Consider the following 115343-nt stretch of genomic DNA (forward strand, 5'->3'; position numbering starts at 1 on the left):
GACCGTTTTCTTGACCAGGCGGAGTCCCAGCACACGGGTATAGAAGTCGTAGTTGCGTTTGGCATCGCTTGCAATAGCCGTGATGTGATGGATACCTAAGATGTTGTTGTCCATGATAATGCTCCTTTTTTGTTAGTACAAAGATACAGGGGGCATTGTTCATGCACATTAACCTAGGACAAGAAGTGGAGGTGTTTTCCGCTCCATGCCGCGGAGGCATGGCACTTGGAGCGCACCCAAGTGCCCAAGGTGCTTTGGCTGTGCCGCATTTGTTGTTCCGGCTACGCGCTGGTGCAACGGTGCGAACCCTAGGCCGCCTGCGCTCACGGCCCACCCAGTGGCTGGGTTCTGCTCGGTGTTGCGTACCCTACCGTTTCTGCAACGCACCACCACGGCCTGCACGTCCAATTGCGCCAAGGCCGCTCCTACCTCCGAATTGATAATACTGCAAATGGTCAAATAGAGCTACCACAGACTAGACCCCGATTGTCAAACCCCTATTGCAAGCACGCGCACGGATGCGGCGAAGCCACCCGAAGGTACCACATGAACGCAGAAGGCCTAGCCTGCGGAGGCAGCAACCGGCTGCCAAGCATGCCCCACCCTCATACCAGCGCAGCCACCGTACATCCAGTGAACCGACGAACGAAGGGACGGGGAGGTGTGCGGGCGTGGCTTCGGTTTGCGACGGCGCATGCGGCAACGGGTTGCAACGGCGTAGGCAAGCCTTGATTTTAGTCAAACTTTTGATCAAGCAAAAGTTTGTCGCCTCCGCGGCGAAAGAGCGGTGAAAAGAAAAAATGCCAATTCAGTTTAGCTAGGGTGTCACATTGATAGTGATACGGCGCGTACCGTCGGTAACGGCGGTGATATGGATGTGCACCGCGTCATCGGGCAGCAGATTCGTTATTTTCTCGGGCCATTCAACGAGGCAATACGAACCCGAGTAGAAATAATCTTCATAACCCAGATCAAAAGCTTCCTGTTCCGACTTGATGCGGTAGAAATCGAAGTGATACAATGGTCCGGCAGCGCTATGGTATTCATTGACGATGGCAAATGTAGGGCTTGATGGCGCATCGACCGCACCGAGTTGCCGGCAGATTTCGCTGATGAACGTTGTTTTGCCAGCACCCATGCTGCCATAAAACAGCAAGACGCGCCGATCACCCACAGCGGCCAGCAACCGGCTGGCGGCATCGGGCAATCCTTCCAAGTTTGGAACATCAATAACCATCCGGGCAAAAGTACGGTTTTTGCTACTTGGTGGTGTATGTGGCGAACGGAATAATCATTTCTTCCAGCGAAATGCCCCCGTGCTGGAACGTCTCGTTGAAATAGTTGACGAAATGGTTGTAATTATTGGGATATACAAAATACGCGTCCTCGCGCGCAAAGATGAAACTGGAGCTGACGTGCAGCTTCGGCAGCATGGCGTCGTGCGGATTTTTTACGTGGAACACGTCTTTGGCGATGAAATTGAGGTTCTTGCCCTGTTTATAGCGCAGATTCGTATTGGTGTTTCGGTCGCCGATAACCTTGCTGGCATGCTTTACGCGGATGGTGCCGTGGTCGGTGGTGATGATCAGCCGCACAGGCTTCTGCGAAAGCCACCGCAATGTTTCGAGCAGCGGTGAGTGCTCAAACCAAGAGAGGGTGAGCGACCGGTAGGCAGCCTCATCATTGGCCAGCTCGCGGATCATGGCCATATCGGTACGGGCATGCGAGAGCATGTCGACGAAATTATAGACCAACACATTGAGGTCGTTGCCCATGAGGTTGCTGAGGTTTTCCGTAACGTCGCGGCCCTGTTCGAGCGTTAATACCTTGGTGTACGAATGCTTGCATTCTTTGCGGTACGTACGTTTGATTTGGTCGGCGAGGAACTTGTCTTCATGCAGGTTCTTACCGCCTTCGTCCTCGTCGTTCTGCCACAGTCCGGGATGCTGGCGGTCCATATCGAGCGGCATCAGTCCGCTGAAGATGGCATTACGGGCGTATTGTGTGGCCGTGGGAAGGATACTGTAATAGCTGTCTTCTTCTTCGAGCCTGAAATAGTTGGTGATGACATCATTGATGATGCGCCACTGATCGTACCGCAGGTTGTCTATCAGGAAGAAAAAAGTGGGCCGGTTTTCCTGCAACGTAGGGAACACCTTTTTGCGGAAAAGCTGGTGCGACATCACGGGCCCCGTTTCGGGCTCCTTTATCCACTGGAGGTACTTTTTCTCGATAAACTTGAAAAATTGCATATTGGCTTCCGCTTTCTGCAGGGTAAGCACCTCATGCATACCGGCGTCCTCCAGTTTCTCCAGGGAGAGCTCCCAATAGATAAGTTTCTTATAAACGTCGGCCCATTGCTCATAGTCGAGGTTGTCATTCAGGATCATGCCCAGATTCCGGAAGTCCTGTTGATAGGCCATCGATGTTTTCTCGCTGATCAGCCGTTTGTTTTCCGTGAGCTTCTTGATGGTGAGCAGGATCTGCTTGGGGTTTACGGGCTTGATGAGGTAGTCATCGATCTTGGAGCCGATGGCATCCTCCATGAGGTGTTCCTCCTCATTTTTGGTGACCAGCACCATGGGTACCGCCGGGTTGATGTTTTTCAGTTCGGATAGCGTTTCCAATCCAGTGAGTCCGGGCATGTTCTCATCTAAAAACACCAGATCATAAAACCCCTTCTTAAAGGCATCCACGGCATCGTTGCCGTTGGTAACCGTTTTCACGCCATATCCTTTTTCGTTCAAAAGCATGATGTGGGGCTTTAGCAAATCAATCTCATCGTCTGCCCAAAGTATATTTGTTTCTTGCATGTTGGTTCGTCAATGTATGTGAAGCCTTCCAGTCTTCCCTAGATAGCAATAATAAGCGCGAACTTAGTGAAAAGTTTGCCTGTATCGACATTTTTAACATAAATTAACAGCGAGGTAACGTATCTTTGTTCCCTGTAAATGCGGTTGGCAATAGGCCCTTCCGCAATGGACAACGCGATTGAATAAAAAGAAAATAATAAACGACCCCGTATATGGGTTTATATCCATTCCCTCTGGTTTCATTTTTGACCTGATCCAGCACCCCTATTTCCAACGTTTGCGATACATCAAGCAGGTAAGCATGACGCATCTCGTATACCCGGGCGCGTTGCATACGCGCTTCCAGCACGCGCTGGGTGCCATGCACTTGATGGCGCTTGCGTTGGAAACCCTGCGCGGAAAGGGCATCGCGATCTCAGCCGAGGAAGAGGAAGCGGCACTGGCGGCTATCTTGCTGCACGATATCGGCCATGGGCCGTTTTCACACTCGCTTGAGCATACCCTGGTGGAAGGCGTATCGCACGAGTTGCTCTCCTCGCTCATGATGGATGAACTGAATGAGGCAACGATGGGACGCCTCGATTTGGCGATCGAGATTTTCAATAACCGCTATCCGAGGAGATTTCTCTACCAACTGGTAGCCGGTCAGCTTGATATCGACCGGATGGATTACCTGAGCCGAGATAGCTTTTTTACCGGTGTTGCCGAGGGTGTGATCAGTTTCGATCGCATCATAAAAATGCTTAATGTGATCGACAATGAGCTTGTCGTGGAGCAGAAGGGCATCTATTCGGTCGAGAAGTTTCTCATCGCGCGGCGGCTGATGTATTGGCAGGTATACCTGCATAAAACGGTGATTAGCGCCGAGCAGATGCTGCTTAAAATCTTGCAGCGGGCTAAGGAATTGTATGGCGCCGGCCATTCGCTCTTCGCCACACCAGCGTTGGAACATTTTTTGCGCAATAAGGTAACTCGGCAGAATTTTACCGAAGATGCCCTGCATTTAGTGCATTTTTCGCAGCTCGACGATACAGATATATGGTCTGCCGTAAAAACGTGGGCACACCACAGTGACCGTATTTTGCAGCGGTTGTGCTCGCGGCTCATTGCCCGGTCGTTGTATCACACCGAGCTGCATGCCGTGCTTCCGGAAGAGGGGCAGCTCGTGCAGTTGAGGGCGGAGGCGGTGAATTATTTTGACATTGACGTGGCCGATGTGGATTATTACGTGTGGGTGCAATCGATAGAAAACAGTGCTTATGAACCTAATAATGGGACCATCAGGATATTGATGAAAGATGGCAGTATACAAGATATTGCAGAAGCCTCTGACCTATCTAATTTGGAGACACTCTCGCGGAAAGTACAGAAATTTGCCGTTTCCTTTCCGAAGGAGCTGGTCCATACCCCATTATCAATGCATTGATAGTCAGTAAAAATTGGAATATTACCGTTTAAACTTATACATTTGCAGATGCAATTTTCCGCACATCAAATAGCAACGTTCGTGAACGGTTCCCTTGAAGGGAACCCCGATGTGATGGTAGACCAACTGGCAAAGATCGAGGAAGCATCGACAGGCTCACTCTCTTTTTTGTCTAACCCGAAGTACGAACCATACCTCTATACAACGAAAGCGTCGGTAATCATCGTCAATGACGACCTGAAATTGGAACGCCCCGTATCGGGTACCATCGTGCGCGTGAAAAATGCTTACCTGGCTTTTTCGACCTTGTTGGAACTGTACAACAAGATGCGCTTGGATAAGACCGGGATCGAGGAGCGGGCGTTCATTGATGAAACGGTCAAAATCGGGGAAGAGGTGTACGTGGGTGCATTTGCTTATATAGACCGGGGAGCCGTTATAGGCAATAGGTGTAAAATCTACCCGAATGTTTATATCGGCGATAACGTGAAAATCGGAGACGATACCACCCTGTTTCCGGGTGTAACGGTTTATTTCGATTGCGTGATTGGCGAGCGCGTTATCATCCATTCGGGAACGGTGGTGGGTAGCGATGGCTTTGGCTTTGCCCCCCAGGAAGATGGTTCCTATAATAAGATCAGCCAGATTGGAAACGTAATCATTGAGGATGACGTCGAAATCGGTGCGAATTCGGTAATCGATCGCGCCACGATGGGATCGACCATCATAAGGCAGGGCGTAAAGCTGGATAATTTGATTCAGATTGCGCACAATGTCGAAATTGGCAAACATACGGTGATTGCTGCCCAATCGGGGATTTCTGGGAGCACCAAAATCGGCAAGAACACCGTTATTGGCGGACAGGTGGGCGTAGTGGGGCATATTCGCATTGCCAATGGCAGTCAAATACAGGCACAGTCGGGCGTTAACCGTACCATTGCGGAAGAGGGGAAACGCTGGTCGGGCAGCCCTGCCGCACCCTACAATGCGCAAATGCGCTCGCAGGTGGTGTATTCGCGCCTCCCCGAACTGGAACGCCGACTTGAAGAATTGGAACAACTATTATTAACAAAGGAAGTATCGAAATAAAGTAAGCTTAGGTCCGCCTACTTGCGGATAAGCCAATTGACAGAGATGAACGTAAAACAACGCACAATCAAATCAGAAATTGTGATTTCGGGGGTAGGCCTTCATACCGGCAAGCCTGTGACCATGACCTTAAAACCTGCTCCGGAACATCATTGGTACAAATTTAGACGGATCGACCTCGAAAACCAACCGGTGGTTCTTGTAGATGCCGACAACGTGTCAGACACCTCCCGGGGTACAACGATATCCCAAAATGGAGCCCGTGTAAGTACCATTGAACACCTCATGGCAGCATTGGTAGGCCTGCAGATCGATAATGTGCTCATCGATATCGACGGCCCCGAGGTTCCAATTATGGACGGTAGCTCGGCACCGTTCGTGAAAGCGATCGAAGAAACAGGATATGTGGATCAGAACGCCGATCGTGACTATTACGAAATACCGCATAATATACACCATACCGAACCGGATCGGAAAGTGGAGATGGTTGCCATGCCGCTCGACGGGTACCGGTTTACCTGTATGATTGATTTCAATTCGCCGGTGTTGGGCAGCCAGCATGCGTCCATCAGCAATATTGATGAGTTTTCGAAGGATATCGCATCATCGCGGACCTTCTGTTTCCTCCACGAGTTGGAAATGCTGCTACAGAACAACCTGATCAAAGGGGGCGATTTGAACAATGCGATTGTGGTGGTGGATAGGGAAGTGAGCAAAAATGAACTGCGCCACCTGGCCAAGCTCTTTAACCGCGACGATATCGACGTGGCTAAGGAAGGGATATTGGACAATATCGAACTCCGCCACCAAAACGAACCCGCGCGCCATAAGCTGCTGGACATGATTGGCGACCTCGCATTGGTGGGCAGGCCGATCAAAGGCCATATCATGGCTGCACGGCCGGGGCACGCCGCCAACGTGGCATTTGCTAAGAAAATAAAAGCACAGATCAAGAAGGAAAAAAGCCGTAAATACGCCAAGGTCTACGACCCCAATATGCCGCCGCTGTATGATACGGTCCAGATCATGGACATCTTGCCCCACCGGCAACCGTTCCTGATGATCGATAAGATATTGGAGCTCACCAAAACGCATGTGGTGGGGTTGAAAAACGTGACCATGAACGAGGACCTGTTCATGGGCCATTTCCCAGGCGCACCGGTTTTTCCGGGCGTATTGCAGATTGAGGCAATGGCCCAAACCGGTGGGGTGCTGGTGCTAAGCACCGTGCCCGACCCCGAGAACTACTTGACCTTGTTTTTGAAAATTGAGAATGCACGGTTTAAGGCACAGGTGAACCCGGGCGATACCATCATTTTCCGCTGTGATCTGCTGGAGCCCATCCGGAGGGGAATTGCCCAGATGAAGGGCGTGGGCATGGTTGGCGAAAAAGTGGTGGTAGAAGCCGAACTGATGGCCCAGATCGTTAAAGTTAAAGAGAGCCAAGCGTCATGATACAGCCGTTAGCATACATACATCCACAGGCCAAGATTGCGGGGAACGTAGTGATTGAGCCTTTTGTGACCATCCACAAGGACGTGGTTATCGACGAAGGCACCTGGATTGGCTCTAACGTGACCATCATGGATGGCGCCCGCATCGGTAAGAACTGCCGGATTTTCCCGGGAGCCGTTATTTCGGGCATCCCGCAGGACCTGAAGTTCGATGGCGAAGAAACCACTGCGGAGATCGGTGATAATACCACCATTCGCGAGTGTGTAACCGTAAACCGCGGTACCAAGGATAAATGGAAGACCGTTATTGGAAAAAATTGCCTCATCCAGGCGTATAGCCATATTGCGCACGACTGCATTGTGGGCGACAACTGCATTTTTTCGAATAACAGTACATTGGCCGGGCACATTACCGTAGGCGATTTTGTCGTGTTGGCGGGCATGGTGGCTGTGCATCAGTTTTGCCATGTGGGCTCGCACGCGTTCATCGCCGGTGGCTCGTTGGTACGCAAAGATGTACCTCCCTTTGTGAAGGCCGCGCGTGAGCCACTTGCCTATGTGGGTATCAACTCGGTAGGGTTGCGGCGGCGGGGCTTCTCTTCCAGCCAAATCAACGAAATCCAAGATATTTACCGTGTACTCTTTGTCAAAAACAACAATTTGACCAAGGCATTGGACATTATCGAGGCGGAGTACAAACCAACGGAAATACGTGACGAAATACTCGATTCCATTCGGAACTCCAACCGCGGTGTGATGAAGGGATTCGGTCAAAGCAAGGGTGTGTTGTAAACCATGGAAATTGTGCTGGAAGACATTGGTAGGCGGTTTAACCGGGATTGGGTCTTTCAGCATGTGAACTATCGTTTCACCACCGGGTTGCGTTATGCCGTACTGGGGCCCAACGGCTCGGGGAAATCCACCTTGCTGCAGGTCGTCTCTTCGGCGTTGACACCGTCTGCCGGCCACATTACGTACCAACGTGGGGGGAGCGCTGTTGACCCCGACCGGGTGTACCAATACCTGTCAATCGCGGCACCTTACCTCGAACTGATCGAGGAGTTTACACTCGCCGAGCAAATCCGCTTCCATTTTATGCACAAAGCGTTCCTAAGCGGTTTCGATGCGCTGTCGCTTATGGAGTACATGGGGCTTACGCATGCCCAGGATAAACAACTTCGGCATTTTTCGTCGGGCATGAAACAGCGGGTGAAACTGGGCCTGGCGTGTTGTGCCGATGTGCCCATTGTGCTGCTAGACGAGCCGACATCCAATTTGGATGAAGAAGGTATTGCCTGGTACCTGCAATTGGTGGAGCAAACCTGTGCCGGCCGGCTTTTGCTGGTATGTTCCAATCAGGAACGGGAATATGGCTTTTGCGACCATAGGATAACAATCACGGATTATAAAGCATGACGATGCGATTCAATAAGATGATACTGCCCTGCGCTGCGCTTATGGCCGCGCTACTGGGTACGGCCTACGCAGGCGCATCCAGCCGGGTGGGCAAGGACAGCTTATCGCAAGACAATCAATCGGTAATACGTGCCGATGCGTTGACGGAGCTGGTCTATGATCGGTACGGGGTGGAAGGGTCGCCGTTACTCCGTGAAAACTATCCGGACGACCGCGCTTATCGTGCAGATTACCTGGCCGAGGGAGCCGAGGGGGCATCCAATGCCTATTCGTACTTATGGCCCTTTTCGGGGATGCTCTCGGCAGTCGGTGCCCTTTTCGAGGCGACGGGCGACAAGCGTTACCTCGACATGCTGGATAACCGGATACTGCACGGCTTGGACCGCTACTATGACGATAGCAGACTGCCGGCGGGTTTCGCTTCCTACGTACGAAGTGAGGGCCAGTCCGACCGGTTTTACGACGATAACATCTGGTTGGGCATCGATTTCGCGGAACTTTACCTATCGTCTGGCGAAACGCGGTACCTGGATCGGGCGAAGGTGATCTGGAAGTTCGTAGCAAGTGGCGAAGATGCCGTCCTTGGAGGCGGTATCTATTGGTGCGAGCAGAAAAAAACATCCAAAAATGCCTGCTCAAATGCGCCTGCGGCGGTATTTGCCCTACGGATGTTTGAGGCGACCCAAGACAGTACATACATGGAGGCCGGCAAGCGGTGGTACGATTGGACCAAGCAGCATCTGGAAGACCCGACGGACGGCCTGTATTGGGATAACGTTAACCTCAAGGGCAGGGTAGACAAACGGAAATATCCATATAACAGTGGCCAGATGCTCCAAAGCGCTGCGCTGTTATATCGGTTTACACAGGATAGCAGCTACCTGCGCGATGCGCAGCGTATCGCAGCGAGTGGTTACCAGTATTTTTTCGAGGCGTTCACGTCGGCCGACGGCGAGTCGTTCCGCCTGCTGAAGCGCAGTGATAATTGGTTTATAGCCGTGATGATGCGTGGGTATGTCGAACTGTACGGCATCGACGGCAACGAACGTTATTTAAATGCCTTTCGAGAAAACCTGGATTACGCATGGCGCCACGCCCGTGATTCCGATGGTCTTTTCGGTAAACATTGGGATGGTACAAAACAAGGGTCGCGAAAATGGTTACTCGACCAGGCGGCCATGATAGAGATGCACGCGCGGATGGCCGGCATTGATCGCTGATAGCCGATTCCCGACAGCTGATAACTACCTTCCGAAGTCGTCTTGCACCCGTACGATGTCGTCCTCGTCCGACGGGTTGTCGCTATCCGTGTGTTGCCAGATTTCTGCCAATACCCCCCACTCGTCTAAGCCAACGAGCCGATGGCGTTCACCTTGGTTAAGGCGGATCACGTCGCCCGGATGGAGGAGTTTGAGTTCATGTTCCTCATCGGTATCGCTCGTTACCACGCCCACAACACCCCGTACCACTTGCCAAATTTCCGCACGGCGGTGGTGGTATTGCCACGAGAGGCGCTTGCCCGGTGCGACGACGAGAATCTTAGGGCTCAGCTTCCCCGAAATTTTCAGTTCCTGCACATCGAGGCCATTGAAATACGTGTTGGCAAACTGCTGGGCTTGCGACTCTTCGATAACGAAGAAACCACCCCAAGGCCGCGTTTGGTCCTGTTGTACCACTTGAAAGCCTTGTTCGTTCAATACACCTTCTATTTCGTTGAAGAGCGCTTCCTTTGTTTGGTAAGTCATGGGTTATCTATTACGCAGTTAGTTAATAAGATGCTTTTTTGGGTTGTTCACTGAAATCGCAGCCGCACCCTTTCGAGCAGGCTCGTTTTCCCTTGATCGACTTCCGCGTACGGCGGATTAAAAAAATCACCGACGCCAGGAAGAGGACGCTGATTACAATATACTGAATAGTGATGGTATCCATATTATTTCAACAGTTGGTACGCCACTAGCGCAGCAAGGTACGCAAATCCCGTCATAAATGCCAACTGGATGATGGTCCATTTCCAGGAGTTTGTCTCCTTGCGCACGATGGCAATCGTGCTCATGCACTGCATGGCAAAGGCATAGAATAGGAGCAGCGATATGCCCGAGGCAAAATTGTAGGACGGCTTGCCGGTATGGGGGTTTATTTCGCTCGCCATGCGCTCCCGGATGGTCAACTCATCATCGGTGCCGCCGAGGCTGTATACCGTTGCCATGGTGCTCACAAACACTTCGCGGGCCGCAAACGAGGCGATCAGCCCGATACCCATTTTCCAGTCGTAACCCAACGGCGCGATGGCAGGTTCGATGAACCGCCCCAACGTACCGAGGAATGAATATTCGAGCTTTTGCGATTGGACCTCGTTTTCGAGGTCCTCGGCCGACATGCCCGGGTTTTCCTGTTGCACAACCTGCTCGGCATTTGTAAACCGGTCGCTTACGCCGAAAGAGCCCAGCACCCACAGAACGATGCTGATGGCCAGGATGATTTTACCGGCACCCACCACGAAGCCCATGGTTTTATCCCACACATTCAAGGCTACGTTCCTTAACACCGGGAACCGATAAGTAGGCATTTCCAGGATCAGGAAACTCTTATAGTTCGATTTGAGCCACCACTTGAGCAGCCAAGCACTTCCCAAGGCTGCCAGCAGACCCAATACGTACATACCAAACAAGACGAGCCCCTGCAGGTCCAGCCCGAGCACGCGCTCCTGCGGGATGACCAGGCCGATGATGACAATGTAAATAGGTAGCCGCGCGGAGCAGGTCATAAAAGGGGTTACCAATATGGTAATCAGCCGCTCCTTATCATTTTCGATGGTCCGTGCTGACATGACAGCTGGGATGGCACAGGCGGCGCCCGACATCAAGGGAACAGCACTTTTACCACTCAGTCCGAACGGCTTCAGCCATCGATCCATCAGGTAAACCACCCGGCTCATGTAGCCCGACTCTTCCATCAGCGAAATGAAGATGAATAGGATGGCGATCTGAGGGATGAAGATGACGATGCCGCCGATGCCTGCGATGATGCCATCGGTAAGCAGCCCATTAATAGGCCCCGGGGGCAGCCAGTTGGCCGTGGTGCTGGCCAGCCATGCAAACCCGTTGTCGATGGCATCCATGAACGGGCCCGACCAGGTGTAAATGGCCTGGAAAATAAGCAGTAGTAGCCCAAAGAAAATGACGTACCCCCATACGGCGTGAATGAGCAACTGATCGAGCCGTTGGGTAAAATGTTCCCGTTTTTTCGCGGGATCCTTGACGACATGCAACAGGTCGTTGTCCAGCTTGGCGTGCCTGGCCATCGTCTCCTGGATCTGCAATCGGTGTGGGTTGAGCCCATGCTCGTTGCGTATAGCCTCCAGGGCATGTGCGCCATTGGCCTCGTGGGTGGTTTGGTGCTTTTGTGAGAGCGCTAACCAGGCGAGGTAATCGTTCTCCACGCCCGTCTGGCCCTTCACCTGCTGGATGGCTCCGTGGTATTCATCGGGTATACCGAACGACGGTGCCGTGCCACCCGGCTTAAACGATAGCGCTGCTTTCAAGGCATCAACCCCTTTGCCGGAGCGTGCATCGGTGACGATAACCTTGGTGGCTAACAGGTTTTCCAGTTTTCCGATGTCGATGGAAAGCCCGGCGCGTTCGGCCTCATCGGCCATATTGACCACGAAAATGGCCGGAACACCCATGTCGCGTATTTGTTGGTAAAGGAATACAGCCCGTTTCAGGTTGAACGGGTCGCCGATAACCACCGCCAGCTCCGGATGGTTGGGATTGGCCCTGTTGGTCAATACCTCATATACCACTTGCTCATCCAGCGATGACGGGTGTATACCATAGGCACCCGGCAGGTCGATAACGTGATATTTGGTGGTACCATCGATGAAATTCCCTGTTTTCTTCTCTACCGTGATGCCCGGATAGTTGCCTGTTTTTTGACGTAACCCGGTTAGCTTATTGAACAAAGTAGACTTACCCACGTTGGGATTCCCTACCAACGCGATTTTTGTTTCCGTCATTATGATAAAGGTTCGATGAGGATGAGATCGGCTTCCGTACGCCGCAGTGCGACGCCATTGGGGTTGCCGTGGATGTGCAGGCAAACCGGACCGCTTAATGGCAAACGTTGTTTCATGGTGAAGATAACACCGGGCAATAATCCCATTTCGTAGATTTTGAGGGGGACTTCACCCGGGATGTAACCGACGATGGTCGCCTTCTCTCCCTTCCGTAAGTGACTTATGGTTTTATCTTGGACAATTGTATGCATGGCAATAAATAATCCCCAAATGTAGTAATTTACAATAAATCTAAACAGATTGCGGTGGATTTGCCCGCCGTTTTTCATTACCTTTGGAAGTCGCACTAAAACCGGTGTCCGTAAATGACAGCATTAGACATACAGAATACGGCTTTCGCACAGGCGGTATCTTTTGTAAACCACACCAATCGCACTATTTTTCTGACCGGCAAGGCCGGGACCGGGAAGACGACCTTTTTGAAATATATCCGGCAGCACAGCTATAAGAAGATGGCCGTGGCCGCACCTACAGGCGTTGCGGCAATGAACGCTGGCGGTACCACGCTCCACTCCCTGTTTTGGCTGCCGTTTGGCCTCTATATTGAAGACTATGAACTGGCGTGGAACGATGACGATAGCCATATTTATAACCGTCGTCGCCTATTCGGCAAGGTGAAGCTGACGAAGCAGCGACGTGCGTTGCTGCAGGAGATAGAGCTGCTGGTTATCGATGAGGTATCTATGCTACGGGCAGATACGTTAGACGCCATTGATGCGATTTTAAAGAACGTAAGGCGCGATGCCCGCCCGTTCGGCGGCACCCAGTTGCTTTTTATCGGCGACATGTACCAATTGCCACCGGTGGTGAAGGAGCGGGAGCGTGATCTGATGGCGCAACACTACCCAAGCCCGTTTTTCTTCGATGCCAAGGTGTTGCGCGAACAGCCTCCCGTGCTCCTTGAGCTTAAGAAAATCTACCGGCAGAGCGAGCAGACCTTCATCGATATCCTCAACGATATACGTAATGACTGCTGCACACCACAGCAGCTGGACGTACTCAATAGCTATTATCGGCCTGATTTCGTGCCGCCGGCCACCGAGCCGTATATCACGCTGACCACCCACAATAACCGTGCGGATACCATCAATAAACAGGAATTATCAGCACTTCCCGGCAAACCCGTTGCGCTGGCAGCTAAAGTGGCCAACGATTTTCCCGAAAGCATGTACCCCGCAGAGCTCGAACTGACGCTGAAAGTGGGGGCCCAGGTGATGTTTATCCGTAATGACAGTGGCGATGAGCGGCGTTATTACAATGGCAAGATCGGCTATGTGAAGCACATCGATTCGTCCGGCGACAGCCTGATCGTGGAGTTTAAGGACGACAGTGAGGCCGTTGAAGTGAAGCGGGAGGAGTGGGAAAATATCCGATACAACTACGATAAATCGCGAGATAAAGTGGAGGAAGAAGTGCTGGGTACGTTTGCCCAGTTCCCACTGCGATTGGCCTGGGCCATCACCATCCATAAAAGCCAGGGGCTTACGTTTGACCGTGCCATCATCGATGCAGGTGCTTCGTTTGCTGCGGGACAGGTGTACGTTGCGTTGAGCCGTTTGCGCACCTTGGATGGCTTGGTACTGCATTCGCGGATTCCACCATATAGCATCCGTACGGACCGCCAAGTGGCCGACTTTTCGAACAACACGGTGGCCGAGAATGAAATCGCGCCCCTGCTGGAAGCCTCCCAGCGTAATTACATCGGCCAGCTGCTTCTGCAGGCCTTTAAATGGGACCGCATCGTGGAAGCGGCGAAGGCGCAGCGGATGGATCTGCCTACCCGCAATATTGCCGACCAGGAAGAAGCGATGAAATTTGTCGAAGCGGTATGCTTCGCGTGCGAAGCATTGATGGAAGTGGCCAACAAATTCCGGAACCAGTTGAATAGCTTGCTCAATAAAGGCGAGCAAGCCGATTACCCCGAAATCCATGAGCGTATAATGAAAGCCACGGCGTGGTTTCTGCCCCGGATGGATACCCCGTTGATCGACGCGCTGGAGGCACACATCAGCAGCTGGGCCATCAAAAAAAGAACCAAGAAATACGTTGCGGAGCTAAAGGGGTTGTTGGTGGACTTCAAGCGGAAAAGGGAACAGCTGCGGCAATGTGCCGTTATTACCGAAGCACTGGTAAAAGGAGACGCATTGCAAGACGTCATGATCAAAACGGAAGCGTTGACGACCATTGCCATTGCCCCGGAAGAACTGTCCGCCGCCCCCGCCGCCGGTAAACCTGTCAAGGGTGCAACGAAGCAAATCAGCTTCGACCTTTTCCAAAGTGGCAAAACCATCGAGGAAATCGCTGAAGAGCGGGGGTTAACGAGGGGTACCATCATTGGTCACCTCACCGATTTCATCGGTAAAGGGGTGGCTGCCCATCAGCTAATGGATGCCGACAAGCTGGCCGCTATTCAAGAGGCCCTGCGGGCAAATCCCGAAAAGTCTTCTTCGGCGATCCGGGCGATATTGAAGAATAGTGTGGAATACCATGAGATTCGTATTGCCCAGGCGTCCATTGTCGGCTAGTTTGTGTATCTTTGAAGCTTTTATTTTCTTGATACCACCGTTGTGAAATGCAGCAAGTTGATACCACACAACCGCATGAACTGATATACTCGCTTTGCGAACATCCTTATTTGGGTTATTTGATCGAGCCGCACGTGGTGCAACTTAATCCGAATGGAGGCTATTCGTTGACGCACCGGCGTATTTTTAGCCACACCGCGGTCGACTATGCTCCCATACTGGACGAGGTGGATTACAAGCTGATTAAGCTGCTGGAAGCGGTAGAGCAAACCAACGTCATCAAACGGTATCATAAAAAGCCCATACGCCCCGTTGATTTCTTTGCCAAATTTTTCGACAACAAATTCCTTGACTATATCCGGCCGAAAATCGAGGCACACCTCCTGCAGGCGCTCGAATTACTTGATGGTAAGCCGTTATTCTTGATGAGCAAAGACGGCTATGCTGCCGACCAACCGATAACGATTGCCGAGCAACCGGCCTCGGTGCTGTTCCATTTCAGGCGCAACACGGAAGAAACCCGCTACTTCCCCACCATTAAATACAATGGGCAACGGATCGAGTTTATGTATAAGGATGCGCAGGTGGTTATCAACCAACAGGCATGGTTATTACTGGAAAATGTACTCTATCACTTCGACCAACCCCTGGAGGGAAAGAAGCTATCGCCTTTTCTGCAAAAACGCTACATCGCCGTAGCACGTGCCACGGAACGTAAATATTTCGAAACGTTTGTGCGTGGGCTTATTGAGAAACACCATGTGTATGCGGAGGGTTTTGCTATTGAAACGCACCAACATAATGCGGTGCCCGTTATCAAACTGCTTTACGTTGAGCACGGTACCTCACAGCTGCAGTTGCATTTCCGCTATGGTCCCTACCTTTTTGCAGCAGGTGGCCAGCACAAGGTAACCGTACGCATGGAATACGACCAGCTTACCGACCAGTACACGTTCCACCGCATCAAGCGGTCGTTGCAATGGGAAGACAACCGGATACAGGAACTGCTGGATATGGGACTGCATAGGGGCTCTGGGCTTTTCAGTAACCTCGAACCGAAGGCGAATGGTACGGATGCGATATCGGCGATGGATTGGCTTCGCGATAGGAACGATGAACTCCTGCAGCACGGGTTTGAAATCATGCAGGATGACCCCAATAAGCGCTTCTTCTTCGGGCGTACCGAACTCAACATGGCCGTCGAGGAGCACAATGACTGGTTTGACGTGCGTGCCACTGCCCGCTTCGGTGAATACGAGGTCCCTTTTAGCTTGCTGCGCAACCATATTCTCACAGGCACCAAGGAGTTTGTTTTACCCAATGGTGAAGTTGCCGTGATCCCCGCGGAGTGGTTTGCACGGTATAACCACCTTTTTCAGTTCTCGCAGGATAAAAAAGGGATCCGGCTGGGTAAATACCATGTGGGGCTGCTCAACGACATTTCCGAACATACTACGCTGACCATGGACCGGAAAATTGAGCAGCTGGCCAATTTCGACACGATTGAAGAGATGGAACCGCCAACACACTTTAACGGCCAGCTACGACCCTATCAGCAAGCCGGTTATAATTGGTTCCACTTCTTACAGCAATATCGTTTTGGCGGCTGCTTGGCCGACGACATGGGCTTGGGGAAAACCATACAGACACTGGCGCTACTCCAAAAGCAGAAAGAGGCGGTAGACACGGCTAAAGGCCCCTCGACATCGCTCATCATTATGCCTACCTCATTGGTATACAATTGGGAGAATGAGGCCGCCAAATTTGCGCCCGATTTGCAGCTATTGATTCACACCGGCGTAGGCCGGGCCAAGGAATCCGCACAGTTTGAGCCGTACGACCTTGTGATCACCACCTATGGCATTGCACGCATCGATGAGGAGCTATTGAGTTCATTTTACTTCAACTACATCATACTTGATGAAAGCCAGCTGATCAAGAACCCGTCGTCCAAATCGTTCAAAGCGGTAAAGCGGTTGAAGGCGAAACACCGGCTGGTGCTGAGCGGTACGCCGATTGAAAATTCCGTTGCTGACCTGTGGTCGCAAATGGCCTTTTTGAACCCCGGTTTACTGGGTAGCTACCGTTATTTCCAGCAGGAGTTTGTGCAGCCCATTGAAAAGAAAAAAGACGACGAGAAAGCCCAGCGCTTGCAGGCCATGATCAAGCCGTTTGTGCTGCGGCGTACCAAAAGCCAGGTGGCTACGGAGCTGCCGCCGAAATCGGAACAGGTGTTTTACTGCACAATGGGTGAGGAGCAGGCCGAATACTACGAGCGTATCAAATCCGAATACCGCAATGCCATATTGGAAAACCTGGGCGACGAGAAAGCGAAGCCCCCGCAGATCGCCTTATTGCAAGGGCTGACGAAGCTCCGGCAGCTGGCGAATCATCCGGCCATGATCGATGCCGCTTTCAGCGGTGAATCGGGCAAATTCGAAAGTGCCATACACACCCTCGAAACGGTACTGCAACGGGGTAATAAAGTGCTTGTTTTCTCCCAGTTCGTCAAGCAACTGGTGCTCTTCAAGCAGTATTTCGACAAGCATGGTATCGGGTATGCGTACCTGGATGGCGCCACCAAAAACAGGAATGAAGTGGTGCGGGAGTTCCGCGAAAACAAAGATACCCGCCTATTCCTTATCTCCATCAAAGCAGGGGGCGTAGGCCTTAACCTCGTGGAGGCCGATTACGTCTTTATCCTGGACCCGTGGTGGAACCCTGCCGTGGAACAGCAGGCCATAGACCGCACGCACCGTATTGGGCAAACACGCAACGTGTTTATCTACAAATTCATTACCAAGGATACCGTGGAAGAAAAAATACTCGCCCTGCAAAACCGCAAGAAGACCATTGCCGACACCCTGATCACCACGGAGGAGAGTTTTATCAAGTCGCTGTCGCGCGACGATATCAGGGAGCTGCTTGGGTAAAGGCGCCCAAGCCGATTTTCATGCGGGCTACCGTTTCCTCACGGCCCAGTAGCGCGGCGATATCAAACACGTGCGGCCCGAATTTACCGCCGACCAGCATAATGCGGAAAGGCAGCATCAGCTCGCCCATCTTCATGCCCGATGCCTGGATGGCGAGTTTGTAGAAACTTTCCAGTTCGGCGCTGTGCCACGGGTCGAAGTTTTCCAGTTTGCCAATCATGTCTACGAAGAATGCGGTTTTCTCTGCATTCCAACGGGGTTGTACGGCAGGCAGGTCATAGCTATCGGGGCGTTTAAAGAAGAACGAGGCCTGCGCCCAGAAGTCGTTAACGAAGGTGAGCCGTTCTTTGACCAGGGCCAACACGCTGGAGAGCTGTTTTTCGTCGGTAAGCGGGATGCCATGGTCGGCCAACAACGCGGTTAATTGCGGCAAGAGGTGATCGTCGTCGCTCCGTTTTATCCATTCGTGGTTGAACCATTTCGCTTTTTCGAAATCGAACTTTGCACCGGCTTTGCTGATCCGCTCCAACGAAAATTTATCGACAAGCTCGTTGAGCGCGAAGAGTTCCTGGTCGGAACCGTCGTTCCAGCCCAGGGTGGCCAGTAGATTGACAAACGCTTCGGGTAGGAAACCCATTTCGCGGAAACCTTCGGTGATGGCGCCCGTTTGGGGGTCTTGCCAGTTCATGGCATACACCGGAAAACCAAGCCGGTCGCCATCCCGCTTGCTCAGTTTACCATTGCCATCGGGCTTGAGGATGAGTGGCAGGTGTGCCCACTGCGGCATGGCGTTCAGCCAACCGAGATATTCCCATAGGAGGATATGCACCGGTGCCGAAGGCAACCACTCTTCGCCGCGGAATACGTGGCTGATGGCCATTTGATGGTCGTCTACCACCACGGCCAGGTGGTATGTGGGCATGCCGTCTGCCTTGAGCAGCACTTTGTCGTCTATCAAATCCGATTCGAAGCTCACGGTTCCCCGTATCAAGTCGTCCAGGTTGATGGTTTCACCAACAGGCATCTTGATGCGGATGACGTGGGGGTGGCCTGCATCCAGCAGCTGCTGGGTTTCGGTGGGTGCGAGGCTGAGTGAATTGCGCAGCTCCAGCCTGTTCTCGTGGCTGTACCTGAAATTGGGGTGCAGCTTGCGCTGCGTATCCAGTTCGTCGGCCGTATCGAATGCATAGTATGCATACCCGTCGGCAACAAGCTGTTCGGCATACCGGCGGTAATTCGATTTGCGCTCGCTTTGGCGGTAGGGGCCATATTCACCACCATGATCAGGGCTTTCATCCGGTTCAATACCGCACCAAGCGAGGCAATCTTGGATGTATGCCTCGGCCCCTGGCACGAAGCGTGTCTGGTCGGTATCTTCAATTCGAAGTACAAACGAGCCGCCGTGCTGGCGCGCGAATAAATAGTTGAACAATGCTGTGCGTACACCGCCCAGATGCAGGCCTCCCGTGGGGCTTGGAGCGAAGCGTACCCGTACCTTCCTGTCTTGATCCATGGGGCAAACTTAGATAAATTTATTAAAAATAATCCGCCTCCCCAACGCCTTTGATACTTTTTACGACCATCCACAGAGAATTGTGTATTTTGGCGGAAATTTGTAGGTACAGTACCGTAGATGAATCCTTACCAGTATAACCAACAGCGTTGGAAATTTGCCTTGTTGATTTTCGCGGCCCTTATCGCTGCGGCATCATTGCTCTATACCAATTTCTTGGTGAGGAACCTATCGAGGTCCGAGCGTACGAAGGCAGAGGTGTGGGCGATGAGCACCCGGAGCATCATCACCATGCCCGATGTGGATGATGAGATGATCACATTTATCTATGCCGTGCGCGATAGCCTCTCCCTGCCGGCGATCATTGCAGATGCGCAAGACAGTATCATCTATTGGCGTGACCTGGACTCTACCAAAACCAACATATTGGCCGACGATATCGATGCCAACGTGGTGTATGATCCGGCATATTTCAATCGCCAGCTGGCCATCATGAAGAAAAGCCACCCCCCAATTATCATCAACTTACCGAATAATGGACAGTGGTTCGTTTATTACAAAGATTCCCTGCTGTTAAACCAGTTGCGGTTTTTCCCGTATGTGCAACTTACGCTCATCGCGATTTTCCTAGCCATCGCCTATACGGTATTCAATTCCATCCGTAAGTCGGAGCAAAACCTCGTGTGGGTCGGGCTGGCCAAAGAGGCTGCCCACCAGCTGGGCACACCCATATCCTCATTGATGGCTTGGTTGGAGCTGGTGCGGACCAAGTTTGACGCCGAAAGCGACCCGCTGCTCAATGAAATGGAAAATGATGTGAAGCGGTTGGAAGTCGTGGCTGACCGCTTCTCGAAAATTGGCTCTGCGCCGGTGTTGAAGAGCCAGGCGGTGTACAAAACGGTGATCGATTTTGTCAATTACTTCAAAGTGCGGACGAGCGATAAAATCATCTTCAATGTCTCTGGCGAGACCAAAGCGGAAGCCCTGTTAAATGTGCCGCTATTTGACTGGGTGCTTGAAAACTTATTAAAGAATGCTGCGAATGCGATCGAATCTGCCGGCCGGATTGACATCGTTATTTCAGAAAATATTGCCAAAGAACAAATTTTTATAGATATTAGCGATACCGGAAAGGGAATACCTCGCAGTCAGTTTGAAGCGGTCTTCCAGCCGGGCTTCACTACCAGAAAGCGAGGATGGGGGTTAGGGCTTAGCCTTACTAAACGCATGATTGAATACCATAAAGGCCAGATTTTCGTCAGAGAATCGGAAATTGATAAAGGAACCACATTTAGAATCGTATTACCAAGTAGCCAAACGTATGAACCCGCTCAGATCTGATGAATACCCTGCAATCTACTCCGCCTATATCGATACCGTTACCGGTGATGTGATGGAACTGCTCAACGAGCAGATTACAGCGTTCCCCGAATTTCTGGCGGGCATACCTGCAGGGAAATCGGAATTCGCCTACGCGGAAGGCAAGTGGACCATCAAAGAGGTGGTGGGGCACGTGATCGATACGGAACGGGTGATGGCCTACCGGGCCCTCCGTTTTGGACGCAATGACACCAAGGAACTGATTGGCTTTGAACCGGATGATTTTGTGGCCAATGCGCGCTTCAACGAGCGGTCGTTGGAAAGCTTTTCGGAAGAGTTTGTGCTTGTACGGAAATCGAATCTGGAACTCTTTAAGCATTTCAACGAACATGAACTGGCACGGAAGGGCATTGCCTCTGAACGATTAACCAGCGTTCGGGCGTTTATGTATATCATTGCTGGGCATCTTAATCACCACCGCAATATTATCCGTGAGCGATATCTTGGCGGGGAGTGATTTTGTGAGCCTATGAGGCTGTGAATCTGGTGGTTTGCGAAAATAAAAATAAATAAAAAACCTTTTTCAATCCATTTTGTAGTTATAGTATCTACGAAACCATTTCCATGGTTTTATGATACGGTTTAGGTGTAGGAAATGTCCCGATTTGATCGGGACGTTTCCTATTTTGGCCATACCACAACCGTCGGTTTCCGAACACCAAAAAGGGAAACAACCGATTGCTTAATCTTTTTTGTTTCAAATGTTGATTTTATTTTATAGTCTTGCAGTACGTGAAACTAAAAAAATACTAATCAACAATGAGCGTAAATCCCACCTCCCAAAGATCCACGATGGGTCCCATGATTATCATCGGCGCCCTTTTTTTTATTTTCGGATTTGTTACCTGGTTAAACTCGGTACTGATTCCCTATTTGAAGATTGCATGTGAACTTAACCACTTCCAATCGTACCTGGTTACGTTTGCTTTTTATATCGCATACTTACTCATGGCACCGGTATCAACGGCAACCCTCCGGTATTTTGGTTTTAAAAATGGAATGGCCGTAGGCCTGATCGTGATGGCTGTGGGCGCGCTGTTATTTATACCGGCAGCAATGAGCCGGACTTATCTGTTGTTTTTGATTGGATTGTTTGTGCAAGGCGGTGGCTTAGCCATCCTTCAAACCGCATCAAATCCCTATATCACCATTATCGGGCCGCCCGAAAGCGCGGCCCAGCGTATCAGTATCATGGGTATCTGCAATAAGTTTGCTGGAGGACTGGCGCCGGTGGTACTCGGGTTCTTTCTGCTGAGTGATGCCGATGGGCTGACCGAGCGGATTGAGGCATTATCCGAAGTGCAACGCGCAGTTGAACTGGATGCATTGGCTGCGAAAGTAATCGTTCCCTATTTAGGGATTGTAGCCGTATTGGTGGTGTTGGCATTTGTGATTTTCAAATCGGCATTGCCCGAAGTTGATACCGATGCCGAAGATGAAGAGGTGGCCGCGTCGAATACGGGCAAGAAAAGTGTCTTTGAGTTCCCGCATGTACTGCTAGGTGTGCTCACGTTGTTTTTATATGTAGGTGTGGAGGTCATTGCCGGCGATACGATTGTGAGCTATGCGTCCAGCGAGGGCGTATCGCTTACACAGGCCAAGTTTTTTACAACCGCAACGATGGTATCGATGATTATCGGCTATGTCGTCGGGATCATTACCATTCCCAAATACATCAAGCAAGAAAAAGCGTTTGTTATTTGTGCGGTTCTAGGGTTGCTGTTTTCATTTGGTGCGTTGGCTACTTCCGGCGTTACATCGGTGGCATTTATAGCGTTGCTCGGGTTGGCTAACTCCTTGATGTGGCCCGCTATTTGGCCGCTTGCCCTTGCGGGTGTAGGCCGGTTTACCAAAGCAGCATCGTCGTTGCTCATTATGGGTATCGCAGGTGGTGCCATTATTCCGCTGGTATACGGCGCGTTGGCCGACCACTTTACGCCGCACCAGGCCTATTGGGTTACCATCCCATGCTATCTGTTTATACTTTATTATGCGGTAAGCGGCCACAAGGTAGGTAAAGCTAAAGTACGTGGCTAGTAAGCATTGCGCCTGATTTTCCTGCACCGGTTTGTGTGGTGCAGGAAAACAGGACTTGGTGAAATAAATAGTACCCTAATAACGCGGATCGCCGTCTGCTATTATGCGCGAATTGTAATATTTCGGTAATGTTGGAGGATGCTTGGCGAATATGTTTAAATTCGAACCTTGTAACCAACGATAGTAACATGAAGAAGAATTTTTTTACCATTGCCTTAATTGCCGTAGCCATTGCCACAGGTTGGCAGCCCGCATCAGCCCAAGTGAAATTGCCACCGGCGAGTAGCGCGCAGACCGTCACCCAAGGATTGGGTATCGGTACAGTGACTTTGAAGTATAACAGGCCGAACATAAACGGAAGGGATGTTTTCGGCGGACTGGTACCTTATGATGAAGTGTGGCGTACCGGTGCGAATAATGTACCTACATTGATCTTCGATAGCCCTGTGACGATAGCTGGCACCCAGGTAGCCGCTGGTACTTACGGATTGCTGACCATCCCCGGTAAGAAGAATTGGACCATTATTTTGAGTAAGAACAGCGAACAGTGGGGAGCCTATACGTATAAGCAGGAAGAAGACCTGCTCCGGTTTGACGTAGCCCCCGAACGGCTGAAAAAGCCTGTGGAAACCTTTACCATCTCGTTTTCCGACGTGCAGCCACAAGGTGCACGGCTGAATATCGCTTGGGAAAAGACGCAAGTAAGCTTCGACTTAGTGGTCGATCAAGATGCCGAAATCATGGCTTCCATAGCCGAAGCGATGAAAGGCGATAAGAAACCCTATTTCCAAGCCGCCCAATATTACTATAAGAACGATAAGGATATCCAAAAAGCGCTTGAGTGGGTAAACGAAGCGGATAAGTCGCCGAATCCGGCGCCATACATCAAGTACTGGAAAGCGCTTATCCAATTAAAGGCGGGCGATAAGGCAGGAGCTATTGCCACTGCAACCGAAGGTGTTGAGCTTGCCAAACAGCAAAACAACGACGAATATGTGAAGCTGAATGGCCAGGTGATTGCCCAAGCCAATAAGAAATAAGCCAGCATTGGTAAGTGATTGACCGCATAGCCCCTGCACCGACGTGTGGGGGCTATGTGCGTTTATAATGAAGCATTCAGAAGTTCTTCCAGCTCCTCATGGCTGATATTCATATTGACGTTGCCGTCTTTGGCAAACGATATTTCGCCGGTTTCTTCCGATACCACCACCGCCACGGCATCGCTTACCTCCGTCACCCCAATGGCAGCGCGGTGGCGAAGCCCGAAGTGGAGAGGTAGGTCTTCGCTCTCGGAGAGGGGAAGTACGCAGCTGGCCGTCATGATTTTGAAGTCGACGATGACCACCGCACCGTCGTGCAGGGGGCTGTTTTTTTGGAAGATACTCTCAAGCAAACGCTTGGATAGGTGTGCGTCCATGAATTCGCCGCTGGTCTGGTAGTACTCTTCATCGAAATATTTGGCGAATACGATCAGCGCGCCGGTGTATGATTTGGAAAGGCTGCGGCAAGCATCGATAATGGGCTTGAGGTGTGCGTGGTGGTCATGCTCGGCCGTTTTTTTGCTCACAAAAACAGACCATAGGAAGTTTTTCCGCCTTACGGAGATATTCTTGCCAATATGGATGAGGAACCTTCGGATTTCCTGCTGGAAGACCACCACGAGTGCTAGTGAACCCACGCTGATGAAGCCCCCGAAAATCTCGGTAAGCAGGTGCATGTTGAATTGCTTAACGAGCAGGAAAATGACATAGATAAGTCCCAGGCCGATGAGGATATTCACCGCAATAGTGCCCCGTATCAGGCTGTAAACATAGTAGAGGATGACAGCCACCAGAAGGATGTCAACAATGTCTAGCAACCGGAAATTGAAGTCGAAACTTTGCAAGTCCATATCTTGGGCAAGTTAATAAATTCATTCGAAAAAAATCCGCCCGTTATTGACTCCATGGCACGACCATCTTCGTCGTTTTCACGATAAAGATTTTTCTATCTAGCGAAGTTTCTATCTTTGTTAACTAAAGCACGATCACCATGGCTAGACTTTCTGTCAATATCAATAAAATCGCAACGCTCCGCAATTCGCGAGGCGGCAATAATCCCAACGTACTGGAAGCCGCACTGGCGTGCGAACGGTTTGGCGCGCAGGGCATCACGGTGCACCCCCGGCCGGATGAGCGGCATATCCGTTATCAGGATGTATTTGATTTAAAGACGGCCATCCATACTGAATTGAACATCGAGGGGAATAGCCGCGAGGAGAAGTTTGTGCGGCTGGTGTTGGATGCTCAACCCGCACAGGTCACGTTGGTTCCCGACGATCCGGGGCAGATTACGTCGAACCACGGATGGGATACGGTTAAACATCGGTCGTACCTGCAAGATATGTGTGCGCTGTTTAAAGGCGAAGGTATCCGCGTTTCTATTTTTGTGGATGCCGACCCTGCCATGGTGGAAGCTGCAGCCGAAACAGGTGCCGACCGTGTGGAATTGTATACCGAGGCTTACGCGCGCGACTACACGGATAACCCGGAGCGTGCCTTGGCACCTTACCTCGAAGCGGCGAAAGTGGCCCAGCAGGTGGGCTTGGGGCTTAATGCCGGTCACGACCTCGATTTGCATAACTTGCGGTACTTCAACCAGCATATACCCGGCTTATTGGAAGTGAGCATCGGCCACGCATTGATTGCCGACGCATTGTACCTTGGGCTGGAAGAAACCATTAGGCGGTATAAGGAGCAGTTGCGGTAGCAGCGGATACCGCTTCGCCAAGCTATTTGATACCCATAAAAATCCGCTCCCACCGTATCTTGTCGAAGAAGGAACCGTCTTTATCCCAGCTAAGCCATACGAACAGTGCTTTGCCCACAATATGATCTTCTGGCACAAAGCCCCATGCGCGCGCATCTTCCGAGTTGTGGCGGTTGTCGCCCATCATCCAGTAGTAATTCATTTTGAAGGTGTAACTGTCGGCCTTGGTGCCGTTGAGGTAGATGCCGTCGCCGCGGCTTTCCAGTTCATTGCCTTCATACACGCGGATGACGCGCTCGTAGAGCGGCATCGTTAGGCTATCCAGGCTCACCGTCCACCCATTCTTCGGGATAATCAGTGGGCCGAAGTTATCAATATTCCAATGGTACAGTGAATTATTCGGGAACACACCGGGTTCATTGGTGTCTTGGTGCCGGATATTAGGGACGATTTTGGTAACATTCGCCCAGTTTTTTACTTCTTCATACGCCTCTTCCGTGAGGAAAAGCCGGTAGGGTTCACGGGCATATGGGTCGTAGTCGATGCGCATGTCCAATAATCGCTGCGGATTCAGTCCGGTACCATCGGTATACACATAATAGTCCATCTGGCTGTGCGGCGGTTCGAACCCGGGCTCCCCATTGATGTACAGGTTTGCTCCGCGCAGCGAAATGGTGTCGCCAGGGATACCCACGGCGCGCTTGATGTAGTTTTCCCGTTTATCGATAGGCCGGTTGAACGGTGCGTCAGCTTCCATCGGATAGTTGAAAACGACAACGTCATTGCGCTCAATCTCTTGGAATCCGGGTAATCTATGGTATCCGATTTTCAGGCCCTCCCAGTAGGCTTTACCGCCGACGAGCGGCATGGTGTGGTGTGCAAAGGGGAAGGCTACCGGGGTCATCGGTACCCGGGGGCCGTAGTTCAGTTTGCTCACAAAAAGGAAGTCTCCCACCAACAAACTTTTCTCCATAGAGCCCGTAGGGATCATATAGGCCTCAATGAGGAACCCCCTGATCAGCGTAGCAGCCACGACGGCAAATACAATGGCATCTGCCCACTCGCGACCTACGGATTTTTTGTAGGGATACTTCTCCTTGAACTCAGCGGTGGCCGACTGGCCAAGATACACTACTTTCGGGTCGTTGCCCCACCACGGGAGCACCACGAAGGGAATTAATACCGTGGCGGCATATTCCCAAAACCGACGCTTGCCAAAGCTTTTGACCAGATCGAGGTATAATCCATAAAAGATGAAGATATTGACGATTGGGATGAGTAATAGTGCGATCCACCATCCAGGATGTCCGGTTATTTTGGTGATTACATATTCGCGGTAGATGGGTATCAGTGACTCCCAGCCTTGGCGACCGGCTTTTACGAAGAGCTTCCAAAGCCCAAAATGGACAAGGATGAGGATGATGGCAAAAACGATATATCCCATGGGTTTTTGTTCTGTATACAATTATTATCTTAACGTCCTGTTATATGTGCCCGCCAAACTTAGATAAACTTGCTTTTATATGCAAGTTTACATAGGCGGCATATAAGACAAGTTTATCGATCTCTCATCTGCCGCTGAAGAACAAGTTATTATAGATGAAAGTTAAACATTTCGGTCACTTGGTAAAATCCGGTCCGGCCCTGCACCCATTCGGCAGCGACTACGGCACCCAGCGCAAAACCGGCACGGCTATGGGCCGTATGTTTAAATTCGAGCTGGTCGACCTCCGAACTATAGAGTACCGTATGGGTGCCGGGAACCTCATCGATACGGTGGCTCTCGATGAGCAACTCGTGCGCTTTTGGAACGGCTTCGGCTCCATCACCGATAAGGTTGTTTATCCATTCGGTCTTGCCGTCGTTGTGGTCGATAATACCGTCAGCAATGGTGATTGCCGTACCGCTCGGTGCATCTAGCTTCTGGGTATGGTGAATTTCCTCCACCTGTACGTCATACTGTTTGTAAGGATTCATCGCGGCGGCCAGCAATTTGTTGATATGGAAAAATACATTGACCCCAATACTGAAATTAGAGCCATAGAGTAGCGTATTGTTACCGGCTAAGCATCTTTTTTTTACATCTTCCAATTGGCCATACCAACCGGTGGTGCCGACAACAATGGGCACACCGGCCGCAAAACATAAATCAATGTTCGCTACCGCGGCTTCGGGCCTGCTGAAATCGATGGCCACATCGGCACCGCTCAAGTCGCCTGCTACGATGTCCTCGCGGTTATTTTCATCCACAATCAGGTGGATGTGGTGCCCGCGTTTTTGGGCGAAGCGTTCGATAAGCTGCCCCATTTTGCCGTATCCAAGTAATGCGATGTTCATATTAGTCGTAAGTCTTATGTGGTTAGTCGTATGTCGTTAGTTTTATGTTGTTAGTTTTATGTCGTAAGTCTATTGCCTCGTCCCTAAAACCTTACCCCTATCTTCACGCCGATGGTATAGGGTTGGGATTGGTACGCCCATGACGAGCCGGGGCTAGCCAATAGGGTAGGGGCAATGCTGAATGCCAAGTCATCATTGATTTCCCACCGGTTTTTGAGCATGGAGTTCACGTAGGCTTCCACGGCCTGGAGCCCCCACCACCCCAGCGTAACCAGTACGGTAAGGTCACGGTTTCGCCGGTAATAGTCCTTCGCATTGATCATATAGTCCGTGATTTGGCTGCCTGTTCCGAGTTGTGGATATTTTGTATTCGGCGGGATTGCGTGGTTGTTGTTAATACGGTATTGCACTTCCGATAGGATATCGTGGTAATATCGGTTATTGAATTCGAAGACCAGTACAGCGCTAACAAATCCGCCATAGATTACCGGCACTTTTAACCACCACCAACCGCCATTGGTAATCTGCCCCCAGCCGGGTACCATCAGCGATTGCTTCCAGGGGCGGTTGGACATGGCTTCCAGGGCCAGCCGGGCAGAATCCTTGAATACCACCTGCTCCTGTTCGGCTGCTTCCCGCTCGCGTTTTTCCCGTTGCCGCCGCTCCCTTCGGGTTTCGTTGGCAGTGGTGTCCGTTGCTGCCGCGGCTACACTATCTACGGGCGTTGTGATGCTATCACGCTGAAGGCTGTCAGGCTCCTGTGCACGGGCCGTGCCGACGGACATCCCCCAAGCGAACAGCAAGATGATAAGCAGTCGATTCATCACCAGTCCAATAATTCGAGAATCCGGTTTAGGTCGTCTTCAGAGTGGAAGGGAATCTCAATAGCCCCCCTGCCCTTTTTATCCAGGGCTTTCAGGCGCACTCGCGTCGAAAATTTCGATGCCAAGTCGTCTTCCACCTTTTGGTATTGAAAAGACAACGGCGTGGTCCGCGTGTTTTTGGCCGTACCCTGCTGGGTTCGCTGTTGCATATCGCGTACCAATTCCTCTGTTTTCCTTACGGAAAGTCCTTTTTTTACAATCTCACGGAAGATATACAGCTGTTTGTCGATTTCAGGTACGTTAATGAGCGCCCGTGCATGGCCCATGCTCAGTTGCCCATCGCGGATGGCTGCCTGTATGACGGGCGGCAGCTTTAACAGCCGAAGGTAATTGGTTACGGTAGACCGATTTTTACTCACGCGCTCGCCGAGTTCTTCCTGCCTCAGGTTACATTCTTCAATCATCCGCTGAAAACTTAACGCAACTTCAATGGCATTGAGATTTTCACGCTGGATGTTTTCAATGAGCGCCATCTCCAGCATCTGTTGGTCGTTGGCTGTGCGCACATAAGCCGGTATTTCACTTAGGCCGGCAAGTTTGGCTGCACGGAGGCGGCGCTCACCGCTGATAAGCTGGTAAGTTCCCCGTTCCGTCTGGCGCAGGGTAATCGGCTGTATAAGTCCCTGGAGTTTGATCGAGTCGGCCAGTTCACGCAATGCTTCCTCATCGAAATCCGTACGTGGCTGGAATGGATTGACGGCGATTTGGGAAATAGGAACCGGACTGACGCCGGCCGGTATTCGCTGTTCTTTCACATCGCCCACTCCCTTGTTGTCGGCGGGTCGATGCGTTACCTCTTCCGAGTTGTCAAGCAATGCACTTAATCCCTTACCCAAACCTATTTTCCGTTGTTGTGCTGCCATGGTTTACTATACGCTTACTTGTGCTGTTTCTTCTTTATGGAGGTTGTTTTTCTCAAGGATTTCCCGTGCCAGGTTCAGGTAGTTTATGGCCCCTTTGCAATTCGCATCGTGCATGATTACGGCAATGCCAAAGCTTGGGGCTTCACTCAATCGTGTGTTGCGCTGGATAATGGTGTCAAATACAAGGTCATTGAAATGTGTGCGTACTTCTTCAACCACCTGGTTGGAAAGTCGCAGCCGCACGTCGTACATGGTTAGGAGGATACCTTCAATCTCCAAAGCGGTATTGAGCCTGTTCTGTACAATTTTAATGGTATTGAGTAGTTTGCCCAATCCTTCAAGGGCGAAATATTCGCATTGCACGGGGATGATGACCGAGTCGGAAGCCGATAGTGCGTTGATGGTGATGAGGCCCAGTGAGGGCGAGCAATCAATCACGATGAAGTCATACTCATCCTTTACCTCGTTCAAAATACCCCGCATTTTGTATTCCCTTTCATGCAGGTTGATCATCTCGATCTCGGCACCTACCAGATCGATGTGAGCCGGAAGCAAATCAAGATAGGGGGTGTCCGTATGTTGGATGGCTTCGCGCGGACTAAGGTCATTGACCAGGCATTCATACACACTGGCTTTAACCGTGCGGGGATCAAAACCGATACCGGACGTAGAGTTGGCCTGCGGGTCTGCATCTACTAACAACGTCTTATATTCCAGCACGGCCAAACTGGCTGCCAAGTTAATGGAGGTAGTTGTCTTACCCACCCCCCCTTTTTGATTAGCTATTGCAATGATTTTACCCATGGGTGATGAAAAATTAGCGCTCTTTTTGTTTCGCACCCCAAAAGTAGGCATTAATTCGTACTTTTGGGCATTTTAGCAGCTGCGAAAGCGACGGGCTAAGATACGCTTTTTTAATTTAATCCATTATGATAACCATCATATCCGGTACGAATCGCCCACATAGTAATACGTTTAAACTTGCTCATTATTATCAGCAAAAACTTACGGAGCGACGGGTAGACTCGCATATTCTCTCCCTCGCCGATTTATCGGCTGATTTTATCACAGCCGACATGTATAAAAGCCGCAGTATCTCGTTCCAGCCCTTCCAAGACCTTATCACGGCGACGGAAAAATTTATTTTTATCATCCCCGAGTATAACGGCAGCTTTCCGGGGATATTGAAGACCTTTGTTGATGCGTGCCAGTTCCCCAGTAGCTTTTTCAACAAGAAAGCGGCGTTGGTGGGGCTATCCAGTGGCAAATACGGAAATGTGCGTGGGGTTGACCATTTTACGGGTGTATGCCATTACGTGCGTTTGCAGGTGCTGCCACTACGCATCCATATTCCACATATCTTCCAGGAACTCGATGACCGGGGCAACCTCTATCGGGAGGATACCCTGCGATTTACCAACGAACAGATCGACGAATTCGTTCGGTTTTAAGTTTCCTTCCTTATTTCAATTCCTCATCACTGATCTCGCCATTGATGACTACGGTTTTGGTTACCACTTTCAACGGCATGGGCATCATTTTGCTTACCATGGACACCGTTTCGGGCAGTTGGATGCCATCATAAGTCCCGTAATTTTCGATGGTCATTTCGCCCGATAATTCGCTCTCCGTTTTCAGCTTCAGGCCCGAGGCTACGCTAAAGTAAGCAATGGATGTATTTGAGCCTTGGCTCACCTTCATTTTGTAGGCATCTTCGTCGTTTACTTTGGAAATGCCATCCAGTTCAAGTGTGGCACCACCCGTAGTATAAGCGAGTTCGGGGAAGATCTCTAATAACGACTGGTAGATCGTTGCGGCTTCCGCTGGCAGCTCTTGCGATTGTCCCTGCGCAGTCATCGTTACGCGATCGGGCGTAACGACAACCTTAGACAGCACCTGTGGGCCAAGTTTCGTGCTTTGCACCGCTATGCCCTTGTGCTTATCAACCACTGTTTCGATGGTTAGCGTCATCCCCTGGATTTCCGCTTCGCCCACTTTCTTGATGGTGTTCACTGCTGCCAGTTTCTCCTTGCCACCGATGGCTTGGAGGTATTTCGCTACCACGCCTTCTGCCGTTACACTGGCATCGGTGATAGCTGCCTTCACTTCCGGGTCGCCGGTAACCGTGTAATACTGTACATCGCCAAAACGCGCCATCTGATCGGCAAAATCGTCGGTTTTACCCACAATGGTAATCTGTAGATTGTCGGCATGGACGTACTTGGCGGCGGTGGTATTGACCTGGTCGAGCGTCAAGGCATCCAGGTTTTTCAGGTAGTTTTGGTAATAGTCCTTGGGTAGCTTTTGCAACTCGGTATTGATGGCAAATCGGGCAATGGTGGACGGCTGCTCTAACGACCGGCCGAAGCTACCTGCCAAGGATGCCTTGGCCAGATCGAGCTCATTTTGGGTAACCGTATGTTCACCCATGCTGTTCAGCTCGTGGATGAACTCCTGCGTGGCGCTATCCGTTACGGCATTACGTACACTGGCGCTGGTGTTTAACCTCGCCACCAGTTCGTCCGGGCTGATGCTACCATAAGCGCCATAGGTATACCCTTTATCCTCACGCAGGTTCTGGAAAAGCCTTGATGAAGCACCACCCCCTAAAATCTCTGCTACCACCGACACGGCAATGACATCGGGGTTGTTGGGCTTCAATGCAAGGGGATATCCAACATTGATGACGGATTGGGCGCTTGCCGGCCGGTTTACCAACACCACCTTGTTTGCGCTCGGTGCTTTTGGTGTAGGCCACTCATGCTTGGGTACGTCGCCCCTTTCCCAATCCGAGAAGTACTTTTCAACGAGCGCTTTGGCTTCCGACACGGTGATGTCGCCCACAATAGCAAGGTAGGCGATATTCGGTTTGAAATAGCTGTTATAATAGCTTTTGATATCGTCCACTTGCACATTTTCCACGGTCTTTTCCGTTTCCGTCTCGCCGTAGGGGTGGTCTTTGCCATACATCACGGCGTTCCGGACCACCGTTACGATGCTGTTTGGATCTTCCTTGGCTGCGGCCAAGCCCGAAATTGCTTGCTTTTTCAGTTTATCCAATTCGGATGGTGGGAAAACCGGGTTGAACAGTACGTCAGCGAACAGGTCAAGCAATTGGCCGTTGTACTTTTTCAGTGACGAGGCATTTGCCGAAGTGGATGATGCACTGATGCGGCCGCCGATACGGTCAATGGCTTCGTCGAGCTCGTCTTTGCTCCGGGTTGTGGTACCGCCCATCAGCATCTCGCCCACGAAGGAGGTAAGCCCTGCTTTGTCGCCTTCTAGAATTGGGTCGCGGTCTAATACCAATGAGTATGTCACGCGGGGAAGCTTGTGGTTTTCCACCACGAATACCTTCAGGCCGTTGGGCAATGTGAAGGTGGCGGGATTGCCGATGTTGATCTGCGGAGCGGGCCCAGGCTCCGGGTATTTGCTGCGGTCTACCTGTGCAACGGCAGTTGCCACGCTGCAGAGGGCCACGAAGAGAAATATGCTGGTCTTATTCATCGTTATCTTATTTATCGTCATCGTTCAAGCGTTTGGGTGATTATTCGCTATCGGCGGGTTTAGGCAGGTAGTAGAGGACCACCCGGCCGTCTTTACCCAAATATTCCTGGGCTACGCGCTGGATATCGGCGCGCGATACCTCGTTGTATTTTTCCATTTCCCGGTTCACCTCGTCAGCATCGCCAAAAAAAGTTTTTGCTTCGGCCAAGCTTTCGGCTATTCCGGCTACAGAAGCATGACGGCTGACCACGGCGTTTTCAACCTGTGCCTTTAGCTTTTGGAAATCGTCTTCCGATATGCCGTTGGCAATCACTTTGGCCAATTGTTGGTCGATGGCGTGTTCCAGTGAATCTGCTGAAATCCCCATGTTGGCAATCCCGTATAGTAAGAATACCCCACCATCTTCCAGGTCTAACGGGAATGCGGCTACGGCGACTGCTTTCTGTTGCTTGTCAACCACCTCTTTGGTTAGGAGCGAACTTTTCCCACCGGTAAGGTAGGTGGAGAGCATGCTCAATGCATGGCTGTCTTGATGCTTTTTTGGAGGAAGGTTATAGGCTTGGATAACGGCTGGAAGTTGGATATTGTCATATACGATATCGCGGGTCTCTTCCGTGCGCCGGGGCTCCGTCACTGTCGGTCGGTTGATGGTGCCGATGCTTACCGGAATCTCGGTGAAATATTTCCGTATCCATTCCTCCGTTTGGTCGTAGTCAATGTCACCGGCAATAGACAGTACAGCGTTGTTCGGCACGTAATAGGTATTGTAAAACTGCATGAATTCGTCGAGTGTCGCAGCATTCAGGTGGTCCAGTGAGCCGATTACCGGCCATTTGTAGGGATGTACCAGATGGGTACGTTTGAAGGTTTCCTGCAGGATGGTGCCATAAGGCTGATTGTCTATCCGCTGGCGCATTTCCTCTTTCACCACGTTACGCTGGGTTTCTACACCCACCGTATCGATTTTGGCGTGCAGCATCCGCTCGCTTTCCATGTATAAGGCGGTTTCGAGATAGTTTGCCGGCACCACTTCGTGGTAATAGGTCACGTCGTTTGAGGTATACGCATTGAGCGTACCGCCAATGGATTCGATTTTTTTCATGTACTCACCCCGGCCGATATTTTTGGTGCCTTCGAAGAGCAGGTGCTCAAAAAAATGGGCAAAACCCGTACGCTCGGGATTTTCGTTTTTGGAACCGACGTGGTACATCACCGATACGGCCACGATTGGTGTGGTATTGTCCCGGTGCATCAACACGGTCAGGCCATTGTCAAGCTCGAATTCCTTGAATTCGATGCGATTCTGGGCTATGGCTACGCTGCCTATACAGAGCGATACGCCCAAGAATGCGGAGAGGATTAAGATTTTATTCATTGTGCTATACGATGTTAACAGTAATTTACAGATGTATTGATGAAACCTGCCATGTCAGCGTCTGGCACAGAAGGCGATGAAAATGAAATACATTACAAGTTTACCATTCTTGGATGAGAAACGGTATAGGTTGTTACAATTTTCGTGTAAACTCAGGTTTTACTCCTAGTCAATCCACCCGGTAGCCATCTATCGGCCACTTATAATCCGGGGTTTGCCATGTGAATCAGCGCTCTACCAGCATCACTCCGTGGTTTTTTCCACGCCGCTGGGTATAGATAAGCAGACGAGTGAGCTCCTGCGGTTGTGGTCCGCTCAATTGGACGGTCGCGGGGATGCGTTGCTTGTTGAGAATCTGCAATGCCAGTGCCAGCGCGGCGGCAATAACCGTGTCGAATTCGCCCAAGACGTGTTTGAATCCGACGCAAGGTGTTTCTGCGAACAACGCCTGCGCGACGGTCCGGTAGCTGTCGTCGTAACGTGAGTCGCCGTTATACCCCAAGAGCACGGCATCGATGGCCGGTGCATCCAACCCGTTCTTTTGCAGGAACCGGCTCACAAAAGTCGTTGGGTTATCGGCTTCGAGGCAGGTCTCCACGGCGGTGACTTTACCAATGGCCGATGCCCCGGGCTGCCGTGAGGCCACGAAAAATGTAGCCCCCTCTGCTGCGATTTCACCTGGTGCGGCAGCAGCTCTTAAAGGTAAAGGCGTTGGTATGGCAGGCGCATCGTGCTTGAGGTATTCGGCGATGTTCCAGAATTCGGTAGTCCGCTCGCCAAGTTCATCCACAGCTCCCAATAAGATGGTGTCATCGGGATGCTCGCTCAGGTAAACCATCCCGTCCAGCAGTGCCGATTCAAATGAATTGGCATTGTTGATATAAGTCATGTTATAGCCTTTGCATTTGAGCGCTAGTGCGATGGCTGCTGCCGCCATGTTGTGTGTGGACTGGATAAATGGCGTCGGATTCAGGGCTTGCCGTTCATCGGCCAACAGCGCCTCCACAAAGCGCTCTGAATCGCGGAGGCAGCCCAATCCCGATCCGGTAATGACGGCGTCGACCGTTGTGCGGTTAGCTTCTTGCAGGGCCAATTGCGATGTGAAAATGGCCATCCGCATGCTTTTATTCATGCGCCGCAGTTGCAGCGGCGGAATCAGTGCTTTGTAATCCGGATCGCAGGCGGGTATCGGGTTTTGCGTGTACGGCAGTATGCGATCAAAAAAATAGTCGGGTTCGGTGGTTGGCTGGATGGAAATACCGCCCTTGCCATGGATATAGATGGGCTCAATCATGGGCGCTTGAAAATAACAGGGAGCTACAGTTACCCCCGAATCCGAACGAATTGGATAGCACGTGGTTGATTGCTGTTGAAAGCAGTGTGGTCTGGGGCACGATGCCAAGCGCTGCGATAGGGTGCGAGAAGTTCAGGTTAGCGAATATCTCCTGGTGCTGTAAAGCCAAGACAGAGAAAACCGCCTCAATCGCTCCTGCTGCTGCGAGTGTATGGCCGGTAAAGGCTTTCGTGGAACTGAACGGTGGAATGGACTGGACGTTGCCAAAAATACGGAGTAATGCCTGCCCTTCGGCAAGGTCATTATTGGGCGTGGCCGTACCGTGGGCGTTGATATAGTCTATGGCACTGGCCTCCAATCCGGCGACTTCCAGTGCTTGCTTCATGGCGAGATAGGCACCTTCGCCGTCTTCCGATGAGGCGGTCTGATGGAACGCGTCGTTTGCGTGACCGTAGCCGGAAAGATAGGCCATAGGCGTTTTCGATTGCCGTGCCGCCGGTTCCGAGCGCTCCAGTACCAAGTATGCTGCTGCTTCGCCAAGATTCAACCCGCTGCGGTGCTCGTCGAATGGACGGCAATAGCCATCGGTATAAATCATCAGGGAATTGAACCCATTGACGGTAAAGCGCGAAAGGCAGTCCGTGCCACCCACGATAGCACGGTCCAGTAACCCGGCCCTGATCATCCGGGCGCCCAGCATGATGGCATTGGCCGCCGACGAGCAGGCGGTACTGATGGTAGTCACAAAGTCGGTTACGCCGAGGTAGCGGGCCATCTGTTCGGTGGAATACCCACATGGGTGCGTAGGAATAAAATGCCGATGCGTTTCGGATACCAAATAATCGTCATAATACCGCTCGGTGGCATCCATACCACCTACAGTGGTGGCAGAGATGAGTCCCGTCCGATTACCGTCGCCCAGGTCGATTCCGGCGGTTGCTTCCCTGGCTGCCAGTAGGGCGAGCAACGTACTGCGTGTGTAAGCTTCATTGGCAGGGATTTCCAGCCGTTCGGCCAGTTCGTCGTTGGCGATATCCACCTCGCCGACGAGGAGCCTGCCCCGGTGGGGGGTGTCCAAGTGCCGGATCGGGCCTATCCCCGGGCTGGATGTACGTAGCGATTGGTGATTGGACGATACGTCTTCACCGATGGCGGAGATGGCTCCCATCCCGATGATAGCAATCCGGGCGGGTGCGTTCATGTTCGGTTGGCCTCGATAAAATCGGCCATGGTTTGGATGGTTTCAAAGACTTTCCGGCCTTCCTTCGGGTCCGAAAGTTTGATGCCATAGCTTTTGTCGAGCATCACGATGAGCTCCAGCGCATCGATGGAATCCAGTCCGAGGCCATCGCCGAACAGTGGGGTATGGTCGTCTAAATCAGCGACGGTCAGATCCTCCAGATTCAATTGTGCAATGATTTTAGCTTTTAACTCTTGTGTCAGTTCACTCATCTTCTTCGTTGTATAATCTTTTCAATTGCTCCACACTATGCGTTAGCTGACCCGATGTGCCAATACGGTACAACAACAGGTCACACGTCTCTTCCGTTACTTCTGCCCATCCACAGAGGGCACTGCCCCCGTTGGGTTGGCTATCTTCCAATGTCGCATTTGTATACGGCACCATAAACTCGGGCAAATAGTGGTCAAAAATAAAGAAAACATTCTCGCTTTGCAATTGGTGGCGGATGCTGATTTCGCCCAGGGCAATATTGGGCAATGTATAGACGAATGTTGCCGGGCTGGCCACCGGGTTGTCCGCATGGAAAATATCGTGGGCATGGCGGTTATCGGATAAATAGCTGGATGACCGGTTGGCGAATAAGAGTGCCGTATGCCGCTCGTACGGCCCCGATTCTCGTGCGATGAGCTCTGCCGCGATGAAAATCGCTTTGCACAGGCCGTCCATCTTATGGAATTTCGGGTAGTCGACGGCCAGCTCCCGATAAGCGGCTTTGAGGAAGTCGCCCAGTGGTGTTGACGGCTCGGCATCGAAAAAGCGATTGCCGTTCACGCGGATGGAGCGACTGCGTATGGTGCAATAGGTCTGGATACGGTATTCCTGTTTTCCCATGGGTCACACTTTTTGGATGATCATCGCGATGTTACAGCCTCCGAAACCGGATGCGGTTTTAAGGAAAGTGTTGAGTGGTCGCCGCGTGGGTTGCGTAATGATGTTTAGCGGTTGGCTGGTACCGGGATGTGCAAAGCCGAGCGAGCGTATCAGTTCGTTGTTTTTCAGTGAGTGGATCGCCATCACCGTTTCGAGCAGCCCACTGGCACCCAACGTATGGCCAAAATAGCCCTTCAGGCTGTGAAGCGGCACCGCCGATAAGCTGCACCGATGGAAAGCGATTGCCTCCATTTCATCATTATAGGCGGTGGCTGTGCCATGGGCCGAAATGAAGTCCGGCATTCCGCCGCCAGCTTCACGTGTTGCTTCGCAGATACTCAGGTACAGCCCCTCGCCGGTACGCGACGGTCCCGATATGTGGTTGGCATCGTTGAATGAACCCACGCCCATTATTTTCACGGCTCCATGTGTCGGCTTGGTTGAGAGGTACACCGCTGCTACGGCTTCGCCGAGGTTCAATCCGCTCCGGTTGCGGTCAAATGGGCGGCACGGTTCGTTGGCCAGTGCCTGGAATGCATCGAACCCCGATACGATGAATTTTGAAAGCTCATCGCCGCCCACCACGATGGCCCGTTTATAGCGGTTATCATACCGGAGCAGCCGCCGCGCCACCGCGATGGCCAACGAGCCCGATATGCACGCATTTGAAACGGGTATAGGCTGGTTTTCGAATCCGAAGTATTGCCGGATAGCTTCCGCCATCGCCGTGAGATTCGCCCGCTGCTCAGGAAACGTACCCTCCGGGTCGCCCAGTAGTGCGATGTTGCCCTTCGTGGTAGAAAGAATGACCAGCGTCTCGCTATCCAGCGGAATATCGTGCCTTTCGATGAGCCGCTGCAGTGCCAGGATGAATAGCCTTTCCAACCGCGTATAGTGCGATGCGTTTTTGACCAGCTGGTTCCACGGATTTCCATCCATTTGTGCCGCATGGATGGGGTGGTCGCGGAGGCGCATGTCCATCACCGGCGCAATGGCCGTATGCCCGTCCCGCAACCGTTGGAAATTCAATTCACTCCCTAACCCCAACGGGGAGATGACCTCATCACCGATGATGTACACGTCATCCCTCATAGTAGGCCATTTTCGGTCTTCCAATCCGCGAAGAACGGTGGATTGGTGAGTATCAGCTCGCCGTTCAGATCGGTGAAAACCTGCGTTGTCTCACCGGTAGCCACTACTTGCTGCGCGGTATTTAGTATGGTATAGCGAAACGTCATTTTAGCGGCGGCGTTATTGATGAATGCTGTTTCAATGTCTGCCCATTCGCCATGGCGCAGGGGCAATTTATATTCGCAGACGCATTTGACAACCGGAGCTAGATAACCCTGCTCGCGGATATGGCGATAGCTGATGCCCATGGCCTCGCCGAACGCTTCACGGCCATCTTCGAAATAGGTGATGTAGTGCCCATGCCACACGATACCCAAGGGGTCCGTCTCATTGAAACGTACGCGGAAACGGGTGCGGTATCGAAGGGTCTGGTCCATCAGCTTGTTTTGTTTCGTTTGTCGTATAGAATCGCGGCCAGTAGCGTAGCTGCAAAAAAGGCCAGCAGGTAGGCCAAAGGCTGCGCGATGTCAGCGGCCGTGCCATTGCGAAGGATGACATCGTAAAATGCCGAAATACCCCAATTCATCGGTGAAAATGCCGAAATTTTCTGCATGATTTCCGGCATGATGAAGGTGGGTACCCAAACTCCGCCTAAGGCGGCAAGGATAATGACGAAGATGGCACCGAATGGCGCCGATTGCTCCTGGGTTTCGGCGATGGTGCCGATTAAGATGCCTAATCCGATTGCCGCAAGACCCGAGACAAAAGCAATCAGCAACATCAACGGGAATTGCCCACCGGGATCAAACTCAATCAAGCCAATCAACGGGAAAACGTACTTGGCAATCAGGAGCATCAAAATGAACTGGATGAGGCAGATAACCGTATAGGTGAGTATTTTGCCACCGAGGATAATGGCATATGAAACCGGACTGGTGCGCAGCCGGATGTAGGTGCCGAGGTTTTTTTCCTTGACTAAGTTGATGCCCAACGGTACCACGATAAAGAAGATACCAAACAATATCCAGGCAGGCACATTGTGTTGCACCGCATTGGGGATGATGCCGTCGTTCCCTTTCTGGGCAATCGTTTCCTTGAATGAGATGATCTCGCCGTTCAGCAATCCCGGATCTTCTTCCATTTCCATTTGGTCAATGAAGACATCGTATATTTTCCGGACTTCCACCTTAGCGAGTAGTTGCTCGATGTTGCTTTTCACGCCGTTTCGGAAAGTCTGGCCTGCTGCGGGATCGAAATAGATGGTAATTTCCTGCATTTTCCATTCTTTGGTTTCCGCTTGGGCACTATCGGCATCAACAAGGGCAAACGCACCCAGAATCCGATCGACGTTGTGGTTTACCTTATCGTTCAGCTCCTTGCTGATTCCTTCGGGGATGATGAGGGCAATCTGGTATTTGCCCTCGCTTACCAGCTTCCGCGCATAGGTTTCATCAATGGGTTTCCCTTCTGCTTCGGTAACCAGTTGGATGTTGGTTGCTTCACTTAGGTTGTTGGCGACCATCCGGCCGATTTCGCCGCTGTCTTCATCGACCAGTACAATCGGCAGGGTAGACTCACCGACCGCTTTGAACGTGCTTTCCTGGATGAGCGTAATCGTGATGATCAATACCGATGGCATGAAAAACAGGATGGCGAGGCCGCCCCAGTCGCGGAGCAACAGCAACACCTCCTTGTATGCCGACGCGATCAGTTTACGCATAATCCCTCAGTTGGCTCCCGGTGTGGTGGATGAATACGTTTTCTAATGTGGTGGCCCCCGGCACCGACGAAATAAGCTGAGCAGGCTGTCCCTCCACTACGATGCGCCCTGCATCGATGATGGCTATCCGTGTGCAGAAATGCTGTGCTTCATTGAGGTGGTGCGAACTGTAGATGATGGTGGTGCCCTGCTGATTGAGTTCGTGGAGCAACGCCATGATGACTTCTTTGGAGTGCACATCCACACCCACCGTAGGCTCGTCGAGGAAAAGGACGTTTGGTCGGTGCAGGATGCCAGCCAACAAATTGACTCGGCGTTGCATACCGCCGGAGAATGTCTTGATGGGCTTTTTGCCAAACTCAGCTAGCCCGACCCGTTGCAGCCCTTCCGCAATACGATTCGTCAATTCGGCCGCGGAAAGCCCGTACAAGCTTCCGAAATAATAGAGGTTTTCTGCCGCTGTGAGGGTTGGATACAGCGCATATTCCTGTGGTACAACGCCCAGCTGCCGTTGGATAGCCCGACCATGCCGTCGATAATTCAGGGTGTCAAACCAGAGTTCCCCTGAAGTGGGTTTGATCATACCGCATAAGGTGGAAATCAACGTGGTTTTGCCCGCCCCGTTCGGCCCCAATAATCCGAATATTTCCCCTTTCCTGATGGAAAGTGATAAGTTCCTCAACGCATACCGGTCGCTGCCCGCATATCGTTTGGACAGCTCATGTATGCGGATGATTTCGTCCATGGGGCGAAAATAAGGAAAGTTGTCGAGATCGTGGTAAAGGAGTTCACCTTATGAACGTATTGATGCAGAAAACCTACGGTGAATTATTTTTTAAAAATCTTTGGTAAAAAATGCAAAACCATCCCACTAAGTAAAGAAATAGGCTCACTTAATGGGTAATAATTATGGACCATGTGAATTACACGATTGAAGATTTCTTGATGGACGACCGGTTTGTCAACTACTGCTTGCGTACCGACGATGCGGATGTTAACTACTGGGCGGGTATCCTTGACAATCGCCCCGAACTTCGCGGGCGGGCCGAAGCGGCGAAGGAGTTGATACTGCTCATGGCGGTGAAGGTAGATGATGAAGAAAAACATAGGGAACTTAATCGGCTCCAGGCAGCGATAGATGTAACCCCAAATGCACCTGCACATCACCCGGTGTTTATCGCTACGCTTTCACGCCGTGCAAAACGGTGGTTGGCTGTTGCGGCTACACTCCTCTTCGTAGGTAGTGCTTCCTTGTTTTTCATGAGCGACAACGTGGTTGACCGCGCCATTACATTTGCACTGGTTCAAGCGCAGCCCCAAACAGTTGTCCAAACGGCTGTCGGTGAACGCCAGCATTTCACATTGCCCGATGGCAGTACTGCGCTTCTCAATGGCTCCAGCCGACTGCGTGTGGCCGATGATTTCAATGGTACCCACCGGGTAGTATGGTTAGAAGGTGACGCTTATTTTGAGGTGGCTAAAAATGCTGAAAAGCCATTTATTGTACGTACGGCGTCTACAATGACCACCGCTTTGGGCACGTCCTTCCGTGTGACAAACTATGCCGACCAAACGGAATCGCAGGTGATGCTCACCTCGGGAAAAGTGCAGGTAAACCATATCGTAGCGGGTAAGTCAATGGCGTCTGCCATTCTCCATCCCAGCCAAATGACAAATATCACCACGGATCAGCCATTGGTCATCCAGTCTTTCGAGCAAGAACAAATAACCGCGTGGTTGGACCGCAGATTGACGTTCCAGGGAGCTGATTTTACCGAAATAAAAGATAAGCTGTATGATGTATACGGCGTCTCATTGGTGGCCGAAAGCGACGTGGCCCAAACGGTTGCATTTACCGGGCAATTTGTCAACAGGCAATTACAGGAAGTACTCGATGCAATCGCTTTTTCCAATCGGGTGCAGTTCACGATGGACGGTAACCAACTTCAGATAATCCCTTGATGTGAAAACCACTTAAATAATGTATCAGACCAATTAAACTAACAATGAAGAGAATGTTATATTGCCGATACCGGCTAACCCCTAAATTAATGTTCGCCCTGTTCATGGCATTTTTCGCCATCGGGCATGCACAATCGACCGAATCACTCTTTTCCTTTACATGGAAACAGGAGGCCATAGGCGACGTGTTTGAACAAATTGAGCAACGTGCAGACGTACGGTTTTCTTATAACCCGTTGGAGTTGGATGTTAACAAACGTATTACCCTCCAAGTCCGCAATGCCAAACTGGACGAACTGCTGGATAAACTGGGTCAACAGCTGGCTTTCCGTTACCGCTTGCGCGGCGAGATGGTCATCATCCAATTCAATGAGCAACCTGGAACAGTACTTCAGCAGTTTATAAACGGACAGGTCCAGGATAGCCGGGGGCAGCCACTTGAGGGCGTAACCATTGTCAACATGCGGACAAATAGCTCCCAGATGAGCACCGCTAACGGCAATTTTTCAATTCCCGCACAAGCGGGTGATGAACTCCGGTTCCGCATGATGGGGTATACAACCGAAACGGTCACCATTGCAGCGATCGCGCAGCCGCTCCGCGTGGTGTTGGAAGATGCCATCGTGGAACTCGACGAAACGGTAGTCACCGCGTTGGGTATTACGCGCGAGGAACGCTCATTGGGTTACGCGGTTTCTGAAGTGGCGGGGGCCGAGCTCAAAAAAGTACGCGAGCCCAACGTAATTAATTCACTCGCCGGGCGCGTTGCGGGGTTGGTCATCAACTCCACTGCTGGTGGTCCCGCGGGATCGTCGCGCGTCATCATCCGCGGCGCAACTACCATCACCGGCAACAACCAGCCACTCTATGTGGTGGATGGTATTCCAATGGACAACTCCAATTACGGACAAGTGGACGGTGGGAAATTCGCTGCAGGCTATGATCTTGGCGATGCGATTTCAGCTATCAATCCTGACGATATCGCTACAGTAAGTGTGCTGAAGGGACCTTCTGCCGCTGCATTGTATGGGAGCCGGGCAGCCAATGGCGTTATCCTCATTACTACCAAAAAGGGCGGTACCAGCAAAGAGCTTGGTATCGAACTTAACAGCACGATGACATTTGAGAACCAATTGACCACGTTTGATGGCTACCAGACGCGATATGGGCAGGGGCGTAACCAAAATCTGGTAATGGATGCCGATCAGGCGCGCACCTCACTGTTTTCGAATTTCGGCCCGCGCCTCGATCCGGACCTAATGATACCTTATTTTGATGGCCAATTACGTCCCTACGCATTGGCAAAGGATAACATCAGCGGTTTTTTCAGAACAGGGGCTACCTATACCAACAGCGTATCATTGACGAATGCTACGGATCGCTCGTCGTTCCGGCTGGCGGTATCTGATATGCGCAATCAAGATATTGTACCCGAAAGTGGGCTCCGACGCAATTCATTCACCTTTAATGGCACCTCTAAGTTTGGCGAGAAGGTGACGATGGAAGCACGTGCGTATTACCTCAATGAAAACGTAACCAACCGGCCGGCGTTGGCCGACGACCCCGGAAATATCGGGAACAACTTCGTCGGGTTGGCCAATAACGTGGATCAAGCGTATTTCAAGAACTATTACAAAGATGCCCAAGGTACGTATGTTGATTGGGGTGGTGGCCAATACCGGCTAAATCCTTATTGGATCATCAACGAGATGAGTAATGAGACAGCGAAAGATCGGCTGATGGGTGCACTTCAACTCAATTATACCATTACCAGTTGGATGAGCCTGCAGGGTAGACTGGCAACCGACCTGACGTTTCTCGATTTCGAGAAATATACCCCCCGAACCACACCGGGCTCACTGGCAGGCCGGTTGAATACCAATCACCAGCGGTATTCGACCACTGAATCGGATGTGCTATTGAGCATGGAAAAACAGGTAACGCCCGCGTGGTACCTGTCAGCCAGGCTTGGCGCCAGCGTATCCCGTATCCGCAACGCTGGCAGTACGATGGAATTCCTGAACATGACCATGACGGATGTGGTAAGCCCAAACAGCTTTGCCGATAAGTCGGTCGTTGAAAACGATTACCGAAAGCATAATAACTCCGCATACATACTATTGAGTGCTGGCTACAAAGGATTCCTCTACGCCGATGCAACGATCCGCCATGATGCATCATCCACACTGCCGAGCACTGATAACAGTTACATATACCCCTCTCTGGCGGGAAGCTTTGTTTTTTCGGATGCATTCAAGATTGACAAGCAAATCCTGACGTTTGGCAAGCTGCGCGTATCGGCCGCCGAGGTGGGCAACGATACCGATCCCTATCAGCTGGATTTATACTATGCGCTCAATCCGCTCTCGTTCATGGGCAGTTCGGTAGGCAACATTTCCAGTATGTTGCTTCCCAACCCGGCATTGAAGCCTACCCGCACCCGCTCGTTTGAAACCGGCTTGGAGCTGAAATTCCTGGAAAACCGGATCGGTCTGGATGTAACCTATTACACCCAGCGCTCGCGCGACCAGATCAATCGCGTACCCATACCGGTTTCTTCCGGCTTTACGTCGCAGATCATCAATGCTGGGGTTATCCTAAACAAAGGCGTGGAGATTGTGCTGAACACCCAGCCCATATCCAACGAACATTTCCATTGGGATTTGAATTTCAATGTCGCACGCAATATCAATAAAGTAGAGTCATTGGCCGAAGGGGTGCCGTTCCTCACCCTATCTGATGCCCGCTGGATGGGCGTGGCTGTGGTGGCGATGCCCGATGCGCCCTACGGTTCCATATTGGGGTATGGTTACCAATATGACCCCGAGGGTAACATCATCCTCAACGCCAATAACCTAACGCCGCTGGTAAGCGAAGAACGCCAATTGTTGGGGCAGGGCACGTTCAAATTGACGGGTGGTTTATACTCCAGCATGAATTACAAGAATTTCGGGCTTACGGCCATCGTCGATATGAAACTTGGTGCCGACCTGTTTTCGATGTCCAACTTGTTTGCCGCCACTCGGGGAAGTCTTAACTCCACACTCCAAGGGCGCGAGGAGTGGATTCAATCTGAAGAAGAACGCTTAGCCGCGGGCGCCACCGAAGACGAGTGGCGAAACATGGGTAAGGTGCGCGGGTATGTACCTCAAGGTGTTGTACAGACCGGCACAGATGACAAGGGCAACCCTATTTACACGCCTAACACACAGGCGGTGGACCCATCGCTATATTGGTCAAACATCTATACCGATGGCAATGGTATTTCCATCCCCTATATTTATGATGCGGGATATCTCAAGATGCGCGAAATTACGCTGAGTTACCGTGTACCCGGTTCACTGGTCTCTAAATGGGGTGTCCAAGACCTTAGTATCGCTGTGGTAAGCCGCAACCCGTTTATCATTTACAAGTCGGTACCTAATGTCGACCCCGATTCGAATTACAACAACAGCAATGGGCAAGGTTTGGAATACGGCTCCCTGCCTTCGCGGCGCAGTTGGGGCATCAACCTCAATTTCAGATTTTAATAACGGCCATGTCTACACTAATTATTATACAGACTATGAAGAAGTTAATCTATCGGAGTGTAACGGGGGTAGCCATTCTGTTATCAATGGCTGCATGTACGAAATTCGGTGACACCAATATCGACCCAACACGGTCGAGCGACCTCGACCCCAACCTCCAACTGTCGCTGGTTCAAGCCCGCTTTTCGGGCGACCTTGAAATCAACGAAAAACTAGGTGTCGTGATGACCATGCCCCTGGTTCAACAGCTCGGCGGTATCTGGGCCAATCGTTACGGGCAAATGTATATCAAGAGCCTCCCGTACCTTTCATCCTTTTGGGAATATACGTACCACAACGACATCCTCAACATCGTGGATGCCGTGGAACGGACCAACGGTGTGGAAAAATCAACCAACCTGAATGCCGTTTGCCGGATCATGAAAGTCTATATGTTTGCACGGCTGACCGATCTTTACGGTGATATTCCGTACAGCGAAGCTGGAATGGCCGCCTATACAGGCGTTACACGGCCCATATACGATAAGCAAGAAGACATTTACGCCCACTTCTTCAGTGAGTTGAAGGAGGCATCGGCTCAGTTGGATGCATCTAAGGACCCGGTTCCCGGCGACTTTTTCTACGGCGGTAACGTGGCGGCTTGGGAAAAATTTGCCAATTCTCTGCGGCTGCGATTGGCCATGCGGCTCGTGAAACGCGACCCGGCCAAGGCACAGACCGAAGCACAGGCAGCCTATCAGGACGGGGTGTTTGACAGCAATGCAGCGATGTGCATCATGCGCCATGAAAACGTCCAGAATGATTATGTCGATATCCGGGGCAACGGCGTATCCGTGGGTATCAATCAGCATGAGGTCGTGCCGCGGCTGTCAGCTACCTTCATTAATCAGATGCGCAATTCCAACGATCCCCGCCTAAACCATATCGCAAGGTATTACATCGATTTGCCTTACCGGCCGTTTGACCGGGTGGATATTACCGAGCAGGTACGCGCGGTTGTCGGTATAACCGGTGTGAACCCAACCGACTACATTTGGGACGATTGGAAAAACCCATTCGATATCGAAGTACCCGGCGTAGGCACCCATACCGTTACCAACAACGAACAGAAAGCCCAGCCGGCCAATTTCCTTATCAGGAACGATGCACCATTTTTCCACCAGACGTATGCCGAAGTGGAGTTCTTGCTGGCCGAGGCCGCACTGCGCTTCGGCACCGGCTTCGGTGACGTCCAGATGCATTACGAAAACGGGGTCCGCGCAGCCTTGCAGCAACTGAGCCTGTTTACGGGCGGCCCCGTGTTTACCGATACCGAAATCGCGAATTTCATACAAAGCGTGCCCCTGCTGCCGGGCCGCGAATTGGAGGTCATCAATACCCAATTGTGGATAGCCTTGTTCCTCAACGGCCCGGAAGCTTATGCCAACTGGCGGCGTAGCGGCTATCCGGTGCTGCCATCGCCGGTAAATGGCGAGTCTAATTCGACAACAACGCCGCGGCGGTTTGAATACCCGCTATCGGAGCAGGAACAGAACGGTGTAAATTATGGGGCAGCCGTAGGACGGCTGGGTGGTACCAATTCTTGGAACGGGAGGGTATGGTGGGACGTGGAATAATACGTTTTTTGCTGCTCGTCTTGCCGTTGCTGGTGCTGGAAACGTCATGCAAAGGCAACCTTGATCCGGATTTGCCGCCCGAGCAGCCTCGGTTACGGGTACTGGGTTATGTATTTGCTTCCGATTGGTCGCTGGCTAGCACGCAGATCGATTGGCAATACATCACCGACCTGAATATCGCATTCCTGAACCCGGATGTTGCCGGCGGCTTCGAGCGGAATGCGGCGTTGGGCACGCTCGTGCGACAGGCGCGCGATCACAATGTCCGCGTGTTTTTCTCCATTGGTGGTGGCAATCCACCACCCCATCTCGAAGGGCTGCTAAGTACGAAGCAGGGGCGGGCTAAACTGGTGATTGGAATCGTCGATTTGATAAACCAGTACGGATTTGATGGGGTGGATATCGACCTGGAGAATGCGCTCATCAATGAGCACTATGCGCCATTTGTAGCAGAAGTTGCAACGGCCGTGAAGCCATTGGGTAAATTGGTTACCGCAGCATTGGCCCGTTGGAATGCTGACCAGATTGCAGACGAGACACTGGCCCATTACGACGTTATCCATATCATGTCTTACGATGCTACAGGACCTTGGAATCCGTCCAATACCGGTCCGCATTCGCCCTATTCCATGGCTACTACGGATTTCGAGTACTTCCATAAAACGAGAAATATTCCTGCCGACCGTATTTTCGTCGGGTTACCCTTTTACGGATACGGTTTTGGCGAAGGGGCACCCCAAAGTATCTTCTTCCGCGATATCGTGGCGCGCTGGCCCGGGAGCGAATGGAACGACCAGGTGACGCTTCCCGAGGGTGGGGACATCTATTACAACGGAATTCCCACGATCCGTAAAAAGACACAGTATGCCATCGACAACGGTGCCGGTGGTGTGATGATCTGGCAACTCCTGCAGGATGCCGATGGTGATAAATCCTTGCTCCGTGCCATCAACGAAACAATCAATTGATAAACGATATGAACAAAAAAGCAATGAATAAGCTAATTAACGTTTGGATGCCGGTACTGCTGCTGGTTGTTGCGGTATCCGGTTGCGAAAAAAATGGTGACACAGCGTATAGTACTGATTTTCATCCGCGGATATTCGATCGAACCGGTGTATTTACCAGTCCTTCGATGATTATTTCGGAGGGTGAGACGGCCAGTTTTACGGGACTGTTGTTTTCGCCTGCTGCGGCGGTGGATATCAGTTGGAAAGTAGACGGAACGGAAGTTTCTACCGATACAGCCTTTATGTTTACACCCCAAGGTGGTGGGGAGTACACGATTACACTGGAGGTGTCAAACGGTGGAAAAACAACCAGCCGTACCTCTTCTATCTTGGTCAACCCAACGGATTACACACTGAAACCCTATACATCGGTAGCCATGGCCTATCTGTCGGATGGCGGCACGGCCGCCCATGTGGATTGGGGCACGGTAACTCATGTGGCATTCCAGTGTGCCAGGGTACTGCCCGACGGTGGCCTCGATGTGACAGCCGGGCAAACGAACCAGGCAGCCGATGAGGTGGTAGCACGTGCACATATCAATGGCATTCCGGTATTGCTGGGCATTGCGGGTCGGCTTACCGGGCTCGATGGCTGGGCATTGTACGAAAGCAACGATTTCGGTGGTGCCATCGCCCAGCCGGCAACACGGCAGTTGGTGGTGCAAAACGTGGTCAATTATGTAACTGCCCGGCGGATGGACGGCGTGGACATCATGATGACCGACATTAATTCAGGAGCTTATTCGTCGAACCTTGCTGCCATCGGCCCATTTTTGGCAGACCTCCGTGCGGCATTACCCCCCGATGCACTGATTACCGTTACGGTCGCCACCGGCTGGCAGCATTGGGAGTATCCCGACCTCTCGGCGGCAGACTGGCTTAACGTACGCGGGTTTGAAAATGGACTGACCGTGGGGCCGGGTGCACCACGTGACCAGCCCTCGCCTTTCCAATTCATGGTAGATGGTGCCAATATCTGGCTCAACCACGGTATTCCCAAAGAGAAAATCGTCTTGGGTATTCCGGCGTTCGGTTTGCAATATAACGGGATAGATGACAATGGCAATAACCTTGATTGGGGCTCTTATAGTTATGTTCCTTATCGTGATATCGTGGCTGCAGATAGCGAAGCGCACAATAAAGAATTTATTGAACAGGCCCACGGCGTCTATTTCAATGGAATACCATTGGTTACACAGAAAGCCGCATACGTTAAAGAAAATGGTTTCAAAGGGGTATACCTTTGGGCTGGCGATTATGACGTGACGGGTGAAAAGTCGTTGATGGGCACGATTTACCAGATATTACAATAAATTTGCAGTAATACCGGAAGATGAGTTTGCCACCTACCAGCAGCCGATTGCTCTCCATCGATGCCTATCGGGCGTTGGTTATGCTGTTGATGATTTTCGTGAACGACACATGGACGTTGATCGGTATTCCTAATTGGATAGACCATCTGCCCGCTGAGGCTGATGGTTTGGGCTTGGCGGATGTGGTGTTTCCGGCTTTTCTCTTTATCGTGGGGCTTTCCGTGCCGCTGGCCATACGGAGCCGGTTGAAAAAGGGCGACAGCCGATGGCGGATTACCGGACATGTGGCGGTACGGTCGCTCGCCTTGATCGTGATGGGTGTGTTCCATGTCAACCTGGACAGTTATGCAGACACCGCATGGCTGCCGAAGTGGGTGTGGCAAATAGCCATAACCGTGGGCTTCTTTCTCGTATGGATGGATTACCGCGCACCGCGCTCGGCCAAGGCAACGGTGCTCAAAAGCATTGGGATCACCGGATTGGTTGTATTGGCACTGCTCTTCCAGGCCGATGGCGGCGACCCCGGCAGCTGGTTGGCCATGCGGCCACACTGGTGGGGCATATTGGGCCTGATTGGCTGGTGCTACCTGTTGGTGAGCTTGCTGTTTTTATGGACGCGGGGCAACCCTTGGGCACAGGTGGGCGTATTCACCGCCTTTATCCTGTTCAATATGGGTGCGCAATCCAGCGTCTTTGACGGGCTGGAGCCGGTTCGTACGTGGGTATGGATAGCCGGGGATGGTGCGTTGCCCGCCCTTACTGCCTGTGGTGTTTTGGTATCGTTACTATACCGGCGGTACAACGCGCAACTACCGGCATTTTTATGGCGAGCCACTGTCCTGGCCGCTGCCCTGTTGGCACTGGGTTTCCTGGCCCGGTTGGAGTGGAATATCTCTAAGATATGGGCCACTCCCTCGTTTGCACTGGTGTGTGCCGGTATCAGCGTCGCAGCGTTTGCACTGCTGGTGTATATCGTAGACATAAAGCGCTGGTCGGGTTGGTATCGCTTCATTAGCCCGGCTGGTACCAGTACCCTCACGTGTTACCTACTGCCCTATATCCACTATGCAATCTTAGCGTATATCGGGTGGCAGCTGCCGGCGGTACTCCGAACCGGTACGGTGGGTATCGCTAAATCGTTGCTATACGCGCTAGTTATCATTGCCATCACAGGGATACTCGAAAAGCGACGTATCCGGTTGAAATTATAACTTACACATATGATGTTTCGAAATCTTTTTTTCGCTTTGCTCGTTCTGTTGGCGGTAGTGGCCTGCTCAACCCGGGAAACGAATGGCAATAATCCGGCACTTTCCCTGCAGTGGGAAATCGTAGCCTCACCTTATCCGGGAACGAACGAAACACGTTCCACGCTGGCAATCACCAACAATACGTCCGATACGCTGGGGGCCACCGGTTGGTCCATCTATTTCAATACCGGTGTGGCGCGGGTGGCCGATGTGGATAGTGCCGTGGCGGGTATCGAACTAATCAATGGCGATTTCTTCACGCTTTATCCCCGCGAGGGATGGCCACCCTTGGCCCCCGGCGCCACGGTAGAAATCGGCGTGATGTCGCGGATGCTGCGGAACATTACCGATATCCCGAAAGGGTTTTACCTGGTCTCGGCCGACCATCCGGCAGGCGTATCGTTACCCATGCAGGTAAAGCCCTTTGCCCAAGCCGACAGCCTGGAAATGGTCCTTGCTGCGCAGGTATATGAACAGAATGACCGTATTACCGATGTGCCCCTAGCTCAGTTACCGCCAGTACTGCCCACGCCGGTGAGTTATGGATATACGGCGGATTCGTTTACCTTGGTGGCAGATGGGATCACCATAAGCGCAGACCCCGCGTTTGTTAACGAGGCGGCGTATTTGCGAGACGAATTGGCCAGGGTACTGACCCATACGCCGCAGTTGGTAGACGAAGCGTCGGATGCAACAATCGTACTTCGCCATCAAGCGGGTGTGCACCCCGAGGGATATCGGCTGATGGTCGATGCCGGTGGCGTGGTCATTGAGGCGACGACTCCTACCGGTGTGTTTTATGGCATCCAGTCACTCAAGGGACTGCTGCCCCCATCGGTGTGGGTGGAAAAGCAAACTGCCATCGCCCTCCAAGGTGTCACCATTACGGATGAACCGCGGTTTTCGCACCGTGCAGTGATGCTGGATGTATCGCGTAATTTCCAGCCCAAAGAACAGGTGATGAAAATACTGGACCTCTTGGCGCTCCACAAAGTGAATGTGATGCATTTCCACTTCAGTGAGGATGAAGCGTGGCGGTTGGAGATATTAGGGCTGCCTGAACTGACCGAGGTCGGTGCCCGGAGGGGGCATACCCTTGATGATGCCAAATGGCTCATGCCATCATACGGCTCGGGACCCGATGTGGTCAATACAACAGGGAGCGGGTTTTACAGCCGAGCTGACTATATCGAACTGTTGCGGTATGCCACGGCGCGGCATATCCGCGTTATTCCCGAAATCGAAACACCGGGCCACGCCCGCGCGGCCATAAAATCCATGGACGCCCGGTACCACGCCTACATGGCCAAGGGCGACACCGCAGCGGCGCAGCAGTACTTGTTGCGCGATCTCGATGACCAGTCGGAATACCGATCCATACAAAACTGGGACGACAACATCATTAACGTGGCGGTACCTTCGGTCTACACATTTCTTGAAAAGGTGGTGGACGAACTCATTGCCATGCACAAAGAGGCGGGGGCGCCCTTACAAACCATTCATTTCGGTGGTGACGAGGTACCCAATGGCGTGTGGGAGAAATCGCCCGCTGTACACCGGCTTATAGCTACGGAACCCGGCATTGCGCATGTTGACGACGTGTGGTATTATTTTTTCAACCGTGTTAATCATATGTTGCAGTCGCGCGGGCTTTACCTCTCGGGGTGGGAAGAAATCGGTATGAAGAAGGCAGTTGTGGATGGTCGGCGTAAGATGGTGGTGGAGCCGCGCTTTGCAAATGAAAATTTCCATACCGACGTATGGAATAACCTGGGTGATAATGTCGACCTGGCCTACCGCCTTGCAAATGCCGGTTACCAAGTGGTGTTGACCAACGTAACGAACTTTTATATCGATTTGGCGTATAACAATAGCTTCTATGAGCCGGGGCAGTACTGGGGTGGATACGTGGATTTGGAAAAGCCGTTTGGGTTCGTTCCGTACGACTATTACCGCAGTTTAGAAACCAAAGCTACTGGCGAGCGGCTTACCGACGCCGGCCGGACCAACATCGTCGGCTTGCAGGCTCCCCTTTGGAGCGAAATCATCACTTCGCCCGAACGGATGGAATACCTGTTGCTGCCCAAACTTTACGGACTTGCCGAGCGTGCCTGGGCAGCAGCACCTGCCTGGGCAACCGAACCTCATGCAAGTAAAGCGGAAGGATTATACGCAACGGATTGGTCGGTGTTTTTAAATGCCGTAGCCAAACGCGAATTACCACGGGCGAGTCACTACGGCGGTGGCTTCGCTTACCGTATCCCTACGGCGGGCGTGATTAAACAGGACGGGAAACTCCTTGCCAATGTACAGCTTCCGGGATTCGCGATACGTTATACGGTAGATGGAAGCGAGCCTACCGAACAAAGCACACGATACACGGAGCCGCTGGTTGCTGAAGGTACGGTAGCCTTCCGTGTTTTCGATGGTGATGGGCGGGGCGGCCGCACGATCTATTGGAAATAAATCATCGCATAGCATATATACAGCAGGTATTCCCGTAGCAGTTTGATAGCGTTATGTAGGGTGTTGTACACCGTCCGCTCCGTGAGCGCGCACGACTGCGCAATCTGGGAAATGGAAAGACCCTCGTAAAACCGGAGCTGGATGATTTCCTTTTGGCGTTTTGTAAGGTGCCCAAGAGCGACCTGAAGCTGTTTTGTTCGATGTTCTTCGGTTTGTGACGCAATCAAGAGATCTTCATAAGGTAATTCATGGGCGGTTTCGAAATGCTTCTGCTCGGCGGTACTCGCGGTGGCTTGGTTATACGCCAAAAACGTATTATGGGCGATGCGCTTATAAACGGTAATCACGTATTGTTTTTTGTTAGTCACGTGGCCCCGGTTATACCACGACTTCCAGAGCTCTAGAAACAGGTTATGGATGCACTCCTTTACCAAGTCGGGATTTTTGTACCAGTGTAACCCTAAGCGGTAAAAGTCATCGTAAAAAAGTGTAAAGCAAACATACAGCCCTTCCCGGTCGTCTTTGAAAAACAAATTCCAGTCTTTCGCTACGGGATTGGTGTACATGCTAGGCTTCATCGGATTGAAAAAGTCTAGCCAAGATAGCAAAAATTAGCTGTTTTGCAACAGTTGGCCGCTAAATGTCGTTTTTTAACGCTTTGAAAAACTGCTTTTCCCGCTCGGCGAGTTCCATCAGCTGTTCGGATAGCTTTTCATAGACGTCGTTTCCAGATTTGCGGTTTTTATATATCCGCGAGATGTCCAGTGCGAAATCGCGCCATGCATCGCCGATGGCGGTCATCTCTTCCGATCGCTTGGCGAGCGCATCGTTGTTGAGCAGTGCACTCGCTTCCTGGAGGAAGGCAGCATAGATAAAACGGAATCCGCCGCCGCCTGTGCCTATTTCTTCCTGCATACGAACCAGCTGACCTAGGTAATGATTGGTTTTTTTGACCCCGATGGTCTGTGGCCATTTGCGGATATTCCGGGCCACCCATTTCATGGCGCGTACACCCACAATGGGCACCGGTGCAAGCATGTCGTTACAGGTTTGCCGGATACCCTTCCGCACGGCATTTTCAAGGTCGAGCCGCTCAGGTAGCCGTTCCAGGTAGTAGAGGTGGCCTTTCGGTGGCAGTGCACCTTTGGCGAAGCGTACCCGTTGGAGCTCGGTTTCGGTGAGTTTTGTGGTATAGTCCATCACCGGATCACTGATGAGGTACCCATCGGCTTCTTTGCCGTAAACCACCAAATTGTGTGCGTTGAAATGGAACCGGTACTCGTCGGGGAAATAGGTGAGGTTATATACGCCTACCTGTAACCCTACGGGAATACCCTGGGCGAGCTTTTCGTCCAATACGGCTTGTGCTTTTTCGGGCGATGAAAATCGCTGGTGGATTACCTTGATGCCCAGCCGGCGTGCTAGCTTTCTGAAAATACTGCCCGGCATGGGCCGGTAGCTGAATCCGGGAGCGAAGTTGACTTTGATAAAAGGAAGGTACACAAAAAACAACCCACTGCCAATGCCGAAAACCATTGGTTCAGACAAGGTGATTCCCTGGTGGTTTAATAAATTTGATATGACCCCATTTTCGCAATGGGCGGATTGGCGGTGTTCAAAAGCAATGTCCATGTATGTGTTAATCAATTGGCGATTTCAGTTGGGCCACGGTAATGCCGAAGACGTCCGCGTATTTTTTGAGCGTGCTGTCTTTCAGCTTATCGAACCGACTGGGCCGGAAGTGCCGCTTTACGAACCAGCGATGTATACCTACATAACTGGCCAGCAAAGGTACGTCCATGCGATGGAGTTCCATGTAATAAGCAATGGGACTGAGCCTGCCGGCTGCGACTGCTTGTTTGGTGGCCGTTATCCGCTCATCAATCAGTTGGAGGGATTCGTTCAGTGCCAACGTTTTCGCCTCCCAGCCCCGGCTGGGTACAGCCGTGTATCGGCCGTTTTCGTCCACCGCATAGCAAAGTTCGTGAACGTTTTTTTTGGCCAGGCTGCCATCGTCTTGAGGTACTTCGTTTGTATTCATTGTCGCTCACTCATCCTTGGTCTGCAGCAGCATTTTCATCGTTGCTCGCATGGCAATCTCGCCCTCCACAGCAATCGTTCCCTGGATATTGCAAATTTTCAAAAAATCCGAGGTAAAAACAAGCTCGGTTTGCGTGTGGGTATGCAATTCCTGCCCAACGCAGGGGAGCGTTGATACGTTGAGATCGAGGATGGTGCTGATTACGCCAAGATTATCCTTTTTTTTATCCCAAAGCACCTCATCGGGCTTGATGAAAAAATAATTGAGGAAGATGAAACTGGTCTGGGCGAGGTTTTCAAGCATCCCCATCTCCGAGAGCACGCCGTTTGCTACAAAAAAGCAGTTACTCGTTACGGTGAATGCCGTTTCCGTTTCCAGGTCATCTACCCTAACCACACGGTCTACCAAAACCATTGGGGGCCGGTGGGGGATGAGTTCTTCGATGGCAGGGAAAGTCATGGCGTTACTCAACTTCCTTGGCTATGACGGTACGCATTTCGCCTGTGGCGATCAGGCGGTTCTCGCATCTTACTTCGCCCCGTACAGCTGTTACGCCAAATAAGTGCTGCAAGATATGGACGGTAGTGGATAATTTTTGGCCGGCATGGGGTAATAAGTGGATTTCGAAATTCTTGATGGAGCCGATATATCCGACTGGTGGCGATAGGTTGCGCGTGAAATAGTCGTACCCCTGATGCAAGGCAATGGTTTGGGCGAAATGTTCAATAACACCCGCTTCGGTAAGCGCCCCATTGCTGTCTACCAATACGTGTTCTTGTGGAATGTTGAAGGAAGAGACGATGCGGTTGGGGGTGTATTCAATCAGCTCATCCACCAATACGAAAGGTGGCTGCTGCGGAATTAATTTGCATATCTTTTCTTGCGATGAAACGAGAGCCATAACATTAGGTTACTTCCAACAACGCGTAAACATAAGAAAATCTTCCGCTTTCGGGTACCGATAACAGTATTTTCTCGCCCTTTTTGAGTGTTTTTGTATTAAAAAGTTCCTCCAATTGGATATAGCTGGATGCCGACCCCACGTTGCCGATCTTATGGAGGTTAATGAACCACCTTTCTTCAGGGATGGCTATGCCTGCTTGGGAAAAAGCCTCAACGAGCCGATCTTTGAAGAAATAAGACGAAATGTGGGGGAGGAAATGGTCAATATCGCCCGCGGCTAGCCGGTGTTTGCGCAGCACTTCCTGGATGCTCTGTACCCCTTTGGGAATGACATATGACTCCAATAGCTTAATATCCTGTTTAATGGCAAACATCGATTGCTCCAACCAAGCTTCGGGAGATGCATCGCTCCAGGGGAGCAGTTTCCCGTTTGCCTTGATGGCTCCGGCATACATGCAAGGCTCCAATTCGTGAGCATAGGAAATGCCATCTACCCAACGGATGGCAAGCGATGTCCGGTGGTCGTTTGGTTGGTCGCTAAGCAGCATCGCTGCCGCGCCGTCCGATAGCATCCACCGGAGAAAGTCTTTTTCAAATGCAATGATGGGATTTTGTTCAAGTGCGGCAAGCCGCTCGGATTCGTTGTTGAACTTGTCGGCCCGGAGCCAGGATGACACCCGCTCAGATCCGGTACACACTGCGCGCGATGCTCCGCCCGTGGCGATGGTCATGTAGGCGTACTTGAGTGCGTTCATGCCGGAGGTGCAGATCCCCGATGCGGAGTTAAGTTCCATCGGCTTGTTTTTCCATAGGCCGTGTACCATGCTGGCGTGCGAAGGCAGCAACTGGTCGGGGGTAGACGTACCGCACGATAATACATCGATGGCAGACTTGGCTACTTCCGACCGTTCCATCAACCGGTTTATCGCTTCGATGGTGAGTTCCGCATTGGTGTGTGTCGGTTGCCCGTCGTCTCCAATGGCATAATACCGCGAGGTAATCCGGTTGTTGCGCAATACGATGGCGCGGGCCCGGGAAGGAGCACCGTTGATAACACCCAATACCGTCTCCATCCGTTCGTTAGAAACAGGGGCATTGGGTAGAAATGTAGCAATCGCATTGATATATACGGTCGGCATTACCGGGGTATTTTAAAATGAACAGACTTATAGTACCTCGTTTCTTTCCTAATGAAAGAAAGGAACGGCAAATGTAGTATTAAAAATAATAAACCGACAATCGGTGCAAGCACCCAAATGGCAAAAAGCAGGTAATAGTTGAATGCTTTGAGCCATGGTTTGCGTGCGCCTGCTCCCGGTAACCCCTTGCTGCGGATAAGCTTGGCCCACTTGGCAAATAGCGTATTCGCCCGCTTATCGGTGAAAACGAGTGCCGGTCTGATCATCACGGCCTCCTGTTTAAGCAGTTCGGCCTGCAGGGTACTGTAGTCACCATGCTTGAGGTGTGTCAATATCGACGCCCCGAATTTATCCGATTCCGCAATATCTTTGTCGGAAACGCCCGGTTTGGGGAAAAGCCCCAGGTAGGCATCTTTCCGTCCGGTCATCATCCAGTGTACAATGGTAATGACACTCACGTGGTTGAGGTGGCGGTCTACCCGTGCGATGTTACCCACATGGTTTGCCCCGATATCGTGCAATAGCCGCTTTACTTTCTCCTGCGCCATCACCCACATGTTGCGGCAGTTGATCACGGTAATCACCGGTTTGCCCCGCAGCAGTTTATGGGCAGCTTCGGTTTTCAGAAACGAGTTGATGGGGATGGAAGGTGAAAGGTACCACACCTGGTAACCCAGGATGATGAGGTCGTAATCCTGTTCGAGGATGTGGTCATCTACGGGTTCCAACTCGCAGGGGAGCTGCAAGAATGATTCGGGGAATGCGTCGAAGAAGGTGTACCCATCCCAGGGAAAGGGATAGTCGGAAACAGGGGTTATCCGATGGAACGTTAGTTCCACCTCCGGATCGTCGTGGAGAGGCGAAAGCAACCGGTCCAGAATTTCCCGCTGTTGACCTGTTTGGGTATAATAAACAACTAAAACGCGTTTCATAAGTTTAAAATCGGGTTACCCCATTATCAAATCGGCATATCCTCAAATCAACACATCGGTACATCAACCTCACGCTTTCCAAAAATCGTAATAATTAAACCACTGCAACGGATATTTCGTTAATATATGCTCTATACTCTGCACATACGCTTGAAGCAATGACCGTGCATCGCGGTGGGTAAATATAGCGGTTCGCGCATACAAATGGTAATGCCTACGGCGTTCGCGCATCACATAAACGAAAAGTACCGGCGTGCTCAACCGGGAGCTGATGAGAAACGGCCCCGCCGGGAAATGGGCTTCTTTTCCCAGGAAATTGGCTGTCATCGTCTTACTCCCCTCCACGAAACGGTCGCCCGTGAAACAGATCATCCCTTTCTCGTCGATAACCCGGTTAATTTCAAAAACGTGAGACAGGTCATCGTTAACAACGATGAATCCGGTTTTGGGCTTGGCCATGATGTTGGCGAGGTACGTTTTGATGGCCCGCTGCTCTTCGTCGGTGGTCACCAGGTGGATCTGTTTGTCAAATTCGCCCATGAAATACTGGGATACTTCAAAATTGCCAACGTGGGCACTGATGAGGATGCCCGCACTGTTGTCTTTGGCCAATTGACGGATATGTTCGATACCGTCGAATTCATATGTATATTTATGCTCTAGGCCGGCCGTGATGGCGATTTTATCGATGATGGTTTGCCCGAAAACGAAATAATTCCGATAGGTGTTCAGGGCGCTGCTAAAAAAAACCTGTTTCCGGTGGTGACGGAAATACCGATATATGGCTGCCGTTTGGTGCGGAGAGCTAATAACGTAATACAGCGAAACGAAAATCAGTAGGAAATAGGCTACGGGTATCCCCGCATGTTTAATCAGGAAAATAAATATTTTGTATCCAGAAACGGTACCCCTCGATTTTCCTTCCCATTCAGCCATTGGATGTGATTAGGCAATCGCATGAATCTTGCTGCCAATTAAGTCGTACAGGTTATCGAATGTGATGACGTCGGTAAAATCTTTGCTTTCCAGTTTGATGCCGAAATTGGACTCGATGAGGACAACCAGGTCCACATAGTCCAAACTGTCTAGATCCAATGATTCCTTCAAATCCGCCTCGGGCTGGATGACGTCGGACGCTACCTCGAACTCCTCGATCAAAAATCGATTAGTAATATCAATAATCTCTTCCCTGCTCATGGATGCTGTCCTATTACAGTTTTTTTACAATTAATGCGGAGTTCGTTCCGCCGAATCCAAAAGAATTCGACAAAAATACATTAAAATTTTGGTTTATGGTATTTTTTGCCAAACTCAGGCCCTTTGCTGTTTCGTCCACTTCTTCCAGGTTGATGTTGGGGGCGATGAATCCGTTTTGTGCCATGAGGAGTGAATAAACGACCTCACTGGTGCCTGCCATCCAACATTCATGGCCCGTCATTGACTTCGTGGAGCTCACCATCGGGCCCGAGCCGAACAGCTGCGTCAGGGCACGGGCTTCATTGGCGTCGCCCATGGGGGTGGAGGTGGCGTGGGCATTGATGTACTCGATGTCGGCGGGCGATAAGCCCGCATGTCGCAGTGCCATTTCCATGGCCTCGATCGGCCCGGCTACATTGGGCGTGGAAATGTGGTCACCGTTGGAGGAGAAACCGTAGCTCAACACTTCGGCCAGGATGGGTGCTCCACGCTTGACGGCCGTTTCGTAGTCTTCCAATATAATGGTAGCCGCTCCCCCTCCCGGTACCAGGCCATTACGGTCTTTGTCAAATGGTCGCGACGCTTTGGTAGGCTCTTCTTCACGGTCGGAGAAGACACCCAAGCCATCGAAGCTTGCCATGGCGTACTTGTTGGTTTCCTGGGCACCGCCGCAAATTACGCAGTCCTGCAAACCCTGTTTGATGAACAGGTAGGCTAGGCCAATGGCATGCGATCCGCTGGCACAGGCTGCGCTGATGGTCATGTTGATGCCGCGGATGCGGAAGATGGTCGATAAGTTCATCGTTACCGACGAGTTCATCGATTTGAAGATAGCCCCCGACCCGACCAGCGTAGTGTCTTTTTTTTGGCGGACAATATCGATGGATTCCATCACGGCTTGCGACACGCTGTCATTGCCATACACCAGCCCCACCACTCGCGCATCGAAGAAGTCATCGCTTATTCGCGCGTTACGCAGTGCTTCCTGCGTGGCTACATAGGCATACTCGCTTTCTTCACCCATGCTGATACGTTGTCTGCGCGACAAAGCTTTAGTGAGGTCCGGACGCTCTACCGCACCCATCAATGCCGACCGGTAGCCGAAGTCTTTACGGTCTTGCGAGAAGACAATGCCCGAGCGGCCATGGTATAGGGAATCCTGCACTTCCTTCAGGTTCTTCCCCAAGGAAGAGTAAATACCCATTCCGGTGATGACTACCCGACGTTCCATTACGAATAAATCCCTCCATTAATATTGATTACCTCTCCGGTAATATACGATGCTTTTCGCGAGGCCAGGAAACACACCAACTCGGCAACCTCTTCCGCTTTTCCGAAGCGGTTCAGCGGGATCAATTTTTTCAATTCGTCAGTATTTAGGGCGCTGGTCATGTCGGTCTCGATGAAGCCCGGTGCCACTACATTTACGGTCACCTTGCGCTTGGCCACTTCCTGCGCCAGCGCTTTGGTAGCGCCGACGAGCCCGGCTTTCGCTGCGGAGTAGTTGGTTTGCCCCGGAGTGCCTTTTACGCCGGACACGGAAGCCACGTTGATAATGCGTCCGTACCGTTGCCTTAACAGATCTTCCAAGAGCGGTTTGGTTACGTTGTAAAAACCGTTCAGGCTCGTTTGGAGTACGGAATCCCAATCGTCGCTTTCCATCCACATGAATAGCCCGTCGCGCGTGATTCCCGCGTTGTTCACAATCACTTCAATCCGGTCACCCGGGTGTTGCGCTTTCCATTTGGCCAGTTGCTCATGGGTTTCAGTGCGGTTGCCCACATCAAACTGCAGCAGCTCGGCTTCGCCTCCGTTTTCGGCAATCAGGTTGCAGGTTTCCGCTGCCGCTTCGGTGTTCGATTGGTAGTTGATGATGACCGCATAACCCAACTCCCGGGCCAGCGCGATGCATATCGCCCTGCCAATGCCACGCGACCCGCCGGTCACCAATGCATATCGCTTACCTTCCATCAATCGTTTGCTTTTACATGGTCTCTTATCGCCGTAAGATAGGGCGAGAGTACCATATCTTCTTTAAAGATAGGGACAATTGAGCGGATGTCCGTATAAATATGTTTACTTTTTGACGAAAGGCGCTCCTCGCAACCGAGCGACTCTACCGCCTGTACCAGCGTGAGCAACTGGATGGCAAGCACTTCATAGGCGTTGTCGATGACGCGCTTCGTGAGCCATGCAGCATTCGCACCCATGCTTACGATATCCTGGTTGTCTTTATTATTGGGGATGCTGTGTGTATAGATGGGCGCGGCCAGCGTCTGGTTTTCGGCCGTTGTTGATGTTGCCGTGAACTGTGCACCCTGCATGCCGAAATTGAGCCCCAGTTTGCCGAGGTTTACAAATGAAGGCAATATACCATTCAGTGATGAATTGAGCAGGTAGTTGAGCTGCCGTTCCATCAGCATGGTCAGTTTCGCGATGGCAATCCGGAGTGTGTCCATCTCAAAAGCGATATAATCGCCATGGAAATTGCCGCCGTGATACACGCTAGCCGATGCCACATCGATGATGGGGTTGTCATTGGCGGAGTTAACCTCTTCAATCAGTGTGATGGTGCTGTGCTGTATGGCGTCCCAAATGGGGCCCAGAATCTGTGGCACGCAGCGGATGGAGTAGTACTCCTGAAGTTTATCCTTGAATATCGTTTCTTCAACTTTGCGGTCGTACAGGTGTTCGGGGCGTTTTCTGATGAGCTTACTGTCGGCAATGATCTCACGCATGCGCGCAGCTACTTGGCGTTGGCCATCGTGCCGTTTCGCTGCGTTGAGGATTTCGGAGAGGTGGTCATCGTAAGCACTCACCAGCTCATTCATTAGCGCGGAGCACGCGATCGACCAGTCCAGCAGCCGCTTACCGTAAATTACATTCACAATACCGATACCCGTCATTGCGGAGGTGCCGTTGAGGAGAGCGAGGCCTTCCCGGATACGTACCTGCATGGGCTGTAAACGCTCGTTGGCAAATGCCTGGCTAGCTGGCACCTGTGTACCCCGATAAATGACGTTGCCCTCGCCGATCATATTCAATGCCAAATGCGCCAGTTGCACCAGATCGCCACTGGCTCCCACACCACCGTGCTGGAAGATTACCGGCAGGATATCCCGGTTCAGCATTTCTTTCATCAGCTCCACTACGCTGGGATGTACACCCGAGAAACCCAATGAAAGGGTATGCAACCGGGCCAACAAAATGGATTTGGCATAGCAGGGGGGCATGACGTCGCCCATACCCGCGGCGTGGCTCCGTATCAGGTTGTATTGCAACTGTATTTGGTCGGCTTCTGCAATGCGATATTGGGCCATCGGCCCGAATCCGGTATTTACCCCATAAATGATTTTATCTTTGGCAAAATCGCGCAGGAAGTTGTGGCTTTGGTTTATTTTGTCCGATGTGCTGCCGGATAGTTTGATTTTCTCATCATCAAAAAGTACCGCGTAAAAATCGGCCAACGCAATCGGGTTCGTTAGTTCTATCATTTAGTCGGAAGTGCATACTATTAAAGCGGTTGCAAACTTAGATAAACTTGCTTTTATATGCAAGTTTGTCTAAGTTTGGGCGGTCCATACACCATTTTATTAATATGATTTCAGAACACGTTGATGTCTTAGTGATCGGAGCAGGGCCATCGGGTGCCGTAGCTGCATCTATATTACACAAGCAGGGAGTCAAAATAAAGGTCATCGAGCGGGAGCACTTCCCCCGGTTTGTCATCGGCGAGAGCTTAATCCCCCGATGCATGGACCACTTTGACGAAGCCGGGTTTGTAGAAGCGGTAGAAGCCAAGGGGTTTGAGCGCAAATACGGCGCCCGCTTCCTGCGGGGCGACGAGGTGTGCTGGTTCGATTTCAGCCAGAAATTTTCAGCCGGATGGGATTGGACCTGGCAGCTTCCGCGGGCGGAGTTTGATAAAACCCTCACCGACGTGCTGCTGGAAAGGGGAGTGGATATCGCTTTCGGGACCACGGTCGAAAATGTGGTTTTCCACGGTACCGACTCGGTAACGGCGGTGCGCGACGAAAACGGCGGGCAGCGCGAAATCCATGCACGGTTCCTGATCGATTGCAGTGGCTACGGCCGCGTGCTGCCGCGCTTGCTAGATCTGGACGAACCGTCTAAGTTCCCGCCCATGGCGGCCACGTTTGTGCACGTAGAGGATGCCCGGCGCCCCTCGGGCGAGGAGGGCACGTTGATCACCTTCGATGTGCTGGAGCAAAAAGTATGGTTTTGGGTCATCCCTTTTTCAAATGGACAGTCGTCGCTGGGCTTGGTTTGTCCGAAAGAGCATTTGGAGGCTATCCAGCAGGCGAATCCCACAGAAACGTTCAGGCACATTATCAACCAGTCCGACTATTACAGGCGGCGGTTTGAAGGCATCGATTTCCTTTTCGAGCCCAAGCAAATCGTTGCTTATACCAAAGCATCGAAGAAACTATACGGCGATGGTTTTGCCATTACCGGCAACAGCGCCGAATTTCTGGACCCGGTCTTTTCGTCCGGAGTGTGTTTCGCTACGGAGTCGGGGTCGAAGGCCGCTAAGCTGGCCATCCGGCAACTGCAGGGCCACGTAGTAGACTGGCAGCAGGAGTACGAGGAGCACATGCTCTGGGGAGTAAGTGTATTCCGTTCGTACATACGCGATTGGTACTCGGGCGATCTGCAGAAGTTCTTTTTCCACAAAGAAGTCAACGAAGAAGTGCGCCGTAAGGTGTGTTCTGTATTGGCGGGGTATGTATGGGATAAGGATAATCCGTTCGTCACGAAGCATGACCGCGCAGTACGGGCCGTGACGCATTTATTGCCTTAATTGGCGAACTGGTGAGTACGTGGGCTTGTCCGGTTGTTGGCTTGTGAACGAGCGATTCACCAGTTCAACGATTCACGAGTTCGCGTACCCACTCGCTCACAAGTTCACATGAGAAGAAGTCTACGTTTGATATGCTATCTGGCGCTATGTAGTACGTCCTGTGCAGGCATCCGGCACGCTCCACCAATCGCCAACTACAATAACCATGTCGGCGACCGGGTAGAAGTTTCGCCAGACAGCTATGCCTTGCCGAACGGCCTTCTCCGAAAAAATAGTCACGGCATATGGGAACTTTACGTGGCAGGCGATCCGTTGGAGCGTGGGCTGGCAAGTGGCGTGCTTACCGAAGAGCTGCTCAGACGGCAAGAAGCTGCTTTTGTTGCACAGGTGCAGAAGCTGGTGCCGGCGCGGTTGCACCAATGGCTGCTACGGGGCTTCCTCAAGCATTTTGCCCGACGGCTTCCGAACCACATCCCTCCGGCTTACCTGGCTGAGATTTACGGATTGTCGCGCTCCGCCTCGGACACGTTTAATTTCATCGCACCGCCTTACCCACGGCTGCTATACTTCCATGCCGCACATGACATCGGCCATGCGCTGCAGGACCTGGCCCTGGTGGGATGCACGTCGTTTGCCGCGTGGGGCAACCACACGGCCGACGGGAAATTGCTGATTGGTCGCAACTTCGATTTTTATGCCGGCGATGCTTTTTCGGAAGAAAAAGTAATCGCCTTCATCAAGCCCGACCGGGGATACAAGCACGCCATGGTGACCTGGGCGGGCATGGTGGGTGCTGTATCCGGTATGAACGAAAAAGGGCTCACCGTCACCATCAACGCGGGTAAATCGGCTATCCCTTATACTGCCAAAATGCCTGTTTCACTGCTTACGCGCGAAATCCTACAGCATGCCAGTACGATTGACGAAGCCATCTACATCGCCCGCCAGCGGGAAGTTTTCGTGTCTGAATCCATCATGGTAGGAAGCGCTGCCGATGGCAAAGCCATACTTATTGAAGTGTCGCCCCACAAGATGGGCATTTATGAGGTGCCCAATGCCACCAATGTATTGATATGTGCCAACCATTTCCAGAGCGAGCCCTACCGTTCGGACAAGCGCAACCTGCGGCAGCTTGATGAAAGTCATTCGAAATATCGCTTTGACCGGATGAGCGAATTGATTGCATCCACCGCTAAGCTGACGCCGACTGCCGCCGCCGCCATGCTGCGCAACATGGAAGGGATCGATGATACCAATTTGGGGTACGGTAATGAAAAAGCAATTAATCAGTTGCTTGCGCATCATGCCGTTATCTTCCAGCCCGAGGACCGGCGCATGTGGGTGGCTGCGGCACCCTACCAGTTGGGAGCGTTTGTAGCTTACGATCTGGATGACGTATTCGAGCGATTGGCCGCGCTGGATGCCAATGCGATGTTGGCTGTCGATTCATTAACGATCCCTGCCGACCCGTTTGCCCGGTCGGCTGATTTTGTGAATTATGAAAAATTCCGCGTACGGATGCGTAACTTGGAAGCCGCCATCGAAGCGGGCACCACGGTATCGGACGCGGAGCTACGTGACCTGCAACAGCTCAATCCGGCGTTTTGGAAAGCTAATTTTCTAATCGGCGAATATTATCGGGGAGAGCGCCGATACGCCGACGCCCTACACCACTACCGGTTGGCTACCGGCAAAGAAGTGACGACCAAGCTGGATAGTGTGTTGATACAGAAACGGATTATGAAATGTAAACGAATGATTGAGCGAAAATGAATGCAATTCCTCCGATAGAACAAGCGTCCCGCGAAGCCATCAACCAGTTTCAGGCCGAAAAATTATACCAGCTTTTGAGGTATCTCCAAAACCATTCCGCCTATTACCAACAAGTATTCCAAGCGCATGGCATCGATATACAAGCGGTACGCACGTTGGAAAGCCTGGCCCACTTACCGTTCACAACGAAAGAACAGCTTCAACAGGAAAACATGGCGTTCCGTTGTGTACCTACCGCACAGACCGCCGATTACGTCACCACGTCGGGCACATCGGGCGACCCTGTGCTGTTGGCACTTACAGACAAGGACCTCGATCGACTCGCATACAACGAATCGTTGTCTTACCAGTGCATGGAAATGGCTGCCGGGCAGGCTGTGCAGCTCACGACCACCCTCGACCGCCGTTTTATGGCTGGGTTAGCCTATTTCTTGGGTGCCCGCAGGGCCGGTATCGGCGTGGTGCGGGTCGGGTCGGGCGTGCCGGAGCTGCAATGGGGCACTGTTGAGCGCATACAGCCCGATGCCTTGGTGTGCGTGCCGTCGTTTTTGCTCAAAATGGTCGAATTTGCCGAAGCCAACGGCATCGACTATCGGCAAAGTAGCGTAAAAAAGGTGCTCTGTATTGGCGAGCCCATCCGAAACCCGGATTTTTCGCTCAACGCACTAGCCAGCCGCATCAGCAGTAAATGGGATATCCAGCTTTTTTCTACCTATGCCTCTACCGAGATGGCCACAGCCTTCACGGAGTGTGCCCATGGAGTAGGCGGACACCACCACCCGGAGCTCATCATTACCGAGTTTGTGGATGAAGAAGGCCAGCCGGTGGCTGAAGGTGAGCCGGGTGAATTGGTGGTGACCACATTGGGGGTAGAGGGCATGCCTTTGCTCCGTTTCAAAACCGGCGACATCGTGCAACCCCATTTTGCTCCCTGTGCTTGTGGGCGTACCACCATGCGGCTTGGCCCTGTCATAGGCCGTAAAAACCAGATGGTTAAATACAAAGGAACCACATTATATCCACCCGCGTTGTTCGATTTGCTGAACGACATCGAAGAAATCGTGAATTATGTGATTGAAATCGCTTCCGATGAATTCGGTGAAGACGAAATTACGGTAAAAGTTGGCACCGGCACGGCATCTGATGAGCTGCTGTTGAAAATCAAGGACCGGTTCCGTGCAAAACTGCGGGTAAGCCCCAACATTACTTTTGCACCCATCGAAGAAATAAACCGCAGCAAGTTCCCGGAAAACTCACGAAAAAGCATTACCCTGTTCGATCACCGCAGGCCACGTTGAGCGACCAATCTTTATAAGCAGCCTGCTCACATGATAGAATTCAGTTAATGTTCGTAACTTAGCTCAATACGCTGCGGAGTGGGATAGGAAAAGTAAATTTAAATTTTGATATTCGATAGGCCGTCGCCCAAGATGAAAGATTACGCTAACATGTCGGATACCTCGTTGATTGAGCGGCTAAAGCAGGACGATGAGACGGCTATGGGCGAACTGTTTGAGCGGTATTGGAAAAAATTGTTTGTGGTGGCGCTCAACCGGGTGAAAATAGCTGAATCTGCCGAAGAGTGCGTACTTGATGTGTTTACCTCGCTATGGAATCGTCGAGACAATCTGGTACTCTCGCACAGCCTCGGTACCTATCTGGCAGTAGCCATAAAATACCGCGCACTCAGGGAGCTGGCCAATGAGCACCGTCGGGTCGCTACTGCACCGCTGGATGATTTCGATGAAAACCCACTCGTACCCAGCACCATGTCGGCCGATGATCATATCCTTGAAAAAGAACTGCTTGCAGCGATTGAGAATGCCGTGGAACAGCTGCCCGAAAAATGTAAACTCGTTTATCGGATGAGCGCAGAAAAAGGACTAACCTACCAAGAGATAGCAACGAAATTGGATATCTCAGAAAAAACCGTGCAAGCCCACCTCACCAAGGCAAAGAAGGACTTACGGGGTATACTGCGAAGACAGTTTCCCCTGTTTCTCATCGTCTTCTTGCTTTAACCAATCGCTGATACTTATTTTTACCTGTTGATAAACAGCGATTTGCCGTATAAATAAAATATTTTCCATTAGCGACTAAGGTTGGTTGCCGTTTTTGGTAACTATATAAGTATAGCACAACCAATATGGACAAGAAACCCACCAGGGAATATATCAGGGAGTTGGCCAATAAATGGGAACGGGGTGTCCTCACCAGCGAGGAGAAATCTGTATTGAACCAATGGTACCAAAGCCATGATGATGGGGAGGCCGAACTGCCGGCGGGTTATGATTCGGAAAATGTGATCAAACAGCGGCTGTTAAACCAACTGATGCGGTACATGGGTGGAGGCCGGGCTGAGATAAAATCATTCAAACCTGCCATAAAGAGATGGGTAGCAGCGGCCTCAATTATATTGTTGCTGGGCACAGCGCTATATTTCTATTCCATCAAGCAGATTCCCACCACTGTTCAGCTCGTTACACTTACTGATGTGCATCCGGGTCAAAACAGGGCGCAGCTTATGTTTGACGATGGGCAAGTATGGGAGCTGAATGGCGAGAAGGAGGGCATTGTAACCGGAGAAGCGGTCACTTATCTGGACGGGAGCAACGTAGTCGGTGATATTCGGGCAACTGCAGATTCAACTCCAAAATCGCATTACAGCGGAAACCTTTCATTGCGTACGCCACGCGGCGGGCAATATTCGGTAACGCTTTCGGATGGAACGGTGGTAAGATTGAATGCGGCCAGTTCCCTCAAATACCCCAGCCGATTCGGCAATACGAATCGCACCGTGGAGCTGAGCGGTGAAGCATACTTTGACGTATCGACAGACCGGGAAAGACCCTTTTTGGTAAAAACGGGACAACAGGTTATTGAGGTGGTGGGTACCAGCTTTAACGTGTCAAATTACAGCGAAGAACCCTATATGCAGGCAACATTGGTGGAGGGTGCCATCAAGATATCTACGGAAGGGAATTCAAAAACTGAAACATTACACCCTGGCCAGCACGTACGGGTGAATAAAGGGGGAAGCGAGATGGTAGTTGGAGATGCCGACTTAAAGACAGCGTTGGGTTGGATACACGGCCAACTGTTATTTAAGGATGCGACTATCGACGACATTATGCGGCAGGTGTCGCGATGGTATGACGTAGAAATCCATTATACGTATAACCCCACCGATGAACAGTACGTAGGTGGAATATCCCGCAGTTCTTCGCTGGTGACCCTGCTGAACATACTGAAAGACAGTGGTATCCGATATCGGTTGGAGCAGGTGGGCGACCAAAAACGGCTGATTCTGCTTTCACCGCAACCAAATGATACACCTAATTAATGAATAAAAATAAGGAGGATTATGACCTGACGAATTACATCCGACAAAAATGGATAGAAAAAACCGGTAGCGCATTCGACCTCACTACCGGCGAATTGGAAATCTGTCTATCCGCGTAGATAAACTTGATTATTCAACCAATTATTTTACAATAATATGCAATTTTTTACAAGATTGGCTGGTTGGCTGTGTAAAACAGCACCCTGTCCGGTCGGTGCCCGGCGGCGCAGAAAATCAACGAAACTTCTTATGCGACTTAAGATTGTTTTTTTACTAATGGTTTTGGGGGGCGCCCAGCTCACTGCAAAAACCTATGGCCAGCAGTTTAATTTAAAGCTTACTGGTGAACCCCTTGAGGCCGCGTTGGAACAAATACGTACCCAAAGCGATTATATTTTCTGGTATAATAAAAGCATCATCAAAAATTCCAGGCCGGTTAGCATCAACGTTGCGAATGGCTCAATCGATGATGTGCTACGGGCACTCTTTTCGGATCAGCCATTGAGTTTCACCATCCGTGACAAAACGATTGTGATTAAGGAAAAACCTTCGTCTGCAGCGCAGCGGGATTCAATCAGCGGAACGGTAACGGACAGCCTCTCCGGCTTTCCGCTGGAAGGGGTAACGGTGCTCGTAAAGGCAACCAACAAGGCCGTTGCCACCGGTGCGGAGGGCAATTTCCGTGTTTCAGCGGTCCAGGGCGATACGCTGCTGTTTACCTATTTAGGCTATGCTAGCAAGGCGATAAGCGTATCGTACAGCCGCCCGTTGCAGGTACGGTTACAACCGGCGGCAGAGCAGCGGCTGGACGAGGTGGTCATTCTCGGTTTCGGCCAAACCCAGCGGCGGATTGCCCAAACCGGGTCTACGGCTTCCATAACCACCAAGGAACTCAAGCAAAGCCCCACCGCAAACATCACCAACGCGCTTGCCGGTCGCTTGCCGGGGCTTATCTCCCTTCAACGGAGTGGCGAACCGGGGAACGATGCTTCTCAACTTTTCATCAGGGGCCGTGCCTCCCTGAACAGTGTATCCCCACTCGTAACGATTGACGGGGTACAAAAAGATTATAGTGCCATCAGCTTACTCGACGTCAATGAGATCGAAAGTGTGACCATCCTGAAAGATGCCTCTGCAACCGCGCTGTACGGGGTAAAAGGTGCAAACGGCGTTATCATCGTTACCACCAAGCGGGGGGCGATTGGAAAACCCAGGATCAATTTTTCAATGGAAAGTGCACTGCAGAACCCGGTACAGGTCCCCGAGTTTTTAAATTCTTATGAGTTTGCACAACTGGCCAATGAGGCCTATCTGAATGACAATCCAACGGGTACGCCATTGTACGATGACGCAGCTCTTGAACATTACCGGTTGGGCGATAGGCCGCTGATTTATCCGGATGTAGACTGGATGGAATCGATCATGAAGCCGGGCTTACAGCACCGTGCAAACTTTAATATCAGTGGCGGTGGTGAAATAGCCCGTTATTTTGTAAATGTGGGTTACCTGGACCAAGGGGGTGTATACCGCGCCGAGAAAAACGATGTTTATGATCCCAACGCCAACTTCAAAAGGTACAACTTCCGGTCGAACGTCGATATCAACTTCGATGACAATTTTACGGTAGGCCTTAGCCTATATGGCGCCATCGAAGATAAGCGTAATCCCAATTATACAGATGCCGATATCTTCTGGACGCTGATACAGGTGCCGCCAAACTATGGGCCAATCAAATGGCCGAACGGCTATTATAGCAAAGGCAACGATGTACAGAATCCGTTCTGGCTACTCAATGAAAGCGGCTACTCACAATCGTTCAACTCGTCGCTGTCGGGGATGCTGAGTGCCGAAAGGAAATTGGACGTTATCACGCCGGGGCTTTCCGTTAAAGGGAACTATTCTTTTGACGGATATTTCCGCAACAGCCTTACCCGCTGGGCGCGCACCTTGCAGGCCAAATATAACAGCGGGTATTTTGAGGATGCGAGCAGTTATACGTTTTTCAATGATGAACTACCGCTCCAGGCACCCAGCTCGTCCTATACGCAGAACCGCGATGTATGGATGGACCTCTCTTTAAACTACAACCGGGCATTCGGCGGTCACGATGTGACCGGGCTCCTGCTGGCCAATCGTACCCACCGCGTGCTGGGTAATCAGGTGCCTTACGTGTTGCAGGGGCTTGTGGGCCGGTTGGTGTATAACTATAAAAACCGCTACCTGGCCGAAATCAATGGAGCTTATAACGGCACCGACAATTTCGCCAAGCACAATCGCTACGGATTTTTTCCGGCATTTTCGGTGGGATACGTGCTTTCTGAAGAAGAGTTCCTGAAAAACTCACCTACTGTCAATTTCCTGAAATTAAGGGCGTCATACGGCCTGGTGGGGAATGACCAATTGGCAGGCCGCAGGTGGCCCTTTGTTTCAGAGTACGGCGCATCGGCCGGCTATGTATTTGGCGAGACCCTCTCCAATGCAATCGGCGGCACTTCGGAAGGGGCCATGGCTAATCCGGATGTAAGGTGGGAAATCGCCGAAAAAACCAATATCGGCGTAGAATTGGGTCTGTGGAACGATTTGATTGGGCTGAAAGCCGATGTATTCTATGAAAACCGCAGGGATATCCTCATCAGCCGCAATACGGTGCCTGGTATCATCGGCGCATCTGCCGGCCAGCTGCCTACCGTAAACTGGGGCAAGGTTGAAAACAAAGGGTTTGAAATCGAGCTCAACCACCGTAAGCGGTTTGGTGCAATCAACTACTTCGTCAATTCCAATTTCTCCTTTGCCCGCAATCAGGTGCTATTTATGGATGAAGCTGATGTGGCATATCCCTGGCAACGTATGACGGGCAGGACAATCGGCCAACTGTATGGCCTTACCGCTATCGGCTTTTTCCAAAGCCAGGAAGAGATCGACCAGGGCCCCACGCAGTTTGGAAATGTGATACCCGGCGACATCAAATACGCCGACTTGAATAAGGATGGACTCATTGACCACAACGATGAGGGCGCTATCGGTACCAGCAACACACCTGAGATATTCTATGGCATCGCCGGTGGGCTTGGTTGGCGGAATGTGGACTTCAGCGTGCTATTCCAAGGGTCTGCCAATTCGTCCCGCCACGTGGAAGGCCCTGCTATATGGGAATTTTTCCAAGGAGGCAAGGTGGCCGATCTGCATCGCGGCCGGTGGACCCCCGAGACGGCAGCTACTGCCACTTACCCTGCGCTGCACTACGGCGCCAGCGCGAACAACTTCCGGACATCGTCGTTTTTCGTGGATAACACGAGTTATCTCCGTCTCAAGAATGTGGAGTTGGGATACACCTTCAGGGAGGGGCTGGTAACGCGTCAACTTGGTCTTTCGTCAATCCGTGTATACTCGAATGCCGTTAATCTATTTACGTGGAGTAGCGCACGTTTATTCGACCCTGAAAATTACAGTGGCTATGGTGCAGTGTACCCGCCTACCAGGGTGTTTAATTTTGGTATTTCCGTGAGCTTTTAATCCATACGAATGATGGAACCCATGATAGTCCACCCTCATCCCGTGAATGCGCCATTTAAAAACTTAGCGCAGCGATCTCATTGATGTCGCTGAAAAACAAACAAAATGTCAATAAACAATTTATTCGAATGAAGAAGAAATTATTGTCAGCTATCCGCATCGGAATACCATGCGCCATCTATATTTTACTGTTTTCTGCATGCAGCAAAATTGATGAATACTTAGATCGTGATCCCGTTGGCGGTCTTTCCGAAAACCAGGTCTTCGGAAGATACAATGAAACGGAGAAATATGTTGCCGGATTATACGGCCGTGTCCATACCCGCTCGGAATGGTGGCCTGCCGCCGAAGGCTCCAACAAGACCTTTTCGTATGCTGCGGCGAGCGATGAAGCACTTTGCTCTGTGCAGTACCCCAATGGGCCGCACGAGTTTACCCAAGGCACCATCAACGCCAACCACAACCCACTGGATCGCTGGCTCGACCTTTACGCCTCGATACGTGCCGCCAACCTGTTCCTGGAAAAAATAGAACTGTTGGTGCCTCAGAACAATGTGCAGACAGTGGGTAAAAGCCGGATGATTGGCGAAGTCCATTTTCTCCGTGCTTTTTATTACATGGAGCTATTCAAACGATACGGTGGCATCCCGTTGGTAGACCGCGTATTGAATGTATCTGACGAGTTGGACCTCGAGCGCAGCAGTGCCGAGGCGACGGTTGCTTTCATCGCAGCAGACTGCGATGCAGCGGCAGCACTGCTGCCGTTGGAACATGCTGCCATCGACTTGGGCCGTGCCACAAAGGGGGCAGCCCTCATGCTGAAGGCAAGGGCCCATATTTTCGGCGCAAGCTTGTTGCATAATCCGCAGCAGGATAAAGACCGCTGGCTGGCAGCCGCCAATGCGGCCAAGGCCGTGATGGACCTCAACCACTACGAAGTGGACGATGATTATGCGGCGCTTTCGCACAAACGGGTGGCGAAGAACCTGATTTTTCAGTCCAATATCAACCAGACCGACTGGGTGCATTTTAACCTGTTGCCGAGTTTGGGCGGGCAGGCCCGCGTGCAACCGCTGCAAAACCTGGTTGACGCTTATGAGATGCAGGCAACAGGCCTACCCATCGATGAAGATCCGGCTTATGATGCCGTGAACAGTCCATACGTGGGGCGCGATCCACGGTTTTATCACTCCATTATTTATGACGGCAGTACCTTTAAAGGCAACACGGTATACACATACCTCGGTGCCCCGGGGGGCAATGACGTACAGCGCTGGGGTGGCGAGCGGCGTACGCAGACTGGATACTATCTGCGCAAGATGCTTGATGAGAACGGGAGCATAACACCCAATAACATCGTAGGCGACCACTTCTGGATTTTTATGCGCTATGAAGAAACCCTTTTGTACTTCGCAGAGGCGATGAATGAGTATCTTGATGCTCCGGATGACCGGGTATATGCCGCGGTGAATGAGGTGCGGACCCGCGTGGGGATGCCGGCCCTACCGGCAGGCATGGACAAGGAAGACATGAGGAGCCGCATCCGCAATGAACGTCGGGTAGAATTTGCATTTGAAGGAATCCGTTTCTGGGATATCCGTCGGTGGCGTATCGGCGGGGAGGTGATGACCAAAGCCCGCGGCATAATCATTGATGGTTCGGTGACACCGCGCAAGCACTGGAATAACGACTTGGAAGAACGGGTGTACCGGCCTGAATTTGACTTGTTTCCCATCCCCCAGTCCGAACGCAATAAACACAAGAAACTGGGACAAAATCCGGACTATCAATAATCAACGAAGGTCGGGTACTTTATTTATCAGCAGGTATTAATGAACCAATTAACTGTACAAAAATGAAAATTATTAGTCTAATAGCCTTTAGTTTATTGTCTTTTGGGGCGTGTGTGGATGGGACCATAGAAATCCCGGAAGATACGCCAATCCTGATCGAGGCGCCGGAACCCGAGCCTCCGGGCGAATTGGATAACCTCGTTATCGGCGTATACTGGCCGCCTACGTGGGAGCAGGTAACCGATGCGCAGTTTGATATGCTAGCCGATGCACATGTGGACATGTTGCAGTATGTCATTACGTATACTGAAGCACAGAATATGACCATTCTCGATAAAAGCCGCGATAGGGGGATGCGTTCCATTATTTTTGACGCGCGGGCTTACGGTTCTGATGCGGAGCTTGCCGACATGGTGAATGCATACCGCTCGCATGCCGGACTGGGCGGGTACTACATCAAAGATGAGCCGTCTCCCGCCGAACTGGATTGGGCGGCAGCGATTTATAATAAGATTTACGAATTAGACGCGGATCATATTCCGCACGTGAATCTTTTTCCGAGTTTCGCGACCCACTTTACCGAGGGGATCGATTACAAAAATGATTACATGCAAGGCTGGATCAACCGTGTAGGGGGGGCAGCCCGGATGAAATTCCTGTCGCTTGATGTATACCCATTCATGGCAGATGGCACGTTCAACCCTGTTTATTACCATGAACTGGATAGGTTGCGGTCTGTGGCGCTTGAGAATGGCGATATCCGCACATCGGCTTATCTGCAATCGCTGGGCGTGGAAGGTGCATACCGGCGGCCCAATGAGCATGAACTGCGGTATAATGTATATTCCATGTTGGCATACGGCATTAAGTATCCGGTATGGTTTACCTATTGTACGCCGGATAACACGGTGAACGAGACCTTTACAGAGGCTATTATTGATCGGGATGGGAATAAGACAGATCTGTATGTACCATTTAAGACCCTCAATGGCGAGATGAAGGCGCTTGGCAGCAAGCTGTTCGTTATGCAATCACAAATAGTTTACCATACAGGCGAGGGGGTACCCTCCGGTGTGGAGAGCCTGCCCGCCGAGTATTTTGTACAACCGGATAACCCGAATGAGGATTTGCTTATTGCACAGCTGAAAAACTGGCCGGAAGGTGGCAGGAATTACGCAATGATTGTAAATAAGTCGCTTACCGAGGCTAAGGAACTAACGTTTAACATCGCAGGTTGGATTACCGACATGGATGAGGTTTCAAAAACTACCGGATCCGAAAATCCGATTACCATCAATGAAGGGAAGGTGACGCTTACCTTTATGCCCGGAGAGGGCCGGCTTTTCGGCTTCAAGCCGTTCTAATCTGACGTAACGAAAAGCCTCCCCGCTATGCAGCTGCGTAGCAGGGAGGCTTTTTTAATGTTGGTTTGTGTAGCGCCTGCCATGCAACCTAATCCGGTTGGTTATCCATCACCAAGGTTTGGTTGTTGCCTTGAAAGGCCATCCGGTATTCTTTTGGACTTTGCCCGGTAATCTCCCGGAATTGCCGGTTAAAATATGATAGATTCTTAAAACCGCATTCGTAGCAAATCCGTAGGATATCCCATTCTTCGTTGAGCAGCAAGTTGGTGGCATGCGTGATACGGACGTTGTTGACAAATTGCGAGAACGTTTGTTCCATACGTCGCTTGAAATACCGGCAGAAGGCAGCATCGTTGAGATGGATAAGGCGGGCAGCGGTCTTGCTGTCGAGGTCATCCCGGAAGTTTTCGATCACATATTTGAGCACCGGCTCCAACCGCGCTGAATCTTTATTAGTTAGCTTCATCGCCGATTGCGTCTCGTTAAGCACCTTTATATCCAGTGGCGGCAGCCGCGATACCTCGTTGAGCAATTGCAGGAATGTGATAAGTTCGTCCATCCCACTTTGCGCGGTGACGTGTTCGAATAGCTCATAGATGCGGGGCGGCACATACTGGATTTGAAGGCCAAAAGACGATTTGTTGAGTACCTCTTTGATTTTGATGTAAGCTGTATTCTCGAAAAAACCTTGCCCTAAGAAGTCGTCCTTAAAAAAGATGGCCACCGCATGTGCGTTTTCGCCCTGCTCGATAAATCCCTTTTCGTTATAGAAACAGTGCCCGAAGCCCGGCCCAAAAAGGTACACATCGCCTTCTTGGAAGTTCATCATCTGTTTGCCAGCGTAGAGCTTGCCATAGCTTTTTTTAATCCAGATCAACTCATAAAGGTCATGGAAATGGAAAGGCGACGTAAAATACGGCTGAATGTACTCCTTGATGAGGAAGCCTAAGCCCGCGGGGTGAGATTGGTGTTCGAAAATAACTTTCATAATCGGTCCCTTAAACTGGATATGTATGATAGAGGATCGTTTTTGCATTGCATAATTAATCATTTGCCACCGGATTAACAAATTCCATGTTGTTTTTGAGTCATAGGTAAATATTGTGTCGGTTATAGCAAATGGGGTGGTGTCGTGCCGTTCAGATACGCGGTACTTTTGCTTTATCCGATTAGGTAACCAAATGAAACAATATAGACAATTGGAACAGAAGCGACAGGGCGATGGGGCAACCACGCTGCTAGCGTATGCATAACAGGATAACTCGATTATAAACGACAGTATTATGAATAAGACAACACCAAGGCGGAAATTCATTAAGCAACTGGCCGGGACCACCATGGCCATTGCAGCAGGCACGACCTTACTTAAAGCAGAAGATGGGCCTGACATGGCGGTGGCCAACAAGGACGATGCAGATGCGGCAATGTGGCAAGCATCCGAAGATTTAACTTGGGATACCCTTCGGGGCCATTTCAGAATGAATCTGACGCTCGATCCCCCCGTGCAAAAATGGGAGAAGCAATCGGATGATAAGATTGATGGGATAGCCGGTGAATATCGGGGCAATGGATACCTGCTGAAGATTGAAGCGGTAGAAAAAGCGCCCCAAACGGTAATCATAAATTTCGACCTCTTCCGCCCAGATGGAATACCTTTCAAAATGCTGGAAAATCGGATCGAATGTAAGACGAGTTATGCAGGCGTTTATAAGTTGTTTACCACCGGAATGATGGCACAGCAGAATTACCGCGTCGATCTTCCATTCGTTTTTCACGGCCATTCTCGTGCGCAATTTGAGCATCCCGTTATATGGATGCAGGAAACAGACGGAACCAACACATTGACGATTGGACTCTTGGAACAAATCCATACCTGTAATCAGGAAGGATCGACCTACAGCCCTGAGAATGGCGGTGAAGCACCGGGGATTGCAAACAGTTATGTGCGTGCCGTGTTAAATCGCGCGGTCACCACCGGTGAGCCGATTACGCACTATAAGGATGGCATCTATATAAACGCCAATACCGGTTTAACCTGGTTTGAAGCATTACAGGATTACAGCACCGCTGTTGATAAGTTTAGGGACTTCAAGCCCGACCCCATAAGCGATTGGGCATTGAATCCCATGTGGCATTCATGGTATGCCCACGCCGACCGTATTGACGAAGCACGCATTCGGAACGATGCGCAACTTGCGGCTAAATTGGGGGTTACCACCATAGAATTGGATGCCGGATGGAATATCCCTTGGGAGTATGGATATTCTTTTGACACGGACGGCGATTATTTCTTTGACAGTGGCCGATTCCCTGATCCTGTCGGCATGGTAAAAGAGATGCACGACAATGGTCAACGGGTCATATTGCATGTGGCACCCTTTTTAATGGGTAAACAGGCCAAAGTCTGGCCAACGATGAAGGATTGTTTGTTGAAGGTTGATGGGAATCTGCAAGCTTATCTCGATCCGCGTTTGAAGAAAGTACATGATTATTTGTTGGATGCTTGGGCGTATATGTTCAACACATACAACATTGACGGGTTATGGTATGATTTTCTGGAGATACCCGAAAAAGCGGATCCTGTTCCAGCTGGTACTCCGACCGTTTCGTCGGACCTTCACGTGGCGTACACGTTGCTCATGCAGCGGCTCTATAAGAAAGCCCTTGCGTGTAATCCCAACGCGGTTGTTATCTTGAGAAGGGGATCTGCCAACCTCAATGCCAAGACGTATTGCACGCATGTTTGGCCCATGGACGTTCCTCAAGACTATAATATGAATCGGCGAGATGTCGTGTTTCTCAAAACCTATGGAGAGGGCGTATTAACACACGCATGCTGTACGAGCTGGGCAATTAGTGAAAGTGATGTCAATGTTGCCAGGCAAATGGCTAGTATTGTCCTTGCAGGCGTCCCGGCCTTTTCGGTCATCCTTCAGGATTCACCAACGACCCATAACCAAATCATTAAAGCTTGGCTGGAATTTTATGAACGCAACAAGGAAGATCTTGTGCTGGGGCAATTGACGCCTTTGATCCCCACACCACCGTCCGCCATCTTGAAAATTGTGCGCAACAGACAGACATTCTTTGGCTTTTTTGAAGCGGTACCAGGCCTCGTAACCGTGGAAGGGGCCCGCAAAATCACTATCATCAATGCGTATACCAATCGGACAACAACCCGGGTTGAAGGTGTTACTGGACAATGGAAAGTGGAGGTTTACGACCAGGTGTGGGAAAAGGAACAGGTCATTTCGCTGACAGCCGATGAAAATAACGGCCTAAACCTGAACCTGTCAGCATCGACCGGGTGCCATACCGTGACGTTGACTAAATTAGATAGTTAAAATTGATTGTGTATGTGTCGGGTATGCTTTTTAAAAACAATAATGGTAAGCAGGTGGCCCCCCAGTTTTCCTCATTCTTCCTTGAAGTAAATAGTGTACCGTTAATCGCAAATTCAGTGGTGTTAAGAGAGCCCGCCGACGTCTATTTTTGTTTTATCATGGGTAATAACAGGTGGGAAGCATGAATTGCCCGATAAAAAATGCGTAACTAGATTATCATGCTCGTTTTTCACAATGAGTGGATTACCTAACCGCGCGGGTAAAATGAGTTTCGATGCGAGTTGAATTAATTTATATTTAAATTTATGTTAACATGAAAGGGACAAATTCATTTATAGTTAATTTATGTCTTGTGTTTGTCAACTTGGCTGTCCCGTTGATGGGATATAGCCAGCAGAAAATGGAGATAACCGGTATTGTCACCGACACCGCTCAAAATCCCCTTCAAGGAGTTTCCGTTAGCCTGAAATCCAATGGTGCCGGTGGTACTAGGACGAACGAAAGCGGTCGATTTATTTTCGAGATCGTTAAGGGTGACATCCTTGTCTTCTCGAATATCGGCTTTCTGACCAAGGAGGTCGTAATACAGGACGATTCGCGACTGCAGGTTGTACTGGAGGGTGATACGAGCTTGATGGATGAGGTGGTGGTGGTTGCCTATGGGACACAAAAAAAATCGGAGGTCGTGGGCGCGGTTACTAGTATTAACCCTTCAGAGCTTAAAGTGCCATCGAGTAACTTGACTACGGCGCTGGCTGGTAGGTTGGCGGGTGTGATTGCCTATCAGCGAAGTGGGGAACCGGGACTGGACAACGCCGATTTTTTTATCCGTGGGGTCACCACTTTCGGCTATAAGAAAGATCCCTTGATTCTCATCGATGGGGTGGAGTTCTCTGCCACAGAACTGGCTCGACTTCAGCCGGATGACATTGCGAGTTTCTCCATCATGAAAGATGCGACAGCAACGGCCCTGTATGGCGCCCGCGGAGCAAATGGTGTCATACTGGTAACGACCAAAACCGGAAAGGCAGAAAAGGCCAGCATCAGCCTGCGGTATGAGAGTTCGCTGTCGGCGCCCACAAAGAATATTAAGTTGGCGGATCCAGTCACTTATATGAAGCTGGAAAATGAATCGGTACGCACGAGGGGTTTTCTCGATGTCCCCTATTCGGAACGCAAGATCGACAATACACTAACCGGTGCCAACCCATGGGTATATCCGGCAACGGACTGGATGAAAGAGTTGTTTAAGGAATATGCGCGCAATCAGCGGTTTAATCTAAATGTAACGGGCGGAGGTGACGTGGCCCAGTATTATATTGCGGGTACCTTTAATCAAGATAATGGCGTATTGAAAGTGGACCCTCGTAATAACTTCAACAACAACATTGATCTGAAAAGTTATTCGCTCCGGTCCAACGTGAATATCAAAATCACGAAAACAACGGATGCGGGGGTTAAGTTATACGGCAGTTTCGACGATTATCAGGGCCCCATTCACGGCGGCGCCGAGATGTACCGTATGGTGATGCGCACCAGTCCTGTAATGTTCCCAGCATATTTCCCTGCCGACGAAAAGCATCAGCATACGCGCCATATCATGTTTGGAGGGCATTCGACCGGAAGTTATGTCAATCCGTACGCCGAATTGATGAAGGGGTATATGGACTATAACAAATCGCTAATGATGGCCCAATTTGAAGTGAAGCACAATTTATCATACCTAACGGATGGTTTGTCTTCACGCGCCATGGTCAATACCAACCGGTATTCGTTTTTTGATGTTTCCAGATACTACAACCCTTTCTATTACGAAGTGTTGAGCTACGATCGGTTTACGGATGATTATGCAATCGACGCGATTAATCCGAATGGTGGAACCGAATACTTGGGATACCAAGAGGGTCCGAAAACCATACAAACCAACCTATATGCCGAGGCCGCCCTCACTTACAACCGTACGTTTAATGACACCCATGGTGTTAGCGGTCTGCTCATCTACACGATGCGCAACTACCTGGAAGGAAATTCGGGCTCGCTCTTGAGATCGTTACCCTATCGAAACCTGGGGTTATCGGGGCGGGCTACCTATTCCTATGATAACCGCTATTTCGCCGAATTCAATTTCGGTTACAACGGCTCAGAGCGGTTCTATAAAGACAACCGATTTGGCTTTTTCCCTTCGGCGGGCGTTGCCTGGACCGTTTCGAACGAACGTTTCATGGAACCTTTGAAAAACACGGTCACGAACCTGAAATTGCGAGCCACCTACGGACTGGTCGGAAACGATGCCATTGGCGGACCCCTTGACCGGTTCTTCTATCTATCTACCGTCGACATGGATAATGGAAGCAGAGGCAGTGTTTTTGGCACCGATTTAACGTATGGCCAGAATGGCGTGCTGGTTTCGCGTTATGATAATAAATTGATTACCTGGGAAGTGGCGCGGAAGCTGAATCTGGGCCTTGAACTTAGCCTATTGGACAAACTGGAACTTCAGGTTGATTATTTTACTGAATACCGGGATCGGATACTGATGGATCGCGCTTCCATTCCGTCGACCATGGGGCTTTCGGCACCCGTGCGGGCGAATGTCGGTGAAGCCGCCGGTAAGGGTGTGGATATATCGCTGGATTTTTCTTATACGTTTTCCAACGGTCTATGGGTCATTAGCCGCGGCAATTTCACGCATGCGACAAGCCAGTACAAAGTGGTGGAAGAACCGGAATATGACGATATCAACCTGTCGCGGCTGGGTTATTCCTTATCACAGAGCTGGGGGTACATCGCCGAGCGGTTGTTTGTGGACGAAGCGGATGTATCCAATGCGCCTGTACAAGGTTTCGGCGTTTACATGGCTGGCGATATCAAATACCGGGATGTGAACGGCGATGGGCAGGTAACGACACTGGATCAGGTACCCATTGGATACCCTACCACACCGGAGGTGATTTATGGCTTTGGCTTTTCATCCGGCTATAAGGGCTTTGATTTTTCGTGCTTTTTCCAAGGCTCTGCGCAGTCATCGTTCTGGATTAATGCAGGGGGGTCTACCCAGCCCTTCGTAAACGGGAATCAGTTGCTCGACGCGTACGCAAACAGCTATTGGTCTGAAGATAACCGTGATATATATGCGACTTTACCCCGGCTAAGCCGTACCCTGAATGGCAACAATGCACAACTCAACACGTGGTTTATGCGGGATGGTACCTTTCTTAGGCTTAAGTCATTGGAACTGGGTTATACCCTGCTCCCCCGGTTAGTCGAACGGCTACACGTAACCAACCTGCGCGTATACGCGTCTGGTACCAATCTGATGAACTGGAGTAAGTTTAAGCTGTGGGATGTGGAAATGGGCGGTGAGGGACTGGGATATCCGGTTCAACGTGTCTATAATTTAGGACTTCAACTGTCATTTTAATCGCGTATATTATGAAAAGGATACGAGTTATAGTTTTAGCTTTTTCACTGGCGGCAGGCTCCTGTGGTGAATACCTTGACATTGTCCCGGACAATGTTGCGACCATTGAAAATGCCTTCACCATGCGGAATACCGCGGAAAAGTTCTTGTTTACCTGCTATTCTTACCTTCCTAAAGGAGGCAATTATGTTTGGGATCCCGCCGTATTGGGTGCGGATGAACTATGGACCATCCGCGAATATGGGTCGAACCAGGTGCTGCGCGGATTCCAGACGGTAGCGGATCCCTGGTTCGACTATTGGTCGGGGCGCGATGGTGTAGCATCCTTGTATATGGGGATACGTGACTGCAATATTTTCCTGGCCAATGTTGATCAGGTACTTGACGCAACCGAACTGGAACGCCGGCGTTGGGCGGCAGAAGTGAAGTTCCTCAAGGCATACTACCACTTCCATTTACTGCGCTATTATGGTCCCATTCCGTTGGTCCGTGAAAACATGCCCATTTCAGCGTCGGTAGCAGAAACCAAAGTGAAGCGGCAGCCCGTTGATGATTGTTTTGCCTATGTCGTGGAGTTATTGGATGAAGCCATACCGGAGCTGCCCCCTATCATCCAGGCCGAGGCGACCGAAATGGGCCGGATAACCCGGGTTATTGCGCTATCCGTGAAAGCAAAGGCATTGGTGCTTGCTGCCAGCCCCCTTTTCAATGGCAACTCGGACTATGCAAGTTTCAAAGGCCGCGATGGGACGGCGTTCTTCAACCAAACCGTCGACCCAGATAAGTGGCGTATCGCAGCTGAGGCATGCAAAGCGGCGATAGACGCCGCGCATGATGCCGGGCACAAGCTGTATTATTATCACGAAAATGAACCAAACGCCTCATTTGTCTCGCCGGAGACGAACGTGAAGATGAATATTCGATATGCGGTTACCGACCGGTGGAACCCCGAGATCATCTGGGGGAATGTGAAGAGCCTGTCTGCCGAAAATCAACGGGAAGCACAAGCCCGCTTAGACGGGAGCACGTCGGGGTTGTCGGTTTCTAGTACGTTGGGAGCCACCCTCAAGATGGTGGAAATGTTCTATTCGAACCATGGTGTACCGATTACCGAAGACAAGGCTTGGGATTACGGGGGGCGATACGATTTGAAATCGGCAGGGGCGAGTGAGCGGTATTACATTAAAGAGGGATACCAGACGGTTAAGCTCAATTTTGACCGGGAACCTCGCTTTTATGCTTCACTGGGATTCGACGGCTCCATTTGGTATGGCCAAGGGCGGCTGAACGAAGCGAATAGTTGGTTTGTCGAGGCGAAGTTCGGGCAGAATGCGGGCGGCATGCCAATGCATGGCTATTCCGCTACCGGATATTGGCCAAAGAAACTAGTCCACCCGGAAAGCGTGTATTCGTCTACGGTCGATTTTTCGATCGTGAACTATCCCAATCCGGAAATCAGGCTTGCCGACTTGTATTTATTATATGCCGAAACCATCAATGAAAGTCAGGGCCCCGTTGCCGAAGCTCTCCATTATATCGATGAAGTACGGGCCAGAGCCGGGCTGGCCGGCGTCGAGGAATCGTGGTCGGCTTATTCCAACCGGCCCGATAAGTACACGACCAAAGAGGGATTGCGTGAAATTATCCATGGTGAGCGTGCCATCGAATTGGCTTTTGAGGGACACCGGTCGTGGGATTTAAAGCGATGGAAGAAATCCATGGACGAGCTCAACTACCGGATACAAGGTTGGGACATCACCCAGGAGGAAGCCCGGGCATACTATACGGTGTCTACAATCTTTAATCGAAAGTTTTATTTTCGTGATTACTTCTGGCCTATCAGGGAATTGGAACTGGTAAGAAACAAGAACCTCGTGCAAAACCCGGGTTGGTAACCATCCCATAAACATATAAATTAGTTAACGAATATCATGAGCAAAGTAAGATTTCTGATCGGATGGTCGTGGTTGATATTTTTTGCAATCGCGTGCAAGGAAGAGTTGCCCGCTCCGATTTTAACGGCTGGGGGAAAACCGGCTCCTGTATACCAAGTGGAAGTGTCGAATTTGCCAGGCGGCGCTAAGCTCCAATACGAATTGCCAGACACCGAAGATTTGTTGTACGTGAAAGCGGTTTATGAATTTCCCGAGGGATACTTCCACGAGGTGAAAGCTTCGGCCTATGTGGATACGTTGGTAATCGAAGGAATCGGTAATACAAACGAACGCGAAGTGACGTTGTATGCGGTTAGTCGTTCGGAGGTTGAATCTGAACCGGTTTCGGTTAAGATAAGCCCGCTTACACCTCCGGTTGATCAAATTGCATCCTCGTTTGTGTTTACACCTACCTTCGGTGGTATTTCCGTTGGTTTTGAAAATGTAGACACAATCAACGTTGTCATCAGTCTCTTGAAGAAAGTAAACGATGAATGGGTACCCGTCGACGAATTATATACAAAAAGGCAGCAGGGAACCCTGACGGTGCGGAATCAGGAGGCCACGGAAATCCTGTTTGGTGCATTTGTGAGGGACCGATGGAATAATAAGTCAGATACGGTGGAAGTATCCCTCACGCCACTTTTCGAAATACAGATTCCTAATCCGGTGCCTATTACAGCGCTTCCCGGAGATTATCACCTTTTCTGGGGCGGGTTGGATTACAGCAAAATGGTAGATGGCGAAGTATCCACGACGATGGAAACGTGGTTAGACAATGCCACGCCGATGCCGCAGTCCTTTACGCTCGATTTTGGAGTTCCGACCCAATTCAGTCGTTTCAAATACTTTATGTATCCGGTTGGCGCACACTATGAGTTCAATTATGCGTGCCCTGAAAAATGGGAGGTTTGGGGAGCCAATGAATTGACCGACGATTGGAATAATTGGACGAAATTGATGGATTGTGTGGCCGTGAAGCCATCAGGAGCACCCTTGGGCGTGATGACACAAGAAGACCAGGAAGCGTCGCGGGCGGGGCTCGATTTCGACTTTCCGGTAGGAACGCCCGCTTATCGTTATATCCGATGGAAAACAACGAAGACATTTGGAGGTATGAGATCGGTCGGCATTGCTGAGCTCACTTTTTGGGGAAATCAAACGAACAACTGAGATCATGAATTTACGTAATATAACGATTCTGGGCGTTGTGCTCTTCACATTAGCTTTTGTGTCCGGATGTAAGGAAATGGATGATACCTACCGGGATTATATAGCCGAAGGCGAAGTTATCTATGCCCAAAAAGCTGATTCCGTCAAAGCCTATCCCGGCAGGCACCGCGTTAAATTGTCGTGGCCGATCGGACCGGACAAAAAGGTGGTAGGGGCATTGATATCATGGAATAATGGTGAACAGCAAATGGACCATCAGATCATTCGAGAGCCGGGAATCGATACAGTCCACGTGTGGCTTGCCGGACTGGATGAAGGCGGTTACCCCATCGATGTGGTAACGTATGATAAGTATGGGAACCATTCGGTCAAGATCAGTACGTATGCAGAAGCATTTGGGGATGATTATGAATCGCAACTGGTGAATGGAGTGCTGCGGTCCGCGGGCGCTGATGGCACCACAGCCCGCCTCGAATGGTATACGAATACCACGCAGGATGCTGCGGCGATGGAGGTTGTTCACATGGATCAAAATGATCAGACGCATATCACCACGCTGCCCTTGGGGGAGAATATACTGGAACTGACCGATTATAAGCCCAGTTCGGTTATCGAGTACCGAACGCTGTATATCCCAGGCGGTATCGCGGTCGATACGTTTTATTCCGAATACCATTCGGTGGTACCTGCGCCGACACCAAAAAAGTTGCCGAACCCGACACCGATTATGACACTCCCCGGCGACTATAATCAATTCTATGCCGGCTTGGACTACAGGTATTTCGTCGATGGCGATGTTACCAATATCGGTGAGACCGCCGTCACAGAAGCGTCTGCATTGCCCCAATCATTTACCCTTGATTTCCATGTGCCTACGGCCTTCAATCATTTTAAGTATTTCATGTGGCCCACCGGTGCATCCTATGAGTTTGCCCATGCAAGCCCGGAAAAATGGGAAGTATGGGGCAGTAATGAGTTGGACGGCGATTGGCGTGCATGGACGAAGATTATGGATTGCGTTGCGATTAAGCCGTCCGGTTCGCCTGTAGGCACGTTGACAGCAGCGGATACCGAAGCATCGCGGGCGGGCCTTGAATTTGAATTTCCCGAAGACACTCCACCTTATCGCTATCTTCGTTGGAAAACAACGAAAACGTTTGGCAACGTTCAGGCCGTAGGAGTCGCCGAAATCACGTTTTGGGGGAATCAAGAAACGCCGCTTCGGCCTATTGAATAATATGCGAACTTGGCCGTTGGAGACCATACTCTGAGTGCGTTTGTAAATACTGTATCGGTAACTGCAAATGGGGTGGTGTCGTCGCATTCAAATATCCAATACATTTGCTTAATCCGGTTAAGCAAACAAATGGAAAGAAATAGGGAAAATAAGCAGAACGGTAGCCAGAAAAATTCACGGGCTATTTGCGCATTCTTGCCGTAATGGAAAACACTCGAAGAGAAATAAGGCTCGTCATCCTGTTAATCGTTTGTATTGTTAACGGCCTCGTTGTACGGGCCAATGATAAACCGCAATTCGACTGGGGAGCGGCTCCGTTTGTTCCTGTCGACATCGAGGTTGCCGACGGTAAAATCATATTGTATAGCGAAGGTCAACAAGTAGATTTTTCGGGCGATCTATTTAAGCTGGACGCTGTAGGCCGCGTCAATGCCGAGTGGTCCAAAAAAGAAGGCGATTTCATTACTTTGTTCTTAGCTGTCAGCGCATCGGCGGAATCGCGATTAAACAAGGTTACTTGGTTTTCGGGCGTTTGGGAAGATGGTGTTGAAAAAGTAGTTCATGCTACGGCGCTCATGGATAACACCGTGTTTCTTCGCAAGAATGGAATTTCCTTTTTTTTATCCTTAGATTTTCCTTACAGCAGGATAGATAGCTCAGGCATACATTACCCTCCGGGCGTGATGCTACATGAAGGCCGAACGTATAATGCCCACACGTTGAGTATAGGCGCATGTAATCTGTCGGGAGAAATGATTGGAGCATTCGACCGCGCCGAGATTGAAGCGGTCTCTACGTATATTGAAAAGCGATTTACTTCGCGCTTTCAGCGCCCGATGGTTTTGTCTGCAAGTATAACCAACCAGATGACAGATGTGCGCGATAATCGCATCTTTTACTCGATGTATGATAACCCGACGATAGCTTTAAGCCCCGAGTTGGTGGAAGAGGACCTGCGATTGAACGCGGAACTCGGTATTGAATATTACCAGGTATTCGAAGGTGTATTTGATTGGCCCGACGAAGATCTTACGGGTAATAACATGCGGAGTTTACAGCGTGCGGCGCGATCCTTGGGCGTAAAGATGGGTGATTATGCAGTTCCCCAAGGACTATATTGCCCCCATTACAACCACCATCACCGGGCGTTAGATAGGCCTGATTGGTTGATCCGGGATGTTGGCGGAAATACGGGACCTGAATGCTTGGGCGTAAACGAGTATGTCGACATGTTGACGAGTCGGTTAGTCGCACATAATAAAAAGTATGGCTTGCAAATTATATGCCTAGATTTTTTGAACATTCGATCCTGTTATGCAGACAATCATAATCACCCCGTTGGCGACACTTACCAGCAAATATTGGGGCTGGTAAACATGATGGGCGCATTAAATGAATTAGACGAAAACTTCCTGGTTTGGTCAAACAGTGGTAATTGGATCGAATTGATGCCGAAATTAATCTGGTATAACCCTAATGTCTATCTAACGGACCCACATGTGCGGGAATATGCACCACATTTGAATATACTTAAGAACCTAGGCGATGGTCGCCGGGAGCAAATGGTCACCGTGCACGAGCAGTATTTTGTTCCTTATACGGCTTTTACGAATTACGAGTATTATCTTGCCCCAAATAGTAGGTTGGCTGATCCTCACGTGTTTGAATATAGTTTTCTTCAAGGACTCGCTGTTACCCCCAATATTGGCTTGGGCGAAATTCGGTCTTTCTTAGACCGAATACCCAGCAAAGATAATTTGCGCGTCAAATCATTTATCAAATATTGGCTGGAGTTTGTTCGAGAGCACTACGATGTATGGAGGTATACAAGCCGGTTAGGTGATCCGCCGGGCCCAGGTGCTGCAGAAGTGTATGGCCATATGAAAGAAGACCGGGGTTTTCTGTGCTTCGTCAACCAGAACGCCTTTCCCGTGAACAAGAAATTAGTGCTCGACGGCACGATGGGGTTGTCAAGTGGTACGTCATTCGTGTTGTCGGAAATTTATCCCAACAGGGCCCCTATTATCGAGCAACCGATACCTTTTGCACGTATGGGTGATACGATTAAATTCACGTTGGAGCCTTACTCGGTCCGCATCGTGGAAGTGGCTCCACGAGAAACTGCGCCAACGGAGCCCACGGTATACGGCATAACGCCGTTACGCATAGATGAGATAGCGGGCGGGTACCGCTTCGCCCTGACAGTACGTCAAGGTATTGGAAAGGAAATAGCGGTTGTATTGCCTGAAGGTGAGAAGGTCACCGATGTTTTTGCCGTACAAAAACAGACGGTACCTATGTATACTTTTCCAGTGAGTGCGAAAATAATTGATAAACAGGGAGCTATTGCCCGAATTCGTATTCAAGGGCCGAGGGAGGCAGCCCCCACGGCACTCACCCAATGGCGCGTAAATGGCGATCCATTGTATCGGACGTTTCCATCTGCCGAGCGGGAAGGGTTTCTAGGTGCATATGTTCATAATGCCTTTTCGGAAGACTATGAAGTATGGTTGACAGTTAAAACCGACAACATTACAGCTGCCGGCCCAACAACACCTGTTTTTTATCGCAAAACAACACTACAAACAAATGAAGCGGCCGACGCGGCCTCGGTAACGGGAGAGGCATCGTACCAAACACAATTTACCTTGCCGTTTATTGAACGTTATGGACAAGACCGAAACCAACAAGACGACGCGATCGTCGAGTTAGGCTTTTCCAATCCAGCGGCTGTGGTGATAAAGGAAGTCAAATTAAATGGAGCCCAAGTGCCTATCAAGACCTTTGCCAATGCTAAAAATCCCACGCACAAGACCCATTATATTGAGTTGAAAGGGAATGTGGTGCCTGGGGCGGTCATGTTGGAACTTGTGGTGGAATACGTGGATACTAAAAAAAATGTAAAACATGTTAATTGAAATGAAGCTGAATCTTAAGTATGGAATGTTAGCGGCACTCACGATGTTGCTTTTTAAACCGGCCCAGGGCGATACGGACCTGCGCATCAGAATCGAATGGAAGCAGGGACAACAAGCGGGTATGATTGGGGTTGATAATGGTAGCATTTCACGGCTTACAATTCATAAGGGGCGTGGGAAGGTGGCCGAAGACCACTACCATTTTACGCGGGATGGCAACAATGCATTGGTTGTTGACTGTGAGGACGTAAACCTGACGGTAGGCCCCGGCTCGACGGTGATAACAGTCGATAACCAGCCTAATGCCTTTTCGTTTTTCCTGCGAGACGTGACATCGGATTATCCCATTTATATACCGGCCTACGGTGTGATGGTGCTGCGCGCCGATGATCCACGGTCGTACGAGGACGTGGAACGCGCGGTTTTGTCAAGGAAATCGAAAACCAAGATCCAACAGCTTACCGATTCGCCAGAGGAGGCTTCGTTCGCTTCCGTTGAAAATCGCACGCGGGACATGTCTGTACCGACATGGTTGGGCACAAGCCGTGATTTCCGGATTTTTCAGATTACGGAAGCATTGTCCGATCAGTCGCCCGGCGAGGCCAATATCATCTCTCCGCGAAGGTCGGTTTCGGCGGTAACGCTGCCCGAAGCCGGAGACCAAGCGGCAAATTACCTCTACACTGTAGGACGTGGTGTCGGCGTGCAAGATAATATTTCGCGTCGCCTCGATCAGGGGTCGCTGCCCATATTGCATAGTACCTTGACCGACGACGATATCCAATACCACTCGACCACCTTTGTCTCGTTTGAAAAATCGGCCCTTTCGTTGGGTTCCCGGTTCGGTACTGACTTTTTGGTGGCCGACAGCCATAGCGGCGGGCATATGTTTACGGAGGACCAAAAGCAATTGCTCGCGGAGCGGCAGGGTGAAGTGCTCAACCCGGATGAAGAAACCGTGTTGTATTTCCGGTCGGAAGCGGTCAACACCGGTACCGTGCCGCGATATGCCTGGTTCAAGGCCCCACGGCCCGGCACGGGTTGGCACCATAGGAATGAATATACGTTCGATGCAACGACAGGCTTTTCCACTTACGCTTCGGGGCGGGTGTTCTGTATTTCCCGTTTGAACGGCGAACCTTTGCAGAACGAGGAAATCGCTGTCTTGGTAGCGCCGGGCGAAAAGGTGGTGTTTGAGTTTTGTGTCCCCCATAGCCCTGTCGACAGCGCCCGGGCTACGGCACTGGCCAGCCAATCGTTCGACCAACGGTACACCGAAGCGAAAAAGTTCTGGCAAGACAAGCTCGCCCAAGCGGCGACCATCAAGCTACCCGAAAAGCGGATCGAAGAAATGATCAAGGCCGGTCTGTTACACCTCGACCTGATTACCTTTGGCAATGATCCCGATGAGACCCTGGCACCGAACATCGGGGTATATTCGCCGATCGGCACGGAGAGTTCGCCGATTATCCAATTTTACAATTCGATGGGTTGGCAAGATATCGCCAAACGCTCGCTCACCTATTTTTTGGATAAGCAGCACGAAAATGGATTCATCCAGAATTTCGGCGGCTATATGGTCGAGACCGGCGCGGCGCTGTGGACCATGGGCGAATACTTCAGATATACCAACGATACAGAGTGGGCGCGGGAGGCGGCATCCAAGCTGTTGAAATCGGCCGACTATCTCATTGAGTGGCGCAACCAGAGCAAGAAAGGCGAGCTGCAGGGTCGGGGCTACGGGATGATCTCCGGGAAGGTTGCCGATCCGGAAGACCATTTCCACCAGTTTATGCTGAACGGTTATGCATATATCGGTATGGGCCGGGTCGCCGAGGTGCTTGCTGCCATCGGTCACGGGGAGGCCGATCGGATTGGCAAGGAGGCGGCCGCCTGGAAAGCGGATATCCGCGAGTCGTTCTTTAACGTAATGGCGCTTTCGCCGGTTGTGCCTTTGGGTGATGGCACGTGGTGCCCCACGGCGCCGCCATGGACCGAGGCCGTGGGTTTACGGGCACTGCACGTGAAGCCGGAAGTATTCTGGTCGCATGGCACGGTCACGGTGTCAGATGCGATGCTCGGGCCACTCTACCTGGTGTTCTGTGAAGTGCTTGATGCGGATGAGCCGGCGGCAAGGATGCTGTTGGATTACCACAGCGAGCTGTTTTACCAAGGCAATGCGGCATTCAGCCAACCTTATTACAGCCGCCACAATTGGATGCAGGCGAAGTTGGGCATGGCCAAACCATTTTTGGAAACGTACTACAGTACCTTCGCGGCATTAGCCGATCGGGAAACATATTCCTTTTGGGAACATTTATATAAGGTGAGTCCGCATAAAACCCATGAAGAGGGCTGGTTCTTGATGGAAACCCGATGGATGCTGTATATGGAAGACGGGCGTGCGCTGGATCTATTTAAGACCATACCGCGGGCTTGGATGGCCGATGGGGAAGCAATTGTATTGGATGGTGTGCAGAGTTATTTCGGTCCGTTGCGTGTGCAAGCGAAATCGCATGTGGGAGCGGGTTACATCGAAGCGACCGTGGAAAGCACGGGTGATCGGAAGCCCGAGACGGTGCGGATCAGGCTACCGCATCCCAATCACAGCAAACCCGTTCACGTCGATGGCGGAACGTATGAAGAAAAAACGGAAAGCGTTGTGGTTACCAATTTCAATGGCAAAGCAACGGTCCGGCTAACGTTTTAAGGTATGTCTGCCAGCACAATAGATATCCTTACCATCGTCGGTTACTTTGTAATCATCATTGCCATCGGCGTTTGGTCTAGCCGCAGCAAGAAAGCAGATGCGGCGCAATACTTCACCTCCAAGGGGATGCTGCCATGGTGGGCCATCGGCGCCGCTTACGTGGCCACGGGCCTCAACTCGGAGCAGCTCATTGGCATGAACGGCATGGGCTACCTTGTAGGCCTGCCGCTGGTGAACTCGTATTTGATTGCGGTTTTCGTCTATACGGCGCTGATTTTCGTGTTTTTTCCGCTTTACCTGCGCAATAACATCGTTACCATGCCGCAATACCTCGGTGAACGGTTCGATAAACGCAGCCAGCACGTGTTCGGCATACTGTTGCTGGTCAGCTATGTGTTTCTGAGTTTGGCAGTGGTCCTTTATGGCGGAGCCAAACTGTTTGAAGTGATTTACGATATACCGCTTTGGCAGGGCATATTGATATTAGGCTTGGTATCGGGTATCTTTACCATCTTCGGCGGCATGTCTTCCATGATCAATGCGTCGGTATTCCAATTCGTGTTGATGTTCGCGGCGGGGGGAATCTTGTTTTATTTGGGTTATGCGAAGCTGGAAAATGGCTGGAGGGACATCGTAGGCCATGCGCCGGGTGGTTTCCACCTGATGCAGCCCATGGATACGCCTATCATGCCGTGGCACGCCGTTCTCTTCTCGCTGTTCAACCTCCAGCTGTTCTACTCATGTATCAACCAAACGTTGGTGCAGCGGGGTTTCGGTGCAAAGACCGAATGGGATGTGCGCATGGCCATCGTAATTGCATTAACCTTCGTGTTGTTACGGCCGTTTTTAGAAATATTTCCGGGAATGATTGCGCGGGCACTGGCCCAAACCGGTTACCCGGAGTTTGCGGTTACGCCCGACCAAGTGGACGACGTGTACCCCATGTTGATTGCCAACCTCATCCCCAAGGGGTTGCAGGGGCTTATACTAGTGGGTATACTAGCGGCCATCATGTCGACTATTTCGGCGTTTCTGAATTCCATTTCCACGCTGTTTACTTACGATGTCTACAAAAGATGGATCAATAGAAAAGCCAATGATAGGCAGCTGGTTCGCGTGGGGATGTGGTGCACTTTCGGGCTGATGGCTTTCAGTGTGCTCTACGCGCCCGTAATCGGGAACATGGGGGGAATTTTTATTTATTTCCAGTCGTTATCTACCTACTTGGCAGTCCCTGTAGCGACCTGCTTTCTAGCGGGCATGTTCTGGAAAAGAGCTACGCCGGCCGCCTCGCTGACCGTATTGATTGCAGGGATTCCGCTGGGTGCCTTAATCCAGTTTGTAGTGATCCCGGCGTTGTTTCCACAAACCGTGATATCGGCGTATGGCCTGAATAATTTTTATGTGATAGGCGGGGTTACGCAGGCAGTTTGTGTGGCGATCATGGTAGGCGTAAGCTGGTATACCCAGCCGCGCGCGGTGGCCGAAATCTCCGGGCTAATGTGGACCCCTAGGCTGCTAAAGCTCCCCGAAAACGAACCGGATCGCCCATGGTGGCAATCGGTATGGCTTTGGTGGGGCATATTGGCCATTATTTATCTAGTGCTTTACATCCTTTGGTGGTAACTAGTTAGTGATTAAAGATGACGAATAAAAATACAGTACTCTGCCTTATGGCACATCCCGATGATGCAGAAATTCTCAGCGGGGGCCTGCTGGCCCTGCTGGCGCAGCGGGGGTGGCAGGTAACGATCGCTACGATGACGCCGGGACAAGCGGGTTCTACCCGGCTCAGTGCCGACGAAATCAGTGCGGTTCGACGCAAAGAGGCCGCCGCTGCCGCTGCCGTTATCGGCGGTGGCTACCGCTGCTTGGAATGTAAAGATGTTTTTATCTTGTACGACAAGCCTACCCTGCTGAAGGTGATTGCATTGTTCCGTGAAGTGCAGCCCGTGCTGGTGATTACCGCCAGCCCCGACGACTACATGCTGGATCACGAGATCACCAGCCATTTGGCGCAGACGGCGTGCATGGCGGCGACTATACCCAATATCGATACCCCGGGCCTACCCCTGCTGGCGCAGGTTCCGCACCTGTATTATGCCGATGCGGTGCAGGGCAAGGACCGGCTCGGGCGAGAAATCGTGGGGAGCAGGCTGGTAAACATTACGGAGGTGATGACGGTGAAGGAAGCGATGCTTTGCTGTCACCATAGCCAACGGGATTGGCTGCGCTCGATATCGCAAGTAGATGAGTTTGTGCTGCTGATGAAGTCGTTTTCGGAACGTAACGGCAAGCTGATCGGCCAACGGTATGCAGAGGGCTATCGGCAGCATTTGGGGTTCAGCTATCCACAAGAAGATTTGTTGGCGGCGGAATTAGGTTCATTAATCCACGACTACCATGCATGAAACACGAATTACCCCACGGGAGGAATACGGATTGGAGATCATCTGTATCGAAAATGACCACTTGCGGGTGGATGTGATCCCCGCACTGGGCGGAAAAATCAGCAGTGTATTCAACAAGGCATACCATAAGGAGTTTTTGTGGTACAACGCCGCGCTCGGCCTACGGGAGAACCACCCGGGCGACGACTACGACAGCAACTTTTGGGGCGGGATCGATGAGCTGCTGCCCAACGACCTACCGGAGGAAATCGATGGCACGGCCTATCCCGATCATGGTGAACTCTGGACCACCCGTTTGGCATATGAGGTCGTTGAAAATGCCGTCTCGGTATATGGGCTATTGCCATTGAGTGGGTTGCAGTATCGGAAAACGGTGTCGCTGGAGGCCGGGTCCCCGGAAATCAAGTTGGCGTACCGCCTTGTCAACCAGTCGGGCGAACGCCGGAAATTTTTGTGGAAATTGCATGCTGCCCTACGGATTGCCCGGGGCGACCGGTTGGCCACCCCCGCGCGCCAAGCGAAGGTGGTGAACGCGGCAGCATCACGCTTCGGCGACCCCGGTACGTTCAGCTGGCCCGCCATTACGGGGATAGACGCATCGGTGGTGCCAGAGAAAAATGGCACCATGGATTTTTTCTACCTATACGATGCGCCCGAAGGAGAAATGGCGCTGCTGACGGACGAAGGGAATTGTCGCTTTGCGTACCGTTATGACCAACAAGTGTTTCCCTACCAATGGTATTTTGCCTCCTATGGCCAGTTCCGCGACCATTACACGGCTATCCTTGAGCCGGCCTCCGCGATGCCCGTCCGCGTCAATGAAGCGGCCGATCTTGGGCAATGCTCGGTATTAGAACCCGGTGGCGCAATCGATACCGTGGTGACGATTTACGCCGGTGGGAATGGAAAGCATGAGCGCGTGTAAGCGGTCCAACCATGAAATAAAAAAAACAAACAACAATATGAAAATAGAATCAGTCGACTTTTTTTACTTACGGATGCCAGAAGTACTGGATATCGGGGACGGCAGTCAAGACGCCACATTGGTACGCATACGGGCCGGAGGCCTAGAAGGTTGGGGCGAGTGCGAGGCAGCGCCGCTGCCTACGATCGCTGCCTATGTATGTCCGATGTCGCACAGCGCCTGTAAGCCGGTGCGCTATGGTGTGGAGGGGATGCCGCTTAATGAGCCGGAAGACATCCGGAAAATTGGACAGAAGGTTCATGCGCACAGCTTTGATTTGTTACAGGCCGATCATACGTTGTCGGGAATTGACATTGCGTTGTGGGACCTGTTGGGCAAGAAATTGGGCGAACCGGTTTATCAGTTGCTGGGATACAAGAGGGCTTACCCCAAAACGCCGTATGCCTCTCAACTGTTCGGAGATACGCCGGAACTCACCTATGAGAAAGCGTTGCAGTCGCGGGCTTCGGGGTACCGCGCCGTTAAATTCGGTTGGGGCCCGATTGGACGCGACAGTGCCGCAGTGGATGCGGAACATTTCCGCGCAGCGCGTGAGGGGTTGGGCGAAGATGCGTACTTGATGATCGATCTGGGTACGGTGTGGGGCGAGGATGTGGCGGTAGCCCGCGAGCGGTTGACCGCGTTGAAGGAAGTCAACGCGTACTGGCTGGAAGAACCCTTTGCCAACATGGCCCTGGGTCCTTATAGCGAGCTGGCGAAAAGCGAACCGCGGGTACCGTTGGCCGCTGGCGAGGGATGTAATAACTACGTGCAAGCTGCCGCAATGCTGGATTATGCCGGGCTCGGTTTCATCCAGATTGACACGGGCCGCATCGGTGGCATCACTCCCGCAAAGCGGGTAGCCGATGACGCGGCAGCCAAAGGGATTACCTATGTAAACCACACCTTTACCTCGCACCTGGCGCTGAGCGCTTCCTTGCAGCCTTATGCCGGGCTGGAGAGGGATGTGATTTGCGAATATCCCGTGGAACCGAAGCAACTGGCGCTGGACATTACCGCAGATAAGATTGTACTGGATGTGAACGGGCAGGTTTCCGTACCCGATGCGCCGGGACTGGGGCTCAACGTGCAGCTCGGGGCATTGAAAGATTATGTTGTGGACGCCGAAATCCGCATTGGCGGGGAATTATTATACAAAACTCCCGCAATTGATGGATAACAGACGATTCGAAAACCAAGTGGCAGTCATATCGGGTGGCGCTGATGGACTGGGAAAGGCGATTGCCTTGCGGTTGTCATCGGAAGGTGCAAAGGTGGTTTTGTTCGATCGGAACGAAGAGAAGTTGTCGGAAACGGTGGCGCTGCTGGAGCGTAAGGGTGCGGAAGCGATGGGGGTAAGGCTCGATATCGGTGATGCGCAGGAGGTGGAAGCAGGCTACCGAGCAGCCACTGGAAAATTCGGACGCGTCGATGTGGTCATCAACTCGGCCGGGATCGTGGGGCCCACCAGTACGTCAATTTTAGACTATACCGTAGCGGACTTCGACCGGGTGTACCAAGTGAATTTACGGGGAGCGTTTTTGATGGCAAAGTACGGCCTGCAAGTGATGGCCCGAGCGGGCTACGGCCGGCTGCTGCTCATCGCTTCCATTGCAGGGAAGGAGGGGAACCCATTCATGGCCGGTTATTCGGCAACGAAAGCAGGCGTGATCGGGTTGGTGAAGGGCCTGGGCAAGGAATTTGCCGATAAGGGGATCACCGTGAACGGACTGGCACCGGCGGTAATCAAGACCGCGATGAATGCCGATACCGCTCCCGAGCAGCTGACTTATATGACCAGTAAGATTCCGATGGGGCGGTTGGGTACCGTAGAAGAGGTGGCAGCGATGGCTAGCTTTATCGTGTCGCCAGAAAATAGTTTTTCAACAGGGTTTATATATGATATTTCGGGTGGTCGGGCCACCTACTAACAAGTAATATGTCAAGAAAGAAAGTAGTGGTTTTAGGAGGGTCGTCCGGGATTGGGAAAGCGATTGCCGAGCGTTTTGCGAAAGAAGGATGGCTGGTAATTATCGCTTCGTCAGACCAATCTAAATTGGATGCAGCTTACCCCGGTTTGGCTGGCAGTGGCCACGAAGCTATCCAGTTGGATATCCGTGATGATGCGCGATTAGCGAATTTTGTGTCACACGTCCGTGCGCAGCATGCAGACTTCGATGTGCTCATCAACAGCATCGGGGTATCGGAGCACCTGCCCGTCCTGGAAGCCGACTTCGCGCAATGGGACAATGCTTTGCAGGTGATGTTATATGGGACGGTAAAAAGCTGCCGGGCGTTACTGCCTTACATAAAACAAGGTGGGCGTGTGATCCACATCACGTCTATACACCATGAGCGGGTGGAAAAGGGCAGCTCCGCCTACGGCATGGCAAAGGCGGCCATCACCCAGTTTACCCGTTCACTGGCACTCGAATTGGCACCGAAGAATATTTTGGCGAACACCATTGCTCCGGGCTTCATCGACACCCCCATGTCGGTAGATTGCCATGGCCAAAGCGAGCTAGAGACCGCGTGGTTTCATGATAATTACGTGAAATACGACCATTTGCCGTTGAAACGGGCCGGTAAGCCGGAAGAGGTTGCCGGTGTGGCTTATTTCCTAGCCGGGCCGGACGCTTCTTACGTGACCGGTTCGGTGGTAACGGTGGATGGCGGGCTGACGGTGACGTTTTGAGCGTTGCCGGCCCTGGCTAAAACAATCCCATCTGCCCATTGTCGTCCACACGGATGTCATCGGGGTTGGTGATTTCGAAATCAACCTTTGGCCGCGGTTTGGGCGCTTCCTCCGCGGCCGTGGGTTTTTCCGCCTCCGGCGTTTCCTTTTCAATGGGCTTAGCTTCCGGCTTGGATATGGGTTTCGTCTCTAGCTTTTTTTCGGTCATCGGTACTTTGGCGTCCGCTGCGGGCGGAGTAGTCTCCGCTACTTGAGGTGTTTCCACAGGCGCGGCCGCCGGCGTTTCCAGTACCGCGTCGGGTTCGTCCGCGGACTCCACCGTTGGTGTTTGTTCCATCGGCATAGCCGATTCCATCACCTGCTCTTCGGCCGTAAGCAAGGTCACCTTGGTCACCTCGTGTGAACTCAAGCGATTTCCCTGTGCCTTCATCCCTTTGACGTCGATGATGTCTACAAGGTTTTGCTCCACGGTTTCTGGTGTGCGCGACTTACCCTTGTGGATATCCACCTGAACCGCAGGCGCAGCCGCGTTAGTGATGAGGATGAGCTTCGAACCGGGCTCGTCATTGATGATCGACGTGCGCTTGCCGATCGGCAGGTCGTCAAACAAGAACCGTTTCACATAGTACACCCCCGACTTGCCATCGCGGTGCACCACGCTGTATACCTGCTGGGGGTTGTACTTCTCGATGCGGAGCAGCTTATTGTCGAAGTGGTTGCTCAGGTCGAAGCTGGTCAGCTCGTAGGTGCCGTCGGCCATCACCGTGAGGATCTTGTCGTCGCCGTCGAACTCACCGAGATAATGGCCACGGCCGTCGGCATTGAGCCGCTTCAACACATCGTCAAACCACACTTTGCGGCCGGCTAACGTGGATACACCTTTGCTTTTCAGCATAATTTTCTTGATGGGATATTTCGTCACGATGTTGCCCTGTGAGCTCCGTCCTTTGATGGCTACGTCTGCAAAATCAATATCGAATTGCAGTTTGCGGAGCTTGGATTGCGGTTTGAGATGCACACCCACCACTTCGGCTTCGCCGTTGGGGTTGGCCGTAAAATACAGTATCCGCGACCCTTTCTCGCCTTTGCTAAGGTCGTATTCCTTGTCGCGGGTTACACCTAGTACCGAAAAGCGCTTTACGTAGGATGTGCCCGATTTGCCGTCGCGGTAAATCAAGTTGTACACCGTGCGCTCGTCGCTCTTTTTGAACACGGCCACGTGGATAACATCTTTGCCGACAAACACCTTGTCCTGCACTTTAGTCACCAGGAATTTACCATCGTTGCGGAACACGATGATGTCGTCGAGGTCGGAGCAGTCGCCCACGTATTCATCTTTGCGCATACCGGTGCCCACAAATCCGTCTACACGGTTCACGTACAGTTTCACATTGGCCAGTGCCACCTGTGCGGCTTCGACCCGGTCGAATGCCCGCAGTTCGGTTTTTCGCTCGCGGCCTTTGCTGTATTGCTTTTTAAGGCGCTCGAACCACGCGATGGCGTAGTCCGTAAGGTGCCGAAGGTGGTGGCGTACCTTTTTGATTTCTTCTTCCAGTGCCGCCATCTGCTCGTCCGCCTTCTTCACGTCGAAACGGGTGATGCTGCTCATGGGCTTATCGATCAGCTTGCGGTAGTCATCGGGCAGTATCTCGCGGTAAAACTGATCGAAAAACGGCGTAAACAGTTTGGTGAGCACCAGCACAACGGTGTCGAAGTCGCCCGAATTCTCGTATTCGGCGTGCTTGTACATCCCTTCCTGGATGAAGATCTTGAGTAGGCTGCTAAAGAAAATTTTCTCTTGGAGTTCTTTGAGGCGGATTTCGAGCTCTTGCTTGAGGAGAGCTTTCGTTTGTTTGGTATTGGCAATGAGGATGTCGTTCACACTCATGAAGTGCGGTTTATCGTCGCGTATCACACACGTGTTGGGCGATATGGACACTTCGCAGGAGGTGAATGCATAAAGGGCATCGATGGTCATATCGGGCGAGATGCCCGGTGCAAGGTGGACCATGATTTCCACGTGCTGTGCCGTGTTGTCCTCGATTTTCTTGATTTTGATTTTGCCTTTATCGTTGGCGGCGACAATACTGTCAATCAGCCCACCGGTGGTGGTGCCGTAGGGGATCTCTGTGATAGCGAGTGTTTTTTTGTCGCGTTCCTCGATTTTGGCACGTACGCGGATTTTTCCTCCCCGCTGGCCTTCGTTGTAGGCCGAGCAATCGGCGAGACCACCCGTGGGAAAGTCAGGCAGCAGGTTGGGCCGCCCGCCCCGGAGCACCTCGACGGACGCATCGATGAGCTCGATGAAGTTGTGGGGCATGATCTTGGTGGCCAGTCCCACGGCGATACCCTCAGCCCCCTGGGCCAGCAGGAGCGGGAACTTCACCGGCAGTGTCACGGGTTCGCGGTTGCGGCCATCGTAGCTGAGCTGCCACTCGGTGGTATCGGGATTGAATACCACATCGTTGGCGAATTTGGAGAGTCGCCCTTCGATGTAGCGCGGTGCGGCAGCTGAGTCGCCCGTAATGGGATCACCCCAGTTGCCTTGGCGGTCGATAAGAAGGTCTTTCTGCCCGATCTGGACCATGGCATCCCCGATGGACGCATCGCCATGCGGGTGGTATTTCATGGTGTTACCGATCACATTGGCCGCTTTGTTGAACCGCCCATCGTCCATCTCTTTCAGCGAGTGCAGGATTCGTCGCTGCACAGGCTTGAACCCATCGTTGATGTGCGGCACAGCCCGGTCGAGGATGACGTATGAGGCGTAGTCCAGGAACCAGTTTTCATAAAGTCCCGACAAAGGGATGGTTTGGCTGCTGCCGAGTTGATCTGTGGTATCATTATCCCCGCTGTCGCTGGGGACGGGGTTCGTTTCTTCGCTCATGAAATCGTATCGCTGTTATCTCCTTATTCGCGAACCAAACTTAGTCAAAGTTGGTTTTTTTCGCAAATTTCATTTTTGTATAAACCCAGTTACCACTCATCATTGCCAAAGCAAATTCCTCGTGTACTTTGAAAAATTTTCATCTCTTGAAACGATAGTGAGGTTTTCGGTCAACGCTTGGGCGATAATTATTCGATCGAAAGGATCGCGATGGTGGTATGTTATGGTGGTATGTTAAGGTAAGGAGCTTTTGCAGATGGTCGAAATCTATAGGCAGAAGGTCAATTTCATTGTTTCCTACATTCCTTAAAGTCATCCAATTGGCTTATCAAAGTCTTCCGTCATTTTGAAATAGCCTTTTGCATAACCAAACTGACGCTTTTTTGCCGTGGTTTTTTGTTGCTTTTTGTATTTTAAAAAAGCAACAAAATCGAAAACTTCCTGCTTCAGATTGGCAGGTAAGGAACTGATTTCTGTCAACAATTGAACATCACTCATACCAATTTACCCCTTTATTTTACGCAATAATACGTAATTTCAGGTGTGCTTCAAAGCACCACTAGTGCTACCGCCCAGATTTCCGGTATACCGCCAGTGCCGCAACTTCCAACTGCGGTTCGTACCCCCGCGCCGCCAATAGGGCGGGCACGTTTGTCGCCACATCTTCCAGCACGACCCACGCAGGAAGCTGCGCCGTATCCCAATCGAGGGCAGTGGTTTCCGTGGAAACGATAAGCACATCATACCCATCAAGCGCGGGTACGCCGGCGACGAACTGGAGCGGGTAACGGTTTACTGTAAACGTATTTTGGGCCGCGGCGACCCGATCATCACGGGCATCCCAGCCCGTAACATGCCGCAGGGCGCTATCGTATACCAACAGGAAATCCAATACGCCATAACCGCACCCCAAGTGCAGGAAATTGCCTTTGAGCGGCAACAACCGCAGCAGCTGGTGGTAGTGGTCTTTCCGTTGGTCGAATACTGCCTTCACTTCCCGTTGGATCGCTTTCGGCTTGTACACGAAGTTAAAAAGCAGTTTTTTGCGGAAATAATCCGCCGGCTCCCGCTCGTTGCGCAGCATGCGGAACTCACGCTTGAAATAAGCGGATATTTTCTTGGTGCGCTCGGCATAGGTGGTGCCGAAGGTAGGGTCGTGGGGCGTAATGCGCGGCAGGAACTTCATGGTAATGGGCCCCGGCTTGAGCATATTGTCGTTTTTCGGCAATGCGTGCACGTTGCCGTGGACCAATACGGGTTGGATATCAACCTGCAATTGCTCGGCAAGGTAAAAGGCCCCTTTGTGAAAACGCTGGATCGCCGTGGTCCGCGACCGGGTGCCTTCGGGAAATACAATGACCGAGTAGCCCTGCTTGATTTTAGCCCGTAACTTGTCGAGGTCTTCGGGCCGGTTTCCCGAAGCGGGGTGCGCGCCCACCATGCGCATGGCGCGCCCAAAGAAAGGCGAGTGCAGCTGGCGGTCGTTCATCATGAACACCTGCATCGGATGCAGCAAGCCCATAGTGGGGGTATCCAGGATAGACGTGTGGTTAGCAATGATAATCGCGGGGCGTTGGTACGCATGCGGATTGCGGCCGAGCACAGTCATGCGGATACCGGGCGTGCGGTACATGAGGTTGTGGAAAAACAGCTGCAACACCCGGTGGAAGGCCCGGAATTTTTTCTTCTTGCTGCCGGGGATAATAGGGATAAACAACCGGCCCAGGATGCTGACGGCCATGCCACCTAGGAAGAAATAACCGAACGTAAAGCCTGTAAGGATAAGGTTGACCAGCCGCCAAGGGGTGCTGCCTTTGGCTTGAGGCCCACTGATGAACGTGCGGAAGAGCCACGGCTGTATGGAAAATGACATAAGTACCACCACCAATAGCCCAATAAGCGGGATGATGGAAATGGAGCGTATGGCAGGGTGCTTGGCAAAGACCAGGATGCCGAAGCAAAGGATCGTGGCCAGAGCAGACATAACCACACCGGATTTGTAGGCGGGCATATCCGCTCGGCCGAAGGTGTACTGCTCCAGCAGGCCTTTGGTAACAAAGATGGAGTAATCAACCCCCAACCCGAAAATCAACGTGGTGATGATGATGTTGAATGCGTTGAAATCGACACCCAACAGGCCCATTAGGCCCAGCGTAACCAACCAGCCGAGGAAGATGGGAATATTGGTAACCAGAGTGAGCTCCAAGCTGCCAAAAAAGAGGAATATAACTACGAAGACAGCAATGGATGCGATGAAAAAGAGTGTGTCGAAATCAGCTTCGAGGTTGCTCAACAAGGTTTCCTGCACCTGTTTGCGGTCGATGGCCAGTATGCCGCTGTCATCCGCAAATACCTGCACAAGCTGAGGCGCCTGCTCCTCCTCAACCTTAACGATGGTAGTCACCGTAGCGAGCTCGCGGTCCAGGTTAACAAACTCGGCCAAAAAGAGCGTGTCGAGTAATTGCTGATCGGCCTCATCCAGTGGACTGAACGGCTCTGCGAGGATTTCAGAAAAGGGCTGGAACAGGTTGTCTTTGAAGCCTACACGCACGCCCTCACTGCGGAGTTGCTGCAGAAGCTGCTCCTTTTTGCCGGCCGACCAGAACCGGTTCCACCGGTCGATTTTCTCGCGTTGTTGTGTCGGAGTACTGACAATGCCGCCTACCGATTGGAAACCAAGGATAGCTCCGTTGGCTTCTTGCTGCTCCAGCCGGTGGAACAGCTTAGCATTACGGGAGAAGGCCTCTTCAGCGGTGTTGCCGTAGGCCACCAGGTAAATGGACTTGGCCGCATACTGCATAAGCGAGTCGAGCCGCTGCTCCGCCTGCTTGAGGGGAGCGGGCTGGTAGTTTAGCGCTGCGAGGTCGTCGTTGAAGCCGACACGCTGGAAGGTGAAAAGACTAATACATGTAAGCGCTGCACCGATGCCCAGCACCCATTTGTTGCGGCTGAAGTCGTACCGTGCTATTGCGTCGATAAATGTATTTTGCCGCAGCGTAACTTCGCGCCGCGGTGAATAGACCTGAGGGATGAAGATGAGCGAGAAGAGCGCCGCCCCTAGCACGCTCACGGCGGCAAACACGCCGAGGTCTTTCAGTACGTCGGAATGCAGGAATAGCAAACAAAGGAAATCGACGGCCGTGAAGATGGCGCACATGAGCAATGGTTTGGTGGTGCTTTCAAACAACCGCTTCACATCGCCCGTGCCTCGGTAATGGGTGAGGATATGTAGGGAATAATCGAGCGTGAGACCCAACAGTACCGAGCCGATACCGATTGATATGGCCGATATGGTGCCTTTAAGCCAGTAGAGCACGGCGATACCCAGCAGGCTGCCGAAAGCGGCGGGAAAGAGAATGATGAGCGGGATGGTAGCCCGTCGATAGAAGTAGATAAAGAGCACCACCAATGCCACGAGGGCGATAGCTAATGTATTACGGATATCGTGCTTGATCTGCTGGGCATTGGCAACAGCCATGGCGGTAGCGCCGAAGTACTCGGCGTTAGCATGGCCCGCGAACGCGGTGTTGAGACCGGCGACGGTTGCGTCTAGGATACGGATGAATTCGGTATTATGGGCAGTTTCGCTCGCGCCAGCAGTGGTGGTGATGAAGGCGAGCAGGTTGCTGCCTCCGCGGGCGATGACGTAACCGTCATCGAGTACCACCCCCTGGCCCGATTGCAAACGCTGAAATTTGCGAAGCCCCATGAACGTGAGGCCCAGCGGATCTTGCCGGAGCATGGGTGCTGTAACAAAGCTTTGCGGAGCGGTGATGGCCTGGTAGGTACGATCTACGATAGCCACAATCGAGTCGGGCTGGAGCAACGAATCGATATGGCGGTAATCGCTTTCATCGAGGAAGAGCGGCAGGTTATCGGTTACCATATCCATCAAATCGGCGAGTTGGTCGTCTTCAAGCCGTACCTGCAGCCGTTGGATATAAGGGCCGGCGGCTTGATTGATAGCTGTAGCAAAGCTATCGGCATACGCCTTAAGTGCAGTGATATCGCCCGTATCTGCCGCTGTGACATGGATTACGGTCTTATCGGCGAAATTGGCCGACCGCAATACCTCGCTGACATGTTCAGTGCCCTCACTGGTCGGGATGAGCTTGGTGATGTCTTCTTCAAACCGGATGCGGCTAGCCCAATAGGCAAGCAATGCAAAGAGCAGCGGCACGGCAACAAAGAACACGGTCCGGTGCTTCTTCAGGTAATCATATATGGAATAAAAAAACGAAGCCAACTACACGTAATTTGTCTCGGCAAAGGTAGAAGATTTAACTGGATGTATCGCAAAAAGCCTTGAGAGGGCCCGGGGATGATTCAAAGAAGGGTCCATAATGATATGAATATAACCTGTATTTAAAAATAGGATAACATGTATATTTTATCGTCTTCCCATCGTCTTTTGATGGTCTTTTTATCGTCTTTAATACGATAAAAAGACCATAAATACACGTTAAAATTACCTTGAATTTGTATTTATGCCTTCATTCTAAATAGTATTTGGGTAGTTATTATATTGGACCCATTTTGGAAAGATGGTGGAAACTTGTCAGGCACGTGGCTTGCGGTGGTGTTGCCGAGTCAGCAAAAAATAACTCGCCAAACCGAATACACTGGCGCTAACGGTAGCCAATACCACGCTTCCCAAAAGGTATTCCGTAAGATGCTGTCGGATAAAAGGCTCGTAGGTGTCGATTTCTTGCCATTTGAAGGCGGTTTTGGCTGGCAACCCCACTAAGAAGGAGCCGATTTGTATGCACGCATAGATGATGAACGGGATCAGCGGTGGGATACTCACATTGGAGAAGGCAAAGGCAATCAATTTATTGAGCCGTAATACAACCGCGAGGAACAGAACGATAACCGTTTGGAAGCCCCAGAATGGCGACAATCCGATGAGCACCCCGAGCGCAACAGACGAAGCCTTCTTCCAGGGCGGATCATCGCTGTGCAGCAGGTCTTCCAGAAAGAAACGGCGGAACCCTTTTTTCCGGAACGTACGGAAATAGTCGCGCGGCCGGATATAAAACAATGTCACCAATACCAGCCAGGTGTTGAGGATACTGATACGCGTGAAGTCACGGAACGGCCGGAAGTGCGACACCCGCTCGGTGGGATCATATAGCACCTTGACGGGCACATTGCGCACCGGTATGCCACGCCAGGCAGCTTTCACGATAACCTCGACCTCAAATTCAAATTTCGTGGTATAAAAGCGGATTCCCTGCAATGCCTTGAGTGGGTAAAGCCGGAAACCCGACTGCGTGTCGGATAGATTGATGCCGGTTTCAAACCGGAACCAGAAATTGGAAAACCGGTTGCCGAAGCTGCTCTTGCCGGGGATGCCTTCGCGTTCCATATTACGGTCGCCGATAAGTAGGGCCATACCTTCGGCCTCGATGGCGCGCACGAATACGGGGATGTCGTTGGGAAAATGCTGGCCATCCGAGTCGATGGTGACCGCATAATCAAAACCACGGGCGGTGGCCTCGCGGAAGCCGGTGCGCAAGGCGTTGCCTTTCCCTTTATTGCGCGGCAAGTGAATAACGGTAACACCGGTGTATCCGGCTAAGATTTCCGACGTAGCGTCGGTAGATCCGTCGTTGACGACGATGGTCCGGGCCGTATACCGGAATACGCCTTCCAGCACCCGGGGCAGCGTTTTGGCATTGTTGTAGGTGGGAATGATTACACAAGCATTGATGGATGCTAATACCTCGTTGTCGGTCATTCAGGTTAATTCGTCACTTTTTTGAAAACTCGTCGAAATAGCCATCGATCATGGCTTTCAGCCCTCGATCTTCCAGCGACGGTAGTGCCTGCCGGATGAATTGCCGATCGTCTTCGATGCTGTGATTGTATTTCAGGAATTTTGGCAAGTGTTCCTGTACGCTGAGCCGGATTAGCCGGATTTCGGCATTATTCGGTTCACTAGCAATAGCTTGTTCAATCCAGGGTACCGCTTCCTTCACTTTTGGCCCGCGCGCTGAGAGCTTTTCGTACCGTGCCAACAGCATCAATCCGGCGCCCTTGTAGGCCGCCAATACGGGCTCGTCGTTTTTCGTTACACCAGCCAGCGGCTCATAGAATGCTTGCGCCTGTTCCTTAGACTTGGTCGCATCCCGGTAAAGTAGTCGTAGTGTTTCGAGGTCTTGCGCGCAAACCAGCACAACACACAATAGTGCCGCCAAAAGGGAAAATAGCTTCTTCATCACCTAAATTTTTTGGAAAACACCGCTGAACTTAAGGGCCGTGGTGTTTTCGAAGGATGTGGTGCTCCTAATGGAAAGCAGCCCATCTTCTTCTTCAACATCTAATTCGACTTGAATGTTTGGATGCTGATAAGGATTGATTATTGCCATGAACTTGACATTTCGTGCCTTTTTCAGCATCAGCGGTCCCGTTGCCCACTTTTCGGCCAGCTCTTTGATGATTTGCATCATACATACGCCCGGTGTTACCGGATTGCCCGGGAAATGACCTTCGAAGACAGCATGGGCGCTATTGAGGGAAATCGATGCCGATACCTTTGGTCCGTCGACGGTGAACGCAACGAGCGAATAAAAATCGTGTAACAGCGACATAAGGAGCAAAAGTAAAAAAGAACGGGAATATAAATGGATTTTTGTTAATATTGACCGATTTACGATATATGCGCATGAAGCTATTGACGATCTGTTTATTTTTAATTACTTGCCCACTGATCATACTCGCCCAACACGTTCATCTTCTTATCGGTACGTACACCCAGGACGGCCAGCGTGAAGGTATTTATGTCTATCAATTTGATGTGAAAACAGGTGAGGCGATGGCCGTAAGCAGTGCGGAGGCCGAAAACCCGTCGTTTCTGGCCCTTAGTGCCGACAGCAAGTATTTATATGCAGTGAATGAGAATGGCGAAGGAAAAGGTGCAGTGAGTGCTTATGCATTCGATGACTCGCAAGGCATACTTACGTTTCTGAATCGGCAGCTTACCAGGGGCGACCACCCGTGCCACGTAGTTACGGATAGTGACGGTAACCACGTGATTGTTTCTAATTACTCGGGGGGTAGCGTTAGCGTATTTCCCATTGGTCCAGCAGGCAGTCTGGGCGGAATGGTGCAGCAAATCCATCATGAGGGTAGCGGCCCTGACCCGCAACGGCAACAGGCTCCGCACGTGCATTCCGCTTTTTTCAATCACGATGAAACGCAACTGTTTGTACAGGATCTCGGTACGGATAAAGTCAATATCTACGATTACAGGCCTGAAAATGTCGCTGATCCCCTGGCTGCGGCGACACCGCCGTTTCTAACGGGTACGCAGGGAGGCGGGCCCCGCCACCTCACCCTCTCGGCGGACGGTCGGTTTATCTACTTGGTGCAGGAGATGGCTGCGACGGTAATGGTTTATGAACAGCGTGAGGATATGTGGGAAGCCATCCAGGAAGTACCCATAAATGAGGCAGGCTTTGACGGACAGGACGGTGCGGCCGACATCAAATTATCGCCAGACGGGAAATTCCTGTATGCATCTAACCGCGGCGATGCCAATACCCTCGCAATCTACCAGGTAGAGAGCACTTCGGGCAAGCTGACTAAAATCGGAAATCAGCAGGTATTGGGCCGCGGACCACGTAATTTTGCATTGTCTCCCGATGGTAGGTTCCTGTTGGTGGCTAATCAAAATACGGACCAAGTGGTGGTCTTTAGCAGGGGCGCAGACACTGGGCTACTTACCGATACAGGCCATCGGATACGTGTAGGTTCGCCGGTGTGTTTGGTTTTTGCGGATCTGTGAAACCCCCTCACAAGTTTACTTGTTCCCTTCCTCACCGCTGTCAAGTTCATGCGTCTCCTTGTCATACATGCCGGCAAGGTCGTCCTGTATGGTTCCTTTCCATTGGTCAGTATTTATTAAGTAGGCTGTACGGGCAATGAGGTGGGCGGCCACGGGTGCGGTAAGTACCAGGAAGAAGATAATGGCCAAGGCTTTCGTGGTAACGGATACTTCCTCCGGAAAGTAAAAAGCCGCACTTAGCAATAACAATCCACCGCCCAGCGTGGCGGCTTTTACCGTAACCGATAGCCGCAGGTAAAAATCGGGCATCCGTAAGATACCAACCGCAGCAATAAGAATTGCGATTGCGCCGATGGTGCAAAGCAGTCCGATGATGATGTCGATCATTTTCTCCCCCTTTTTTCGATGTAATAAGAAAATGCAATGGTGCCTAAAAAAGCGATGAGCGCCAGGATCATGGCGACATCAATAAACGTCGATTTACCGGTGCTGATGCTGTAAACGGTAATAACGCTGATGCCGATGGTAATTAGTAAATCCAATGCGATTACCCGGTCTACAATCGTAGGGCCTTTAAAGAGCCGGATAAACACCAGCAACAATGAAACCGCCAGGATCGGTAAAATCACATAATCAATATAACTATCTAATGTCATCGGATAATCTCCAATAGTTTACGCTCAACGCTTTCCCTAATCTGTTCGATAAACTGTTCCTTACTTTTCATATACATCGCATGGATATAAATGGCTTTGCGGTCTTCGCTAACGTCAATAACAAGTGTGCCGGGCGTTAACGCAATCATCGTGGATAACATGTTGATTTCGAAGTCACTTCTGGCTTCCATGGGATATTTTACGATGCCGGGCTTCATGAAAAATTTTGGTGTGACCACATCGTAGGCTACCTGGATGTTGGCTTTCACCATTTCATAAATGAAATACAAAATAAAGCTGATGATTTTAGGGACACGGTTGAAGTACCGCCGGTCGCTTTCGTTACGGTTCATCAGCCATAACAGGAAAAAACCGATGGCAAATCCGAATAAGAAATTTGAATAATACAACACCCCTGTCAAAGCGACCCAAGTAAAGGCGAGTAGGAGGTTCATCAGAAAATGTTTGACCATAGCTTTACCGTTTACTGTAATTCATTCGTTCTTAAAACCGCCTCGATGTAAGGCGTAGTGTCTTTCATCTCGCCGGCAATATGTTTGGCTACCGAAGAGATGTTTTCGGCACCCAATCCGATGTAGAGGGTGATAGCGGCCAGAAAAACGATGGGCGCCACGAGCAGCGATTTCCTGAAGGCGCTTAGCGGTTGGAAATCGTCGGTGAGCTCGGTTTCGCCTTCCACCACAGGTTGGTCTTTCCAGAACACTTTTGCCCACATCACCGAGATGACGTATAACGTAGCAAAGCTACCGATTATGATGGCGGCTATCAATGCATATTGATTGTCCATAAAGCCCGCCTCAAACAAATGGATTTTGGGCCAAAAGCCCGAAAGTGGCGGGATGCCCACCAGCGAAAAGAGCACCACAGCCATAACTAATGAAAGCAATGGGTATTGGGCATAGAGGCCACCAAGCTTATCCATATTCATGGTGCCGCGCAGCTTCCGGATGAGCCCAGCAATCAGAAAAATGTTGGTTTTGACCATGATATCGTGGAACAGGTAGAACAGGGCGCCTGTCAGGGCAACCTCAGAGAACATGCCTAGGCCGCCCACCATGAATCCGATGTGGCACACGATGAGGTAGGAGAACATCCTCCGGATGTTGTTTTTGATAACGGCACCGAAGGTACCGGTAAGAATGGTGAAGATAGCGATGCCGATCAACAACGTACGGGTGAACTCATCGGGGATGAAAATCAGCGTAAACATCCGGAATAAGGCGTAAATACCTACCTTGGTGAGCAGTCCGCCAAATATGGCGGCTACAGCCGAGGGCGGGGTATGGTAAGACGAAGGCAACCAAAAATACAACGGGAACACAGCTGATTTGATGCCGAACCCGATGATGAAGAAAATCGCGGTGATATCCACCAGTGTCTGATTTTCCAGTGCAGCCACTTTTAGCGACAGGTCGGCCATGTTGAGCGTGCCGGTGATGCCGTACAGGATAGCGATGCCGGTGAGGAAAAACGTGGAAGCCAGGATGTTCATGGCCATGTATTTTACCGAGCCTTCGATCTGCGCTTTGCGGCCACCCAGCGTCATCAATACGAACGAGGCGATGATGACGACCTCAAACCATACGTAGAGGTTGAAAATATCGCCCGTAAGAAAGGCGCCGTTCAGCCCCATTAGCAGAAAATGGAAGATGGGAAAATAGCCATATATGATTCGGCCACGCGCGATTCCAGTGGCCGAGAAGACGGAAACGGCGAGCCCTGAAAATGAGGTGAGCAACACCATACTGCTGCTGAAGACGTCTGCTACAAACGTGATACCGAAAGGTGATTCCCAACCCGCTGCCTGCATGGTGAGTATACCGCCCTGCCAGACCTTGGTGAACAGACCGATGGCAACCAGCATGCCAATTGTGCTACCGATGATGCTAATAATCCGATTAGCGATTGTCTTGCGCCAAAAGAAAAGCAGCAAGATAGCCGTAAACAGGTGGACAACAACGGGAAAAACTATGGTGTTATCAATCATATATCTTCTTCTTCCGGCGTATTTAAATCGTCAAGGTCGTCCGAATTGACCAGTACATAAACCCGTTTCAGCAATACGATGGCGAAAGACTGGATGCCGAAACTGATTACGATGGCCGTGAGTATTAGGGCCTGTGGAATGGGGTCGGCATAAATGTCGGTAAATAACTTGGCCGCGCTATCGATTACCGGCGGTTTGCCTTTGGTAATGCCCCCTAATAGGAAAATCAACAGATTGGCTCCATTGCCCAATAAGGTGATGCCCACGAGTAGTTTCACCATACTGCGGCGTAGCAGCATGAACATGCCACCAGCGTACAATACAGCAATCAATATGATAAAAACAATTTCCATGGGCTACTCGGCATATTGGGCAATGGTAAACAAAATGGTGAGAACTACGCCAATGACCACCAGATACACACCCAAGTCGAAAAACAGGGCCGAGCCAATCATGCCGATGACGGGGAAAGGTTCATCAAACCAAAGGCCCGTCATTACAGGCTCGCCACCGAGCATGGGTGCAAACATGCTGAGTGCCGCCAACCCGAGGCCCATGGGAATGAACGAGCTGGGATGGGTGCGGAGCAGTTTGAGTGTGGCTTCGTTACCGTGGGTGAAGCTATGGAGCACGAAGGCGATGGCCGCGATGAGCCCCCCTACAAAGCCGCCGCCCGGGTGGTAATGTCCACGCAATAAAATGAATATCGAGAAAAGCAGCAAGATGGGCAGCAGGTAACTCGATGCAGTTTTTAAGATGGCACTATTCATATCATTACTCTTTCTCTGTTGCTTTTAGTCGTAATTTTAATAAACTGACCACACCGATGGCGGCAATGCTCAATACCACGATTTCAAACATGGTGTCGAGCCCCCGGAAGTCGACCAAGATAACGTTGACCACATTTTTTCCCTTGGCGAGGGTATAGGCGTTATCGCCGTAAAATTGGCTGATCTCCTGATCAACGGGTTGGTTCAATACCTGTATGGCGATAAGCGCGATAATCAGTCCGAAGGCCGATGCCACAAGTCCATCGCGTATCCGTATTTTGCGGTTGGCAAAATTCAGGAACGGCGGTAGCCGGAACAGTACCAGCACGAACAACACGACCGTCAGCGTATCGATACTGAACTGGGTCATAGCTAAATCGGGGGCGCTGTAAAAAACAAACAACAGGCACACGCAGTAGCCGAGGACGCTGGTGGCAACCACTACCGTGAGGCGCGAAGACGCCGTGACCGTGATGTATACGGCGGCAATGAGGATGGCGGCAACCACCACTTCGTATATAGCCACGGGCGAAAGGTTGTCAATGGTGAGGCGTATCGGCCCGCCGGTAACTAGCCTAGCCGCGAATAGCAATATGGCGGCCACGATAATGCACAGCAGGTACACCCGCAGGTAACCATTGTGCAGCGTGCGCGTATATTTGATGGATATTTTACGGGCGAACCGGGCCAGTTGGCCGATAACGTGCTTGGGCGACATCGTGTTGTAGCGCTCAATGCTGGCCAGACTAGCGGCAGAAGGCTTCCTGAAGAAATACAACAACGTGCCCAACGCGAGAGTGACCCCGCTCAACAGCAATACCAAGTTGAAACCGTGCCATAGTTTGAGTGGCGAATCGATGGCCGATTGATGCATGGCTTGTGCAGCAGGGTTGAGCAGCGCACCATCGACTAACCAAGGGGCGCAACCGAAGACGACGCCCAGCACGGCCAGAAGCAGCGGTGCACCCCACAGCAGTCCATGCGGTAGGTGTACCTGGCTGAAGTGCCCGGGGAGCGTGCCCGTAAACGGCCTGATGCCTGCCAGGAAGCCTGCGCATAGAAGCAGTGCGTTGGTTAAAACCGCTAACGCAGTGAGCACGATGGTTAAGATTCCGGTCGTATGTAAGGTTGCTTCGTAAATGAGATCTTTGCCGATAAAGCCGAAGGTGAGCGGCAAGCCGGCGCTGGATAAAGCAGCCAGGAGACCGGCGATGGAAAGCGGCATTAATACCTTGCGCAGACCCGATAACTGCGTGATATCGCGGGTGCCGGTTTCATGGTCGATGACGCCCGCAGTTAAAAAGAGTGACGCTTTGTAGAGCGCGTGCACCAAGATGAAAACGGATGCCGCCAACAACGATTCGGAGGTGCCGATGCCGATAAGGAAGACCAACATGCCCAAAGCCGCGACGGTAGAATAGGCCAAAATCGACTTGAGGTCCGTCCGGAAAATGGAATGGAACGCGCTGTAGAGCATGGTGATACCGCCAATGGCTACGAGTGGGTACATCCAATAATCGGTGCCGCCCAGTACTGGTTGGAGCCTAGCGAGGAGGTACACGCCGGCTTTGACCATCGTGGCTGAATGCAGGTATGCCGACACGGGTGTAGGGGCTTTCATGGCTCCCGGTAACCAGAAGTGGAACGGGAACTGGGCCGATTTCGTGAATGCGCCGGCAAAAACCAAGAGCAATATCAGACCGTAGAGGGCATGGTTTTTCAAAAATTCATTGGTGCCCAGCATCTCCTGGATGGAGTAGCTGCCCGATAGGTGGCCCATCAGAATCAACCCGGCCATGAGCAGAAACCCGCCACCGCCGGTAACACCCAAGGCAATCAGCGAGCTTTTGCGGGATGCTGCGTTGTCGTTATTGAATCCGATGAGG

General features: G+C 51.3%; 95 protein-coding genes (1 of these 95 running past the window's edge). 44 read left to right on the plus strand and 51 right to left on the minus strand.

Going from position 1 to position 115343, the window contains the following annotated elements:
• Together VNQ80_RS06110 and VNQ80_RS06115 are read right to left on the minus strand one after the other, a co-directional pair.
• Window positions 1-114 (minus strand): VOC family protein (locus VNQ80_RS06110; protein ID WP_325636713.1); only part of this gene is annotated, 114 nt, incomplete at its 3' end.
• Between the two features lie 54 nt (window positions 115-168).
• Window positions 169-459 carry a hypothetical protein gene (locus VNQ80_RS06115; protein WP_325636576.1) on the minus strand — a complete coding sequence of 97 codons (291 nt, stop codon included), beginning with the start codon at window positions 457-459 and terminating at the stop codon, window positions 169-171.
• 41 nt (window positions 460-500) lie between these two features.
• On the opposite strand from VNQ80_RS06115, the gene VNQ80_RS06120 reads away from it, so the two are divergent.
• Window positions 501-791 (plus strand): hypothetical protein, encoded by a 291-nt coding sequence (locus tag VNQ80_RS06120; protein ID WP_325636577.1) that lies wholly within the window; start codon window positions 501-503, stop codon window positions 789-791.
• 26 nt (window positions 792-817) lie between these two features.
• On the opposite strand, the gene tsaE is transcribed toward VNQ80_RS06120, so the two are convergent.
• Both tsaE and VNQ80_RS06130 read right to left on the minus strand, forming a co-directional pair.
• Window positions 818-1237 carry a tRNA (adenosine(37)-N6)-threonylcarbamoyltransferase complex ATPase subunit type 1 TsaE gene (gene tsaE, locus VNQ80_RS06125; protein WP_325636578.1) on the minus strand — a complete coding sequence of 140 codons (420 nt, stop codon included), beginning with the start codon at window positions 1235-1237 and terminating at the stop codon, window positions 818-820.
• 22 nt (window positions 1238-1259) lie between these two features.
• A complete protein-coding gene (locus tag VNQ80_RS06130; RefSeq protein ID WP_325636579.1) occupies window positions 1260-2813 on the minus strand; it encodes a PglZ domain-containing protein in 1554 nt (517 codons plus the stop codon).
• A 178-nt stretch (window positions 2814-2991) separates the two neighbouring features.
• Between VNQ80_RS06130 and VNQ80_RS06135 the strand changes: the two genes are divergently transcribed.
• Genes VNQ80_RS06135 through VNQ80_RS06160 form a run of 6 tightly spaced genes read left to right on the plus strand, consistent with a single transcriptional unit; the run spans window position 2992 to window position 9418 of the window.
• Entirely contained in the window at window positions 2992-4239 is a 1248-nt protein-coding gene (locus tag VNQ80_RS06135) for an HD domain-containing protein (protein WP_325636580.1), read from the plus strand.
• 48 nt (window positions 4240-4287) lie between these two features.
• Complete coding sequence (gene lpxD, locus VNQ80_RS06140; RefSeq protein WP_325636581.1) at window positions 4288-5328, plus strand: UDP-3-O-(3-hydroxymyristoyl)glucosamine N-acyltransferase; 1041 nt, start codon at window positions 4288-4290, stop codon at window positions 5326-5328.
• Window positions 5329-5373: 45 nt separating this feature from the next.
• A complete protein-coding gene (locus VNQ80_RS06145; RefSeq protein ID WP_325636582.1) occupies window positions 5374-6783 on the plus strand; it encodes a bifunctional UDP-3-O-[3-hydroxymyristoyl] N-acetylglucosamine deacetylase/3-hydroxyacyl-ACP dehydratase in 1410 nt (469 codons plus the stop codon).
• Window positions 6780-7574: an acyl-ACP--UDP-N-acetylglucosamine O-acyltransferase gene (lpxA, locus tag VNQ80_RS06150; RefSeq protein WP_325636583.1), complete on the plus strand. Its 795-nt coding sequence runs from the start codon at window positions 6780-6782 to the stop codon at window positions 7572-7574. Before VNQ80_RS06145 ends, lpxA begins: the two co-directional genes overlap by 4 nt.
• Before the next feature lie 3 nt (window positions 7575-7577).
• Window positions 7578-8198 (plus strand): ABC transporter ATP-binding protein, encoded by a 621-nt coding sequence (locus VNQ80_RS06155; protein ID WP_325636584.1) that lies wholly within the window; start codon window positions 7578-7580, stop codon window positions 8196-8198.
• Window positions 8199-8200: 2 nt separating this feature from the next.
• Complete coding sequence (locus VNQ80_RS06160; RefSeq protein WP_325636585.1) at window positions 8201-9418, plus strand: glycoside hydrolase family 76 protein; 1218 nt, start codon at window positions 8201-8203, stop codon at window positions 9416-9418.
• A gap of 24 nt (window positions 9419-9442) precedes the next feature.
• Here VNQ80_RS06160 and VNQ80_RS06165 read toward each other — a convergent pair whose 3' ends face one another.
• The 3 genes from VNQ80_RS06165 to VNQ80_RS06175 all read right to left on the minus strand — a co-directional run bounded on the left by VNQ80_RS06165 (window position 9443) and on the right by VNQ80_RS06175 (window position 12464).
• Window positions 9443-9943, minus strand: coding sequence for a phosphoheptose isomerase (locus VNQ80_RS06165; RefSeq protein ID WP_325636586.1), 501 nt, complete (start codon window positions 9941-9943; stop codon window positions 9443-9445).
• Between the two features lie 185 nt (window positions 9944-10128).
• Complete coding sequence (gene feoB, locus VNQ80_RS06170) at window positions 10129-12213, minus strand: ferrous iron transport protein B (protein ID WP_325636587.1); 2085 nt, start codon at window positions 12211-12213, stop codon at window positions 10129-10131.
• Window positions 12213-12464, minus strand: coding sequence for a FeoA family protein (locus VNQ80_RS06175; protein ID WP_325636588.1), 252 nt, complete (start codon window positions 12462-12464; stop codon window positions 12213-12215). The genes feoB and VNQ80_RS06175 overlap by 1 nt, the downstream gene beginning before the upstream one ends.
• Before the next feature lie 114 nt (window positions 12465-12578).
• On the opposite strand from VNQ80_RS06175, the gene VNQ80_RS06180 reads away from it, so the two are divergent.
• Together VNQ80_RS06180 and VNQ80_RS06185 are read left to right on the plus strand one after the other, a co-directional pair.
• Entirely contained in the window at window positions 12579-14798 is a 2220-nt protein-coding gene (locus VNQ80_RS06180) for a helix-turn-helix domain-containing protein (protein ID WP_325636589.1), read from the plus strand.
• A 47-nt stretch (window positions 14799-14845) separates the two neighbouring features.
• Entirely contained in the window at window positions 14846-17731 is a 2886-nt protein-coding gene (locus VNQ80_RS06185) for a DEAD/DEAH box helicase (protein WP_325636590.1), read from the plus strand.
• Here VNQ80_RS06185 and gltX read toward each other — a convergent pair.
• A complete protein-coding gene (gltX, locus tag VNQ80_RS06190; protein WP_325636591.1) occupies window positions 17712-19244 on the minus strand; it encodes a glutamate--tRNA ligase in 1533 nt (510 codons plus the stop codon). The genes VNQ80_RS06185 and gltX overlap by 20 nt on opposite strands.
• 120 nt (window positions 19245-19364) lie before the next feature.
• Here gltX and VNQ80_RS06195 point away from each other — a divergent pair, with 120 nt between their 5' ends.
• The 4 genes from VNQ80_RS06195 (at window position 19365) to VNQ80_RS06210 (ending at window position 23701) form a co-directional block, all read left to right on the plus strand.
• Window positions 19365-20585, plus strand: a complete 1221-nt coding sequence (locus tag VNQ80_RS06195) for a HAMP domain-containing sensor histidine kinase (RefSeq protein ID WP_325636592.1) — start codon at window positions 19365-19367, stop codon at window positions 20583-20585.
• Window positions 20566-21081 carry a DinB family protein gene (locus VNQ80_RS06200; RefSeq protein ID WP_325636593.1) on the plus strand — a complete coding sequence of 172 codons (516 nt, stop codon included), beginning with the start codon at window positions 20566-20568 and terminating at the stop codon, window positions 21079-21081. The genes VNQ80_RS06195 and VNQ80_RS06200 overlap by 20 nt, the downstream gene beginning before the upstream one ends.
• 302 nt (window positions 21082-21383) lie before the next feature.
• A complete protein-coding gene (locus VNQ80_RS06205) occupies window positions 21384-22661 on the plus strand; it encodes a sugar MFS transporter (protein WP_325636594.1) in 1278 nt (425 codons plus the stop codon).
• Between the two features lie 188 nt (window positions 22662-22849).
• Window positions 22850-23701 carry a DUF2911 domain-containing protein gene (locus tag VNQ80_RS06210; RefSeq protein WP_325636595.1) on the plus strand — a complete coding sequence of 284 codons (852 nt, stop codon included), beginning with the start codon at window positions 22850-22852 and terminating at the stop codon, window positions 23699-23701.
• A gap of 62 nt (window positions 23702-23763) precedes the next feature.
• Here the strand turns inward: VNQ80_RS06210 and cdaA are convergent, their stop codons facing one another.
• A complete protein-coding gene (gene cdaA, locus VNQ80_RS06215) occupies window positions 23764-24552 on the minus strand; it encodes a diadenylate cyclase CdaA (protein WP_325636596.1) in 789 nt (262 codons plus the stop codon).
• Between the two features lie 140 nt (window positions 24553-24692).
• Here cdaA and VNQ80_RS06220 point away from each other — a divergent pair, with 140 nt between their 5' ends.
• Entirely contained in the window at window positions 24693-25409 is a 717-nt protein-coding gene (locus tag VNQ80_RS06220) for a pyridoxine 5'-phosphate synthase (RefSeq protein ID WP_325636597.1), read from the plus strand.
• Between the two features lie 22 nt (window positions 25410-25431).
• On the opposite strand, the gene lepB is transcribed toward VNQ80_RS06220, so the two are convergent.
• The 5 genes from lepB to VNQ80_RS06245 all read right to left on the minus strand — a co-directional run bounded on the left by lepB (window position 25432) and on the right by VNQ80_RS06245 (window position 30297).
• Window positions 25432-26853, minus strand: coding sequence for a signal peptidase I (gene lepB, locus VNQ80_RS06225; RefSeq protein WP_325636598.1), 1422 nt, complete (start codon window positions 26851-26853; stop codon window positions 25432-25434).
• Between the two features lie 149 nt (window positions 26854-27002).
• Window positions 27003-27746 carry a 4-hydroxy-tetrahydrodipicolinate reductase gene (dapB, locus tag VNQ80_RS06230; RefSeq protein WP_325636599.1) on the minus strand — a complete coding sequence of 248 codons (744 nt, stop codon included), beginning with the start codon at window positions 27744-27746 and terminating at the stop codon, window positions 27003-27005.
• An 83-nt stretch (window positions 27747-27829) separates the two neighbouring features.
• Complete coding sequence (locus VNQ80_RS06235; protein WP_325636600.1) at window positions 27830-28570, minus strand: DUF5683 domain-containing protein; 741 nt, start codon at window positions 28568-28570, stop codon at window positions 27830-27832.
• Window positions 28570-29493: a ParB/RepB/Spo0J family partition protein gene (locus VNQ80_RS06240; protein WP_325636601.1), complete on the minus strand. Its 924-nt coding sequence runs from the start codon at window positions 29491-29493 to the stop codon at window positions 28570-28572. Before VNQ80_RS06240 ends, VNQ80_RS06235 begins: the two co-directional genes overlap by 1 nt.
• A gap of 6 nt (window positions 29494-29499) precedes the next feature.
• On the minus strand, window positions 29500-30297 hold the full coding sequence (locus tag VNQ80_RS06245; RefSeq protein WP_325636602.1) for an AAA family ATPase: 798 nt from the start codon (window positions 30295-30297) through the stop codon (window positions 29500-29502).
• 125 nt (window positions 30298-30422) lie between these two features.
• Between VNQ80_RS06245 and VNQ80_RS06250 the strand changes: the two genes are divergently transcribed.
• A complete protein-coding gene (locus tag VNQ80_RS06250; RefSeq protein WP_325636603.1) occupies window positions 30423-30944 on the plus strand; it encodes an NAD(P)H-dependent oxidoreductase in 522 nt (173 codons plus the stop codon).
• Window positions 30945-30954: 10 nt separating this feature from the next.
• Here VNQ80_RS06250 and VNQ80_RS06255 read toward each other — a convergent pair whose 3' ends face one another.
• The 10 genes from VNQ80_RS06255 to VNQ80_RS06300 form a co-directional block, all read right to left on the minus strand.
• Window positions 30955-33000 carry a pitrilysin family protein gene (locus VNQ80_RS06255; RefSeq protein WP_325636604.1) on the minus strand — a complete coding sequence of 682 codons (2046 nt, stop codon included), beginning with the start codon at window positions 32998-33000 and terminating at the stop codon, window positions 30955-30957.
• Between the two features lie 40 nt (window positions 33001-33040).
• Window positions 33041-34375 carry a pitrilysin family protein gene (locus VNQ80_RS06260; RefSeq protein WP_325636605.1) on the minus strand — a complete coding sequence of 445 codons (1335 nt, stop codon included), beginning with the start codon at window positions 34373-34375 and terminating at the stop codon, window positions 33041-33043.
• 226 nt (window positions 34376-34601) lie between these two features.
• Window positions 34602-35669, minus strand: a complete 1068-nt coding sequence (locus VNQ80_RS06265) for a beta-ketoacyl synthase chain length factor (protein ID WP_325636606.1) — start codon at window positions 35667-35669, stop codon at window positions 34602-34604.
• The gene (locus VNQ80_RS06270; RefSeq protein ID WP_325636607.1) at window positions 35662-36870 is read right to left on the minus strand and encodes a beta-ketoacyl-[acyl-carrier-protein] synthase family protein; all 1209 of its coding nucleotides are present in this window, start codon (window positions 36868-36870) and stop codon (window positions 35662-35664) included. The genes VNQ80_RS06265 and VNQ80_RS06270 overlap by 8 nt, the downstream gene beginning before the upstream one ends.
• On the minus strand, window positions 36867-37121 hold the full coding sequence (locus VNQ80_RS06275; RefSeq protein ID WP_325636608.1) for a phosphopantetheine-binding protein: 255 nt from the start codon (window positions 37119-37121) through the stop codon (window positions 36867-36869). The genes VNQ80_RS06270 and VNQ80_RS06275 overlap by 4 nt, the downstream gene beginning before the upstream one ends.
• A complete protein-coding gene (locus VNQ80_RS06280) occupies window positions 37114-37743 on the minus strand; it encodes a hypothetical protein (RefSeq protein WP_325636609.1) in 630 nt (209 codons plus the stop codon). The genes VNQ80_RS06275 and VNQ80_RS06280 overlap by 8 nt, the downstream gene beginning before the upstream one ends.
• A 3-nt stretch (window positions 37744-37746) precedes the next feature.
• Complete coding sequence (locus tag VNQ80_RS06285) at window positions 37747-38874, minus strand: beta-ketoacyl-[acyl-carrier-protein] synthase family protein (RefSeq protein WP_325636610.1); 1128 nt, start codon at window positions 38872-38874, stop codon at window positions 37747-37749.
• Entirely contained in the window at window positions 38871-39290 is a 420-nt protein-coding gene (locus VNQ80_RS06290) for an acyl-CoA thioesterase (RefSeq protein ID WP_325636611.1), read from the minus strand. The genes VNQ80_RS06285 and VNQ80_RS06290 overlap by 4 nt, the downstream gene beginning before the upstream one ends.
• A complete protein-coding gene (locus tag VNQ80_RS06295; RefSeq protein WP_325636612.1) occupies window positions 39290-40573 on the minus strand; it encodes an ABC transporter permease in 1284 nt (427 codons plus the stop codon). Before VNQ80_RS06295 ends, VNQ80_RS06290 begins: the two co-directional genes overlap by 1 nt.
• A complete protein-coding gene (locus VNQ80_RS06300; RefSeq protein ID WP_325636613.1) occupies window positions 40566-41318 on the minus strand; it encodes an ABC transporter ATP-binding protein in 753 nt (250 codons plus the stop codon). The genes VNQ80_RS06295 and VNQ80_RS06300 overlap by 8 nt, the downstream gene beginning before the upstream one ends.
• 164 nt (window positions 41319-41482) lie before the next feature.
• Between VNQ80_RS06300 and VNQ80_RS06305 the strand changes: the two genes are divergently transcribed.
• The 7 genes from VNQ80_RS06305 to VNQ80_RS06335 are packed head-to-tail and all read left to right on the plus strand — an operon-like array spanning window position 41483 to window position 53720.
• Complete coding sequence (locus VNQ80_RS06305) at window positions 41483-42535, plus strand: FecR family protein (RefSeq protein ID WP_325636614.1); 1053 nt, start codon at window positions 41483-41485, stop codon at window positions 42533-42535.
• 44 nt (window positions 42536-42579) lie between these two features.
• Window positions 42580-46065, plus strand: a complete 3486-nt coding sequence (locus tag VNQ80_RS06310) for a SusC/RagA family TonB-linked outer membrane protein (RefSeq protein WP_325636615.1) — start codon at window positions 42580-42582, stop codon at window positions 46063-46065.
• A gap of 35 nt (window positions 46066-46100) precedes the next feature.
• Window positions 46101-47681, plus strand: coding sequence for a SusD/RagB family nutrient-binding outer membrane lipoprotein (locus tag VNQ80_RS06315; protein WP_325636616.1), 1581 nt, complete (start codon window positions 46101-46103; stop codon window positions 47679-47681).
• 8 nt (window positions 47682-47689) lie between these two features.
• Window positions 47690-48649 (plus strand): glycosyl hydrolase family 18 protein, encoded by a 960-nt coding sequence (locus VNQ80_RS06320; protein ID WP_325636617.1) that lies wholly within the window; start codon window positions 47690-47692, stop codon window positions 48647-48649.
• Between the two features lie 8 nt (window positions 48650-48657).
• Complete coding sequence (locus VNQ80_RS06325) at window positions 48658-50004, plus strand: glycosyl hydrolase family 18 protein (RefSeq protein WP_325636618.1); 1347 nt, start codon at window positions 48658-48660, stop codon at window positions 50002-50004.
• Window positions 50005-50024: 20 nt separating this feature from the next.
• The gene (locus VNQ80_RS06330) at window positions 50025-51215 is read left to right on the plus strand and encodes a heparan-alpha-glucosaminide N-acetyltransferase domain-containing protein (RefSeq protein WP_325636619.1); all 1191 of its coding nucleotides are present in this window, start codon (window positions 50025-50027) and stop codon (window positions 51213-51215) included.
• 9 nt (window positions 51216-51224) lie between these two features.
• Window positions 51225-53720 (plus strand): family 20 glycosylhydrolase, encoded by a 2496-nt coding sequence (locus VNQ80_RS06335; protein WP_325636620.1) that lies wholly within the window; start codon window positions 51225-51227, stop codon window positions 53718-53720.
• On the opposite strand, the gene VNQ80_RS06340 is transcribed toward VNQ80_RS06335, so the two are convergent.
• The 12 genes from VNQ80_RS06340 to VNQ80_RS06395 form a co-directional block, all read right to left on the minus strand.
• On the minus strand, window positions 53708-54298 hold the full coding sequence (locus VNQ80_RS06340) for a sigma-70 family RNA polymerase sigma factor (protein WP_325636621.1): 591 nt from the start codon (window positions 54296-54298) through the stop codon (window positions 53708-53710). The two genes, VNQ80_RS06335 and VNQ80_RS06340, sit on opposite strands and share 13 nt — an antisense overlap.
• Before the next feature lie 58 nt (window positions 54299-54356).
• Window positions 54357-55352, minus strand: coding sequence for a BtrH N-terminal domain-containing protein (locus tag VNQ80_RS06345; RefSeq protein WP_325636622.1), 996 nt, complete (start codon window positions 55350-55352; stop codon window positions 54357-54359).
• Window positions 55353-55359: 7 nt separating this feature from the next.
• Window positions 55360-55761: a hypothetical protein gene (locus tag VNQ80_RS06350; RefSeq protein ID WP_325636623.1), complete on the minus strand. Its 402-nt coding sequence runs from the start codon at window positions 55759-55761 to the stop codon at window positions 55360-55362.
• Window positions 55762-55767: 6 nt separating this feature from the next.
• Window positions 55768-56220, minus strand: a complete 453-nt coding sequence (locus VNQ80_RS06355) for a hypothetical protein (protein WP_325636624.1) — start codon at window positions 56218-56220, stop codon at window positions 55768-55770.
• Window positions 56221-56224: 4 nt separating this feature from the next.
• A complete protein-coding gene (locus tag VNQ80_RS06360) occupies window positions 56225-56662 on the minus strand; it encodes a 3-hydroxyacyl-ACP dehydratase (RefSeq protein WP_325636625.1) in 438 nt (145 codons plus the stop codon).
• A gap of 4 nt (window positions 56663-56666) precedes the next feature.
• Window positions 56667-57803 (minus strand): beta-ketoacyl-ACP synthase III, encoded by a 1137-nt coding sequence (locus tag VNQ80_RS06365; protein ID WP_325636626.1) that lies wholly within the window; start codon window positions 57801-57803, stop codon window positions 56667-56669.
• Window positions 57803-58735 carry a hypothetical protein gene (locus tag VNQ80_RS06370; RefSeq protein WP_325636627.1) on the minus strand — a complete coding sequence of 311 codons (933 nt, stop codon included), beginning with the start codon at window positions 58733-58735 and terminating at the stop codon, window positions 57803-57805. Before VNQ80_RS06370 ends, VNQ80_RS06365 begins: the two co-directional genes overlap by 1 nt.
• Window positions 58736-58804: 69 nt before the next feature.
• A complete protein-coding gene (locus VNQ80_RS06375; protein ID WP_325636628.1) occupies window positions 58805-59671 on the minus strand; it encodes a hypothetical protein in 867 nt (288 codons plus the stop codon).
• 9 nt (window positions 59672-59680) lie between these two features.
• Window positions 59681-59932, minus strand: a complete 252-nt coding sequence (locus tag VNQ80_RS06380) for a phosphopantetheine-binding protein (RefSeq protein WP_325636629.1) — start codon at window positions 59930-59932, stop codon at window positions 59681-59683.
• 13 nt (window positions 59933-59945) lie between these two features.
• A complete protein-coding gene (locus VNQ80_RS06385) occupies window positions 59946-61163 on the minus strand; it encodes a beta-ketoacyl-[acyl-carrier-protein] synthase family protein (RefSeq protein WP_325636630.1) in 1218 nt (405 codons plus the stop codon).
• Window positions 61163-61903 carry a 3-oxoacyl-ACP reductase FabG gene (gene fabG / locus VNQ80_RS06390; protein WP_325636631.1) on the minus strand — a complete coding sequence of 247 codons (741 nt, stop codon included), beginning with the start codon at window positions 61901-61903 and terminating at the stop codon, window positions 61163-61165. Before fabG ends, VNQ80_RS06385 begins: the two co-directional genes overlap by 1 nt.
• The gene (locus tag VNQ80_RS06395; RefSeq protein ID WP_325636632.1) at window positions 61903-63426 is read right to left on the minus strand and encodes an aromatic amino acid ammonia-lyase; all 1524 of its coding nucleotides are present in this window, start codon (window positions 63424-63426) and stop codon (window positions 61903-61905) included. The genes fabG and VNQ80_RS06395 overlap by 1 nt, the downstream gene beginning before the upstream one ends.
• A 104-nt stretch (window positions 63427-63530) precedes the next feature.
• Here VNQ80_RS06395 and VNQ80_RS06400 point away from each other — a divergent pair, with 104 nt between their 5' ends.
• The 8 genes from VNQ80_RS06400 (at window position 63531) to VNQ80_RS06435 (ending at window position 76540) form a co-directional block, all read left to right on the plus strand.
• A complete protein-coding gene (locus tag VNQ80_RS06400) occupies window positions 63531-64754 on the plus strand; it encodes an NAD(P)/FAD-dependent oxidoreductase (RefSeq protein ID WP_325636633.1) in 1224 nt (407 codons plus the stop codon).
• A 108-nt stretch (window positions 64755-64862) separates the two neighbouring features.
• A complete protein-coding gene (locus VNQ80_RS06405) occupies window positions 64863-66527 on the plus strand; it encodes a C45 family peptidase (protein ID WP_325636634.1) in 1665 nt (554 codons plus the stop codon).
• Window positions 66524-67825, plus strand: coding sequence for a phenylacetate--CoA ligase family protein (locus tag VNQ80_RS06410; RefSeq protein ID WP_325636635.1), 1302 nt, complete (start codon window positions 66524-66526; stop codon window positions 67823-67825). Before VNQ80_RS06405 ends, VNQ80_RS06410 begins: the two co-directional genes overlap by 4 nt.
• Window positions 67826-67957: 132 nt before the next feature.
• On the plus strand, window positions 67958-68548 hold the full coding sequence (locus VNQ80_RS06415; RefSeq protein ID WP_325636636.1) for an RNA polymerase sigma-70 factor: 591 nt from the start codon (window positions 67958-67960) through the stop codon (window positions 68546-68548).
• A gap of 125 nt (window positions 68549-68673) precedes the next feature.
• Window positions 68674-69870, plus strand: a complete 1197-nt coding sequence (locus tag VNQ80_RS06420; RefSeq protein ID WP_325636637.1) for a FecR family protein — start codon at window positions 68674-68676, stop codon at window positions 69868-69870.
• A gap of 276 nt (window positions 69871-70146) precedes the next feature.
• Window positions 70147-73383, plus strand: a complete 3237-nt coding sequence (locus tag VNQ80_RS06425) for a TonB-dependent receptor (RefSeq protein WP_325636638.1) — start codon at window positions 70147-70149, stop codon at window positions 73381-73383.
• A 128-nt stretch (window positions 73384-73511) separates the two neighbouring features.
• A complete protein-coding gene (locus tag VNQ80_RS06430; RefSeq protein WP_325636639.1) occupies window positions 73512-75176 on the plus strand; it encodes a RagB/SusD family nutrient uptake outer membrane protein in 1665 nt (554 codons plus the stop codon).
• A gap of 62 nt (window positions 75177-75238) precedes the next feature.
• Window positions 75239-76540 (plus strand): hypothetical protein, encoded by a 1302-nt coding sequence (locus VNQ80_RS06435; RefSeq protein WP_325636640.1) that lies wholly within the window; start codon window positions 75239-75241, stop codon window positions 76538-76540.
• Window positions 76541-76628: 88 nt separating this feature from the next.
• Here the strand turns inward: VNQ80_RS06435 and VNQ80_RS06440 are convergent, their stop codons facing one another.
• Window positions 76629-77528, minus strand: a complete 900-nt coding sequence (locus VNQ80_RS06440) for an AraC family transcriptional regulator (protein WP_325636641.1) — start codon at window positions 77526-77528, stop codon at window positions 76629-76631.
• Window positions 77529-77823: 295 nt separating this feature from the next.
• Here VNQ80_RS06440 and VNQ80_RS06445 point away from each other — a divergent pair, with 295 nt between their 5' ends.
• The 13 genes from VNQ80_RS06445 to VNQ80_RS06505 all read left to right on the plus strand — a co-directional run bounded on the left by VNQ80_RS06445 (window position 77824) and on the right by VNQ80_RS06505 (window position 99347).
• The gene (locus VNQ80_RS06445) at window positions 77824-79884 is read left to right on the plus strand and encodes an alpha-galactosidase (RefSeq protein ID WP_325636642.1); all 2061 of its coding nucleotides are present in this window, start codon (window positions 77824-77826) and stop codon (window positions 79882-79884) included.
• Window positions 79885-80197: 313 nt separating this feature from the next.
• Window positions 80198-83305: a TonB-dependent receptor gene (locus VNQ80_RS06450; protein ID WP_325636643.1), complete on the plus strand. Its 3108-nt coding sequence runs from the start codon at window positions 80198-80200 to the stop codon at window positions 83303-83305.
• An 11-nt stretch (window positions 83306-83316) separates the two neighbouring features.
• Window positions 83317-85200, plus strand: coding sequence for a RagB/SusD family nutrient uptake outer membrane protein (locus tag VNQ80_RS06455; protein ID WP_325636644.1), 1884 nt, complete (start codon window positions 83317-83319; stop codon window positions 85198-85200).
• A gap of 36 nt (window positions 85201-85236) precedes the next feature.
• Window positions 85237-86412: a DUF5000 domain-containing lipoprotein gene (locus VNQ80_RS06460; protein ID WP_325636645.1), complete on the plus strand. Its 1176-nt coding sequence runs from the start codon at window positions 85237-85239 to the stop codon at window positions 86410-86412.
• A gap of 4 nt (window positions 86413-86416) precedes the next feature.
• Window positions 86417-87649: a DUF4998 domain-containing protein gene (locus VNQ80_RS06465; RefSeq protein WP_325636646.1), complete on the plus strand. Its 1233-nt coding sequence runs from the start codon at window positions 86417-86419 to the stop codon at window positions 87647-87649.
• Between the two features lie 203 nt (window positions 87650-87852).
• Window positions 87853-90567, plus strand: a complete 2715-nt coding sequence (locus VNQ80_RS06470; RefSeq protein ID WP_325636647.1) for a hypothetical protein — start codon at window positions 87853-87855, stop codon at window positions 90565-90567.
• Window position 90568: 1 nt separating this feature from the next.
• On the plus strand, window positions 90569-93277 hold the full coding sequence (locus VNQ80_RS06475; protein ID WP_325636648.1) for a hypothetical protein: 2709 nt from the start codon (window positions 90569-90571) through the stop codon (window positions 93275-93277).
• Between the two features lie 3 nt (window positions 93278-93280).
• Window positions 93281-94903, plus strand: a complete 1623-nt coding sequence (locus tag VNQ80_RS06480; RefSeq protein WP_325636649.1) for an SLC5 family protein — start codon at window positions 93281-93283, stop codon at window positions 94901-94903.
• A 17-nt stretch (window positions 94904-94920) separates the two neighbouring features.
• Window positions 94921-95688, plus strand: coding sequence for a PIG-L deacetylase family protein (locus VNQ80_RS06485; RefSeq protein WP_325636650.1), 768 nt, complete (start codon window positions 94921-94923; stop codon window positions 95686-95688).
• Entirely contained in the window at window positions 95681-96613 is a 933-nt protein-coding gene (locus VNQ80_RS06490; RefSeq protein ID WP_325636651.1) for a hypothetical protein, read from the plus strand. Before VNQ80_RS06485 ends, VNQ80_RS06490 begins: the two co-directional genes overlap by 8 nt.
• Before the next feature lie 37 nt (window positions 96614-96650).
• Window positions 96651-97832 carry a mandelate racemase/muconate lactonizing enzyme family protein gene (locus VNQ80_RS06495; RefSeq protein WP_325636652.1) on the plus strand — a complete coding sequence of 394 codons (1182 nt, stop codon included), beginning with the start codon at window positions 96651-96653 and terminating at the stop codon, window positions 97830-97832.
• Window positions 97825-98583, plus strand: coding sequence for an SDR family NAD(P)-dependent oxidoreductase (locus VNQ80_RS06500; RefSeq protein WP_325636653.1), 759 nt, complete (start codon window positions 97825-97827; stop codon window positions 98581-98583). Before VNQ80_RS06495 ends, VNQ80_RS06500 begins: the two co-directional genes overlap by 8 nt.
• A gap of 8 nt (window positions 98584-98591) precedes the next feature.
• The gene (locus VNQ80_RS06505) at window positions 98592-99347 is read left to right on the plus strand and encodes an SDR family oxidoreductase (protein ID WP_325636654.1); all 756 of its coding nucleotides are present in this window, start codon (window positions 98592-98594) and stop codon (window positions 99345-99347) included.
• Window positions 99348-99363: 16 nt separating this feature from the next.
• Here VNQ80_RS06505 and VNQ80_RS06510 read toward each other — a convergent pair whose 3' ends face one another.
• From VNQ80_RS06510 to VNQ80_RS06535, 7 genes are all read right to left on the minus strand, one after another.
• Complete coding sequence (locus VNQ80_RS06510; RefSeq protein ID WP_325636655.1) at window positions 99364-102234, minus strand: DNA gyrase/topoisomerase IV subunit A; 2871 nt, start codon at window positions 102232-102234, stop codon at window positions 99364-99366.
• A gap of 99 nt (window positions 102235-102333) precedes the next feature.
• The gene (locus tag VNQ80_RS20930) at window positions 102334-102459 is read right to left on the minus strand and encodes a PIN domain-containing protein (protein ID WP_414692982.1); all 126 of its coding nucleotides are present in this window, start codon (window positions 102457-102459) and stop codon (window positions 102334-102336) included.
• An 87-nt stretch (window positions 102460-102546) separates the two neighbouring features.
• On the minus strand, window positions 102547-102732 hold the full coding sequence (locus tag VNQ80_RS06515) for a type II toxin-antitoxin system VapB family antitoxin (protein ID WP_325636656.1): 186 nt from the start codon (window positions 102730-102732) through the stop codon (window positions 102547-102549).
• A 67-nt stretch (window positions 102733-102799) separates the two neighbouring features.
• Window positions 102800-106480 (minus strand): 1-acyl-sn-glycerol-3-phosphate acyltransferase, encoded by a 3681-nt coding sequence (locus VNQ80_RS06520; protein WP_325636657.1) that lies wholly within the window; start codon window positions 106478-106480, stop codon window positions 102800-102802.
• A 312-nt stretch (window positions 106481-106792) separates the two neighbouring features.
• Entirely contained in the window at window positions 106793-107974 is a 1182-nt protein-coding gene (locus VNQ80_RS06525; protein WP_325636658.1) for a DUF2062 domain-containing protein, read from the minus strand.
• A 13-nt stretch (window positions 107975-107987) separates the two neighbouring features.
• Window positions 107988-108455, minus strand: a complete 468-nt coding sequence (locus tag VNQ80_RS06530) for a hypothetical protein (protein ID WP_325636659.1) — start codon at window positions 108453-108455, stop codon at window positions 107988-107990.
• 3 nt (window positions 108456-108458) lie between these two features.
• Window positions 108459-108827 (minus strand): hypothetical protein, encoded by a 369-nt coding sequence (locus VNQ80_RS06535; protein ID WP_325636660.1) that lies wholly within the window; start codon window positions 108825-108827, stop codon window positions 108459-108461.
• Between the two features lie 74 nt (window positions 108828-108901).
• Between VNQ80_RS06535 and VNQ80_RS06540 the strand changes: the two genes are divergently transcribed.
• Window positions 108902-110023, plus strand: a complete 1122-nt coding sequence (locus tag VNQ80_RS06540; RefSeq protein ID WP_325636661.1) for a lactonase family protein — start codon at window positions 108902-108904, stop codon at window positions 110021-110023.
• Window positions 110024-110038: 15 nt separating this feature from the next.
• On the opposite strand, the gene mnhG is transcribed toward VNQ80_RS06540, so the two are convergent.
• The 7 genes in view from mnhG to VNQ80_RS06575 are tightly spaced (at most 11 nt apart) and all read right to left on the minus strand, a layout consistent with a single transcriptional unit that may run on beyond the window.
• Entirely contained in the window at window positions 110039-110410 is a 372-nt protein-coding gene (mnhG, locus tag VNQ80_RS06545) for a monovalent cation/H(+) antiporter subunit G (protein WP_325636662.1), read from the minus strand.
• On the minus strand, window positions 110407-110679 hold the full coding sequence (locus VNQ80_RS06550; RefSeq protein WP_325636663.1) for a cation:proton antiporter: 273 nt from the start codon (window positions 110677-110679) through the stop codon (window positions 110407-110409). The genes mnhG and VNQ80_RS06550 overlap by 4 nt, the downstream gene beginning before the upstream one ends.
• The gene (locus VNQ80_RS06555; RefSeq protein WP_325636664.1) at window positions 110676-111152 is read right to left on the minus strand and encodes a Na+/H+ antiporter subunit E; all 477 of its coding nucleotides are present in this window, start codon (window positions 111150-111152) and stop codon (window positions 110676-110678) included. Before VNQ80_RS06555 ends, VNQ80_RS06550 begins: the two co-directional genes overlap by 4 nt.
• An 11-nt stretch (window positions 111153-111163) precedes the next feature.
• Window positions 111164-112687: a proton-conducting transporter membrane subunit gene (locus VNQ80_RS06560; RefSeq protein ID WP_325636665.1), complete on the minus strand. Its 1524-nt coding sequence runs from the start codon at window positions 112685-112687 to the stop codon at window positions 111164-111166.
• Window positions 112684-113040, minus strand: coding sequence for a Na+/H+ antiporter subunit C (locus VNQ80_RS06565; RefSeq protein ID WP_325636666.1), 357 nt, complete (start codon window positions 113038-113040; stop codon window positions 112684-112686). The genes VNQ80_RS06560 and VNQ80_RS06565 overlap by 4 nt, the downstream gene beginning before the upstream one ends.
• 3 nt (window positions 113041-113043) lie before the next feature.
• Window positions 113044-113457, minus strand: a complete 414-nt coding sequence (locus tag VNQ80_RS06570; RefSeq protein ID WP_325636667.1) for a Na+/H+ antiporter subunit B — start codon at window positions 113455-113457, stop codon at window positions 113044-113046.
• A 4-nt stretch (window positions 113458-113461) separates the two neighbouring features.
• On the minus strand, window positions 113462-115343 hold the 3' portion of the coding sequence (locus tag VNQ80_RS06575; RefSeq protein ID WP_325636668.1) for a putative monovalent cation/H+ antiporter subunit A. Its footprint extends 428 nt past the window's final position; only the last 1882 of its 2310 coding nucleotides appear in the window; its start codon lies off the right edge, out of view; the stop codon is at window positions 113462-113464.

Origin of the sequence: Parapedobacter sp., from assembly GCF_035556095.1 — a bacterium.
Lineage (GTDB): Bacteria > Bacteroidota > Bacteroidia > Sphingobacteriales > Sphingobacteriaceae > Parapedobacter.

Excerpts from the sequence above, each read along its gene's own strand:
- VNQ80_RS06535 (WP_325636660.1), bottom strand. The coding sequence starts at position 108,827 with ATGTCGCTGTTACACGATTTTTATTCGCTCGTTGCGTTCACCGTCGAC.
- mnhG (WP_325636662.1), bottom strand. The coding sequence starts at position 110,410 with ATGATCGACATCATCATCGGACTGCTTTGCACCATCGGCGCAATCGCA.
- VNQ80_RS06375 (WP_325636628.1), bottom strand. The coding sequence starts at position 59,671 with ATGGCTGAATGGGAAGGAAAATCGAGGGGTACCGTTTCTGGATACAAA.
- VNQ80_RS06145 (WP_325636582.1), top strand. The coding sequence starts at position 5,374 with ATGAACGTAAAACAACGCACAATCAAATCAGAAATTGTGATTTCGGGG.
- VNQ80_RS06465 (WP_325636646.1), top strand. The coding sequence starts at position 86,417 with ATGAATTTACGTAATATAACGATTCTGGGCGTTGTGCTCTTCACATTA.
- VNQ80_RS06420 (WP_325636637.1), top strand. The coding sequence starts at position 68,674 with ATGGACAAGAAACCCACCAGGGAATATATCAGGGAGTTGGCCAATAAA.
- VNQ80_RS06350 (WP_325636623.1), bottom strand. The coding sequence starts at position 55,761 with ATGAATACAAACGAAGTACCTCAAGACGATGGCAGCCTGGCCAAAAAA.
- VNQ80_RS06285 (WP_325636610.1), bottom strand. The coding sequence starts at position 38,874 with ATGAGGGATGACGTGTACATCATCGGTGATGAGGTCATCTCCCCGTTG.
- VNQ80_RS06255 (WP_325636604.1), bottom strand. The coding sequence starts at position 33,000 with ATGAATAAGACCAGCATATTTCTCTTCGTGGCCCTCTGCAGCGTGGCA.
- VNQ80_RS06195 (WP_325636592.1), top strand. The coding sequence starts at position 19,365 with ATGAATCCTTACCAGTATAACCAACAGCGTTGGAAATTTGCCTTGTTG.
- VNQ80_RS06425 (WP_325636638.1), top strand. The coding sequence starts at position 70,147 with ATGGTTTTGGGGGGCGCCCAGCTCACTGCAAAAACCTATGGCCAGCAG.
- VNQ80_RS06260 (WP_325636605.1), bottom strand. The coding sequence starts at position 34,375 with ATGAATAAAATCTTAATCCTCTCCGCATTCTTGGGCGTATCGCTCTGT.
- VNQ80_RS06470 (WP_325636647.1), top strand. The coding sequence starts at position 87,853 with ATGGAAAACACTCGAAGAGAAATAAGGCTCGTCATCCTGTTAATCGTT.
- VNQ80_RS06385 (WP_325636630.1), bottom strand. The coding sequence starts at position 61,163 with ATGGAACGTCGGGTAGTCATCACCGGAATGGGTATTTACTCTTCCTTG.
- VNQ80_RS06210 (WP_325636595.1), top strand. The coding sequence starts at position 22,850 with ATGAAGAAGAATTTTTTTACCATTGCCTTAATTGCCGTAGCCATTGCC.
- fabG (WP_325636631.1), bottom strand. The coding sequence starts at position 61,903 with ATGGAAGGTAAGCGATATGCATTGGTGACCGGCGGGTCGCGTGGCATT.
- VNQ80_RS06415 (WP_325636636.1), top strand. The coding sequence starts at position 67,958 with ATGAAAGATTACGCTAACATGTCGGATACCTCGTTGATTGAGCGGCTA.
- VNQ80_RS06395 (WP_325636632.1), bottom strand. The coding sequence starts at position 63,426 with ATGATAGAACTAACGAACCCGATTGCGTTGGCCGATTTTTACGCGGTA.
- VNQ80_RS06475 (WP_325636648.1), top strand. The coding sequence starts at position 90,569 with ATGAAGCTGAATCTTAAGTATGGAATGTTAGCGGCACTCACGATGTTG.
- VNQ80_RS06335 (WP_325636620.1), top strand. The coding sequence starts at position 51,225 with ATGATGTTTCGAAATCTTTTTTTCGCTTTGCTCGTTCTGTTGGCGGTA.
- VNQ80_RS06325 (WP_325636618.1), top strand. The coding sequence starts at position 48,658 with ATGAACAAAAAAGCAATGAATAAGCTAATTAACGTTTGGATGCCGGTA.
- VNQ80_RS06280 (WP_325636609.1), bottom strand. The coding sequence starts at position 37,743 with ATGGGAAAACAGGAATACCGTATCCAGACCTATTGCACCATACGCAGT.
- VNQ80_RS06530 (WP_325636659.1), bottom strand. The coding sequence starts at position 108,455 with ATGAAGAAGCTATTTTCCCTTTTGGCGGCACTATTGTGTGTTGTGCTG.
- VNQ80_RS06160 (WP_325636585.1), top strand. The coding sequence starts at position 8,201 with ATGCGATTCAATAAGATGATACTGCCCTGCGCTGCGCTTATGGCCGCG.
- lpxD (WP_325636581.1), top strand. The coding sequence starts at position 4,288 with ATGCAATTTTCCGCACATCAAATAGCAACGTTCGTGAACGGTTCCCTT.
- VNQ80_RS06495 (WP_325636652.1), top strand. The coding sequence starts at position 96,651 with ATGAAAATAGAATCAGTCGACTTTTTTTACTTACGGATGCCAGAAGTA.
- VNQ80_RS06315 (WP_325636616.1), top strand. The coding sequence starts at position 46,101 with ATGAAGAAGTTAATCTATCGGAGTGTAACGGGGGTAGCCATTCTGTTA.
- VNQ80_RS06430 (WP_325636639.1), top strand. The coding sequence starts at position 73,512 with ATGAAGAAGAAATTATTGTCAGCTATCCGCATCGGAATACCATGCGCC.
- VNQ80_RS06370 (WP_325636627.1), bottom strand. The coding sequence starts at position 58,735 with ATGAAACGCGTTTTAGTTGTTTATTATACCCAAACAGGTCAACAGCGG.
- VNQ80_RS06235 (WP_325636600.1), bottom strand. The coding sequence starts at position 28,570 with ATGAATCGACTGCTTATCATCTTGCTGTTCGCTTGGGGGATGTCCGTC.
- VNQ80_RS06180 (WP_325636589.1), top strand. The coding sequence starts at position 12,579 with ATGACAGCATTAGACATACAGAATACGGCTTTCGCACAGGCGGTATCT.
- VNQ80_RS06515 (WP_325636656.1), bottom strand. The coding sequence starts at position 102,732 with ATGAGTGATGTTCAATTGTTGACAGAAATCAGTTCCTTACCTGCCAAT.
- VNQ80_RS06330 (WP_325636619.1), top strand. The coding sequence starts at position 50,025 with ATGAGTTTGCCACCTACCAGCAGCCGATTGCTCTCCATCGATGCCTAT.
- VNQ80_RS06295 (WP_325636612.1), bottom strand. The coding sequence starts at position 40,573 with ATGCGTAAACTGATCGCGTCGGCATACAAGGAGGTGTTGCTGTTGCTC.
- cdaA (WP_325636596.1), bottom strand. The coding sequence starts at position 24,552 with ATGGACTTGCAAAGTTTCGACTTCAATTTCCGGTTGCTAGACATTGTT.
- VNQ80_RS06270 (WP_325636607.1), bottom strand. The coding sequence starts at position 36,870 with ATGAACGCACCCGCCCGGATTGCTATCATCGGGATGGGAGCCATCTCC.
- VNQ80_RS06185 (WP_325636590.1), top strand. The coding sequence starts at position 14,846 with ATGCAGCAAGTTGATACCACACAACCGCATGAACTGATATACTCGCTT.
- VNQ80_RS06490 (WP_325636651.1), top strand. The coding sequence starts at position 95,681 with ATGCATGAAACACGAATTACCCCACGGGAGGAATACGGATTGGAGATC.
- lepB (WP_325636598.1), bottom strand. The coding sequence starts at position 26,853 with ATGGGATATATCGTTTTTGCCATCATCCTCATCCTTGTCCATTTTGGG.
- VNQ80_RS06205 (WP_325636594.1), top strand. The coding sequence starts at position 21,384 with ATGAGCGTAAATCCCACCTCCCAAAGATCCACGATGGGTCCCATGATT.
- VNQ80_RS06505 (WP_325636654.1), top strand. The coding sequence starts at position 98,592 with ATGTCAAGAAAGAAAGTAGTGGTTTTAGGAGGGTCGTCCGGGATTGGG.
- VNQ80_RS06220 (WP_325636597.1), top strand. The coding sequence starts at position 24,693 with ATGGCTAGACTTTCTGTCAATATCAATAAAATCGCAACGCTCCGCAAT.
- VNQ80_RS06360 (WP_325636625.1), bottom strand. The coding sequence starts at position 56,662 with ATGGCTCTCGTTTCATCGCAAGAAAAGATATGCAAATTAATTCCGCAG.
- VNQ80_RS06560 (WP_325636665.1), bottom strand. The coding sequence starts at position 112,687 with ATGATTGATAACACCATAGTTTTTCCCGTTGTTGTCCACCTGTTTACG.
- VNQ80_RS06410 (WP_325636635.1), top strand. The coding sequence starts at position 66,524 with ATGAATGCAATTCCTCCGATAGAACAAGCGTCCCGCGAAGCCATCAAC.
- VNQ80_RS06165 (WP_325636586.1), bottom strand. The coding sequence starts at position 9,943 with ATGACTTACCAAACAAAGGAAGCGCTCTTCAACGAAATAGAAGGTGTA.
- VNQ80_RS06290 (WP_325636611.1), bottom strand. The coding sequence starts at position 39,290 with ATGGACCAGACCCTTCGATACCGCACCCGTTTCCGCGTACGTTTCAAT.
- VNQ80_RS06250 (WP_325636603.1), top strand. The coding sequence starts at position 30,423 with ATGATAACCATCATATCCGGTACGAATCGCCCACATAGTAATACGTTT.
- VNQ80_RS06240 (WP_325636601.1), bottom strand. The coding sequence starts at position 29,493 with ATGGCAGCACAACAACGGAAAATAGGTTTGGGTAAGGGATTAAGTGCA.
- VNQ80_RS06275 (WP_325636608.1), bottom strand. The coding sequence starts at position 37,121 with ATGAGTGAACTGACACAAGAGTTAAAAGCTAAAATCATTGCACAATTG.
- VNQ80_RS06175 (WP_325636588.1), bottom strand. The coding sequence starts at position 12,464 with ATGCATACAATTGTCCAAGATAAAACCATAAGTCACTTACGGAAGGGA.
- VNQ80_RS06200 (WP_325636593.1), top strand. The coding sequence starts at position 20,566 with ATGAACCCGCTCAGATCTGATGAATACCCTGCAATCTACTCCGCCTAT.
- tsaE (WP_325636578.1), bottom strand. The coding sequence starts at position 1,237 with ATGGTTATTGATGTTCCAAACTTGGAAGGATTGCCCGATGCCGCCAGC.
- VNQ80_RS06460 (WP_325636645.1), top strand. The coding sequence starts at position 85,237 with ATGAGCAAAGTAAGATTTCTGATCGGATGGTCGTGGTTGATATTTTTT.
- VNQ80_RS06155 (WP_325636584.1), top strand. The coding sequence starts at position 7,578 with ATGGAAATTGTGCTGGAAGACATTGGTAGGCGGTTTAACCGGGATTGG.
- VNQ80_RS06510 (WP_325636655.1), bottom strand. The coding sequence starts at position 102,234 with ATGAGCGAAGAAACGAACCCCGTCCCCAGCGACAGCGGGGATAATGAT.
- VNQ80_RS06540 (WP_325636661.1), top strand. The coding sequence starts at position 108,902 with ATGAAGCTATTGACGATCTGTTTATTTTTAATTACTTGCCCACTGATC.
- VNQ80_RS06355 (WP_325636624.1), bottom strand. The coding sequence starts at position 56,220 with ATGACTTTCCCTGCCATCGAAGAACTCATCCCCCACCGGCCCCCAATG.
- feoB (WP_325636587.1), bottom strand. The coding sequence starts at position 12,213 with ATGACGGAAACAAAAATCGCGTTGGTAGGGAATCCCAACGTGGGTAAG.
- VNQ80_RS06265 (WP_325636606.1), bottom strand. The coding sequence starts at position 35,669 with ATGATTGAGCCCATCTATATCCATGGCAAGGGCGGTATTTCCATCCAG.
- VNQ80_RS06365 (WP_325636626.1), bottom strand. The coding sequence starts at position 57,803 with ATGCCGACCGTATATATCAATGCGATTGCTACATTTCTACCCAATGCC.
- VNQ80_RS06550 (WP_325636663.1), bottom strand. The coding sequence starts at position 110,679 with ATGACATTAGATAGTTATATTGATTATGTGATTTTACCGATCCTGGCG.
- VNQ80_RS06435 (WP_325636640.1), top strand. The coding sequence starts at position 75,239 with ATGAAAATTATTAGTCTAATAGCCTTTAGTTTATTGTCTTTTGGGGCG.
- lpxA (WP_325636583.1), top strand. The coding sequence starts at position 6,780 with ATGATACAGCCGTTAGCATACATACATCCACAGGCCAAGATTGCGGGG.
- gltX (WP_325636591.1), bottom strand. The coding sequence starts at position 19,244 with ATGGATCAAGACAGGAAGGTACGGGTACGCTTCGCTCCAAGCCCCACG.
- VNQ80_RS06310 (WP_325636615.1), top strand. The coding sequence starts at position 42,580 with ATGAAGAGAATGTTATATTGCCGATACCGGCTAACCCCTAAATTAATG.
- VNQ80_RS06485 (WP_325636650.1), top strand. The coding sequence starts at position 94,921 with ATGACGAATAAAAATACAGTACTCTGCCTTATGGCACATCCCGATGAT.
- VNQ80_RS06500 (WP_325636653.1), top strand. The coding sequence starts at position 97,825 with ATGGATAACAGACGATTCGAAAACCAAGTGGCAGTCATATCGGGTGGC.
- VNQ80_RS06480 (WP_325636649.1), top strand. The coding sequence starts at position 93,281 with ATGTCTGCCAGCACAATAGATATCCTTACCATCGTCGGTTACTTTGTA.
- VNQ80_RS06245 (WP_325636602.1), bottom strand. The coding sequence starts at position 30,297 with ATGGGTAAAATCATTGCAATAGCTAATCAAAAAGGGGGGGTGGGTAAG.
- VNQ80_RS06380 (WP_325636629.1), bottom strand. The coding sequence starts at position 59,932 with ATGAGCAGGGAAGAGATTATTGATATTACTAATCGATTTTTGATCGAG.
- VNQ80_RS06345 (WP_325636622.1), bottom strand. The coding sequence starts at position 55,352 with ATGGACATTGCTTTTGAACACCGCCAATCCGCCCATTGCGAAAATGGG.
- VNQ80_RS06455 (WP_325636644.1), top strand. The coding sequence starts at position 83,317 with ATGAAAAGGATACGAGTTATAGTTTTAGCTTTTTCACTGGCGGCAGGC.
- VNQ80_RS06400 (WP_325636633.1), top strand. The coding sequence starts at position 63,531 with ATGATTTCAGAACACGTTGATGTCTTAGTGATCGGAGCAGGGCCATCG.
- VNQ80_RS06300 (WP_325636613.1), bottom strand. The coding sequence starts at position 41,318 with ATGGACGAAATCATCCGCATACATGAGCTGTCCAAACGATATGCGGGC.
- VNQ80_RS06570 (WP_325636667.1), bottom strand. The coding sequence starts at position 113,457 with ATGAATAGTGCCATCTTAAAAACTGCATCGAGTTACCTGCTGCCCATC.
- VNQ80_RS06525 (WP_325636658.1), bottom strand. The coding sequence starts at position 107,974 with ATGACCGACAACGAGGTATTAGCATCCATCAATGCTTGTGTAATCATT.
- VNQ80_RS06305 (WP_325636614.1), top strand. The coding sequence starts at position 41,483 with ATGGACCATGTGAATTACACGATTGAAGATTTCTTGATGGACGACCGG.
- dapB (WP_325636599.1), bottom strand. The coding sequence starts at position 27,746 with ATGAACATCGCATTACTTGGATACGGCAAAATGGGGCAGCTTATCGAA.
- VNQ80_RS06450 (WP_325636643.1), top strand. The coding sequence starts at position 80,198 with ATGAAAGGGACAAATTCATTTATAGTTAATTTATGTCTTGTGTTTGTC.
- VNQ80_RS06445 (WP_325636642.1), top strand. The coding sequence starts at position 77,824 with ATGAATAAGACAACACCAAGGCGGAAATTCATTAAGCAACTGGCCGGG.
- VNQ80_RS06555 (WP_325636664.1), bottom strand. The coding sequence starts at position 111,152 with ATGGTCAAACATTTTCTGATGAACCTCCTACTCGCCTTTACTTGGGTC.
- VNQ80_RS06340 (WP_325636621.1), bottom strand. The coding sequence starts at position 54,298 with ATGAAGCCTAGCATGTACACCAATCCCGTAGCGAAAGACTGGAATTTG.
- VNQ80_RS06565 (WP_325636666.1), bottom strand. The coding sequence starts at position 113,040 with ATGGAAATTGTTTTTATCATATTGATTGCTGTATTGTACGCTGGTGGC.
- VNQ80_RS06440 (WP_325636641.1), bottom strand. The coding sequence starts at position 77,528 with ATGAAAGTTATTTTCGAACACCAATCTCACCCCGCGGGCTTAGGCTTC.
- VNQ80_RS06405 (WP_325636634.1), top strand. The coding sequence starts at position 64,863 with ATGAGAAGAAGTCTACGTTTGATATGCTATCTGGCGCTATGTAGTACG.
- VNQ80_RS06130 (WP_325636579.1), bottom strand. The coding sequence starts at position 2,813 with ATGCAAGAAACAAATATACTTTGGGCAGACGATGAGATTGATTTGCTA.